The 115343-nt window shown below is 62.1% G+C and carries 94 protein-coding genes and 1 pseudogene (1 of these 95 only partly in view); 21 read left to right on the top strand and 74 right to left on the bottom strand.

The genetic code is table 11. The features are described from left to right. The 7 genes from VQ071_RS05245 to VQ071_RS05215 form a co-directional block, all read right to left on the bottom strand. On the bottom strand, nucleotides 1-90 hold the beginning of the coding sequence (locus tag VQ071_RS05245; protein ID WP_340512806.1) for a hypothetical protein. Its footprint begins 1950 nt before the window's first position; the window shows 90 of its 2040 coding nt (coding positions 1-90); it begins with the start codon at nucleotides 88-90; its stop codon lies off the left edge, out of view. Nucleotides 91-125: 35 nt separating this feature from the next. Beyond that, nucleotides 126-1784 (bottom strand): response regulator, encoded by a 1659-nt coding sequence (locus tag VQ071_RS05240; protein WP_340512805.1) that lies wholly within the window; start codon nucleotides 1782-1784, stop codon nucleotides 126-128. An 81-nt stretch (nucleotides 1785-1865) separates the two neighbouring features. After that, nucleotides 1866-2972 carry a glycoside hydrolase family 172 protein gene (locus tag VQ071_RS05235; protein ID WP_340512804.1) on the bottom strand — a complete coding sequence of 369 codons (1107 nt, stop codon included), beginning with the start codon at nucleotides 2970-2972 and terminating at the stop codon, nucleotides 1866-1868. 40 nt (nucleotides 2973-3012) lie between these two features. After that, entirely contained in the window at nucleotides 3013-3897 is an 885-nt protein-coding gene (locus VQ071_RS05230) for a carbohydrate ABC transporter permease (RefSeq protein ID WP_340512803.1), read from the bottom strand. A gap of 56 nt (nucleotides 3898-3953) precedes the next feature. Continuing rightward, nucleotides 3954-4853, bottom strand: a complete 900-nt coding sequence (locus tag VQ071_RS05225) for an ABC transporter permease (protein ID WP_340512802.1) — start codon at nucleotides 4851-4853, stop codon at nucleotides 3954-3956. Nucleotides 4854-4915: 62 nt separating this feature from the next. Then, on the bottom strand, nucleotides 4916-6475 hold the full coding sequence (locus VQ071_RS05220) for an extracellular solute-binding protein (RefSeq protein WP_340512801.1): 1560 nt from the start codon (nucleotides 6473-6475) through the stop codon (nucleotides 4916-4918). Nucleotides 6476-6748: 273 nt separating this feature from the next. Continuing rightward, the gene (locus VQ071_RS05215; RefSeq protein ID WP_340512800.1) at nucleotides 6749-8512 is read right to left on the bottom strand and encodes a sensor histidine kinase; all 1764 of its coding nucleotides are present in this window, start codon (nucleotides 8510-8512) and stop codon (nucleotides 6749-6751) included. A gap of 188 nt (nucleotides 8513-8700) precedes the next feature. Here VQ071_RS05215 and VQ071_RS05210 point away from each other — a divergent pair, with 188 nt between their 5' ends. Beyond that, on the top strand, nucleotides 8701-11127 hold the full coding sequence (locus tag VQ071_RS05210; RefSeq protein WP_340512799.1) for an alpha-L-rhamnosidase-related protein: 2427 nt from the start codon (nucleotides 8701-8703) through the stop codon (nucleotides 11125-11127). A gap of 73 nt (nucleotides 11128-11200) precedes the next feature. On the opposite strand, the gene rhaI is transcribed toward VQ071_RS05210, so the two are convergent. The 11 genes and pseudogenes from rhaI to VQ071_RS05155 all read right to left on the bottom strand — a co-directional run bounded on the left by rhaI (nucleotide 11201) and on the right by VQ071_RS05155 (nucleotide 22586). Beyond that, nucleotides 11201-12403 (bottom strand): L-rhamnose isomerase, encoded by a 1203-nt coding sequence (gene rhaI, locus VQ071_RS05205; protein WP_340512798.1) that lies wholly within the window; start codon nucleotides 12401-12403, stop codon nucleotides 11201-11203. A gap of 45 nt (nucleotides 12404-12448) precedes the next feature. Then, a complete protein-coding gene (gene rpe, locus VQ071_RS05200) occupies nucleotides 12449-13114 on the bottom strand; it encodes a ribulose-phosphate 3-epimerase (protein ID WP_340512797.1) in 666 nt (221 codons plus the stop codon). Between the two features lie 26 nt (nucleotides 13115-13140). Further along, a complete protein-coding gene (locus VQ071_RS05195) occupies nucleotides 13141-14175 on the bottom strand; it encodes an alcohol dehydrogenase catalytic domain-containing protein (protein WP_340512796.1) in 1035 nt (344 codons plus the stop codon). Then, nucleotides 14172-15230, bottom strand: a complete 1059-nt coding sequence (locus tag VQ071_RS05190) for a galactitol-1-phosphate 5-dehydrogenase (RefSeq protein ID WP_340512795.1) — start codon at nucleotides 15228-15230, stop codon at nucleotides 14172-14174. Before VQ071_RS05190 ends, VQ071_RS05195 begins: the two co-directional genes overlap by 4 nt. Nucleotides 15231-15247: 17 nt before the next feature. Beyond that, entirely contained in the window at nucleotides 15248-16156 is a 909-nt protein-coding gene (locus VQ071_RS05185) for a sugar phosphate isomerase/epimerase family protein (RefSeq protein ID WP_340512794.1), read from the bottom strand. 474 nt (nucleotides 16157-16630) lie between these two features. Next, on the bottom strand, nucleotides 16631-17752 hold the full coding sequence (locus tag VQ071_RS05180; protein ID WP_340512793.1) for a GntR family transcriptional regulator: 1122 nt from the start codon (nucleotides 17750-17752) through the stop codon (nucleotides 16631-16633). 146 nt (nucleotides 17753-17898) lie between these two features. After that, nucleotides 17899-18828, bottom strand: coding sequence for a creatininase family protein (locus VQ071_RS05175; RefSeq protein ID WP_340512792.1), 930 nt, complete (start codon nucleotides 18826-18828; stop codon nucleotides 17899-17901). Between the two features lie 16 nt (nucleotides 18829-18844). Next, a pseudogene (locus VQ071_RS05170) lies at nucleotides 18845-19825 on the bottom strand (aldo/keto reductase). Between the two features lie 7 nt (nucleotides 19826-19832). Continuing rightward, nucleotides 19833-21104: an NAD(P)/FAD-dependent oxidoreductase gene (locus VQ071_RS05165; RefSeq protein ID WP_340512791.1), complete on the bottom strand. Its 1272-nt coding sequence runs from the start codon at nucleotides 21102-21104 to the stop codon at nucleotides 19833-19835. A gap of 16 nt (nucleotides 21105-21120) precedes the next feature. Then, complete coding sequence (locus VQ071_RS05160; protein WP_340512790.1) at nucleotides 21121-21441, bottom strand: MocE family 2Fe-2S type ferredoxin; 321 nt, start codon at nucleotides 21439-21441, stop codon at nucleotides 21121-21123. Then, nucleotides 21423-22586, bottom strand: coding sequence for a fatty acid desaturase family protein (locus tag VQ071_RS05155; RefSeq protein ID WP_340512789.1), 1164 nt, complete (start codon nucleotides 22584-22586; stop codon nucleotides 21423-21425). Before VQ071_RS05155 ends, VQ071_RS05160 begins: the two co-directional genes overlap by 19 nt. Before the next feature lie 168 nt (nucleotides 22587-22754). Here VQ071_RS05155 and VQ071_RS05150 point away from each other — a divergent pair, with 168 nt between their 5' ends. Then, entirely contained in the window at nucleotides 22755-23654 is a 900-nt protein-coding gene (locus VQ071_RS05150; RefSeq protein ID WP_340512788.1) for an AraC family transcriptional regulator, read from the top strand. 6 nt (nucleotides 23655-23660) lie between these two features. Here VQ071_RS05150 and VQ071_RS05145 read toward each other — a convergent pair whose 3' ends face one another. Next, on the bottom strand, nucleotides 23661-26861 hold the full coding sequence (locus tag VQ071_RS05145) for a glycosyl hydrolase (RefSeq protein WP_340512786.1): 3201 nt from the start codon (nucleotides 26859-26861) through the stop codon (nucleotides 23661-23663). Between the two features lie 194 nt (nucleotides 26862-27055). Here VQ071_RS05145 and VQ071_RS05140 point away from each other — a divergent pair, with 194 nt between their 5' ends. Continuing rightward, nucleotides 27056-28069, top strand: a complete 1014-nt coding sequence (locus VQ071_RS05140) for a glycoside hydrolase family 172 protein (protein ID WP_340512784.1) — start codon at nucleotides 27056-27058, stop codon at nucleotides 28067-28069. A gap of 396 nt (nucleotides 28070-28465) precedes the next feature. Here the strand turns inward: VQ071_RS05140 and VQ071_RS05135 are convergent, their stop codons facing one another. Next, entirely contained in the window at nucleotides 28466-29497 is a 1032-nt protein-coding gene (locus tag VQ071_RS05135) for an AraC family transcriptional regulator (protein ID WP_340512783.1), read from the bottom strand. Nucleotides 29498-29690: 193 nt separating this feature from the next. Here VQ071_RS05135 and VQ071_RS05130 point away from each other — a divergent pair, with 193 nt between their 5' ends. Beyond that, nucleotides 29691-30401: a PIG-L deacetylase family protein gene (locus VQ071_RS05130; RefSeq protein ID WP_340512782.1), complete on the top strand. Its 711-nt coding sequence runs from the start codon at nucleotides 29691-29693 to the stop codon at nucleotides 30399-30401. A gap of 61 nt (nucleotides 30402-30462) precedes the next feature. Next, a complete protein-coding gene (locus VQ071_RS05125; protein ID WP_340512781.1) occupies nucleotides 30463-31413 on the top strand; it encodes a glucosamine-6-phosphate isomerase in 951 nt (316 codons plus the stop codon). A gap of 562 nt (nucleotides 31414-31975) precedes the next feature. Here the strand turns inward: VQ071_RS05125 and VQ071_RS05120 are convergent. Further along, a complete protein-coding gene (locus VQ071_RS05120) occupies nucleotides 31976-32251 on the bottom strand; it encodes a Gfo/Idh/MocA family oxidoreductase (RefSeq protein ID WP_340512925.1) in 276 nt (91 codons plus the stop codon). A gap of 438 nt (nucleotides 32252-32689) precedes the next feature. Here VQ071_RS05120 and VQ071_RS05115 point away from each other — a divergent pair, with 438 nt between their 5' ends. The 4 genes from VQ071_RS05115 (at nucleotide 32690) to VQ071_RS05100 (ending at nucleotide 35434) form a co-directional block, all read left to right on the top strand. After that, entirely contained in the window at nucleotides 32690-32896 is a 207-nt protein-coding gene (locus tag VQ071_RS05115) for a hypothetical protein (RefSeq protein WP_340512780.1), read from the top strand. After that, complete coding sequence (locus tag VQ071_RS05110; protein ID WP_340512779.1) at nucleotides 32886-34145, top strand: DNA polymerase IV; 1260 nt, start codon at nucleotides 32886-32888, stop codon at nucleotides 34143-34145. Before VQ071_RS05115 ends, VQ071_RS05110 begins: the two co-directional genes overlap by 11 nt. Further along, nucleotides 34142-34669 (top strand): hypothetical protein, encoded by a 528-nt coding sequence (locus tag VQ071_RS05105; RefSeq protein ID WP_340512778.1) that lies wholly within the window; start codon nucleotides 34142-34144, stop codon nucleotides 34667-34669. The genes VQ071_RS05110 and VQ071_RS05105 overlap by 4 nt, the downstream gene beginning before the upstream one ends. A 75-nt stretch (nucleotides 34670-34744) precedes the next feature. Continuing rightward, entirely contained in the window at nucleotides 34745-35434 is a 690-nt protein-coding gene (locus VQ071_RS05100; protein WP_340512777.1) for an SOS response-associated peptidase, read from the top strand. A 60-nt stretch (nucleotides 35435-35494) separates the two neighbouring features. Here the strand turns inward: VQ071_RS05100 and VQ071_RS05095 are convergent, their stop codons facing one another. The 6 genes from VQ071_RS05095 to VQ071_RS05070 form a co-directional block, all read right to left on the bottom strand. Continuing rightward, nucleotides 35495-36391 carry an Rpn family recombination-promoting nuclease/putative transposase gene (locus tag VQ071_RS05095; RefSeq protein WP_340512776.1) on the bottom strand — a complete coding sequence of 299 codons (897 nt, stop codon included), beginning with the start codon at nucleotides 36389-36391 and terminating at the stop codon, nucleotides 35495-35497. A 469-nt stretch (nucleotides 36392-36860) separates the two neighbouring features. Then, a complete protein-coding gene (locus VQ071_RS05090) occupies nucleotides 36861-37148 on the bottom strand; it encodes a stage VI sporulation protein F (protein WP_340512775.1) in 288 nt (95 codons plus the stop codon). Nucleotides 37149-37288: 140 nt separating this feature from the next. Continuing rightward, nucleotides 37289-39358: an ATP-dependent DNA helicase RecG gene (gene recG / locus VQ071_RS05085; protein ID WP_340512774.1), complete on the bottom strand. Its 2070-nt coding sequence runs from the start codon at nucleotides 39356-39358 to the stop codon at nucleotides 37289-37291. Nucleotides 39359-39401: 43 nt separating this feature from the next. Continuing rightward, nucleotides 39402-40274, bottom strand: coding sequence for a DegV family protein (locus VQ071_RS05080; protein WP_340512773.1), 873 nt, complete (start codon nucleotides 40272-40274; stop codon nucleotides 39402-39404). A 17-nt stretch (nucleotides 40275-40291) separates the two neighbouring features. Further along, a complete protein-coding gene (locus VQ071_RS05075) occupies nucleotides 40292-42127 on the bottom strand; it encodes a DAK2 domain-containing protein (protein WP_340512772.1) in 1836 nt (611 codons plus the stop codon). A 105-nt stretch (nucleotides 42128-42232) separates the two neighbouring features. Beyond that, nucleotides 42233-42592, bottom strand: a complete 360-nt coding sequence (locus VQ071_RS05070; RefSeq protein ID WP_340512771.1) for an Asp23/Gls24 family envelope stress response protein — start codon at nucleotides 42590-42592, stop codon at nucleotides 42233-42235. A 183-nt stretch (nucleotides 42593-42775) separates the two neighbouring features. Here VQ071_RS05070 and rpmB point away from each other — a divergent pair, with 183 nt between their 5' ends. Next, nucleotides 42776-42964, top strand: a complete 189-nt coding sequence (rpmB, locus tag VQ071_RS05065; protein WP_271749469.1) for a 50S ribosomal protein L28 — start codon at nucleotides 42776-42778, stop codon at nucleotides 42962-42964. A 283-nt stretch (nucleotides 42965-43247) separates the two neighbouring features. Here rpmB and spoVM read toward each other — a convergent pair whose 3' ends face one another. From spoVM to VQ071_RS04975, 18 genes are all read right to left on the bottom strand, one after another. Continuing rightward, nucleotides 43248-43328, bottom strand: coding sequence for a stage V sporulation protein SpoVM (spoVM, locus tag VQ071_RS05060; RefSeq protein ID WP_040711006.1), 81 nt, complete (start codon nucleotides 43326-43328; stop codon nucleotides 43248-43250). A 156-nt stretch (nucleotides 43329-43484) separates the two neighbouring features. Beyond that, complete coding sequence (gene rpe / locus VQ071_RS05055) at nucleotides 43485-44132, bottom strand: ribulose-phosphate 3-epimerase (protein WP_340512770.1); 648 nt, start codon at nucleotides 44130-44132, stop codon at nucleotides 43485-43487. A gap of 3 nt (nucleotides 44133-44135) precedes the next feature. Further along, a complete protein-coding gene (gene rsgA / locus VQ071_RS05050; RefSeq protein ID WP_340512769.1) occupies nucleotides 44136-45083 on the bottom strand; it encodes a ribosome small subunit-dependent GTPase A in 948 nt (315 codons plus the stop codon). After that, complete coding sequence (pknB, locus tag VQ071_RS05045; protein WP_340512768.1) at nucleotides 45080-47302, bottom strand: Stk1 family PASTA domain-containing Ser/Thr kinase; 2223 nt, start codon at nucleotides 47300-47302, stop codon at nucleotides 45080-45082. Before pknB ends, rsgA begins: the two co-directional genes overlap by 4 nt. Beyond that, the gene (locus tag VQ071_RS05040) at nucleotides 47299-48066 is read right to left on the bottom strand and encodes a Stp1/IreP family PP2C-type Ser/Thr phosphatase (RefSeq protein ID WP_340512767.1); all 768 of its coding nucleotides are present in this window, start codon (nucleotides 48064-48066) and stop codon (nucleotides 47299-47301) included. Before VQ071_RS05040 ends, pknB begins: the two co-directional genes overlap by 4 nt. 5 nt (nucleotides 48067-48071) lie before the next feature. Next, nucleotides 48072-49157, bottom strand: coding sequence for a 23S rRNA (adenine(2503)-C(2))-methyltransferase RlmN (gene rlmN, locus VQ071_RS05035; RefSeq protein ID WP_340512766.1), 1086 nt, complete (start codon nucleotides 49155-49157; stop codon nucleotides 48072-48074). 134 nt (nucleotides 49158-49291) lie between these two features. Next, nucleotides 49292-50935 carry a 16S rRNA (cytosine(967)-C(5))-methyltransferase RsmB gene (gene rsmB / locus VQ071_RS05030; protein WP_340512765.1) on the bottom strand — a complete coding sequence of 548 codons (1644 nt, stop codon included), beginning with the start codon at nucleotides 50933-50935 and terminating at the stop codon, nucleotides 49292-49294. A gap of 467 nt (nucleotides 50936-51402) precedes the next feature. After that, nucleotides 51403-52359 (bottom strand): methionyl-tRNA formyltransferase, encoded by a 957-nt coding sequence (fmt, locus tag VQ071_RS05025; RefSeq protein WP_340512924.1) that lies wholly within the window; start codon nucleotides 52357-52359, stop codon nucleotides 51403-51405. A gap of 6 nt (nucleotides 52360-52365) precedes the next feature. Beyond that, nucleotides 52366-52863, bottom strand: coding sequence for a peptide deformylase (gene def / locus VQ071_RS05020; protein WP_340512764.1), 498 nt, complete (start codon nucleotides 52861-52863; stop codon nucleotides 52366-52368). Between the two features lie 56 nt (nucleotides 52864-52919). Further along, complete coding sequence (gene priA, locus VQ071_RS05015) at nucleotides 52920-55436, bottom strand: primosomal protein N' (protein ID WP_340512763.1); 2517 nt, start codon at nucleotides 55434-55436, stop codon at nucleotides 52920-52922. Beyond that, the gene (coaBC, locus tag VQ071_RS05010) at nucleotides 55433-56701 is read right to left on the bottom strand and encodes a bifunctional phosphopantothenoylcysteine decarboxylase/phosphopantothenate--cysteine ligase CoaBC (RefSeq protein ID WP_340512762.1); all 1269 of its coding nucleotides are present in this window, start codon (nucleotides 56699-56701) and stop codon (nucleotides 55433-55435) included. The genes priA and coaBC overlap by 4 nt, the downstream gene beginning before the upstream one ends. Before the next feature lie 72 nt (nucleotides 56702-56773). Further along, complete coding sequence (gene rpoZ, locus VQ071_RS05005; protein WP_340512761.1) at nucleotides 56774-57004, bottom strand: DNA-directed RNA polymerase subunit omega; 231 nt, start codon at nucleotides 57002-57004, stop codon at nucleotides 56774-56776. A 4-nt stretch (nucleotides 57005-57008) separates the two neighbouring features. Further along, on the bottom strand, nucleotides 57009-57644 hold the full coding sequence (gene gmk, locus VQ071_RS05000) for a guanylate kinase (RefSeq protein ID WP_340512760.1): 636 nt from the start codon (nucleotides 57642-57644) through the stop codon (nucleotides 57009-57011). Between the two features lie 13 nt (nucleotides 57645-57657). Beyond that, entirely contained in the window at nucleotides 57658-57918 is a 261-nt protein-coding gene (gene remA / locus VQ071_RS04995) for an extracellular matrix/biofilm regulator RemA (protein ID WP_027084220.1), read from the bottom strand. A gap of 166 nt (nucleotides 57919-58084) precedes the next feature. Further along, on the bottom strand, nucleotides 58085-59998 hold the full coding sequence (locus VQ071_RS04990; protein WP_340512758.1) for a bifunctional homocysteine S-methyltransferase/methylenetetrahydrofolate reductase: 1914 nt from the start codon (nucleotides 59996-59998) through the stop codon (nucleotides 58085-58087). Nucleotides 59999-60234: 236 nt separating this feature from the next. After that, nucleotides 60235-61065 carry a diaminopimelate epimerase gene (dapF, locus tag VQ071_RS04985; RefSeq protein ID WP_340512757.1) on the bottom strand — a complete coding sequence of 277 codons (831 nt, stop codon included), beginning with the start codon at nucleotides 61063-61065 and terminating at the stop codon, nucleotides 60235-60237. A 153-nt stretch (nucleotides 61066-61218) separates the two neighbouring features. Next, nucleotides 61219-62808 carry an AraC family transcriptional regulator gene (locus tag VQ071_RS04980; RefSeq protein WP_340512756.1) on the bottom strand — a complete coding sequence of 530 codons (1590 nt, stop codon included), beginning with the start codon at nucleotides 62806-62808 and terminating at the stop codon, nucleotides 61219-61221. A gap of 96 nt (nucleotides 62809-62904) precedes the next feature. Next, nucleotides 62905-63714, bottom strand: coding sequence for an ABC transporter substrate-binding protein (locus VQ071_RS04975; RefSeq protein WP_340512755.1), 810 nt, complete (start codon nucleotides 63712-63714; stop codon nucleotides 62905-62907). A gap of 44 nt (nucleotides 63715-63758) precedes the next feature. Here VQ071_RS04975 and VQ071_RS04970 point away from each other — a divergent pair, with 44 nt between their 5' ends. Beyond that, nucleotides 63759-64031, top strand: a complete 273-nt coding sequence (locus VQ071_RS04970) for a hypothetical protein (RefSeq protein WP_340512754.1) — start codon at nucleotides 63759-63761, stop codon at nucleotides 64029-64031. A 504-nt stretch (nucleotides 64032-64535) separates the two neighbouring features. Here the strand turns inward: VQ071_RS04970 and VQ071_RS04965 are convergent. Both VQ071_RS04965 and VQ071_RS04960 read right to left on the bottom strand, forming a co-directional pair. Then, complete coding sequence (locus VQ071_RS04965) at nucleotides 64536-64967, bottom strand: hypothetical protein (RefSeq protein ID WP_340512753.1); 432 nt, start codon at nucleotides 64965-64967, stop codon at nucleotides 64536-64538. Between the two features lie 119 nt (nucleotides 64968-65086). Beyond that, nucleotides 65087-67912, bottom strand: a complete 2826-nt coding sequence (locus VQ071_RS04960) for a calcium-translocating P-type ATPase, SERCA-type (RefSeq protein ID WP_340512752.1) — start codon at nucleotides 67910-67912, stop codon at nucleotides 65087-65089. A 179-nt stretch (nucleotides 67913-68091) separates the two neighbouring features. On the opposite strand from VQ071_RS04960, the gene VQ071_RS04955 reads away from it, so the two are divergent. Beyond that, nucleotides 68092-69828, top strand: a complete 1737-nt coding sequence (locus VQ071_RS04955; RefSeq protein ID WP_340512751.1) for an Rqc2 family fibronectin-binding protein — start codon at nucleotides 68092-68094, stop codon at nucleotides 69826-69828. A 103-nt stretch (nucleotides 69829-69931) separates the two neighbouring features. On the opposite strand, the gene VQ071_RS04950 is transcribed toward VQ071_RS04955, so the two are convergent. The 8 genes from VQ071_RS04950 to VQ071_RS04915 all read right to left on the bottom strand — a co-directional run bounded on the left by VQ071_RS04950 (nucleotide 69932) and on the right by VQ071_RS04915 (nucleotide 78851). Further along, a complete protein-coding gene (locus VQ071_RS04950) occupies nucleotides 69932-70813 on the bottom strand; it encodes a PHP domain-containing protein (RefSeq protein WP_340512750.1) in 882 nt (293 codons plus the stop codon). After that, complete coding sequence (locus VQ071_RS04945; protein ID WP_340512749.1) at nucleotides 70810-71709, bottom strand: LysR family transcriptional regulator; 900 nt, start codon at nucleotides 71707-71709, stop codon at nucleotides 70810-70812. The genes VQ071_RS04950 and VQ071_RS04945 overlap by 4 nt, the downstream gene beginning before the upstream one ends. A gap of 110 nt (nucleotides 71710-71819) precedes the next feature. Further along, on the bottom strand, nucleotides 71820-72257 hold the full coding sequence (locus VQ071_RS04940; protein WP_340512748.1) for a hypothetical protein: 438 nt from the start codon (nucleotides 72255-72257) through the stop codon (nucleotides 71820-71822). 221 nt (nucleotides 72258-72478) lie between these two features. Beyond that, nucleotides 72479-72742, bottom strand: coding sequence for a YlbG family protein (locus tag VQ071_RS04935; RefSeq protein WP_340512747.1), 264 nt, complete (start codon nucleotides 72740-72742; stop codon nucleotides 72479-72481). Between the two features lie 40 nt (nucleotides 72743-72782). Beyond that, nucleotides 72783-73271, bottom strand: coding sequence for a YlbF family regulator (locus tag VQ071_RS04930; RefSeq protein WP_340512746.1), 489 nt, complete (start codon nucleotides 73269-73271; stop codon nucleotides 72783-72785). A gap of 72 nt (nucleotides 73272-73343) precedes the next feature. Beyond that, nucleotides 73344-75203: a hypothetical protein gene (locus VQ071_RS04925; protein ID WP_340512745.1), complete on the bottom strand. Its 1860-nt coding sequence runs from the start codon at nucleotides 75201-75203 to the stop codon at nucleotides 73344-73346. Then, the gene (locus tag VQ071_RS04920; RefSeq protein WP_340512744.1) at nucleotides 75200-77005 is read right to left on the bottom strand and encodes a DNA repair helicase XPB; all 1806 of its coding nucleotides are present in this window, start codon (nucleotides 77003-77005) and stop codon (nucleotides 75200-75202) included. Before VQ071_RS04920 ends, VQ071_RS04925 begins: the two co-directional genes overlap by 4 nt. A gap of 664 nt (nucleotides 77006-77669) precedes the next feature. After that, nucleotides 77670-78851 (bottom strand): M20 metallopeptidase family protein, encoded by a 1182-nt coding sequence (locus VQ071_RS04915; protein ID WP_340512742.1) that lies wholly within the window; start codon nucleotides 78849-78851, stop codon nucleotides 77670-77672. A gap of 202 nt (nucleotides 78852-79053) precedes the next feature. On the opposite strand from VQ071_RS04915, the gene VQ071_RS04910 reads away from it, so the two are divergent. Together VQ071_RS04910 and ftsW are read left to right on the top strand one after the other, a co-directional pair. After that, a complete protein-coding gene (locus VQ071_RS04910) occupies nucleotides 79054-79398 on the top strand; it encodes a YugN family protein (RefSeq protein ID WP_340512741.1) in 345 nt (114 codons plus the stop codon). A gap of 20 nt (nucleotides 79399-79418) precedes the next feature. Further along, the gene (gene ftsW / locus VQ071_RS04905; RefSeq protein WP_340512740.1) at nucleotides 79419-80603 is read left to right on the top strand and encodes a putative lipid II flippase FtsW; all 1185 of its coding nucleotides are present in this window, start codon (nucleotides 79419-79421) and stop codon (nucleotides 80601-80603) included. A 47-nt stretch (nucleotides 80604-80650) separates the two neighbouring features. Here ftsW and VQ071_RS04900 read toward each other — a convergent pair whose 3' ends face one another. Then, nucleotides 80651-81043 (bottom strand): Asp23/Gls24 family envelope stress response protein, encoded by a 393-nt coding sequence (locus tag VQ071_RS04900; protein WP_340512739.1) that lies wholly within the window; start codon nucleotides 81041-81043, stop codon nucleotides 80651-80653. Between the two features lie 152 nt (nucleotides 81044-81195). On the opposite strand from VQ071_RS04900, the gene cax reads away from it, so the two are divergent. Continuing rightward, a complete protein-coding gene (gene cax, locus VQ071_RS04895; RefSeq protein ID WP_340512737.1) occupies nucleotides 81196-82254 on the top strand; it encodes a calcium/proton exchanger in 1059 nt (352 codons plus the stop codon). Between the two features lie 95 nt (nucleotides 82255-82349). Here cax and VQ071_RS04890 read toward each other — a convergent pair whose 3' ends face one another. The 5 genes from VQ071_RS04890 to VQ071_RS04870 all read right to left on the bottom strand — a co-directional run bounded on the left by VQ071_RS04890 (nucleotide 82350) and on the right by VQ071_RS04870 (nucleotide 87141). Next, nucleotides 82350-82649 (bottom strand): YlaN family protein, encoded by a 300-nt coding sequence (locus tag VQ071_RS04890; protein ID WP_340512736.1) that lies wholly within the window; start codon nucleotides 82647-82649, stop codon nucleotides 82350-82352. Nucleotides 82650-82812: 163 nt separating this feature from the next. Further along, the gene (locus VQ071_RS04885; RefSeq protein ID WP_340512735.1) at nucleotides 82813-83415 is read right to left on the bottom strand and encodes a DedA family protein; all 603 of its coding nucleotides are present in this window, start codon (nucleotides 83413-83415) and stop codon (nucleotides 82813-82815) included. A gap of 144 nt (nucleotides 83416-83559) precedes the next feature. Next, a complete protein-coding gene (locus VQ071_RS04880; protein WP_340512734.1) occupies nucleotides 83560-83799 on the bottom strand; it encodes an HPr family phosphocarrier protein in 240 nt (79 codons plus the stop codon). Between the two features lie 83 nt (nucleotides 83800-83882). Next, nucleotides 83883-84998, bottom strand: a complete 1116-nt coding sequence (locus VQ071_RS04875; protein WP_340512733.1) for an aminopeptidase — start codon at nucleotides 84996-84998, stop codon at nucleotides 83883-83885. Nucleotides 84999-85161: 163 nt separating this feature from the next. After that, the gene (locus tag VQ071_RS04870) at nucleotides 85162-87141 is read right to left on the bottom strand and encodes a GGDEF domain-containing protein (RefSeq protein WP_340512732.1); all 1980 of its coding nucleotides are present in this window, start codon (nucleotides 87139-87141) and stop codon (nucleotides 85162-85164) included. Between the two features lie 383 nt (nucleotides 87142-87524). Here VQ071_RS04870 and rpsD point away from each other — a divergent pair, with 383 nt between their 5' ends. Next, complete coding sequence (rpsD, locus tag VQ071_RS04865) at nucleotides 87525-88124, top strand: 30S ribosomal protein S4 (RefSeq protein ID WP_340512731.1); 600 nt, start codon at nucleotides 87525-87527, stop codon at nucleotides 88122-88124. 855 nt (nucleotides 88125-88979) lie between these two features. On the opposite strand, the gene VQ071_RS04860 is transcribed toward rpsD, so the two are convergent. After that, the gene (locus VQ071_RS04860; RefSeq protein WP_340512730.1) at nucleotides 88980-90521 is read right to left on the bottom strand and encodes a flotillin family protein; all 1542 of its coding nucleotides are present in this window, start codon (nucleotides 90519-90521) and stop codon (nucleotides 88980-88982) included. Nucleotides 90522-90550: 29 nt separating this feature from the next. Next, a complete protein-coding gene (locus VQ071_RS04855) occupies nucleotides 90551-91042 on the bottom strand; it encodes a protease (RefSeq protein ID WP_340512729.1) in 492 nt (163 codons plus the stop codon). Between the two features lie 196 nt (nucleotides 91043-91238). On the opposite strand from VQ071_RS04855, the gene VQ071_RS04850 reads away from it, so the two are divergent. Continuing rightward, nucleotides 91239-94373 (top strand): transglycosylase domain-containing protein, encoded by a 3135-nt coding sequence (locus VQ071_RS04850; RefSeq protein WP_340512728.1) that lies wholly within the window; start codon nucleotides 91239-91241, stop codon nucleotides 94371-94373. Nucleotides 94374-94481: 108 nt separating this feature from the next. On the opposite strand, the gene acsA is transcribed toward VQ071_RS04850, so the two are convergent. Continuing rightward, entirely contained in the window at nucleotides 94482-96206 is a 1725-nt protein-coding gene (gene acsA / locus VQ071_RS04845; RefSeq protein WP_340512727.1) for an acetate--CoA ligase, read from the bottom strand. Nucleotides 96207-96537: 331 nt separating this feature from the next. Here acsA and VQ071_RS04840 point away from each other — a divergent pair, with 331 nt between their 5' ends. Continuing rightward, complete coding sequence (locus VQ071_RS04840; protein ID WP_340512726.1) at nucleotides 96538-97170, top strand: GNAT family N-acetyltransferase; 633 nt, start codon at nucleotides 96538-96540, stop codon at nucleotides 97168-97170. A gap of 19 nt (nucleotides 97171-97189) precedes the next feature. Further along, a complete protein-coding gene (locus tag VQ071_RS04835) occupies nucleotides 97190-98386 on the top strand; it encodes an acetoin utilization protein AcuC (RefSeq protein WP_340512725.1) in 1197 nt (398 codons plus the stop codon). A gap of 142 nt (nucleotides 98387-98528) precedes the next feature. Here VQ071_RS04835 and VQ071_RS04830 read toward each other — a convergent pair whose 3' ends face one another. The 4 genes from VQ071_RS04830 to VQ071_RS04815 form a co-directional block, all read right to left on the bottom strand. Further along, the gene (locus tag VQ071_RS04830) at nucleotides 98529-99218 is read right to left on the bottom strand and encodes a 5'-methylthioadenosine/adenosylhomocysteine nucleosidase (RefSeq protein ID WP_340512724.1); all 690 of its coding nucleotides are present in this window, start codon (nucleotides 99216-99218) and stop codon (nucleotides 98529-98531) included. A gap of 109 nt (nucleotides 99219-99327) precedes the next feature. Further along, nucleotides 99328-100335 carry a catabolite control protein A gene (ccpA, locus tag VQ071_RS04825; RefSeq protein ID WP_340512723.1) on the bottom strand — a complete coding sequence of 336 codons (1008 nt, stop codon included), beginning with the start codon at nucleotides 100333-100335 and terminating at the stop codon, nucleotides 99328-99330. Between the two features lie 125 nt (nucleotides 100336-100460). Continuing rightward, the gene (gene ytxJ, locus VQ071_RS04820) at nucleotides 100461-100811 is read right to left on the bottom strand and encodes a bacillithiol system redox-active protein YtxJ (RefSeq protein ID WP_340512722.1); all 351 of its coding nucleotides are present in this window, start codon (nucleotides 100809-100811) and stop codon (nucleotides 100461-100463) included. A 195-nt stretch (nucleotides 100812-101006) separates the two neighbouring features. Continuing rightward, on the bottom strand, nucleotides 101007-101417 hold the full coding sequence (locus tag VQ071_RS04815; protein ID WP_340512721.1) for a hypothetical protein: 411 nt from the start codon (nucleotides 101415-101417) through the stop codon (nucleotides 101007-101009). A 284-nt stretch (nucleotides 101418-101701) separates the two neighbouring features. Here VQ071_RS04815 and VQ071_RS04810 point away from each other — a divergent pair, with 284 nt between their 5' ends. After that, entirely contained in the window at nucleotides 101702-102226 is a 525-nt protein-coding gene (locus VQ071_RS04810; protein WP_340512720.1) for a type 1 glutamine amidotransferase domain-containing protein, read from the top strand. Between the two features lie 129 nt (nucleotides 102227-102355). On the opposite strand, the gene VQ071_RS04805 is transcribed toward VQ071_RS04810, so the two are convergent. The 5 genes from VQ071_RS04805 to aroA all read right to left on the bottom strand — a co-directional run bounded on the left by VQ071_RS04805 (nucleotide 102356) and on the right by aroA (nucleotide 112158). Then, nucleotides 102356-106237 carry a discoidin domain-containing protein gene (locus VQ071_RS04805; protein ID WP_340512719.1) on the bottom strand — a complete coding sequence of 1294 codons (3882 nt, stop codon included), beginning with the start codon at nucleotides 106235-106237 and terminating at the stop codon, nucleotides 102356-102358. 365 nt (nucleotides 106238-106602) lie between these two features. Then, the gene (ptsP, locus tag VQ071_RS04800; RefSeq protein ID WP_340512922.1) at nucleotides 106603-108360 is read right to left on the bottom strand and encodes a phosphoenolpyruvate--protein phosphotransferase; all 1758 of its coding nucleotides are present in this window, start codon (nucleotides 108358-108360) and stop codon (nucleotides 106603-106605) included. Continuing rightward, a complete protein-coding gene (locus VQ071_RS04795) occupies nucleotides 108360-110246 on the bottom strand; it encodes a glucose PTS transporter subunit IIA (RefSeq protein WP_340512718.1) in 1887 nt (628 codons plus the stop codon). The genes ptsP and VQ071_RS04795 overlap by 1 nt, the downstream gene beginning before the upstream one ends. Nucleotides 110247-110362: 116 nt before the next feature. Then, nucleotides 110363-110791: a CoA-binding protein gene (locus VQ071_RS04790; RefSeq protein ID WP_340512717.1), complete on the bottom strand. Its 429-nt coding sequence runs from the start codon at nucleotides 110789-110791 to the stop codon at nucleotides 110363-110365. Between the two features lie 71 nt (nucleotides 110792-110862). Next, a complete protein-coding gene (gene aroA / locus VQ071_RS04785) occupies nucleotides 110863-112158 on the bottom strand; it encodes a 3-phosphoshikimate 1-carboxyvinyltransferase (RefSeq protein WP_340512716.1) in 1296 nt (431 codons plus the stop codon). 136 nt (nucleotides 112159-112294) lie between these two features. Here aroA and VQ071_RS04780 point away from each other — a divergent pair, with 136 nt between their 5' ends. Next, nucleotides 112295-112597: a rhodanese-like domain-containing protein gene (locus VQ071_RS04780; protein ID WP_340512715.1), complete on the top strand. Its 303-nt coding sequence runs from the start codon at nucleotides 112295-112297 to the stop codon at nucleotides 112595-112597. Nucleotides 112598-113773: 1176 nt separating this feature from the next. Here the strand turns inward: VQ071_RS04780 and gndA are convergent. After that, complete coding sequence (gndA, locus tag VQ071_RS04775) at nucleotides 113774-115189, bottom strand: NADP-dependent phosphogluconate dehydrogenase (protein ID WP_340512714.1); 1416 nt, start codon at nucleotides 115187-115189, stop codon at nucleotides 113774-113776. Nucleotides 115190-115343: the final 154 nt, after the last annotated feature.

Here is a 115343-nt window from a genome sequence, read left to right as displayed (position 1 = left end):
GGCGGCGCCCAGCGTATCGCATGAGAGCCGACCGATATAGCGGCTAAGCGTCAGGTCCTTTTCCAGCGCGTCCAGCGTGATCGATTTCATTTGGTTTCCCCTTCCGTCCATGCAGCCTCGCGGCTTCAGCTTCTGCGCACGCCGTCCCTGAATTCCTGCGGCGTCTGCCCGGTCATCTTCTTGAAGCAGCGCGCAAAATACGCTGCGGATTCGAATCCGACCGCCCTGCCGATCTTATGGATTTTCTGCTCGCTGCCGATCAGCAGCTCCTTGGCTTTCTGAACGCGGTGATCGACGATATAGTCGGTCAGACTGAGCCCCGTCTCTTGCTTGTACAGCTTGGACAAGTACGAGGGCGACAGGTAGACGGATTCGGCCAGCCGCGTAAGCGAGAGGTCGCGGTCCAGATTTCTTTTAATGTAATCCTGTACGTTCCGGATGACCTCGTTGGTCTGCTGCTCGCTCTCGTCCGACTTCATGTCGAACAGCATGTCTGCGAGCTGCCGGAAGCTGGCGGTCGCCTCCCGCCAGGTCGCATGCTCTTCAATGCTGAACAGCTTGCTGATATTGAAGCGATCCGACACCTCCTTCATCAGCGCCCACCGGTTGATGTACGTGATGAACATGGAGACCATGGCGTAGAAGATCTCGACGGCCGTCCCGGTCCCGGAGAAGGAGGCGCCGTCCACCGTGCCCATGAATTGATCGAACAGCGCCATGAATTCCGTCCGCTGACCCTTCTCCAGAAAATCGGACAACAGCTGCGCCGTCCGTATCTTGGCTCTGCCGTCGTGCCCCTCCTGGATCGCTTCGAACAGCTGCTGGTCCGACAGCAGCACCTCCTGCCTCGTACCGAGACCCCGCGCGAACAAGAAGGACAGCGTATCGAAGCGCTGCGCGATCTGATCCCAGTCGAACGGCTCGCTGACCGTCATGAAGGAGCACGGGGTATTCAGATAGCTGCTGCACGAGGCTTGGATGAGCTCCATGTATCCGTTTATTTGGTGGATCGGCCAGGCGCTCCTCTCGTCGCCAGTCGTCACCTCGGAAGGCTGTTTGAACTGAAGCAGCCATACAAAGCGGTCCTGCCTGTATTTGATATGAACGATGCGGAACGCATCCTGGAGATACTCCTCTGCGATGTTGTGCACCGCATACAGGAACAGCATCTTGTCGGATTGTCCCATCTCTTCCTTCCAGGCGTCGACGCGGCCCAATATCATCAGCAGCGGTTCGTCCGCCTTCAGCGGAATCTGGAGCTCCTGCAGCTGGGCCTGGACCTCCTCCTTGTCCTTCAGCACCTCGGTCCCGTTCAGCAGATCCATCCAGAATTCCCGCTGCATCAGCGGCAGCGCCTGGGTCAAGCGGGTCTCGGCATTGCGGATCAGACGCTCTAGCGCCAGCTGCGAATCCAGCGCCTCGATCGCTTTGCGAACCGCCTTGAGAATCTGCGCATCGCCTTCGGTCTTGAGCACGTAATCCGTCGCGCCGTTCCGGCTGGAGCTGTGGATATAGTCGAAGTCGTTGTAGCCCGTCAGAAATATAACCTTGCACCGCGGCCAGCGTTGATTGATCTCCTTCTGCAGGGCGAGACCGTTCATCTCCGGCATCTCGATGTCGGACAATACGATATCGATGCGCGTCGAACGCAAACAAGCGAGCGCTTCGTGGCTGGAATAAGCCCAGTACAGCTCCAGCTCGGGGAACCCTTGGAGATCGGAGAAAAAATCGATCAGGCCGTCCACGATAATCGGCTCGTCGTCGACAATCAGCAATCTGTACATGGATACAAGCCTCCTCCGCTCCCGACATGCGCGGGAAGGCATCTGGCGGGATGGCGTCTGCCGGATGCCTTCTGCGTTTTTTTATTGGTCGGCCCGCTCCGGCCCCTTTTCCTTGTCGATCAGCAGGTCTGCCGAGCGCTCCTCGCGGCCTGGCAGCTGCGGGAACGGCACCGAAGGCAGCGTCTGGTACCAGTAGGCGACCGAGCAGTAGTCGTCGCTGCGCTCGAACAGACAGTTCTCCGCCGACGCGCCCGCCGCCGGATAGCAGACCGCGTCCTCGCCGTAGCCGAGCTTGGCGGATTCGCGCGGGCCGTATCCGATCTGCTGCACGGTTACCTTCAGCGAATCGCGAAAGTAGATCGGGTCCTTGCCGTGAAAACGGTAAATGGAAAACAGCGCGTTCGGATAGTCGACCATCGGCGCCCCCTGCTGAGACGTGTTCACTTCGCGCAAGCCCCAGGCGCTGCCCATATAATCCTCGAGCCCGGTCCCGCAAATGGTCGGGTATCGGTCGTCGTCGTCGATAAAAAACTTGACCTCGCCCTCCCCGAACCACGTCTTCTCCTGTAAAATGCTGCGGACGCCGATCACGGTGCCGAGATACACGCCCGTCCCGCGGATGCCGTCGACAATCGTGTAGTCCTCGAACAGCGGACACAGATTCGAGCGCCTGAATTGAGCGTGGAAATAGCCGGCGTCCTCGTCCAGCTTGTCGCCCAATGTAAAGTCGACCTGGTAAAACAGCAGATCGATATCAAAACCTGAGTCATTCTCGATCGTAATGCGCGCATGGGTCCTAAACGGCATCGGAATCCAGCAGTTGAAGCCCCGTTCGTCCTGCATCGAGACGTAATCCGACATCATGTTCCGCTGGCGGCCGTGCGCGACGCCGAAAAAGTCTCCCAGCGGCACCTCGACGCTCGGATGGCTCTGCCCGTCCCAATACATGCGGACGATCAGATTGCGCATGGCCCGCACGTTGCCTGGCGGGATGGTGCACCAGATATGGCGGACGATGCCCGTTCCGCTCACATCGAGCAGCGTCTGAACCGCATTGGCCTTGAACGGCCCGATGGCCGCCGAGCCTTTGCGGCCGTTATTCGCCTGTCCGCCCGCGCCGCGTTCGGCGGCCTTGTTTTCCGCAGTTGCGGCATAGGATCTGATATCGGATGCGCATGTATATAGCATGTATCGTATTCCTCCTTATGGGCTTGCCGGCGTGCGGCAACTATTCCTTGACGCTGCCCATGACGATTCCTGTCATGAAGAAGCGCTGCAGCAGCGGATAGATCAGCAGAATCGGCAGCGAGCCGAGAAAAATTTGCGCAGCCTTGATGTTGCGGTCCGACACGTTCTTCAGCTTCTCGATGTCGTCGAGCGACAGGTTGCTCATGTCCCGGGCTACGATAATCGTCTGCATATAGCTTTGCAGCGGATACTTGCTCGGCTGATTCATGTAGATGATGCCATCGAACCAGGCGTTCCAATGACCGACCGTCGCGAACAACGTAATTGTCGCGAGCGCGGGCAGCGACACGGGCACAACGATTCGCCACAGTGTGCTCCATTGGCTTGCGCCGTCGATGAACGAAGCTTCGAGCAGCTCCTTGGGGATGTTGCGGAAGAAGTTCAGCAGCAGAATGACGTTAAAGATCGGCAAGGCGCCCGGCAGCACCAACGCCCAGATGGTGTTCAGCATATGCATGTTTTTGATGACGACGTATGTCGGTATCAGACCTCCGTTGAACAGCATCGTGAACACGAACAGCCAGACGAAGGCCGTGCGGAACCGAAGCTGCGAGGCGTCCTTGGACAGCGGGTAGGCGACCAGGATCGTGATCAGCATGTTGATCGTGACGCCGAGCGCGACCCGCTCGAGCGTGATGCCGAACGAGCGGATGAACTCCGGCTTCGTCGCCACGTATTTGTACGCGTCGAGCGTAAAGTCGACCGGGAAAAACTTGACGAGACCGCTCGCCGCCGCGGAGCTCGAGCTGAAGGAGATTGCCAGCACCTGGATCAGGGGAAATATGCAGAGCAGGGAAAGCAGGGCCAGCAGCGTATAGTTGCCGTATATGAAAGCCGTGCGTCCCAGGCTGTTTCGTCGTACCATTGCGGCCCCTCCTTTAATTTAATCGCGATAGACGAACAATCGGCGCTTGGCGGCCGTCAAAATATCCGATAGTTGGCGAACCGGTACGCAAGCAGGTAAGACACCGAGATGAGTACGAACGAGACGACCGATTTGAACAGGCCGACGGCGGTCGCGACGCCGAACTGAAAGTTAATCATGCCGAGACGGTAAACGTACGTATCGATAATGTCGCCGGTAGAATAAACGACCGGACTGTACATATTGAATACTTGGTCAAAGCCCGCATTCAGCACGTTGCCGAGGCTGAGCGTGGCGAGCAGGATGATGATCGGGAGAATGCCGGGCAGCGTAATATACCATGTCTGCTTCCATCTGCCGGCGCCGTCCATCTGGGCCGCTTCGTACAAGTTCGGGTTGATGCCCGTCAGGGCCGCCAGGTAGACGATCGTGTTGAAGCCGAATTCCTTCCAGACATCGGATATGACCAGCACCGGCTGGAACCAGGACGGGGTGCCGAGAAAAAAGATCGGCTTGAAGCCCAGGAAACCGAGAAATTGGTTCACGATTCCCGTAGAGGGAGACAGGACGTCCATCAGAATGCCCGCGAGTATGACCCAGGACAAAAAGTGCGGCAAATAGATCAACGTCTGTACGCCTTTGCGGAAAAAAGCTTTGCCGACTTCGTTCAGCAACAACGCGACTGCGATCGGCACGACCAGTCCCGCCGCCATCTTCATGACCGCGATGGAGACCGTGTTGCGCAGCACGTTGATCGTATCGTCAAGCGAATAGACATATTTGAAATTGTCGAAGCCGATATACTTGGAGCCGAATAACCCCTTGGTCGGATTGAACTGCTGGAAGCCGATGGCCAGACCCGCCATCGGGACGTAGCTGAAGATAACGATTAGTGCAAGTCCGGGCAACAGCATGAGATACAGGCTGTAATCGCCAAGCTTGAATTTTTTGTTCATGGCCGCTGCCTTCCTTTCTTGCGAAGAGAGGGAAGCTCTAGCTCCCCTCTCCCCCGCGATAGTTATTTATGATTTTCGGCGTACCATTCGTTCACTTCTTGGGTGATCTGATCGCCGCCGGATTGCTTCCATGTCTGGACATACTGATCGAACGAATCGACCGGGTCGCCCAGAATAATTTTCGTAATCATCTTCGCTTCCAGGTCCATCAGGATCGAGCCCTTGGTCGCCATCGTGTTCGTCGGCGCGCCCAGGAACTCGTTGACCTTGATCAGGTTGTTGTCCTTATACTGGCCGAGCACGGAGAACGAACCCTCGGTGCCCCAGGTGCGGTCCGCACCCCACTGACTCAGATCGCCGTCCTGATAGTCTTTCAGCGCGGTATAATATTTTTTCTGCTCCGGGTTCAGGCCGGACGTATCGCCCGACTTCATCGCTTCGTTGACGGCGCGGAACGCGATCTGGTTTTTCTCCGGATGCTCTCCCTGGACCGCCGCATAGTCGAAGTAGCCGTAGCTCTTGCCGTCGACCGTGCCCGAATGGTACTTGTCCGGCTCGGCATTGTCGCTGAAAATATGCTCGAAGAACAAGTTCATCATCTTCACGATCGCTTCCGGATGCTTCACGCCCTTCTTGACGGCAAAGTTCCAGTAAGCGGTCGGATCCGGAACCTGGACCATCGCCGGCGTGCCGTCGACGGACGGGACCGGATAAGGCTTCCACTCGATGCTCGGATCGTTCTTCTTGGCGAGGCCGTCGATCGGCCAGCCGATGTTCCAGAAGTAGCCGAAGTGAACGCCCGCTTTGCCCTGGTTCTCGGCTTCGGCGGCTTTGGAGCCGTCGTAGACGACGAACTGCGGATCGATCGCGCCGGCCTTGTACAGATTCTGAAGCGCTTGCAGCGCCGGCTTCATCTCCGGCTGAATGCCGCCGTAGACCAGTTTGCCGTCGTTGTCTTTGATCCACATCGAGGTCGATGCGCTCGTGTACGGATACGCATGGAAGGCGTTGAAGAAGCCGGCCAGACCGGCATAGCCGTCATAGAAGTTTTTGCCCATCGTCAGGCCGATCGTGTCCTTCTTGCCGTTGCCGTCCGGATCCTGCGATACGAACGCCTTGATGATGTTGAGCAGGTCGTCCATCGTCTTCGGCTCCGGCAGATTCAGCTTCTTCCGCCAGTCCTCGCGAATCCAGACCATGTCTACGCCGTTCAGACCCCGCGTCGTGCCCGGGATCGCCATCAGCTTGCCTTCGAACGTGGCCGCCGTCATCGCCACGCCGTTGTTGGCCGTGTACGCTTCCTTCACGAGCGGCGACGCGTACTTGTCGAACACTTCGGTCATGTCCTGGACCATGCCCGCATCGACGAGGTTTTTCAGCTGCTTCGTATCGACCGGGAAAAAGTCGGGCAGATCTCCGGAGACGATGGAGAGGTTCGTCTTCTCCTCGCACTGCGTCCCCGACGTGCTGACCGTCCACTTGTTCGTCACGTTGATGCCCAGCTCATCTTGATACGCGCGATACCAGACGTTCTTGTCGATGGAATCGCCCGGCGGATACGTCTCGGCATCGTTCATGCAGCGAAACGTCGTCAGGTCGATCGGAGGATCGTATTTGCCCATTCCGTCGGGGGCTGCATTATCGTCTCCCGACGCCGTTGCGTCAGCCGATGTTGTAGCGCTTACATTGCTCGGGTCCTTACTGCTGCCTGTGTTGTTCGATTGGCTGCAAGCCGAAACGAGAAACATAAAAGCGAGACAAACGATTAGTACAAGCTTGGTTCCGCTCTTGCTCATCTGTGACCCCTCCGTTAGCTTTTTTTTGTTTGCACTTTGATTATAGGGGGGGTTGGGCGCCATAAAATATACTAAAAATTCGTCATTCGTTGAAGTTTCTCATTCTATTTCCGGGGACAGCCGTCTGTCGATGACGAGTTCGACCTTCAATCCCCCGTCCTTCCCCTTGCTGACGAAAATGCCGCTCGTTTTGCCGAATTGGAGCTGAAGACGCCGTTTGACGTTAAGAATTCCCGTCATTTCCTTTTCCGGATGAGACGAACGCAGGCTGGCTTGCAGCTGCAGCAGGCTCTCGTCGTCCATGCCGGGGCCATTGTCCTCCACCACGATCCTTAAAATATCGCCGCCTGTAATCTTGACCGTAATCAGTCCGTCCTCTCTCTTGCGCTCCATCCCGTATTTATAAGCATTCTCAATAATCGGCTGCACGATCAGCTTGGGCACCGGCACCTCCCGCAGGCTGTCCGGCAGCGGGTCGAATTCGATGTCGATGCGGTTGGAGAACCGGATCTGCTGAATCTCGACGTAAAGGCGGGCGTGCTTGATCTCCTGCTCGAGGGGAATCTCGGATGCGCCGCTGCGGGTGATGAACTGGAAGTATTCGCCCAGATATTGGCTGAACAGAATGACGTTGTCGATGTCGTCCATCTTGGCGAGCCGGTGCAGGATGAAGTAGGTATTGTACAAAAAATGCGGATTGATCTGCGACTGCAGCTGCTTGAGCTCGGAGTTCTTCACCCGGATCTCCTGCTCGTACAGCTTGTGGATCAGCTCCTTAAGCTTGACGACCATCGAGTTAAAGCCTTCGAACAGGTAGCGGAATTCGTCCTGCCCCTTCGGCAGCACAGTCGGCTCCAGGTAGCCGTCCTCCACCTTGCGGAACGAGAATACGAGCTTGTTGAGCGGCTTGTGAATAAGCCGATAGATCCATGTCGAGAAGACGGCGATGATGAGCATCGACAACAGCGCCAGCACCCAGAACCAGATCCGGTACGAATCCAGATCGCCCAATACTTCCCTCTCCGGGATGTAGACGAGCAGCTTCGTATCGATGACGGACGAATACTGATAAGACATCAGATAGGTCGTCGAGCCGACCTTCAAGGTCCGGGTCTCTCCCGGCGGGCCGGCGTCGCCCCGTTCGTCCGCGAACCGGTTCATCGCCGCCAGCACTTCCTTGTCGGTGTCGGTGGCGATCGTCCACTTCCGTTCTGCGTCGATGAGCACGGCTCCCGAATGGGGATAGTTCGCGAACTGCGCCATCGCTTTGCGCAACTCGGGCACCGAGAGCTGGATGAAAATGATATATTCCGGCTTTTTCTGCGCCAGGATCGCGACCGGATTGACGTAGCCGAGCAGCAATCTGCCCTTCACGTTGATGATGGAAGTGCCTTTTTCCCTATATTGATTCATGAACGCATCGACCGCCTCCCGGTCGAGCGAATAGTATGGATCCTTGTTCGAGATCGCCTTCCCGATCGTGAGCATCTGGACGCTGACGCTCTCGATGTACTTGCTCGACGTCTTGATGATCTCCATTTTCTCCTGCAGCCGCTTGATCGTCTCGCCCCATTCGAACCGGCCGAGCGTCGAGTCGACATAGACGAGCCGCTGCAGGTCTTTGTCAAGGTTGAAGCCCTGCTGGTGCTCGTACATCCGGTTCGCCTCCGTCTCCAGCGAATCGACGAAATAAGTCGTCTTGGAGCCGATCGAATTGTCGATTTCCTGCTTGACCGCCGCTTCGCCCTTCGCGTTGATGATGAGACTGAGCACGCACAGCGGCGTGATGACCAATAGAAATACGATCAAAATTTTGGGGTATATGGATCGCGAGCGGAATCCTTCGAATGTTTTACGCTGCATGACAGCCTGCGGCCTCCTGTCGGCGGTGAGTCGTGTGTGCTATCCTGCGAGCCTCCTTGCGGACATTATAAACCTCATCGTCTTCTTGACTTTTCATATCCTCTTTGCCGCAGCCGGGCGGCAGCCGGCCGCTTTTCATGTAGAATAAGGTGGCTTGTCCAGATCGTCAAGAAGGAGTGCCTTTCCAAATGGAAGAAAACAGAGCCTGGCAGGCCAAATGGATATGGCTTGGGGACTGTCCCGAAGCGGACAAGCACGACATCGTTTATTTCCGAAAAACGTTCTGCGTGCCGGCGCATACGACTTGCCGGTTGATCGTCGACGTATCGGCGGACAGCAGATACCGCTTGTACTTGAACGGAGCGTCGGTAGCTGCGGGGCCGTGCAAAGGCGACTCCTCCACCTACTATTATGAGACGATCGATCTATCGGCGCTCCTGAGACCGGGCGAGAATGTGCTCGCCTGCAAAGCCGTTCACTTTCCCTATGTCATGCACGGCAAGTCCGCCGCCGGCAGCCCCGCCTCGGTATGGCGCTCGGAGCGCGGCGCCTTCCTCCTGAACGGCGAGCTGGCCGATGCGGACGGAGGCGTCATCGAGCGGCTGCACAGCGGGCCGTCCTGGCGTGCGCTTCGCGACCGAGCGGCGAGCTACCAGCGGGAGACGTTCACGCTGTTCGTCGGCGGCGCGGAGACGGTTGAAGGCGCGCTCGTGCCGCACGGCTGGGAGCGGCCGGATTACGACGACCGCGATTGGCCCCTTGCATGCGAAGTCAGCGATACCCACGACCGCACCTGGGGCGCGCTGATGCCGTGGCAGTTGACCGCGCGGACGATTCCGGCGCTGTACGAGACGGAGCGCGAGTATGTCCGGGTCATGCGGTCGGGCCGAATCAAGGACGGCGCGGAGACGGTGCGATACGAGGCGCGTGAGGATGCGGCCGCTCGCGCCGCGGCCGCATCGCGGCTGAGCGGGCATCTCGTGCCGGCGGGCGAGACGCATTGGTTCGAGCTCGATGCCGGCGCCCTCACGACCGGCTATCTGCAGCTCCGGCTTGCCGGAGGCAACAGTGCGCGCATTCGTATGCTGTGCTCGGAGTGTTACGAGTATCCGCCCGAGCCAGGCGGCAGGCGCGTCAAAGGTATCCGCGACGAATGGCGGGCAGGCAAGGCGCTGTACGGGCCTGCCGACGAATATACCGCCGCCGGCATCGGGAGCGCCGCGCGCCCCGAGCGCTACGAGCCGTTCTGGTTCCGCGGCCTGCGATTCGTCCGGCTGGAGATGACCGCGCTGAATGAGCCGCTCGCCCTGCTGGGATTCAATTACCGGGAGACCGGCTACCCGCTTGAGGTCAAGGGACGATTCGCTTGTTCCGACGCGACATTGACCCCGCTGTGGGACATCAGCCTGAACACGCTGGCCCGCTGCATGCACGAGACCTATGAAGATACGCCGTATTATGAGCAGATGCAGTACACGATGGATACGCGGCTGCAAACTCTGTATACCTATATGACAAGCGGAGACGACCGACTTGCCGCCAAGGCGATCTATGAATTTCACAGCTCGCTGCTTCCTTCCGGTCTGCTGCAGGCGCGTTATCCGTCAGTCGTGCCGCAGGTCATCACGGGCTTCTCGTTTTTCTGGATTCTGATGGTGTACGATCATTATATGTTCTTCGGGGATGCGGCCCTCGTCAAGCGCTACCGCCCGACGATCGACGCCGTGCTGGCATGGTTCGACCGCCGGCTCGGCGCCGACGGGCTCGTCGGCCTGCTCCCGGAAGGCTACTGGCAGATGATCGACTGGGTCGAGGAGTGGAAGGAGCTGTACGGCGCTCCCCCGGCCAGCCGTACAGGCCCGCTCACCGTCATCAATCTGATGTACGCCGACGCCCTGCACAAAGCGGCCGCGCTGAACGCCTGGACCGGACGCGACGATGTGGCGGCCGAATACCGGGAACGTGCGGCGCGCGTCAATGCCGCCGTGCGCGCCGCCTGCTTCTCCGCCGAGCGCGGCCTGTTCAGGGACGGCCCGCAGGCGGAGCAGTACAGCCAGCACCCGCAGATCTGGGCCGTGCTGTCCGGCGCCGTCGGCGGCGAAGAAGCGGTCCGCCTGATGGCGCGGATGCTCGCCGAGCCCGAGCTGCCGCGCGCCTCCATCGCGTACGTGCATTTCCTGTTCCGCGCCTTGGCGAAGACCGGTCTGTACGATCGGGCCGCGCCCCTGTGGGACATCTGGCGCGAGCAGGTCGGGCTGGGCCTCACCTCGTGGGTGGAGGACCCCGTCTGGCAGCGCAGCGACTGCCACGGCTGGGGCGCCTCGCCGCTGTACGAATTTCCGGCCGAGCTGCTCGGCATCGCACCTGCCGAACCGGGCTATGCCCGGATCGCGGTCGCGCCGCGTCCCGGCCCGCTCCGCTGGGCGTCCGGCGCCGTCCCTACCCGCGCCGGACCGATCGAGGTCGACTGGCGGATCGACGATGACGGCACGTTCCGCCTGCGGATCGACGCGCCGCCCGGCATCCCCGTGAGCGTGACGCTGCCCGACGGCACGACCGCCGAGCTGCCGCAGGCGGACGGCGCCGAGCTGACCTGCGGCGCGAGTCCGAATTAACAGCCTATCCGAAAAGCCGGCCCCGGGTCAATCGCCCGAAGCCGGCCTTTGTCGTGTGCGCTGCTCCCGCCGCTCATCCTCTGGCGCGCAGCTTATCCAAATATCCGCTGTCGTAGAAAGCCTGCATCGGGTCGGCCGGCAGGCCGTTCGCTTCGCGGAACGCCGCCAGCAGCGGGCCCACGTCCTGCTCGAACGCGCTGCGAACCGCATGCTCGGCGCCGAGCACGTCCTGGCGCTCCTGCGCCAGCCTGACCTCCTCGGGGTTGACCAGCAGCGCCTTCGCGAACTGAGTCTGCACGTTCAGCACGGAACGGATCATCGCCGGCACCTTTTCTTCGATATTGTGGCTCTGATCAATCATGTAGGCGATGTCGGCCGCCTGCTTCCTGACGCCGGCATCCCGATCCCGCAGCGCATCGACGATCTGATAGAAAATAAGAAACAGCTCATAGGGATTCATGGAGCCGACGATCAGATCGTCGTCCCCGTACTTGCGGCTGTTGAAATGAAAGCCGCCCAGCTTCTTCTCCCCCAGCAGGTAGGCGACGATGTGCTCGATGTTGGCGCCCTGCGCATGATGGCCGGTGTCCACGAGCACCTCGGCCTGCGGTCCGAGCTTGCCGGCCATATTGTACGCCATGCCCCAATCCGCGAGATCGGTATGATAGAAGGCCGGCTCGTAAAATTTGTACTCGATCAGCATCCGCATGCCTGGATCGAGCTTGGCGTACACCTCCTGCAGGCACTCCCGCATCCAGATCACACGCTGCCGGATCGGCGCCTGGCCGGGATAATTGGTGCCGTCCGCGAACCACAGGCTCAGCGCGCCGGACCCGACCGTCTTCGCGATGTCGACGCATTCGAGCAGATGGTCGGTTGCCTTGCGGCGCACGGCGGCATTGCCGTTCGTGACGCTGCCGTGCATATATTCCGGCTCCTGGAACAGATTGGGGTTCACCGCTCCGATCCGCAAGCCTTTGGATTCGGCGTACGCCCTCAGCTCGGCATAGTTGTCCGTCCGATCCCACGGAATATGGATGGCCACGGCAGGGCATGCCCCTGTACAGGCGTGTACGACGGCCGCATCGTCGATCTTCTCGAACGGCGTCCGCGCCGCGCCGCGGTAGTGGAACGTCTTGAACCTCGTCCCCTGGTCCGCATACCCCCAAGAAGGCGTCTCGATCGCGAGCGCTTTGAGCGCCGCCTTCACTTCGTCCAGGTTTATGCCTCGCTCGCGCTGTTTTTGTTCAAACCAGGCATATGCCCGATCGGTCATCTTCACCCGCCCCTTTCCGCTTGTAGCTGCCATAACGTCATGCCGCTAGGCGATCGCTTCCTTCAGCTCTCTGGTCAACGCCAGCAGATCCGCCCCCGGCTTGAATACGCTCGATGTCCCCGCTACAAAAATATCCGCCCCGGCTTGCCGCATTTTCCTGGCATTTTCCATGCTCACGTTGCCGTCCACTTCGATCTCGATATGACCGTAGTTGCGTTCGCCCAAAAACCGCTTAAGCCGCGCGATCTTGTGCAGGGTAGCCGGCACCAGCTTCTGGCCCGCGAAGCCGGGGTTCACCGTCATGATCAGAATCATGTCCACGTCGTCGAGCACATCCTCGATCGACAGCACGGAGGTGGACGGATTGAGCGCCACGGAAGCCTTCGCGCCGAGCGACTTGATCTGCTGCAGCGTCCGCTGCAGATGAGGGGTCGATTCCTGATGCACGGATACGATATCCCCCTCCCGGACCGGGAACAGATGCAGATGCCGCTCGGGATGATCCACCATCAGATGATAGTCGAGCGGTACGCGTGTCGCATGGCGGACGGCATGCACGAAGTCCGGACCGAGCGTGAAGTTCGGAACGAACGCGCCGTCCATGATGTCGACGTGAAGATAATCGACGCCCGCCCGGTCCAGCGTGGACAGCGTATCCTCGAGATGCAGGAAATCGGCGCACATGAGGGACGGCGCAATTTTACCACCCATCGGCTTGCTTCCTCCGTTCGCGCCCGTCAAGGGTTGATGATGACGCGCATGCCCGCATGGCTTTCCGCCGTGGCGATGGCGTCCGTTATCGATTCAAGGGGGTACCGGTGCGAGATATACTTTTTCATATCGATAATGCCGGTGTTGATCAGCTCGACCGCCTTCTGATGATGGCGCGGCAGCGAGCCGTGGGCGCCGTGAACGAACAGCTCCTTGTAATGAATGATGTTCGTATCCAGTGTGACGAGGGATTGATCTTTGGGAAGTCCGCCGAAAAAATTGACTCTGGCGCGGTTTTTGGCCATATGGACGGCATCGACCTGGGCCTCCGGCGACGGATTGCACGTAATGACGATATCGGCGCCAAGCCCCCCTGTCTCTTCAAGGACGCGTTCGATCGCATTCTCCTCCGCCGAGCATATATAAGCGTGCGCGCCGAGTCCCTTCGCCATCTCCAGCCGGGGCCGGGAGCGGTTGACGAGCAGCACGCGCGCGCCCATCTTCAGCGCGACCTCGACCAGCATGCACCCGATCGGACCGGCGCCGATCACGACGACCGTGTCCCCGATGTTGACGTTCGACAGCTCCAGTCCGTTGAGCACGCATGCGAGCGGCTCCGCCAGCGCCGCTTCGTCGTAGGAGATATGATCCGCGATCTTGTGGATCGGGCCGTAATGGACGACCGTCTTGTTCAGCAGGACATATTCGGCGAAGCTGCCCGCGAATTGATAGCCGAGCGCATAGTTGATCTGGCAGTTGTTGCCCATGCCCGCTTCGCAGAAGATACAATTGCCGCAAGGGACGTCCGCCCCGAGAGATACGCGGTCGCCCACGGCGAATTTGTCGACGTTGCGGCCGACCTTCACGATGCGGCCCGATGCCTCGTGGCCCAGCGTCTGGGGCAGCTCGACCCGGCTGTTGCCGTGGTGGAAAATCCGAATGTCCGAGCCGCAGATGCCGACGGCTTCCACCTTCATCAGCATGCTGTCGTCGTCCGGCTCCGGCAGAGGCAGTTCCTTGATTGTCATTCGTTCGAGCGCTTCCAATACGGCGGCTTTCATGGCGACGCCTCCTCTTTGCTGTTGAGTAACATGACCTTGTTATAAAAAGCGCTGCGGTCCCGCATCATCTCCATCGCCTCAAGCAGCCCGTCCAGCGGCATCCGGTGCGTCACGAGCGGCAGCAGATCGATGCGGCCTGAAGCCATCGCGTCCACGACAAGCTTCCATTCGTTTTTCGGCAAACTTGCGTATCCTGAATTCCAGGTCCCCTTCAGCGTCAGCTGCTTGCGCATGATCTCCCAGTACCCGTGCTGCGACAGCTTCATCTCGCCTCCCGGATTGCCCATCAGGACGACGCGGCCGAAGCTGCGGACAGCCTTCACGCACACCTCGAGCGATGAGGAGCCTCCTGCGCCTTCGACGGCGACGTCGACGCCGCGGCCGGTCAACCGGCGGGCCCATTCGGCCGCGTCTTCTGCCAGCGCGTTCACCGTATCCGCGAAGCCCAGGGAACGGGCGAACGCCAGCTTGGCCGGATCGATATCGGACAGCAGCACCTTGGAGGCGCCCCAGGCGTACGCCCATTTGGCCAGCATGATGCCGATCGGCCCGGCGCCGCTGATCAGCACCTGGTCGCCGATGTCGATCCCCGCCTGCCGGAGCGCGTGCAGGGCGACTGCCGCCGGCTCCGTCATCGCGAGCTCCTCGTAGGTCAGGCTGTCCGGCGCCGGAACGACGTTCCAGAGCGGCACGGCGATGTATTCGGCGAATGCCCCGTCGCGTCTTGAGCCCATGTAGTCGTAGCGCTCGCACTGCGCGAACTCTCCGATCTCGCACGGCGCGCAGCTGCGGCACGGCATGAGCGGGAACACGGCGGCCTTGCGGCCGATCAGTCCCGGATCGACGCCTTCGCCTGCGCTCACGATTTTGCCCGCAAATTCATGTCCCGGTATCGTCGGGAAGCTGTAGGTGCCTTTCGTAAAGACGCGCGGAATGTCGGAGCCGCATACGCCGCAAGCTTTGACCTGGATGAGCACCTCGCCCCGATCCGGCGCCGGCCGCTCGACCTCCTCGATCCGAAGGTCGCCGACGGCGTGAAGCACGGCTGCTTGCATCTGCCTATCCCCTCCGTTCACTGTTCGACGAACTGACGCCAGTACGCGACGGACTCCCGATGGTCCTCGATGATCCGGAACTCCGTCGACCAGGCTTCGCGATGCGAGATCTCGAAGACGATCTCGGCTTCGGCCGCGCCCGACTGCTCGATCGCGGCCAGCAGCGGCTCGCCGTGGATAATGCCCAGCTTGTTGTACGCTTCCGTGAACGGCCAGTGCCGGCTGTGATCCTTTTCCGTCTGCTGAATATGAATGATCGGCGACACGCTGCCCAGCTCCCGGACCCAGCGGTAAGGATCGCGGTCGTCGGGATGCGGCGCATGGCCGACGTCCAGGCACAGCTTGAACGGAAGGCCCGATCCGTCGTTCAGCCGCGCCAGCAGCTCCCGCGTATCCTCTACGGTGTTCGCCATCTCGCGCGGAATCGACATCGGCTCGAACAGCAGATGCGTCATACCGAGGTCCTTGCAGTACCAGCTCAGCTCCTGCCAGCTTTTGATGGCTTCGCTGATGATGTATTCCCGGCGCGCCGGATCGTCGTAATCGGCGAATGTCAGGATGCCGAAGTGGCTGCCGGTCGACTTCGCGCCCATCTCTGCGGAGACGCGCGCGAACTTTTTGAACCAATCCAGCCATACCTTGCGGGTCGCGGCATCCGGGTGCATGAAGTGATTGACGCGGGTGAAGGCGCTCGTGAACGTACTGGTCACATTCAGTCCGTACTGCTGCGTGCTGCGGTTGATTCGTTCGACCTGCTCGCGTACGATCGATTCCGGCAAAAAAACGTTCAAGAGGTCGGCGACGAACTGGACGTTTTTGATGCCCAGCTCCTCGGCGACGATCCGCGTCCATACCTCGGGCTCCACATACTTGTTGACGGCAAAGCCCAGATTGATGCCCAGCTTCAAATCGGGATTTCGTTTCACTGAATCACCTCTGATACTTTTAATTAATATTAATACTATTATGTATCACTGATACATACAATCGTTTCTTTGTATAAAATGTTGCCTGCCTCCTGTTTACCGGGGCCGCGGCGCAGCGATGCATACTCCAGCGAGGCTTCCCAGGCGCGCAGACCGCGTCTGCGAGAGAGGAAACCTGCAAATTAACATCTTTTTTTCGTGTGCGGCGTGCATTGAGCGTTAAAAGCTGCAAATCCGCAGGCTTTTGCCCTCTCCTCTGTACCGATGGCGGACTTCGCAGCCCAATAGATGCTGATTTGCAGGCTTTTCGCCTCGACCCGACCGGCTCGCCAAAAAGCCTGTACGGATGCAGGTTTTATGAGCCGTTTCCGCCTTCCCTCTGTACGGCGGGCACAAAAAGGCCGCTCCGTCAACGCATCGGAGCGGCCTGATATTTATAGGAGTAAGCAAGCATGGCGGCCCACAGAGCCGGATTCAGGGCTTGTCGGCGCGGCGGGATACGCTCTCCCGTACGACTAACGTCGTCGGCTGTTTGACCGAGGGAGGCATGCGTTCAGGGTGCTGCATCCGCTGCAGCAGCAGCTCGACCGCCGCTTCGCCCAGCGGCTCGGGCGGCTTCCGTACGGTCGTGATCGGGACGACCGACCGCTGCGCGGCCGCGGAATCGGTAAATCCGGCCACGGACAAACGTCCGGGAACGTCGATGCCATGGCGGACGCAAGTATTGATCGTCAGATTGGCGAGCAGATCGTTGGCACAGAAGACGGCGCTCATCTCCGGATGCGCCAGCACAAAAGCGAGCAAATCCTTCTGCCTGCGCGCTTCGTCCGCTTCGGGGGCATCCGCGCAGATGTAGCTTAACGATCTGGAGAACGGAATGCCGCAGTCGAGCAGCGCCTGAAGATATCCGTGATACCGCTCCTCCCGGCTCATGATGCCCTCGATATCCTCGGTGATGAATCCGATCTGGCTGTGGCCCTGCCCGATCAGCCAGGAGGTCAGATCGTAGGCGCCTTGATAATGATCATGGGATACGCTCGGGATGTCGATCTCCCGGAACGCCCTATCGACGATCACGATCGGGAAGCTGGACAGATGAAGCCGGAGCACTTCGTGGCTGCAGGCTTTGCGGTTGCCGGGAAACCAGATCACGCCGCCGATCTCCTGCGCGGAGGCCGCTTCCTTGATCATCTCCTCCTCGGTCTCCGGCACGCCGCCGGATATGTGCAGAGCGATCTCCACGCCGTGCCGTTTGCCCGCCAAAATGGCGGCCTCCACGATCTTGCCGGCGTAGTCGTCGATGGCCGGCAGCACGACGGCCAGCTTCGCTCCCCCGCCCGCGCCGCCGACGCCCGGCTGCTCCGCCAGGAAGGTGCCGCGCCTGGGCAGACGGTAGACGACGCCTTCCTTGGCGAGCGCGGTCAACGCTTCTTTGCTCGTTCTCGTGCTGACGCCGAACAAGGCGGCCAGCTCGACCTCCGAAGGCAGCGGATCGTGGGGCTGCAGCCGGCGCTCCGCGATCATTTCTATAATTTTCAGCCGCATCTGTTCATACAGGACGAGCGGTCCCTTCACGAGCTTCTTCCCGGCGTCCATATGCCCGCTCCTTTATCGCCAATTCATTCTCTGATACGTACCACCGTGCTCTAACACACTTTAATCCATACTAATACATACAAAAGACCCCGTCAAAGCACGGGGCCCTCGCCATGATGAATCGTTGCGGCTTTAAGCAGCCTGCATCAAGTATGTCCCTGGCGGGACGACAGCCGTTCCAGCGCCTTCCAGCGCGACCCGGCGCCGACCGGAGGCTGTCCGGCCGCCGGACTCGCCGTCCGCCACGCATCGCGCGAAGCCGCGAGCTCCGCCCACAGCGCCTCCATCTCCGCGTAGCCGAGCGGCGGCGCTGGCTCGGGCCCGGCCGCATTCGCCTTGGCCCGGATCGTCTCCAGCATCTGCCCTGCGGCCGCGCGCAGCCCGTCCAGGCAGGCCTCCATGATCCGCTTGCCGAGCTCGGGCGAAGCTTCGCGATAGTCGTCGCCCAGCGCCAGCCGTCCGCCCGAACCGGGTGCCGTCGTCAACGCCGCGGCGTCCATGTCGACCAGGTCGGGGCGCACATACAGCAGCTGGGAGATCTCGTAGCGCCCCGCATGGTCGCCCTCATACCGGCCGCCCGTCAGCTCCGGATCGCTCGCCACGAATACCTGGACGCCGGTCCGGCGCGCGAATCGCTCCGCCACCAGCCGGTAATCGAACTGGTTGCCTCCGCTGTGTCCCGTGACCGCGACGATGCCCTTGAAGCCGGCGTTGGCGAACGCCCGCAGCTGATACAGGAAAAACCGCAGCATCACGTCGGGCGGCATCGCGGTCATATGCGGGTTCTCCTCGCCGACGACCTCCTCCAGCCAACGCGCATGATAGCCGGTCTCGTGAATCTGATAGCCGACCGCGGGCGCGACGATGCCGCCGGTCATTCGGGCCGCTTGCTCGCACAGCCATACCGCCTTGATCGTATCGAGCCCGAATGCGGCGATCTGGCCGTGCGGCTCGCATATGCCGAGCGGCAAGTACACGATCGGGCACGCCGCCAGCCTGCGCCGGAAGGCGGCCGGCAGCAGCTCCTCCCAGCGCACGCTCCCGCGAAGGGCGCTCCCGACAGCCGATTGTTCCATGGCCCCGCCCCCTCCTTTACCAGAACTTCGTATCGTAAAAGTTCCTCACCCAGCGGTGATGCTTGTACAGCTCCTCGAATACGTCGTCCGGAAGCGGGTCCTTGGCCGCAGCCGCGATGTTCTGATCCGCGTAGGCGGGCACATGCATCGATACGAGCGCGGTCGTAACGCCGGGATGCTGAAGCACGAACCTGATCGCGAGCTCCGCCAGATTGTCCGCATACTGCGGGACGAACGTGCGCAGCCGGTCGACGCGCGCCATATACATCTCGCGCGGCACGTAGTCGAAGTAGCTTTTCCGGTAATCGTCATCGCCGAATTGAATATCCTTCGTCAGAAATCCGGTCAGTCCGCCCTCGTCCATGACGCAGCGAGCCAGAAAGGCGACGCCGTGCTCCTCGCAGAACGGAATCAGGCAGTCGAGCGGCAGCGGATCGAACACATTGAACACGGTCTGCACGGCGTCGATCCGGCCGCTGCGCACGAGCGACAGCGCGATATCGTGCCGCTGATCCGGAATCGATACGCCGATGCTGCGGATCTTGCCTTCCTCCTTGAGCCGGTTCAGCTCTTCCAGCCAGTACGTCTCGCGGTCCCATTGCGGCCAATATTGATGGAGCTGCATAAGGTCGACGGAATCGACGCCCAGCTCGCGAAGGGAGATCTCGGTCGATTCGCGGATCCAGCCGGGCGGGAACGCCTCTTCGACCGGAACCGGCCTGCCCCAACCGACGCCGCCGGGATACTTGGACTGGATCTTGGTCGCCAAGAACGGCCGCTCGCCCTACCATTCCTTTAACGCCTTGCCTACGAGCCGTTCGGAGTCGCCGTAAGCACGGGCGGTGTCGATGAAGGTGACGCCCTGGTCCAGACTGTGCAGCACGGAGCGGATCAGATCGTTCTCGTCGAAGCTGCCGAACGCGCCGCCGAGTCCCATCGCGCCGAAGCCGATTCGCGACACGCGGTCGCCCGTTCCTGGAAATATCGAAAAATTCATGCTTCTCCTATGCCCCTTTCCCTTCGCTCGCAGGCTGCAGCAGCGACTTCAGCTTGACATCGGGCCGGGCGAGAAGCGCGGGGTCCGGGGTCAGGCCTCGTTCGATCATCAGCTCCGCCGCCTTGATGTCCTTGGCGATATTGGCGGCGCCGATGCCGCTGGCGGACACGAGCCTGCCGCCTTCGTCCAGGCGGAAGAACAGCCGGTTGCCGCCCGCCTCGGCGATCCGGGCGACGGTTGACGCGCCGGCGTCGGGCAGGCCGCTGACCTGGAGCGTCCGGTCGTACTGGTCCGACCAGAACCAGGGCACGGCGGCATACGGCGCCGCGCTGCCGAGCATGGCTGCGGCCGCATGCGCGCCCTGGTCCTCCGCATTGCGCCACGATTCCAGCCGGATGCGGCGACCGCCGTACAGCGGATGCGGGAACGAGCAGCAGTCGCCGGCGGCGAAAATATCCGGGTCCGCTGTCGCAAGCGTATGATCCGTGCGGATGCCGTTGTCGACGGCAAGGCCCGCAGCTTCGGCCAAGCGCGTATCGGGAACGGCGCCGATGCCCGCTATCACGGCGTCGCATGCGATGACGCGGCCGTCGGCCAGCACGACTCGATGCCCGATTCCGCCCTGCGGCGCCGCGGCCGGCTGAATCGCTCGGATGCCGACGCCAAGCTCGAACGCGACGCCCTGCGCGCGATGAAGCGCCTCTACGTCCGCCGCGATCTCGACAGGCACGCCGCGCATCAGAATGCGCGGGCCCGCTTCCAGCACAGTGACCTCGCATCCCCGCAGGCGCGCGCTCGCGGCCAGCTCCAGCCCGATGAATCCCGCCCCGACGATGACGATCCGGCAGCCGGGGACGAGCCTGTCCCGAATGCGCAGCGCATCCGGATAGGTGCGCAAATAAAGCAGACCTGCCGGCTCCTCGCCGCTGAGAAGCAGCCTGCGGGACGACGCCCCCGTCGCGAGCAGCAGCCGCTCGTAGCCGATCTGCCGGCCGTCCTGCAGCAGGACGGCATGGCCGCTCCGGTCGATCCCGACGGCCTCGGCGTCCGTCAACAGCTCGATGCCGCACTCCGCCGCGGACGCCGGACTCAAGATAGCAGCCGGCGAAGCGGCCGCCTCCCGAACCATCGCCTCCTTCGACAGCGGCGGCCGTTCATAGGGCGGGAGCGCCTCGCGGCCGATCAGCGCGATGCGGCCTGCCCAGCCTTGCGCGCGCAGCTCCGCAGCCGCGCGGGCGCCGGCCTGGCCCGCGCCGACGATGACTATGCTCCGTTCCATACCGGTCCCCCCGCGCTTATGCATCCGCGCTCACATAAACTTTGCCGTTTTCCACCTTGACCGGATACGTCTTCAGATCCACGCATACGGGCGCTTTCTTCGCTTTGCCGGTCGTATAGTCGAATCTTCCGTTATGCTTCGGGCATTCGATCGTGCTCCCCATGACGAAGCCGTCCGCCAGATGGAACCGCTCATGCGTGCAATACCCGTCGGTCGCATAGTACGCGTCGTCTTCGGACCGGTACACCGCGAACGTGCGGTCCTTGTAATCGAAGCGAATGACATCCTCCTGCTCGATATCGTCCGCCTGACACACTTCTATCCATGCTGCTTCCATGATGCCGTGTCCCCCTCCGTATCCATTTTTCCGCTGGTATGGCCCGTTGCCTGTCTGATTCTGTCCGTGATATAAGGAATCTCCTGGAGGCCGTACATATACGGACGCGCCGTCTCCGGCAATGGCTTGATCACCGCGTAGCTGGGGTCCTTGCCCTGCCGGATCATCGCGCCGATCGCTTCCCGCAGCGCCGCCCACAGACTCGGGCGAGGTTCGGGCGTGTCGTCCTTCATCGCTTCGTGCAGCGCGGGCAGCGCGTGGTAGGGCACCATCGGGAACATATGATGCTCCACGTGGTAGTTCATGTTCCAGTACAAGTACCTGAGGACCGGATTCAGCTTCATCGTACGGGAGTTCAGCCGGTGATCGAGCACGTCGTCGTACAGGCCGAGATGCTGGGTGATGCCGAAGAGCAGCACCAGGATGACGCCGTAGAACGAAGGCAGACCGACCAGCATCGCCGGCAGCAGGCTGCCCTGCCAGATGCAGGCGGCGACAATGGCCAGCAGAATCAACAGATAGATTCGGGCCTCCAGAAACGTTTTTTTGAACTCGGACTGCGGGATATACTCTTTTTCATGTGTGTCCACCTTGCCGAAGCAATGCAGAAAAAAACGCTTGATCTCGAGAGGACCGCCGTACAGATGCAGGATCTGCATAAACAGAATGCGCCAGATTGGCGGACGCTCCGTCAAAATCTCCGGGTCCCTGCCGACGATGTACGTATCCGTATGATGCCGGGTGTGGCTCCACCGCCAGGGCGTCGCCGACCGCAGCACCATAAAGGATGCAATCTGATACACCGCTTCGTTCATCCACGGCGTCTTGAAGGCAGTGCCGTGTCCGCATTCATGCCAGCGGGAGTCGCCGGGCGTGGCGTACAGAATGCCGTATATCGCGAATACCGGCACCGCCCACCAAGTTCCCCAAGTCACCGCGCCCAGCCAGCCGGCTGCGGCGAGCAGCGCGAACCATAGAATCGTATCCCGGACGGCGGGTCCGTCTTTGCGTCTCATCAGCTCTTTCATCCGCGCCCGCGGAATCGGCGACTGGTACCACTGCGCAGCGACCATGCCGCGCTCCTCCGCCAGCCTGCCTTCGGGACCCGTCAAGCTGTAATCCCGCTTTCGTATCTCGGCAGCCAACCTGCTCATCTCCTTCATCTGTGATGGATCTCGCTTCGGAACCGCTTGCAACTTCAATTTTATTCACACAATCGCACCCTGTATTTAGTCCGGATCGGCAATATGGTTGCCAAAATCGGTATTTTGACAGTAAGCTAAACAAAATCCGCAGGAGAGGAGGTACGATCCGTGCACGAAGAACGTCCTTTGTTTTTCAAAGGTCCCAGCGAAACGATCGATGACCTGGCCGACGTCTACTTCCCTCCGTATATCACGCTTGCGCATGTGTTCCATGCGCCCGATGGCTGGGGCATTCGTCCGCGCGTGCTGAAGCAGTTCCAATTGCAGTACAATCTGGGCGGACGCGCCGATTATCGCATCGGAGACCGCGTGTACGAGACGAAGCGCGGCGATCTTATTTTCCACCGGCCGGGCGAGAGTCACGAGATTACGACATTGCCGGGCGCACAGTATGTCTGCATTTCCGTCGTCTTTCATTTCGGCAGCGTCGCGTTCCCGATCGACAGCCTGCTTGCCGCCTCGCACGACATGGGCAACTTTACCGGTCGGGAGCTGGAGGAGAAGCTCACCGGCCTGGTCATCGCCTATCAGCAGCCCGGACTTGCTTCGCAGTTCAAAGCGCAGGCCCTGCTGATGGACGTGCTGTCCGAGCTTAACCGGATGCTGCACGAGCGCGTCCGGGACGAGTCGACCGCGGCACAGCGCCACAACTTCGCGAAGATGGTACTGGTCAAAAATCATATTTTGCAGCATTACCGGGAAAATGTGGCGATTCGCCAGATGGAGGAGCTGACGGGACTCAGCCGCGACTACCTCATCGCGCAGTTTCGGACGACGTTCGGCATGACGCCCATCCAGTACTTGATCCATGTCCGCGTCGAGAAGGCGAAGGAGCTGGCCCTGCACACCGGACTCAGCATCGGCGAGATCGCGGCGCGCGTCGGGTACAGCGATGTCCATACGTTCGGAAAAATGTTCAAGAAAAAAACCGGCTACAGCTTGAGCCGGTTCTGTTCCTCGCTGTTCACGCAGTCTGCCTACAAGGAAGACGACCATAAGCTGCCTTGAACTTTTTTATTCGTAGCTTGCGGGCGTCCATTCTATCTTAGGCGGCTCCAGCAGTCCGAGCTCCAGCAAATCGTAGGCTTCCGCGGCAGGCGGACCGTGCAGGGGCGCTTTTTTCCAATAGGTCGGCCATGCCTTCTTGCGCGGACGGTCCTCGTCGTGATGAGGACCGAGCAGATTTTTCAGGCTGCCGCATACGCGCAGGACGACTTCGTTGCGCCCCGGCCGCGTCAAGCGGCCGATCGGCAGACGGTCTCCCGTGCCCACGCCGAACATGCCGGCCGCCCGGCCGTTCACGGTGACGGAGACGACCGAGCCCTGCCACTGTCCGATCGCGAGCACCGCCTCGCCCGGCAGGCTGTCTCTATGGAATTCCATATGATAATCGACCGCATGCCCGTAGAACGGGTACCCTTGCGCTGTCCATGAACCGAGCGCCAGCGGCTGCGGCTTGCCGATGGTCCAGCGGCCTTCGTCGCGATATACGCCGAACGGGCCGAGCAGGTAGACAGGCTCCAGCTCCAGCCGGATATCGAACGGGCTCGCGGCAAGTTCGATGACATTATCCCCTTCCTTCAGCCAAGCCCCGATGTCGGCAACCCCGATATGATGATCCAGCCAGTTCTCTCCCTCGGACCAGCTCACGGCATGGCCATTGACGGACAGGCTGTAGAAGGGCGCCCGCTCCACGGCCAACCGGAGACGCCCCGGCAGTTGCCCGCGCCGGATATGACAGCGGAATATCGCGGTGAACCCGCTGCCTGCGCCGAACCGGTTGCGGTCGAGCAGACGCCTTTTATATTGGATGGCATTGTCCCACGGATTCGCCTCGAAGCCGTGATGCTCGTAGACGAGCCAGCCCGCATGGATGACATGAAGGCCGCGGTATTGCTGGCCGCCGACAGACAGATCGCAATAATCGAGCACCAGCACATTGTCCGCTTCCGGGACGATGCGCGCGACCTGCAGCGATGCCGCTTGGACGGCTGCTGGCGCATCGGCGGCTGCTGGCGCATCGTCCGCCTGCGCGACCGCGGAGCCGGAGCTTCGTCCCGCCTGTCCGGCGGACGCGGGATACACGCGGATCAAGTCCGAGCCGATCGGCTCGAGCGCCAGCCGGATGCGGAGCAGCCCCCCTTGTGCCGAACAGGAGACTTCTTCGATCTCGCCCGTCCAAGGGTTCCAGCGCTCGGCACGGCCCCCTTCTATCCCGATCGTCTCCCCGAACGCTTCCCGGGCGCTGTTGATGATGAAATAAAAAGCAGACCCGTCGTCCATTTCCCGGCGCAAGTGCTGGATGCCTTCGGCGGTATCCGGCACGCCCGCGAGGCGCGGAGCCGCCCCTGCGGCGCGAAGCGCCGCCTCCGCCGTCTCCGGCGATGCCGCCCTCCGCCAGTTCGGATGCTGCGCCAGCCCCACGGCCGCATCGCTTCGCGCACCGTCGACGCGGACGCACGGCTCGCCCAGCGCGACGACCGTGCCGCCGGCCTGCATATATCGCTCCAGCAGCGCCAGCGTGCCCGACCGGATCGTCTGCATCCCCGGCGGGAATACGACGGTCTCGTACGCGCATTGGCCGACGACGAGGCCGGCCCCCTCGATACGGGCATGGCGCTCCATGATGAACTCGTCCCCCAAGTCATAATCCCATTGACGGTTCGTGAGATGCTGCAGCAGCTTGAGATAGGGCCGCATATCGGGATTGCTCGGCGGGCGCTCCGGTTCCTCCAGCGAACCGCTCTCGTCAGCCGGCGATACGAGAAAACCGGTCAGCGTCGGATGGATGATCAGGATGCGGTTGACCGTCTTCCCTGGCGAGAGCAGATACGACAGCCGGCTGAAGTAATCGTTCATCGCCTTGTATTCCGGCCACCAGGGCTGCCGCCAGTCGAACGACTGGGGATGATCCCGCTTGCGGGCGCCTGCGATCGTCGTCGCAGTGAAGTGCTGATTCAGGAAGTTGATCCCGCCTGCGTACAGGAAGTCGCCGATCCGCTTGTAGTCGGCGAGATTGGAGTCCCAGCCGCCCGCGCCGTACGATTCGCACAGCACCCGCTGCCTGCCGAACTGGTTGGCGGCGCTGTGCACCTCCCGCAGTGTCAGCATCATCTGACTGTAAGGCTTGTCCGTGAGCGCGAAGGTCATCAGGAAGTCGATCGCCGGCCACTGCATATATTCATACAGCGACATGACCGCCGGCGAAGCCATGCCCGAGGGGAACGGCCAGTGGTGCTCCATAAAATGGCCGGTCCATGCGATGCCGTTTTTTGTGCACCAGTCGGATATCGGCCGGATATAATTGTTCACCCAGAGTTCGTGCACCGTGCAGTAGTAATCGTACCGCACCTTGGCCGAATCGACGACGATGCCCGCGCCGGAGGCTTCCATGAACAGACACGGCAGATGATCCTTCAGGCTGTAGCCGTTCCGCTGGTCGAACTCGGCGGCGAACCAGTAGCTGTACGGCAGACAATCGCGTCCGGACGCGTACACCGCACTGCCCGAGATCGCCGGTTCATCGGTAAAAAGGGCAGGCACCGCTTCGCCGAACCGGTCGCCGAAGCGCTGCCGGTACGCTTCGTAGGTGGTGGAGAGAAACGTTGGCGCCACCTCCGGACGAAGGAGATCCATGTAATGAAAGCCGCCCAGCCATGCGGTCGATTGCGGCGTTCCAAGCTCCAGGATGACGAATTGCGTGCCGTGTTCGGCCCACTCGGCAGCCGGTGCATGGGTGAGATCGCGCGTCATGATGAAGCTGTCCGCGGATGTCCCGGCAGGCTCGCAAGCGTAGACCTTGATCGGATGTCCCGGACGATTCATCGCCGGCGACGGACGTTGGGACTGCGCCGGTATTCCATCGATGCCCACCTTGCGGATGTACACCGAGTTCGCCGCGCAGTCCGGCAGCTCGGCAGCCACGTGGCCGCCGCCGAACCCCGACGGATAGGAATTCTCGTCGTAGATGTACAGCTTAAGGCCCAGGCGCTCCGCCTCCGCCAGCGCATCCGCCCAGCGCGCGAACCATTCCTCGGACAAATATTCGGTGACCAGTCCCGGCCTGGGATGAACGAATGCGCCGCCGAACCCGGCTGCCTTCAGCTCGCGCAGCTGCTCCTTGATCCGTTCGGCGTTCATATCGTCGTTCCAAACCCAGAGCGGAGCCGGCCGGTATGCCGAAGGCGGATCGGTGAATGCATGCTGTTGAATCATGAACGTTCCTCCAGACGGTATCGCGATATTTTGCGACCGATTATACACGGGGCTGTCCGCCTCGTAAACTTGAAAGTCGCCAAATCGTCTCTTTCGCCGCTTAAATGATATGAAAAGATAAGATTAACAAAATTGTGTTATATTCCTGACGAGCATTACAGGCCATAATTAAAGACGGCATAGGAGGAGATTGCATGATTCCCGAATTGTACGCAATGCGTTCGGCCCGGTCCGGACAGTTCACGACGTTCGATCCGGCCAAAAAAAGCAAAACGAAGCAGATGCAGCCGGGCGAAACGGTCACGGTCGCCGAGAGCGACCGTCCGGGCATCATCAACCGCCTGTGGCTGACGTTTCCCGGCTGGTTCTGGCGGCACTGGGACACGGGCGCGAGCAACGATGCGTCCGTCTTGAAAAAACTGATCCTTCGCATTTATTGGGACGGGCAGACGTATCCGTCCGTCGAATGTCCGATCGGGGACTTTTTCGGCATCGGACATTGCGAGTACCGGCATTACACCTCCAAGTACTTGGGGATGTCGAGCGGCGGGTTCTACTGCTACTTGCCGATGCCGTACAACCAGGTGCGCATCGAGATCGAAAATTTGCATGCGAGCATTCCGGTCGAAGTATTTTTCAACGCGAATTACGACGCGTACGATACGCTGCCCGACGGCGCGGGCCGGCTGCATGCGCTTTTCCGGACGGGACGGCTCGAAGCGGATGACCCGCTTCCGCTTCTTGAAGCCAAGGGAAAGGGACATTTCGTGGGCTGCAGCCTGTCCATGCAAGGGGAAGCCTCTAATTATTTGGGTTTTCTGGAAGCGCCGGAATACGTCTTCGTCGATACGGAAGAGAAAGAAACGCCGACGATCGTCGGGACCGGACTTGAGGACTACTTCAACGGGGGCTGGTATTTCCGCGAGGGCGAATATTATGCCGACCTTCACGGCGTTCCGCTCAAGGACGCGCTGCGGTCGATGATCAGCATGTACCGCTTCCACGAGCGGGATGCGATCGCATTCGAGAAAAGCCTGCGGTTTAACTTCCTGAATCCGTGGCATCCGCAGCATTTGAAGCCGTACTGGTATGCCTCCACCGCTTATTGGTACCAGGACCGCGCGGTCGAGCTGCCCGGCAAGCTGCAGGCGGACCAGCTGATGAGCATGTACAGGCGCCGCGATACGGATCATCAATCATACCCGTGATTCGGCAAAGCCGGCGCGCGGTCCGTCCGTATCCAGGCGGCCCTCTCGTCCTCTCGTCCTCTTCGCGTGTTACGCAAAATAAGGTCAGCCGATTCCGGCTGACCCGTTTTTATATTTACGGTTTATAGCTCCATATGTTCAATGACATAAATGCTGGTGTCTCCTATTTACAAGAGCGACGCGCCAGTATTCTTTTCCGATCCGACGCTCTTTGATACGGGATACCCTCGCATCTCGTCGGCATCGTATGGCACGAGCAGCTCCTGAAGCTTATCTTTCTCATCTTCCCGCGAATCTAGCCCTGCAATGAAATTGAGCAATTAGTCGCTCGCCACCCTCGTGGATAATTAATAAACGGGGCGGAGACTTGCAGATCATGCAGGCCTTGCAGCCGTTTCAGCGACGAGCCTGCACCGTACGCGCGTATTCCGACGGAGACATCCCTGTCTCATGACGAAAGTGGCGAGAGAAATTGTGCACGGTCTGGTAGTGCAGCATGGCGGCGATCTCCGTAAATGTATGCATCTGCTCGCGAATGAGCGCCTTGGCGCGTTCGATCTTGAGCTGCCGGTAGTACCTCATGATGCTGAGCCCCTTGCACTTCTTGAACAATGCGAGCGCATGCGTCTTGCTCATATGAAATTGACGGCAGATCAGCTCGAGCCACACCTGGCCTTCGACATTCGCTTCCAGATAGGCGACCATCCGCGACGCGAGATCCGCCTCGCCGCGGATCGTGACGGCGCTGGACAATCGCTGCTCGCGCGCCGGCTCGCAGCCGGCTTGGTACAGGTCGATCAGCAGCAGCTCCAGATAGAGCTTGATCGACTGCTCAGCTCCGAAGGGCGCGTCAGGTCTGCGCAGCAGCGTATGATCGAGCGGATCGTCGTACGGCGGAAGAAATGCTGCGAACCCGCTGCGGATCAGCTGCGCGAGCAGCTCCTTCTGCCGATCGTTCAGCGATAAGATCCGGTTGTTAAAATGAGCGATAGAGGGCGATGGACACTCGAACGATACGATGATCACGTTGGGGGACCGAATGCCGTTCGCCCACACGCCGTGAAACTCGCCCGGCTTGTGGAAGATGACATCGCCCTGTCTCAGCAAAAAGCCTTCCGTATCCGCGAATACTTCAAGCTCCCCTTTGTCCACGTAAACGAATTCCCAGAAATCATGCTTCTCGCCCTCGAACTTGAAGTCCGGCGCGAATTCGAAGTAATGGAAGGACACGAGTCTGCGGACGGAAAATCCGATCTGCAGCTTGGTCCGCGGATAGGCGATGCTGAGCGCATGCTTATCTGTCGCGTCGCTATCGTTAGACCCGCCGGTTCCGTGCAGGCTGTCCCGGGCATCGGCCGCGGGCGCGATCCGTCCGGCTGCCGGCTCGGCTCCGCTCTTCCGCTTTGCTGCAAATTGTGCGCCTTCCATTTTTTCACCCCATGCTCTGAAATCCCTTTCATCTGTCCCCCATTATAGCATCCCACGAAAAAGATGACGTGCAGATCCGGCACAATTGCTACAAGCCGCGCTCTTTTTGATAAATCGTACGACGCGCTTCGCCTCTACAATGATAGCGAATGGGATCGCGCTCGCCCCATAAGCCATGAGGAGCTGATCAGATATGAACGTGCTTGCCGTGGGCTGCCACCCCGACGATCTGGAGATCGGATGCGGCGGGACGCTTGCCAAGCTTGCGAAGCAGGGGCACTGCGTAACGATGGCGCATGTCGCCAATGGGAACAAAGGGCATCGTACGATACCGACCGAAACGCTTCGGGACATCCGCAAGGAGGAAGCGCGCCAAGCGGGCTCGTTGATCGGCGCGGAGGTCGTGAGCCTGGACATCCCCGATTTGTCGGTGAAGGCCGACCAGGACGAATTGATAGAGGCGCTCGTGAGCCTCATCCGCCGCGTGCGCCCGGATTATATCATTACGCATCCGCCCGAGGATTATATGAAGGATCATATGGAAGTTTCGCGCGCCGTCTTCGATGCCAGCTTCGCCGCTTCCATCTCGCATTATGCGCCGGATTCCGCGTTTCCTTTTCACGACAAAGTGCCGCCGATCTACTACATGGACACGCTCGCAGGCGTTGGCTTCCTGCCTACGGAGTACGTGGACATCACGGACGAGATCGAGGCCAAGATCGCCATGAACGGCAGCCACCAGAGCCAGATCAAATGGCTGTACGAGCACGACGGGATCGATTTTCTCGACTTCGTGAGGACCGTCTCCAAGTTCCGCGGCTTGCAATGCGGCGCCCGTTATGCCGAGGGATTCAAAGCCTGCCAGGCGTGGCCGCGCATCCCGACGCAGCGGCTGCTGCCGTGAAGATGACAAAAACGATTTTTTAAAACCTATCACATTTGACCACTTAAAAGGAGCTGTTCGAATGGATCTCATGACGACAATAAAAGGCTCTCTTCTGGAAAATTTCTATCCAGAAGGCTGGGACCTGGCCCGGATCGACGCCTGCTGCGACCAAGCCCCGGAGACGATCGGCGAGCGCCAGCCGTTCTGGCATCCGGCATTCGCACCGGTCGGCTGCGCCGATGTCGGGGAGCTCGACGTCAAGCTGGGGCATGCCATCGCGCTGGAAATTCGTACGGCTAAGGAGCAAGGCCGGCAGCTGGCGATGATTCTGCCTGCCGGTCCGATGGGCATGTACAAGTGGACCGCCCACTTCCTGCGGCAATGGGGCACGGATTGCAGGCACCTCCACACGTTTAACATGGACGAATGGAGCGACGCGGAGGGCCGGACGCTGCCGTCCGACAATCCCGGCTCGTTCCAGTATGCGATGGAGCAGGCGTTCTTCCTCCCGCTCGGCGAGCTCGCCGTGCCGGAGGGCCAGCGCAACTTCGCCACGGCCGACAACCTGCCGACCTACGCCGGCAAGATCGCGGCGCTTAAGGCGGGCGGCGCCGAGCTCATCACCGTGTTCGGCATCGGCCGCGCGATGCACATCGCCTTCTGGGAGCCGCATTTCGGCGGCGAATTCGCGGACGACGCGGCCTGGTCCGCGGCGACGCACCGTATCGCCGCCAAGCTTCACCCGCTGACGATCGAGCAGAATGCCATCACCAGCTTCAAAAGCCGCACGACACTCGTCCCGTGCCGCGCCAACACGATCGGTCCCGGTCTGTTCCTGCAGTCCGACCGCATCCTCGGCGGCTGCGACGGCGCTCTCGGCCGCGGCATGCAGTGGCAGGGCCTCTCTCTGTGGACCACGCTTCGCCACGGTCCCGACCGCTGGCTGCCGTCCACCTTTATGCCGACGCTGCCCGGCACGCTGTTCTATCTCGAGGAGCTGGCGGGACCGCTTGGCGCGGAGATTAACTGAATAGGCCAACTTTTAACGAGAGGAGATCGATCACAGGGACAAGAAAACGAAAAAATGCAACTAGAATAAAAAGTGGACACCTACTCAAGGGTATTACGATAATAGATGTATCGAGGAGGTGCTCACTTTGATGAGCAGCGGCAACGGTTTAACGAAGAATTTAAACAGCGTACGGTAGAGTACACGCAAAAACAGACGAAGTCGATAGGGATATCGCCCAGGAGCTGAACATTCCGGCAAGTACGCTTCACGGCTGGCCGGCGAAGTATCGGACGTTTGAGAATAACCTTTTAGCCAGCGCCCAAAGGGTTCGTGAGCTCGAGCAGTAGTTGATGGACAAGGAGCGCGAACTCAAGGCCAAGGAACGCCGGATTGCGGATGTCGAAGAGTAGCTCGCCATCGAAAAAAAAGCAGTGTTCATCTTCAGCAAACCAACTGACAAAAGAACGGGCCGGAATCCACCAATTCCAGCCCGTTCTATGCTTTTCATCATTTCTTTGAGAAATAACTATTGGATAAATTGAATGAACAAAGGGCTCTCCGGACAAGTATGATATTCAGCTCAATCCTTGCAATAAAGCCCCTCAGGTTTGTCTCCTTTGAAAATTTGCTTCGATTTCACCGCGCAGACAGATACGGGCTTTAAGCCAATAAGATGATTAATGCAATCAAAATCATGGGTAGCCTTCTGAAGAAACACCCCCCCGGTTTCTCTTTCGTCCCGATACCAATTATGAAAATAGACACTGCCATACGGCACATTGTCGACCGCTTGTACATGTTCAATCTCTCCATTTCCGGATCGGGTAAACGCGATTCGGAAACAGGCAGGACTCATTCTGTCCTCACGCACGGAGCGCGAATGCTACTTATCCCGGTTTCGGGAGCTCGCTGAAGGGGGCTGCATTGAACCTCAAAACGAGAGAGGGACACGTTGCCGTTGAACAAGACCTGCAGAACGTCGGATTCCGGGCCATTGGAATTCCTCCAAGTTTATTTGAGAAGGGCAATCTGCATGCGCAGCATAGCTTCCCTTATACGATCCGATTTTGTATGAATTGCCTGCTGAGGGCGCCTAGCTGGGCTTACGACGCTCGATGACATTCGCCGTCGATACTCTAGGCCCCTCTGAGCTGCAGCATCCAGAAATTTTTAAGTCCCGATTGGACAATCGGTATATTTTAGCCCTTGTAAGGGAACGTTAGTTCGTATTAAGATAAGAACAAATGTTCTTCAGTTAGAACTAGGGGTTCCCCATTGCCAAGGAGGAGTTGCCGTGCCAATCAATATCGAAAAATACGTCGGGCAAAACGTGGAAATCATTTACGAGGACAGCAAGGGCCGCTTCACGCAGCGGACGGTTGCCGTATTCTCGGTGCGCGCAGGCAAGGTGCGCGTGCTGGATTGGGGGAAGCGAGCTTTCCGCACGCTGTCGGCGAACCGCATTCTGGGCGCCAGGCCGGTGAAGCATCATGCCTCCTGAGCGTACGATCTTTCTGATCGACGGACAGTCCTTCTACGCCTCCATCGAAAAGGCGCGGCGGCGCGATCTGGACCAGCGGCCCGTCGCGGTGGGCGACCCGACCCGACGCTCGGGCATTATACTGGCGGCCTGCCCGATCGCCAAGGCGCGGGGCGTCACGACGGCCGAGCGGGTCGGCGAGGCGCTGGCCAAGTGCCCTGACCTGGTCGTCATCCGTCCGCGAATGCAGACGTATATCGGCATCTCGCTGTTCATGACGGCGATCTACGAAATGTACACCGACCAGGTGGAGCCGTACAGCATCGACGAGCAGTTCCTCGACGTGACGGGCTCGATCCCCGCCTACGGCCCGCCGGAGCGGATCGCCCGTCTGATCCAGCGTTATGTCAAGCTCGCCACGAATATCAATGTCCGCATCGGCGTCGGTCCGACCAAGGTGCTGGCCAAGATGGCGCTGGACAACTATGCGAAAAAGGAGAGCGGCGGCGTATACGATCTGTCTTTCGCTACGCTCGCATCTACGCTGTGGGAGCTGCCCGTTCACCATATGTTCATGGTCGGCTCCCGCATGGCGCGGCATTTCTCCCGGATGGGTCTTGTGAAGATCGGGGATATCGCGCGTCTGGAGCTCGGCGACTTCAAGCGGCGGATGCGCCGCGAGATGCAGAAGCAGAGCGACATTCAGGCCGAATATTACTGGCAGACCGCGCGCGGCATCGATCCGAGCCCGGTCGTGGCCGGCATCCGGCACAAGCTCAAGTCCATCAGCCACGGCAAGGCGCTGCGCAGCGGCCTGTACCGCAAGCTGGAGGATATCGAGGTCGTCCTGCTGGAGCTGGTTGTGGAGGTATGCCGCCGCACCCGGCGACATAAGTGCAAGGGCAGCGTCGTCTCGGTCGGCGCGGCGGAGACGGACGGGACGCGCACGTCCGGGTTCGGGCGCCAGACGCAGCTGCCCCAGCCGACCGCGCTCACCCACGAGGTGGCCGCCGCTGCGCTGAAGCTGCTGCGAGAGCATTGGAGCGGCTTGCCGGTCAGCCGCCTGACCGTGGCGCTCGGCGGGCTGTCGGACGATGGCGTCGACCAGCTCACCCTGTTCGAAGACCGGCAGTCCATCTTGGAGATGGAACGGGCCACGGATTACATCAAGAACCGCTACGGCAGCGATGCCATCATGCGGGCCTCCTCCCTGCTGGAGGCCGGCGTGGCTAGAGAACGGGCGGAGCAGATCGGAGGACACTACAAATGAGCAAGCTCGAGGGCAACGATCGCTGGAATTCGAAGCTGCTGCTCACCGAGCATCATGAGCAGTACGAGGAGGAGCACGCCGTCTCGCCGCCGCCTTCGGGCCATCCGACGGCAGCGGAGCTGCGGATGATCCGGGATGTCATCCTGCTGCCGCATATGCTCACCATGGTCCAGAAAAGCATGGAGGAGATCGAACGGACGGGCAATCTGCTGGGACGGCTTCATCTGGCGGGCGCCCATGTGCTGATGGATCTGATCACGCAGGATCTGTTCGAGCTTCGCCGCGAGCTGTCCCGCAGGCGTATCCGGCTGACGAGCGACGAACAGGTCGACCTCGTCATCTACCATCACTACATATGCCGGGGCTACGAAGAACGCTTCGGCATCGTCCGCGAGGTGCTGCGCTCGGAGATCAGCGTGCAGCTGGCGCGTTATATCGGGGATATCTCCCGCCATCTGAAGGCGCTGGACCGCAAGAAGGCGCGGGAAGCCCGCCGGGAGAGCCTGGCACCGGCCAAAACGTAAGCATTTCCACGGCAGCTGCGGTATACTGTGGACAAAAGCCTGTCCCGGCGCAAAAAGAAAGAGGGCTGCCCGACAATGTGCGGACGCTACACGATTACGATCTCGTTCGAGCAATTGCTCGCCTACTATATGGCCGACGACGCGATCGGCTCGCCCTACGGCCCCCGCTACAACATCGCGCCGGGCCAGCTGGTGCCGGCCGTTGTGAACGACGGCAGACGCAATCGTCTCGGCCTGCTCAAGTGGGGGCTGGTGCCCCCTTGGGCCGAGGACCCCAAGATCGGCAGCAAGATGCTGAACGCGCGGGTCGAGACCGTCGCGCAGCGTCCGGCCTTCCGCGAAGCGCTGCGCCGCAAGCGCTGTCTGATCCCCTCCGACGGCTATTACGAATGGCAGCAGACGGCGGACGACAAGCGCCCGCTGCGCATCCGGCGCAAGGACGGCGCTCCCTTCAGCATGGCCGGGATTTATGAGACCTGGACGGCCCCCGACGGCAGCAGACTGAATTCGTTCGCCATATTGACGACCGCCGCCCAAGGGCATCTCGCCGGGATTCATGACCGCATGCCCATCATTTTGCACCCGCGTGATGAGGCCGCATGGCTGGATCGCAGCATCCAGCATCCCGATCAGGTGCTGCAGCTGGCCATCCCGCTGGATCCGGCGGAGCTGATCTTCTCACCCGCCAGCCGGCGGGTGGGACGTGTGGCGAACGACGATCCGTCCTGCCTTGATCCCGACGACGGACAGGGCGAGCTGTTCTAAATCCGGCTCCGTCCCTCCAGCTCGTGCATCGGCCTTCGATACATGGCCGATGCACGCACCTTAGGCCCTCGCATCGCGCTTCAGCTCCAGCACGATCTCAAGCGGCAATCCGGTCACCCTGCTCACCGTCGGCGGCTCCGTCCCTTCGCGCAGCAGATTTCTCGCCACCGTCTCAATGCCTTCGCGTATCCCTTCCTGTATTCCTTCTTTTCTCCCCGCTTCTCTGCCTGCCTCGCTTCCCTGCTCCCAAGCGTCCTTCAGGAAGCTGATCCGGTCGCGCTCCGCTTTTTCTCTGGCTTCGTACAGCATTCTCGTCGTATCGTCTTCGCTCAAGTAGGCGAGCCGTTCCTCCGCCATTCTGATCGTCTCGTCCATTGCAGTCAGCTCCTTAATTTGTTGGTCGGATGCTTGGCGATCCAAAAAACGCAGCCAGCGGTGCAAAGGGTTCTCGGCGGCGAAAGCAGCGGCGCGAAACTTGGGCAGCTCCAGAAAATGCAGTTCCAGCAAGTCCGTCAGCCGGTACCGCTCTTCCCCGTCTGTATATAAATGAAAAATATGATGATAGCCAGTGATCGGAAACAAGGCATAGTCCAGCAAATTAACGCCGATCGTTCGCTTAAGCCTCGCGTAGTCTTCCCCGGCCCGGATCGAGCTTGTCAGCATTCGGCCCGTATAAAACAAACTGCGTTTCTCCATATGGCGGTAGGGGCCGACCTGCATTTCCACGTTGATCTGCTCTCCGGCCGTCTCGCAGCGAATATCCAGTACGCTGTCCTTGTCCTGGAGCAGGCGCTTGGTCAGCAGCTTCCCGTTCCGGATGGTCACATCGGTGATCGCCGACGCTCCGGTGCGGGACAATATGGCATTCAGCAGGCCAATCAGCAGCGGCTTGCTCTCTTCCTCCCCGAACAGCCGACAGAACAAATAATCGTTGCCGGGGTTTAACCTTTTTGTCATCACGACATTGCTCCTTCCATTATAGCATGGCCGCCATGCAAGCAGATGTTCATCGCAGCAGCAAACGTCAAAAACGCGCCGCTCTGAACGCTCGTCACGGGACAAGACATTCAAAGGGCGCGTGCTTCGCGACCGTTATGCTTTTGTATGTTTAAATATCGTCCAAATGACGGGTTTTGTCAATGCGTGGCTTGAGATCGCTATCAGGGAGGGAACAGTACCCAAGCATCATCAAAAGACACATTCGCCGAGCCGCATTTCGGTTCACCTCTTGCGAAGGCGCTAACATCCCTTCCGAGAATCAACCCTTTTCGAAGATCAGGCCCCCTCCGTTCAACTTTTCGCCAACAAAATGAATTATAGTCCGCTGCAAAACAAAGGAGAGTGGCAGGACCACTCTCCAGGGACACCTATTCACTGTTCGATCATCCATGGCCATGCCGCATTTCTCTCGTCCGGCCGACGCTCGTTATCGGAACATCGCCCACAGCTTGATTAGATGGAGCGTGCTCTTCGGATCGATCTTCTGCGCGATGACGAAGTTCACAAGCTGCTCCTCCTGCACATCCGTCAGCGGCTCGCCGAGCACCTTGGCCGACGATTTGACGAGTCGCTTAACTTTAATTCGATCCTGCAGATCGCTTTTGGTTACCCCGTCGAGCAGCGCTTTGATTCTATCCTTCGTGGCCGGATTTTTCATCTTGAACTTGACGCGCTCCACCAGATCCGGCCGGATGCCGAACTTTTGCCAGCTCACAGCTGCCCACTTCCCTTCGCGAGGCTCCTATATTGTATGCGGCAAAAGAAGGGAAATGTCTCCGGCGAAGCGCGAAAGATGCGCCTGCGACAGGAAGCCGGTTGTCCGGTAAGCCCGCCTGTGCAGAAGCATCCGCCTGTCTAATCCAGCGGCTCGCTGTAGTCCGGCGCTTCGCGGCGCAAGTAGTCGCGCAGGCCCGCATATGCGGGCGACGTCCAGAACGACGGCTCCGCCGTGAGCGCGGCGGCATCGTCGCGTGCCTGCTCGAGCACCTCGAAGTCGTTCATCAGGTTCGCCAGCCGGAACTCCGGCACCCCGCTCTGCTTCGTCCCGAAAAACTCGCCCGGTCCCCGCAGCTCCAGGTCGCGCCGCGCGATCTCGAATCCGTCGTCCGTGTCGGTCATCGCCTGCATCCGCTCAAGCCCGTTCTCCGACTTCGGATCGGCGATCAGGACGCAGTACGACTGGTGGTCGCTCCGCCCGACCCGACCCCGCAGCTGATGCAGCTGCGAGAGTCCGAAGCGGTCCGCATCCATGACGATCATGAGCGTCGCGTTCGGCACGTCGACGCCGACCTCGACGACTGTCGTCGAGACGAGCACCGTCGATTCGCCCGCCGCGAACCGCGCCATCTCCGCATCCTTCTCCGCGGAGGACATGCGGCCGTGCAGCAGACCGATCGCCAGCTCCGGCAGCGCCTGCCGCAGCTGCATGTGCAGATCGATCGCATTTTGCACGTCGAGCTTCTCCGACTCCTCGATGAGCGGACAGATGAAAAACGTCTGCCGCCCGATCTCCGCCTCGCAGCGGATGAAGCCGAGCACACGGTCCATCTTGTCGTGCTTGACCCAGTACGTCAGAATCGGCTTGCGCCCCTTGGGCCGCTCCCCGATCGTGGACACATCCATATCGCCGAACACGGTGATCGCGAGCGTGCGCGGGATCGGCGTCGCCGTCATCATCAGCACATCGGGATTGAGTCCCTTGCGCCGCAGGATGCTGCGCTGGTTGACGCCGAAGCGATGCTGCTCGTCCGTGACGACAAGCCCGAGACGCCGGAAAAAGACGTCCTCCTGAATGAGCGCATGCGTGCCGATCACGATGTCGATGAGCCCCATTTGCAGCGAAGCCAGAATGTCCCGCCGCTCCCGCGCGGTGGAGCTGCCGGTCAGCAGCGCCACCTGAATGCCGTAAGGCTCGAACAGCCGGCTCAGCGATCTTGCATGCTGCTCGGCCAATATCTCCGTCGGCACCATCAGCGCGCCCTGGCAGCCGTCCTTGACCGTCGCGTACAGCGCGATCGCGGCCACGACCGTTTTGCCCGAGCCGACGTCGCCCTGCAGCAGCCGGTTCATCGCGAACGGCCGCTTCATATCGCGCGTAATCTCGTTGACGACATTTTTTTGCGCCTCGGTCAGCTCGAACGGCAGATTTGCCGCGAACGCGCGGATGTCGTCGCTGCTGATCTTGTGCGCGATGCCGTCGGGCGCCTTGCGGTTCATCGCGCGGTACGCCTGCAGCTTCAGCTCGAACAGGAACAGCTCCTCGTACACCATGCGCCGCCTGGCTTCCTGCCCCTCGCGTGTATTCTCCGGGCGGTGGATGCGGTGGATCGCCTCCCGCCGCGGCATCAGCCCATGCCGATCCAGCAGCTCGGGCGGCAGCAGCTCCGGGATCATCGCGCCGTATTGCGCGAGCGCAAGCTCAATGCGCTGGCGCATCCACACCTGCGTGAGACTGCCCCCGATCGAGTACACCGGCTGCAGGGTGCCGGTACGGCCAGCGCCCTTGTCGGGGAACTCCGACTCCGCTACGGTGAGCTGGCGCCGCCGCTGGTCCCATTTGCCCGTCAGCACGATGTCCCGGCCGATCTCCATCTGATCCTTCAGAAATGCGCGGTTGAACCAAACGGCCGTCAGCAGCAGTCCCTCCACCGTCACCCGGCAGAGCAGCCGCGACTTGCCGCCGAACCGCTGCAGCGACGGCAGCGTCTCGATCCGGCCCTGCACGGTAATTTTCTCCCCGTCCTTCACCTCGTGAAGCGGCCGCAGCCGGTAATCCTCATAGCGGAACGGATAATACTCGATCAGCTCGCCGACCGTAGAAACACCCAAGGCGTGAAGCTCCCCCGCCTTGGGGGCGCTCACGCCTTTGATCTTCGTGACCGGTATGGCGAACAGATCCGTCTCTTGCGCCGATCGATCGGCCATTCTCCATCAACTCCGAATCGCGCCGCCGACCGGCAAGCATCCGCTAGACGATCTTGCCGGTGCCGGCGGGAAATACAAACAAACCTGCCGTCCCGGGACCGGCATGCGCGCCGATCACCGAGCCGATCTCCGAACGGTGGAAGCCCTTGACGTCGAATCGCGCGCGAAGCGCCGCCACCAGATCGTCCGCCGCCTCGACATCCCCGGGCGTATCGACGACCGCCAGATCGATGGCGGCGCCGGACCCGAAGTCGGATTCGAGCAGCTCGACGATCCGCGCGATGGCGCGCTTCTGTCCCCGAACCTTGTCGATCGGGAAGATGACGCCGTCGTCGCCGATCGTCAGGATCGGCTTGATATTCAGCAGCGTGCCGAAGATCGCGGCCGCCTTGCCGATCCGGCCGCCCTTCTGCAAATATTCAAGCGTATTTACGAGGAAATACAGTCGCATCTCCCGGCGCAGCCGCAGCACCTCCGCCGCGACCTCCTCCTGGGAGGCGCCCCGTGCCGCCAGCTCGGCGGCGGATACGACGAGCGAGCCGTACCCGTACGAAGCCGACCGGGAATCGATTACCGTGACCAGACTCTCGTCGTCCAGCATGGACCTTGCGATCGTCGCCGACTGGTAGGTGCCGCTCATCGCCGAGGAGAGATGGACCGACACGACCGAGTTGCCCTCCGCGATCAGCCGCTCGTACACTTCGAGGAACTGCGCGGGAGACGGCTGCGAGGTCGACGGGAGGCTGCTTGCGCCCCGCAGCTTTTCGTAAAACTGGGCGGGCATAAGCGTCACGTTGTCCAAGTAGCTCTCTTCGCCGAATATAACCTGGAGCGGCACCATCTCGATGCCGAGCCGCTCCCTCGTCGCCGCCGGAATGTCCGCCGTGCTGTCCGTCACCAACGCTACCTTGCGCATAGACCTCTCTCCCGCCTCTAATCCGACTTTTCGACCATGATCAAGTAGGGATACAGATTCTGTCCGCCTTCATGCTGCTCCACCTCGGCGTCCGGATAAGCCTCCTGCAGCCAGGCGAGCAGCCCTGCCGTATCGTCGTCCGCCGCACCCTCTCCGGACAGCAGCATCACGGTCTCGTCGCCGCTCGCGAGCATCCGCTCCAGCAGCCGCTGCGAGGCGGCCGATACGGTCGTCTCCGATGCGACGATCTGTTTGTCCATAATGCCGATATATTCGCCGCCGCGAATATCGACCCCGTCCATGACCGTGTCGCGGACCGCCCGGGTGACGGAGCCCGTCAGCACGCGGTCGATCGCCCGCAGCATGCGATCCTCGTTCACGTCCGCCGTCTGATCCTCCTGAAAAGCGAGCATCGCGGCCAGTCCCTGCGGAATGCTGCGCGTCGGAATGACCGTCACCGGCCGCTCGGCCAGCTCCTGCGCCTGCTTCGCGGCCAACAAGATGTTGGCATTGTTCGGCAGGACGAAGATATGGTCCGCCGCAAGCGAGGAGATCGCCTGGACGAGATCCTCCGTGCTCGGATTCATGCTCTGTCCGCCCGAGATGATGGCATCGGCGCCGAGGCTGCGGAACAGCTCGTCGTTGCCCGCCCCTACGCTGACGGCGACGACGCCGAAGTCGGCCATCTCGAACGCGAGCGGATGCGCCGGTTCGGAGGCTTGGACGGCTGCCTCGGCCGCCCGGAGCTCCGGCATATCCGGTATGCCGGACGCGGCTTCAAGTCCCATCGGGTCCGCCGACTCATGCGCGGCGGCTCCCCCCGGCACCCCGCCGTCTCCATGCAGCAGGTCGCGGTGCTGGTCGCGCATGTTCAAGATGTGAAAGTTCGTCAGCTCCCCGTAGACGAGCGCGGCATTCAGCACGTCGCCCGGACGGCGGGAATGCACGTGAACCTTCACGATGTCTTCGTCGACGATCAGGATGATCGAGTCGCCGTCCCGCTCGAGCGCCTTGCGGAAGGTTGCTTCGGCAAAGGACGTGCGTCCCCGCAGGCGGATGAAAAACTCCATGTCATAGGGAAACTGAATCGACTCGGTGGCGATTCTGGATTGGGCCGAGGAAGCTTGAACGGTCGGCACGGGGCCTGGGACGGCCGCGGACGACGGGAGCGGCGCATAAGGCGCCCAGCCGCTTGCGTACGCCGATTCTGCCGCCTCTGCGCCGGTCGAACCCGCCTGCTGCCGCAAATAGTGGACGAAGCCTTCATAAATGAAAACCAGCCCTTGACCGCCCGAATCCACGACGCCGACCTGCTTCAGCACCGGCAGCATATCCGGCGTACGGGCGAGCGTCTCGGCGGCCTTGTCGTGCACCTCGGTCATCCACTCGACGATATCCTCCGTCCGCCTCGCGATCGACTCGCCATGCCTCGCGGCCTCTCTCGCCACGGTCAGAATCGTACCCTCCACCGGCTTGACGACCGCCTTGTAAGCGGTGTCAACTCCTTGTCTCAGGGCAGATGCAAAAGTGGGCACATTGATCTCCTGCTGCCCGGCGACCGCACGGGAGAAGCCGCGAAACAGCTGCGACAAGATGACGCCCGAATTGCCCCGCGCGCCCATGAGAAGTCCCTTCGACAGCACCTCGGCGGCACGGCCGACCTCGGACGAAGGTTTATTTTTTAATTCGGCCACGCCGGCCGTCATCGTTAAGTTCATATTGGTGCCCGTATCTCCGTCGGGGACGGGAAATACGTTCAGCGCGTTGATCAGCTCCGCCTGCTGCGAGAGCCGCTCTGCGCCGGCCAGCACCATGGCCGCCCAATCCGTTCCGTTCAAAAGCCTCGTAGTCAATGAAATTCCCCTTTTCGAAGACCCGGCGCCGGCCTCTCCGCCAGGAGAGCCCGGCCAGTCAGGTGAGATCGGATGCCGCGCATGTGGTTACGATCCGGTCTGCGCCTAGCGAATGACGCGCACGCCCTGAACGAAAATGTTCAGACGGTCCACGGCAAGCCCGACGACTTCCTCCAGCACGTACTTTACTTTGGATTGGATATTGTGGGCGACCTCCGAGATCTTCGTGCCGTAGCTGACGATCACGTACAGATCCAGATGGAGCTCCTCCCCTTCGCGACGCACTTCGACGCCCCGCGCGAGATTCTCGCGGCCGAGCAGCTCGGCGATCCCGTCTTTCAATTGCTTCCTGGAAGCCATACCGACGAGACCGTAGCAGTCGAGCGCCGCCGAGCCCGCGATGACGGCGATGACTTGATCGGCAACGTCGATTTTGCCGTTTTCCGTCGATAGCTGCATAGGCATGGCCACACGCTCCTTTAACGGTTCTGGAACGCCGCCTCTGTAGACGGCTTCATGGGTGAACCTTTTCCCATTGTACTATAAAAAAGATTCCGTTTGAAGTCAGGGTATTACATTGCAAGCCGAGGGGGCCTGTGTTATGATAGGAAAAGTGTGTGCAAGGTCTTGTCAGGGAGGTGGATTTACATGGCTCGCAAATGTTATATCACGGGTAAGAAGCCGGGTTCCGGCAACAACGTGTCCCACGCCAACAATCATAACAAACGCTCTTGGGGAGTCAACGTGCAGAAGGTTCGCATTCTGGTGAACGGCAAGCCGAAGCGCGTATACGTCAGCACTCGCGCCCTGAAGTCCGGCAAAGTCACTCGCGTATAATTAACTGCCCGTTCGCTCCGGCGGACACGCAGCCCATGGCAAAAGCACCTGGACTCTCCAGGTGCTTTTTGTTGTGCTCTGCTTTTGGAATCGGCGTTATTTGAGGAGCAGCGGCGAATGAATCCCCCGAGTACACCTTGAAGAAGCATGCCGCCGACTCATAATTCGCTTGTGCCCTCCCTGCCGGGCCGCGTTCTTCCCGTGCCGCGGCGCCCCGGATCGATCTGTTCCGGGGGCGGCATGCGGGCCCTGCCAGGCCGCGGGAGCCTCCTTGCGGAAGGCATCAGCTTTTCTGAAACGTATTCAGGATCGCTTTGACGAATCCACCCAAAAACTTCGGCAGCTTGATGGTGTAAAACTTCATCGTTCCCACCCCTCCTCCGGTCCGATGCGTTGCCCGCGGCCCTACGGGCCTTGCATGGGGCGGCGCAACACCCGAAGGCGCGCGCTGTTGATAGATGTGTATGCGCGCGCGGAGTTGTCCTATTCCAGCAGGCAGCAGAAAGGGACCGACCGAAGGTCAGTCCCTGAGCGTAGAGATTGCCGCGCGGCGATCCGCGTGGCCGAACACATAGTTGCCTGCGACGAGCACGTCCGCGCCCGCTTCCCGCACGAGCTTGGAGGTGTCGGCGTTGATGCCCCCGTCCACCTGAATATGGACGTGGCCGCGTCCGCGGGCGACGAGCGTCTCCCGGAGCCGCTTGATCTTGGGCAGCATCGCGGAGATGAACGATTGCCCGCCGAAGCCGGGATTGACGGTCATGATCAGGATCAGATCGACGTCGTCCAGCACATAGTCGAGCACGGACAATGGCGTATGCGGATTAAGCGCGACCCCCGCTCCCTTGCCGAGCTCGCGGATGGCGTGCACGGTGCGGTGCAGGTGCGTGCACGCTTCGGCATGAACCGTGATCCGGTCCGCACCGGCCGCGGCCACGTCGGAGAGCAGCCGGTCGGGCGTGTTCACCATCAGATGGGCGTCGAATGTCAGCTCCGTATAGGAGCGGATCGCAGCCACAACCGGCGGCCCGAAGGTCAGGTTGGGGACGTACTGGCCGTCCATGATGTCGATGTGTATCCAGTCCGCGCCGGCGGCTTCTATGCCGCGGACTTCTTCCCCGAGCCGAGCGAAGTCGGCCGACAATATAGATGGTGCGATGATCGCCATGCTTTAGTACCTCCGCGCTTTTTCTTTCCACTCGATCATAAATTGTTTGTAGTGCGCGTACCGGCTCTCTGCGATGCCGCCCTCCGCCAGCGCGGCGAGCACGGCGCAGCCGGGCTCGTGAATGTGCGTGCAGCCCCGGAACTTGCAGCCGGGCGACAGCTCCCGGAATTCGCGGAAGCACGCGCCGACCTCCTCGACCCCGAGCTCCTGAAAATCGAGCTGGCTGAAGCCCGGCGTATCCGCGACAAAGCCGCTTCCCGGCAGCTCCACGAGCTCGACATGGCGCGTCGTGTGCTTGCCTCGGCCCAGCTTTTCGCTGATCTCGTTCGTCTCCATCCGAAGACCCGGCACGAGCGCGTTGAGCAGCGAGGACTTGCCGACGCCCGATTGGCCGGAGAACACGTTGACATGCCCCGCGAGCTGCGCCCGGAGTGCGTCCAGTCCATCGCCCCGGCGGGCGCTGACGGCAAGCACCGGATACCCGATGGCTTCGTATATTCTGCGTGCGTTCTCGACATCGCGTCCGATGCGCTCGGCGTTGTCTGAGCGTTCTGCCGCGTCGAGCTTCGTCAGCACGATGAGCGCATCCATGCCGGCATGCTCGATATGCACGAGAAACTTGTCGAGCAGCTGCAGATTCAGTTCGGGACGGATGACGGAAAAAACGAGTACCGCCTGGTCCGCGTTGGCGACGGGAGGCCGGATCAACTCGGAGGTCCGCGGCAAAATTCCGTTGACCGCGCCCTCTCCGTTTTCCGTCTCCTCGTACATCACCCTGTCTCCGACGAGCGGGGATTCGCCCCGCTTCTTGAAGATGCCCCGCGCGCGGCATTGCAGCGTCAGATCCCGCTCGTCGTCGCGTACGTAATAGTAGCCGCTGAGCGCCTTGACGATGATGCCATGGCGCTGCTGCGCATGCGTGTTCGCTTCGCTTTTGCCGTTTTTTTTCATCGGCTAGTCGCGCCCTTTTCCTTTGCTTTACCGTTCCCATTGCCGTTCCCGTTGCCATTGCCATTGCCGTTGCCGTTGTTAAATCCCACAGATGTGTTCTCGTTGCCTGCGCCGGCCGGGTCGCCCGAATAGCCGGCACCATCGTCGTCGATCGTCCCGCCTGCCGCCGTATCGGTCGGTGTAGGCGTCGGCGTCGGGGTCGCCTCCTCGGACGGTGTAGGCGTCGGCGTCGGTTCCACGTCCGCGTACGGTACCGGGATGTTAACCAGGAATTGTTCGTCCCTGTACACCGTGATTTGGCCTTCCTTGTCCGGCGACAGCACGAGCGTGACCGGGAACGTCTGCGTCGTCTTGATTTTCTTCGTGCCCCAATCGCTCTCGCCCCGCGCGTCGGACAGCTTGATCAGGATCGTACTGGTCTGGCCTTCCTTTGCAGGAGATACCGTGACGTTGTAAGGTTTCTGCTTGGCGTCGGCCGGATAGCCGCTGCTGATCCAGATCGTCACCTCGGTGCCCGGCGTCACGAGTTCGTTCTGCTCGGCCGGGAACTGCTTGAACACCTTGCCCTTGGTCGTGAAGCTCGGCTCCTGCAGCACTTTGTCGTTCGGCAGCGCCAGATTGCTCTTGGTCAGCTCGGCGCGCGCCTCGGACAGCGACATGCCGATCAGGTTCGGCATCGGGAACGATTCGGGACCTTTGCTGACGTTCAGCGTGATCGTATCGTTCTCGGGATCGTACGTGCCGCCGGCAGCCGGCGTCTGGCTGATGACCGTGCCGGCGGGCACCTGCGCATCGAATTGCTCGTTTTTCTCGACTTTTTGCGCGCCCTGCGCTTTGAGCGCCTCGACGGCATCTTCATACAGCTTGCCGGTGTAGTCGTCGAGCGTCGGCAGCTCCTTGCCCAGACTGACCGTCAGCGTGATCAGCGAGCCGCTCTTGACCGGCATATCCTGCTTGTTCTGGCGGATGACGTAGTCCTTTTCGACTTCCTGGCTCGGCTCGTACATGACCGGATCGGCGACCTTGAGCCCCGCCTTCTCCAGCATATCGGTCGCTTCGGCGAGCGTATGCCCGACGACGGTCGGCACCTGCACGTCCGGCGAGGCGATCGAGCCGCGCAGCGCGATGATGGCCCAGATCAGAACGCCGATCAGGATGGCGGCGATCACGCCGAACACGGTCGGCAGCACCCATTTCTTGCGCTTGCGCGGCTTGTCGGCGGCGCCTTCCCAGCGCTCGCCGTCTCGGGCCTGCGGTTGGCCCCTGGCGCCGCCCTTGCCGGCGAGCGTCTCCTCGGCCGAAGAACGCATCTCGGGCCGGATCGCGGGGATGACCCGGGTCTGCTCCTCCTCGTCGGCATCGCTCGGGAAGCGCACTCTCGGCTCGTTCAGCCGCTGCGGCTGCAGGCAGGTCGCCAGATCGTCGAGCATATCCTGCGCGGAGGCGTACCGCTCGTTCGCATTTTTGCGCATCGCCCGCAGGATCACGTTCTCCACGCTCTGCGGGATCGAGGGATTGACGAGCTTCGGATCCTCGAACGGCTCCTGCAGATGCTTGAGCGCGACGCTGATCGGGCTCTCCCCGAGGAACGGCAGCCGGCCGGTGAGCATCTGGTAGAGCACGATGCCGAGCGAATAGATGTCCGACTTCTCGCCGGTGGCCACGCCCTTGGCATGCTCCGGGGAGAAGTAGTGCACCGAGCCGACGACCGAGCCCGTCTGCGTGATCGTCGAAGACGTGGCGGCGCGGGCGATGCCGAAGTCCGTCACCTTCACCCGCCCGTTCGTGCCGATCAGAATGTTGTGCGGCTTGATGTCGCGGTGAATGATCTGGCTGTGATGCGCATGATCGAGCGCGTCGCAGATCTGCGACGCGATGCGGACGGATTCGTTCACCGGCAGCGGCGCGCGATCGCGGATGATCTCGTTCAGGTTCGCCCCGTCGACGTATTCCATGACGATATAATGCGTATCGTCCTCTTGCCCGACGTCATAGATGCTGACGATGTTCGGATGAGACAGCGCCGCGGCCGACTGGGCCTCCCGGCGGAAGCGGCGCACGAACTCGTCGTCGTGCATGAACTGCTGGCGCAGCACCTTGACCGCGACGAAGCGATTCAGCAATATATCGCGGGCTTTGTAGACGAGCGCCATGCCCCCGCCGCCTACGCGGCTGAGCAGCTCATATCTGCCGCCCAGCAAATGTCCGATCGAGCTCATGCTGTCCCTCCATCCCGCGTCCCGGCTTCCGCTTCGCATTCGATCAGCGCCACCGTCACATTGTCGTCGCCGCCGGCGGTGAGCGCCAGGGCGATCAGCCGTTCGGCCCGCTGCTCCAGCGTGACGCCTTCGGTATCCATCGTATCGAGTATAAGTTCCTTTTCAACCAATGCGCTGAGGCCGTCGCTGCAGATCAGGAGACGATCGCCCGCCAGCATGTCGATGCGCTGCAGATCGACGGACACGTCCGCATCCGTGCCGAGCGCCCGCGTAAGTACGTTGCGCCGGGGGTGGTGGGCGGCCTCCTCCCGGCTGAGCTGGCCCGAGCGGGTCAGCTCGTTGACGAGCGTATGATCCTCGGTCAGCTGCTCGATGGCGCCGCCCCGGACCCGATAGGCGCGGCTGTCGCCGATATGGCCGATCAGCCCCTCCCGCTCGTCCAGCAGGGCGACGACGACTGTCGTGCCCATGTTATGATATTGCGCATGATTCGCGGCGGCCTCGAAGACGGCAGCGTTCGCCGCCAGCACGATCGCCTTCAGCCTGTCCTCGGCCTCCGGTCCCGAGAGGGCTTCCTCCCAGGCGGAGAGCGACCTTGCGAGACTGTCGATCGCCAATGTGCTCGCGACGTCCCCCGCATTGTGTCCGCCCATGCCGTCCGCGACCGCGGCGGCCGTGAGGCCGCCTGGCGTGACGCCGATCCAGGCCCGGTCTTCGTTCAACTGTCTGACTCGTCCGATATGACTACGCAATGCCGTCTTCAAACCCGTCACCTCGCCTGCTTCTCCATATGCTTCGCCCGCAGCTGGCCGCATGCCGCCGCGATGTCGTGCCCCTGCTCCCTGCGGATGGTCGCATTGATGTTCCTGCGCTCTAGGATGCGATGGAACTCGAAGATGTCGTCCCGCGGCGTGCGCACGTAATCGCGCTCGGGCACATAGTTGACGGGAATCAGGTTCACGTGGCACAGCATGCCCTGCAGCACCTCGGCCAGCTGCTCCGCATGCTCCGGACGGTCGTTGACGCTGCCGATCAGCGCATATTCGAACGTGATGCGGCGCCCCGTCTTTTCGATATAATACTTGCAGGCGTTCATCACTTCCTCGAAAGGATAGCGTCTGTTGACCGGCATCAGCTTCGAGCGCAGCTCGTCATTGGGCGCGTGGATCGAGATGGCGAGGTTGATCTGCGTGTTCTCGTCCGCAAACCGCAAGATGTTCGGCACGATCCCGCTCGTCGACACCGTGATGTGCCGCTGGCCGATGTTGAGCCCCTTCGGATGCGTCATCGTCCGCAGGAACGTCATCGTCGGCTCATAGTTCTCGAACGGCTCGCCCGAGCCCATGATGACGATGCTCGACACGCGTTCGCTCTCCGGATCGAGCAGCTGCTGCGCCTTGACGACCTGCGCGATGATCTCGCCGGCCGTCAGGTTGCGCTTGAGCCCCCCCAGCGTCGACGCGCAGAACGTGCAGCCGATCCGGCAGCCGACCTGCGTCGTCACGCACACGCTGTTGCCGTAGTTGTGCCGCATGATGACCGTCTCGATCGCGTGGTTGTCCGCGAGGCCGAACAGGAACTTGACCGTCCCGTCCTTGGACTGGAGCTTCGTGATCTCGGTCAGCGTGACGAAGTTGAAGGCATCCGCCAGCTTGTCGCGCAGCGCCTTCGGCAGATTCGTCATCTCCTCGAACGTGCTCACCCGCTTGACGTACAGCCAGTCGTAAATCTGACCGGCGCGGAACGCCGGCTCGCCCGCAGCCTTCACCCAATCTTGCAGCTGCTCCAGCGTATAATCATAAATAAAAGGTTTCCCGTCTGCGGGAACGTAATCTTTATTTTTTAATCCGATCAAGGATCGTCACCACCATTCGCTCTATTTTACCATAAACGCCGCCGTCGCAGTAGAAGGCTGCAGATGAAGCCTGCGCGAATTGCAGGCGGCTAAGCTGCCGTGAATTGCGGCGGGATCGGCATGCCGCGGGCGCGTCACTTCGTCCGCGCGAGCCGCGCGATGAAGAAGCCGTCGCTGCCGAAGTGCTGCGGCAGCAGCTGGACCATGCCTGCGAAGTGTTCGCCCGCGATGCCCGCTTCCCGCAGCGGGGCGAGCGTCTCTTCCGGCCAAGCCGGGTCGAGGCTGAACTCCGGGTGCTTGCTCAGAAAGTCCCGAACGGCTCCCTCGTTCTCTTCCGGCGCAATCGTGCAGGTGCTGTAGACGAGCCTGCCGCCGAGTTTGACCATGCGGGCAGCCGAGTCGAGCAGCCCGCGCTGCAGCTTCGCCAGACTCGCGATGTCGTCCTCCGACTTGTTCCATTTGATCTCCGGCTTGCGCTTGATGACGCCCAGCCCGGAGCATGGCGCATCGAGGAGCACGACGTCCATCGAAGCCGGAGCCAGCCGCTCCGGCAGCGCGAGCGCGTCCGACACGGTCGTGACGATGTTGGTCAGGCCGAGCCGCTCCGCCTGCTCCCGAATGAGCGCTTCCTTGTGCGGGTGCACGTCGTTCGCCGTCACCCGGCCTTCGCCCGCCATCCGCTCCGCCAGATGGGCGGCCTTGCCGCCGGGCGCCGCGCAGCAGTCCAGCACGTTCATGCCGGGCTGCGGATCGCAGACGGCGGCCACGAGCATCGAGCTCTCGTCCTGCACCGACAGGCGGCCGGACGCATGCCATGGCGTCTGCGCGAGACTGCCGGCGCGCGCGGCCACGATGCCGTCGGGCGACAGCTTCGACGGCTCGGCGTAGACGCCCGCGTCGGCGAGCTCCGCGAGCAGCGCGTCGCGCGAGCCGCGCAGCCGGTTCGCGCGCACGGACATGTGCGGCGGCTCGTTGCCCGCCGCCATGAGCGCCTCGGCGCCGGCTTCGCCGTAGGCGGCGACCCATCGCTCGGCCAGCCACAGCGGATAGCTGTGGGCGAGCGAGAGCCGCTCGGCCGCCGGCAGGCCCGGCGGCAGCGGCGGCTCCACGCCGTCGCGCAGCAGGGCGCGCAGCGTGCCGTTGACGAGGCCGGCGATGCCGCCGTGGCCGCGCTTCTTGGCGATGCGCACGGCCTCGTCCGTGACGGCGTGCGCCGGGACGCGATCGAGCCAGCGCAGCTGGTAATAGCTCATGCGCAGCAGGCCGCGCACCCAGGGCTCGAGCTTGTTCGGCCAGCCCTTGACGCGGGGCGCCAGCACATGATCGATCGTCAGCCGGCGCTGAATCGTGCCGTAGACGAGTTCGGTCGCGAGCCCCGCATCCTGCCGGGACAGCCCGGCTTCGGTCAGCACGCGATTCAGCTCCAGTCCGCTGAACGCGCCCTGCTCCTCGACGCGGACGAGCACGCGAAGCGCGACCTCGCGCGCAGTCTGCGGCTTGCGGGCGGCGGGAGGCTTGGGCGCCACGGCGGCCTGACGGCCTGGCGCCTGCCCCGGACGCCGATTCGATTTATGTCCGGGAGGCTGACCTTCTCGCCGACCCGAACGTGCGGCTGCGGGCGCCGCCCCTTGCTTGCCGCCGGCACCGGCTTGCTGCCTCGGGCCCGATGCCCTTGCGCGATCGCCCGGCCGCCGAGCGCCCGAGCCGTCCGCCTTGCCGCGCCCCGATTCGGACTCCGGAATCTTTTTCGATCGATCCGGATTTATAGGTTGACTCATTTTTGCACCTCATTATTATTCGCTCCAGACCGGAGCTCCCCTGAGCCGGCTTTGAACATAGCTATTTCTAGCATGCCCGCTTGCGCTGCTCTCATTTCACGCATTCAAATATAGCACAAAGTTGATGAAGGTTCATATAAATATCCATATTATTGCATTCAAGCAAATAAACATCCAACTTATTTTGGACGAGCGCATGTCGTCAGCGATCAGCGTGTGGATCTACATCTATAGAATGGAAAATACGAGGCGCTAGAACGGACAAAATGTGCATCTATGTCCATACTTGGCGGATGCGAGGCGCTTGAGCAGGCAAAGTGCGCACCTATGTCTACAGTTGGCGGGTGCGAGACGCTTGAGCGGACAAAGTGTGCATCTGCATCTACACTAGGCGGATGCGAGGCGCTTAGGCGGAGCGATCGGGGTTGATAGACAATGGCCTCTCTACGCAAAAAAAACGACGCCGGTTAACCGAGCGTCGTTCCCGGAGCCAGTCTGGCTCCTCTGGCGTAATCCGCCGCAGACAGCCGCTTCTTGCCCGCCGGCTGCACCTCTGTCAGCACGACGCTGCCGTCGCCGGAGCGCACGCGGATGCCGAAGGCGCCGCTGTCGAGCACCGTGCCCGGCGCCGCTGCCTGCCAATCCGGTTTCAGCTTCGCGTCGGCCTCGGTCGGAACGGCGATGCCCCACACCTTGAACACCTCGCCGCCGAGCAGCGTGAACGCGCCCGCCATCGGAGACAGGCCCCGCACGCGATCGAACAGCTGGCGCGAGCCGGCGGCGAAGTCGAGCCGCTCGTCGTCGCGCGTCAGGTTCGGCGCATAGGTCACCAGCGCATCGTCCTGGGGCTCTCGCGGCGCATCGCCCGCGATCAGGCGCGGCAGCCACTGAACCAGCAGCTCGGCACCTGCGGCGCTTAGCTTGTCGAACATCGAGCCCGACGTGTCCGCATCCGTAATCGGCAGCTCGACGCGGGCGATCATGTCGCCCGTGTCGAGGCCCTCCGCCATGAACATCAGCGTCACGCCCGTCTTCTTTTCCCCGTCGATGACAGAGCGCTGGATCGGCGCGCCGCCCCGGTAGCGCGGCAGCAGCGAGCCGTGCACGTTCACGCAGCCCAGACGCGGGATGTCCAGCAGCGCCTTGGGCAGAATCTGCCCGTACGCCGCCGTCACGATCAGCTCCGGCGCCAGCTCGCGCACCGCCTCGACCGCCTCCGGCGCCCGCATGCGCTCCGGCTGCAGCACCGGCAGACCGCGCTCCAGCGCGAACGCCTTGACCGGCGGCGGCGTCAGCTCGCGCTTCCTGCCCTTCGGCCGGTCCGGCTGGGAGACGACGCCGACGACCTGCACGTCATCCCGCGCGAGCAGCGCTGCGAGCGACGGCACCGCGAAGTCGGGCGTGCCCATGAATACGATCCGCACCATCGCTTAAGCCTCGCCTTCCGCTTCGCCCTCTGCTTCGGGCGCACGGCGCTCGTAGATCGATTCGGCCAGATCGATGAACAGGACCCCGTTCAGATGATCGATCTCATGCAGGAACGCTCTGGCGAGCAGCTCCGTGCCTTCGTATTCGACCGGCTTGCCGTCGCGGTCCTGGCCCTTCACCTTGACCTTGAGCGGACGGCGAACATCGCCTTGAAGCCCCGGGATGCTGAGGCAGCCCTCCGGTCCGAACTGCTCGCCCTCCGTCGATACGACCTCCGGATTGACGAGCTCGATCAGGCCATGCTCCTCGTCGGCATCCACCACGATCACTCGCTTGGAGATGCCCACCTGCGGCGCGGCCAGGCCGACCCCGTCGGCGTCGTACATCGTATCCGCCATATCGTCGAGCAGCTTGTGCAGATTGGCGTTGAACTTCGTCACTTCCTGCGCTCTCTCGCGCAGCACGTCATCAGGATGCTTCACGATCATTCGAATCGCCATCGCCATCCCCCACCTTTCAATCTATATCTTATAAAAAATACCGTTCATCATGCGTGCTAGAGCATCATCTGCGGATCGACGTCCACCGCGAGCTGCACGCCGTGGCGCTTGGCGCCCTCCTGCAGTTCCCCCAATACCTCGGCCGTCCAGCCGGGCACGTCGGGATTCCCCAAATATTTTATCATACATTGGAAACGGTAGCGATCCTTCAGCCGCGAGATCGGAGAAGGCACGGGACCGAGTACCTCGACAGCCAAGCCGCCGGCTCCCGGACGGCCGTCCGTCGGTATGCCCGCCGCCGTCGCCCGCTGCCGCATCTTCGCAGCGAACGTCTGCCCTATGGACAGCAGCAGCGGCACCTGCTCGTGCGTCAGCGTGAGCGTCAGGAGGCGGCCGTACGGCGGATAACCGAGCGCGCGCCGATGGCGGAGCTCCTGATGCGAGAATCCGCGGTGATCGTGCCGCTCCACGGAAGCGATCGATTCATGCTCGGGCTCGTAAGTTTGGATGATAACCTCACCGGGCAGCTCATGCCGTCCGGCGCGGCCCGCGACCTGCGTGAGCAGTTGGAACGTCCGCTCCGCCGCCCGGAAGTCCGGCAGCCGCAGCGCCGCGTCCGCCGCCAGCACGCCGACCAGCGTCACATACGGAAAGTCCAGCCCCTTCGCGACCATCTGCGTGCCGAGCAGCACATCCGCCCGGCGCTCGCGGAATTCGGTCAGCCAGCGCTCGTGCGAACCTTTTTCCGTCGTCGTATCGACGTCCATCCGAATGACGCGGATGCCGGGGAAGGTCGACGCCAGCGCCTCCTCCACCTTCTGCGTGCCGGTGCCGAAAAAACGGATATGCGGGCTCGCGCAGGAAGGACAAGCCTCCGGCTCCCGCTCCGAATAGCCGCAGTAGTGGCAGCGCAAATTGCGCGAGCCGCGGTGATAGGTCAGCGCGATGTCGCAGTGCGGGCAGGCGGCCGTGAAGCCGCAGGACCGGCACATGACGAACGTGGCATAGCCGCGGCGGTTGAGCAGCAGCACGGTCTGCTCGCCTCGTTCGAGCCGCAGGCGCAGCGCCTCCGCGAGCGAACGGCTGAACATCGCCCGGTTGCCGAGCCGCAGCTCCTCGCGCATGTCGACGATGCTGACGCGCGGCAGCGGACGGTCCGCCACCCGCTCGTGCAGCGGCACATAGACGGGCGTCACCTCCTCGTCGCGTCCCCCGATGCCGGGCGCGATGTCGAGCGCGGCGCCGTACGTCTCGAGCGACGGCGTCGCCGAGCCGAGCACGACGGCCGCCCCGTGATACTGCCCGCGCCGGACGGCGACGTCCCGCGCGTGATACTTCGGGCTTTCCTCCTGCTTGTAGGTCGTCTCGTGCTCCTCGTCGATAATAATGAGGCCCAGCCGGCCAAAAGGAGCAAAAATCGCGGAGCGCGCGCCGACCGCAACCGTCGCGCGGCCCTCGCGGATCTTGCGCCACTCGTCGTAGCGCTCGCCGTTCGACAAGCGGCTGTGCAGCACCGCCACCTGCGCGCCGAACCGGCTCTTGAACCGCTCGACCATCTGCGGCGTGAGCGCGATCTCGGGCACGAGCACGATCGCCTCGCGTCCCTGGCGCAGCGCCTTGTCGATCGCCTGCAGGTACAGCTCCGTCTTGCCGCTGCCCGTCACCCCGTGCAGCAGGAATACCCGGTGCGCCTCGCGGTCGACGGCGTCCGCGATCGGCGCGAACGCCTGCTGCTGCGCAGGCGTGAGCGTGAGCGGCTCGGAAGGCGCGAAGCTGCGTCCGGCATATGGATCGCGCTGCACGGCGACCGCCTCGATACTCAGCAGACCTTTGTCGGCCAGGCTGCGGATGACCGCAGTCGTCGTGCCGGCCGCGTCCGCCAGCGCCTGCTGGGCGATCGGCTCGCGGTTCGCCAGCAGATACGCCAGCACGTCGCGCTGCTTGGCCGCCCGGTTCGGCAGCGCGAGCAGCGCGCTCCGGAGCTCGGCCTCGGAGGGCGGGACGACCGTCAGCACCGTCTTGACCGACAGGCGGTCCTCAACCTGCTGGCGCTCCTCCAGCTTGCCTTCCGCCAGCCACCGCTTCACGGCCGCGACGCGCTCCGGATGCTGCTGCAGCAGCTGAGACAGCTTGAGCGCGCCATGCCGCTCCAGCGCCTCCAGCAGCTCCGGCTGCTCGAAGCGGTCGACCGGCGACCATTCGGCCTCCGGCGCCATTGATATATACTTTTCTGTCTTGCCCTTGAGCGCGGCGGGCAGCATCGCCTGCAGCGCAACCGTGAGCGGGCACAGCCAGCGCTTGCTCATCCAGGCTCCCAGCTCCACGAGCTCCGGGGACAAGGGCGGCATGGCGTCGAGCACGTCCGCGATCGGCTTCAGCCGCCGGCGGTCCACCTCGGAATCCTCGGGCAGCGCGAGTACGATGCCCTGCAGCGTGCGGCCGCCGAAGGGCACGGCAACGCGGCTGCCGACCTCGACCCAGCCTTCGAGATGCGCCGGCACGGCGTAGTCGAACGGCCGGTCCGTATCGCGGCTCGGCACGTCGACGCTGACTCTGGCGACGCTGACGCTCATCCGCCGTCGCCTCCTCCGCCCCGCTCGCCGCCGCGCAGCCCCGGCGCCCGCGCGAGTGCGATCCGCCAGATGCGGCCCGCGACCTCGCGCTTGGATTGCAGCGGCAGCGATTCGACGAGTCCTTCGGCGCCGTACAGGCTCACGACGTTCGTGTCGGTGCCGAAGCCCGCGCCCGGCGCGGACACGTCGTTGGCCGCGATCAGATCGCAGCGCTTGCGCCGCAGCTTGTCCAGCGCGTAGCGCTCCACGTCTCCGGTCTCCGCCGCGAAGCCGATGACATAAGGCTTATTCGTAGCGGCACCGCCGCCTTCGTGCTTCCAATCGCCGATCGCCTGCAAAATGTCCGGATTGCGCACCAGCTCCAGGGTCAGCTTGTCCGGCCCTTTTTTCATCTTGACCTTCTCCCGCTGTACGGGGCGGTAATCCGCGACGGCCGCCGTCTTGATGACGACATCCATGCCGGGCAGCTGCGCCATGACGGCATCGTACATCTCCTGCGCAGACTCGACGCGGATGACCTCCGCGCCCGGCGGAGGCGCCAGCTCCGTGCGGGCCCAGACGACCGTCACCTCGGCGCCCAGCGCGCGAGCCTCCTCGGCGAGCGCGAACCCCATCTTGCCTGACGAGTCGTTGGTAATGTAGCGCACGGGATCGAGCCGCTCCATCGTGCCGCCGGCCGTGATGAGCACGCGCTTGCCGGCGAGCGGCTTCGGCCCGACCAGCAGCTCGGTCACGACCTCGACGATCTCGTCCGGCTCCGCCAGGCGGCCCTTGCCGACATAGCCGCAGGCGAGCTGACCGGTGCCGGACTCGACGAACCGGACGCCGCGGCGCGCCAGCGTATCGAGATTGTCCTGCACGGCCGGATGCGCCAGCATATGCACATTCATCGCGGGCGCGATCAGCACCGGCGCCGTCGTCGCGAGCAGCGTCGTGCTCAGCATGTCGTCGGCGATGCCGTGCGCCAGCTTGGCGATGCTGTTCGCCGTCGCCGGCGCGACGACGACGAGATCGGCGGCGTCCGCCCAGTCGATATGCTGCACGATGGCCGCGTCCCGCTCGTCGAATACGTCGGTCGCGACCGGATGGCGCGACAGCGTCTGCAGCGTCAGCGGGGCGATGAACTTCGTCGCGCCCTCCGTCATGATGACGCGGACGCTCGCGCCGAGCCCGACGAGACGGCTGCACAGCGTCGCCGCCTTGTATGCCGCAATCCCGCCCGTGATGCCGAGCACGATCGTTTTTCCCGACAGCGAATGATTCATGATGACACGCTCCTTTTCCGATATTTCTGAAAAAAAAACAACCTCGAAGGGTTGTTTGCAGCCGGTTTATGCTTATTCTTCGCCTTGGCCTTCGGCCGCTTCCTCTTCGGAGATCGCCTCGACTGTAATGTAGTCCTTAAAAATCTCCTCTAGCGCGACGCCTACTACCTTGTGGGACTTCGGCGCGTGCAGCTTGGTCGTCTGGCCTTCGCGCAGCGAACGCGCGCGCTTGGACGCCGCGACGACCAATGTGTATTTGCTGTCCACCTTGCGGACAAGCTCGTCAATCGATGGGTATAGCATGTAATCACCTCTCCGGTATGTTCTGCGTCTCGCGCAGGCTCGCAAGCTCCACGAACAGCTCGTGCAGGAACCGCTCGCGCTTGCAATGCTCGGCAATCATGATGCTCTCGATGCGGCGGCACGCCGTATCGATCTCGTCGTTGACGACCGCGTAGTCGTAATGCTCCAGCAAGTTCATCTCCTGAACGGCAACGGACAGTCGGTGATCGATCGTCGCCTGCGACTCGGTCCCCCGGCCGATGAGCCGGTCCTTCAGCTCACGCAGCGACGGCGGCAGCAGGAAGACGAGGATGCCCTCGGGGAACTTCTCCCGCACCTTGACGGCGCCCTGCACCTCGATCTCCAAAATGATGTCCTTGCCCTCGGAGAGCGTCTTCTCCACGAAGTCGCGCGGCGTGCCGTAGTAGTTGCCGACATACTCGGCATACTCGAGCAGCGCGTCGCGCTCGATCATGTCGTTGAACTGTTCGCGCGTCCTGAAAAAATAGTTGACCCCGTCGATCTCTCCAGCCCGCGGAGCGCGGGTCGTAGCCGACACCGAATACGTCAGCTCCGGCAGCTTGCGGCGCAGCGCGGCGCATACCGTGCCCTTGCCGACGCCGGAGGGGCCGGACAATACGATCAGCAATCCTCTGTTCATGGACTTCCCCGATTCATTCGTCATGTTCGTCGTCTTTGGTGGACAGGCGATGTGCCACCGTCTCCGGCTGGACCGCGGACAGGATGACGTGATCGCTGTCCGTAATGATAACGGCGCGCGTGCGGCGGCCGTACGTCGCGTCGATCAGCATATGCCGGTCGCGCGCTTCTTGGATGATCCGCTTGATCGGCGCGGACTCCGGACTCACGATGGAAATGATCCGGTTCGCCGATACGATGTTGCCGAATCCGATATTGATCAGCTTGATCGCCATGCCACTATTCCCTCCGATCCATGTCTCGCTGGCAGCGGCGTCATGCGTCGGTCTGGCACCATTGTTGCCCAACCGGCGCTCCCGCATACCGCGATCGATGGAATACGCTTGGCCTTGTCCGCACCCGGTATGATGCTCAGATCGGTCTGCGGCAGGCCATATTGAATCATTTTACTTGATAATCGGTAGTCGGACAAGAGGCGCAGCCACAATTGTTGGCATGAATTCCGCTGCGCTCTTTGACATATCGCGTCAATTCGACCGTCATCTCGTAGTGAAGGAACGGCGTCATCAGGTAAATGCCGTTGAAATGCTTCATCGCCGTGTCGAGCAGTTCCTTGGCGATGGCGATGCCTTCGGCGCGCCCCTCCGCCCCCTCGAGACCGTGCATCCGCTCGCGGACCGCGTCGGACAGCTGAATGCCCGGCACCTCGTTGTGCAGGTATTCGGCGTTGCGCCCGTTCGCAAGCGGGAAGATGCCGAGGAAGATCGGTACGCCCAGATGCTTGGTCGACTCCGCGATGCGCTCGATCAGCTCCGCGTCGTACACCGGCTGGGTCATGATGTAGTCCGCGCCGGCCGCCACCTTTTTCTCCAGCCGCTGCACGGCTTTGTCCAGATGCTTGACGTTCGGGTTGAACGCCGCACCGATGACGAACTTCGCCTTCTGCTTGAGCGCGCGGCCGGAGAAGGCGACGCCCTCGTTGAGCTGCTTGATCATCTTGATGATCTCGAACGAGGTCAGGTCGTACACCGAGCTCGAGCTGGGCAGATCGCCGTACTTGGCCGGATCGCCCGTCACGGCGAGGACATGGTCGATGCCGAGCGCGTCGAATCCCATCATATGCGACTGCGTGCCGATGAGATTGCGGTCGCGGCAGGCGATATGCACGAGCGGACGGATGCCGACCCGCTCCTGCACGAGCGCGCCGAGCGCCATGTTGCTCATGCGCGTGACCGCCAGCGAGTTGTCCGCCATCGTCAGGGCGTCGGCCTGCGCTTCCTTCAGCGCCTCCGCACCTGCCATGAAGCGGCCGATGTCCAGATCCTTGGGCGGATCGAGCTCAACGATAACCGTGTGGCGCTGGCGGACGAGATCGACGATATTCGCCTCTGCGTCGCCGCGACCGCCAGTCCCCGGAACACGCGGGCGGGGCATCGCGTCGGACGCGTCGGCCGACGTCGCCGGACGATCCGAGGCGGCCGGCGCAGGCGTGTAGCCCCGCAGCGCCTCCGCGATCGCCCGAACATGCTCCGGCGTCGTCCCGCAGCAGCCGCCGAAGAGGCGGACGCCGTTGTCCGCGAACTTCCTGGCATTCTCGCCGAAGTACGCCGGCGACGCGGAGTACACGACTTTGCCGTCCTCGTAATCGGGCAGGCCCGCATTCGGGAACGCACTGAGAGGCAGGCCCAGATCGAGCGGGATGTTCAGGACCGCGCGCAGGATGCCGTTCGGTCCGCTGCGGCAGTTGAAGCCGACGACATCCGCACCCTCGTCCTTCAGCCGCTTGAACGCCTCGCCCATCGGCACGCCGTCGCGGGTGACCGCGGGATCGTCCACCGCAAACTGACAGATGACAGGCAGATCGCCGAGTCGGCGTGCGATGCGCAGGGCGATCGACAGCTCCTCCAGCTCAAAAAACGTCTCGAGCAGAATGCCGTCCGCGCCGGCGCCGATGAGCGCGCCGATCTGCTCTTCGTAGTCGCGGGTGATCTCGGCCGTGCGCGCGTTTTTGCGCTGGCCGGCCCGGATCGCCCCGACCGTGCCGAGCACGTAGGCGGATTCGCCCGCGGCCCGCCTCGCCAGCGCGACGCCTGCGGCGTTGATGTCCGCAGTCTGCCGCTCCAGCCCGAATCGCGCCAGGTTGCCGTGCTGCGCCGCGAACGTATTCGTCTCCAGGACGTCCGCGCCGGCCGCAATATAGCGCCGGTGGACCTCCTCGATCGTATCGGGCTTGATCAGATTGTATTCTTCGAACGCGACGCCGATCGGGAATCCGAGCTGGTACAAATAGGTACCCATCGCTCCGTCCCCTACGAGCGTACGCTGGGTCAGCGCTGTGCGCAAATCCGGTTTCAAGAGGCCTCTCATCCTATCTATGGCATGGAATGGAATGAATGACGCAAGTTCGTTCTATATAATGTAGCACACTTCGCCCCTCGCGGAAATGCCCGGCGTCTCCTAAATGCCCCGAGACCGATACAAAGAAGAAGAACCCGGACGCGTCCGGGTTCTGGCAATTGCGTTCAGCGTGCGGCTGCGGCGTACGCTGCGGCCGCACGCTGCGGCCGATCGCCGGGTCGCCGGGGGCGGCGTCAGACCGTGCCGGTATAGACCGCTTCGGCCGGTCCGGTCATGTAGACGCGGTTGTTGTCCTCGCTCCACTCGATGAACAGGTCGCCGCCGGCTAGCGAGATCGTCGCCGCGCGGCCGGTCAGCCCGTTCAGCACGGAGGAGACGAGCGTCGCGCAGGCACCGGTGCCGCAGGCTAGCGTCGGGCCCGCGCCCCGCTCCCATACGCGCATGTCCACTTGCTCGCCCGAATTCACTGTCGCAAATTCGACGTTAATTTTCCGCGGGAACAGCGCATGCGTCTCGAGCTTCGGCCCCCAGACCGCCAGGTCGAAGCCGACCGCGTCGTCCACGTAGATGACCGCGTGCGGATTGCCCATCGAGACGGCGGTAAACTTGAACTCGCGTCCGTCCACCGTGACCGATTGCGCCATGACGGGATTGGCGTCGATCGTCGTCGGCACGTCGAGACCGTTCAGGATCGGCTCGCCCATATCGACGCGCACGCGGCGAACGCGCCCGTCCTCGACCTCCAGCTGGACGGGCTGCACGCCCGCGCCCAGCGTCTCGATCGTAATCTCCGACCGTTCGATCAGACCGTTGTCGTATACGTACTTCGCGACGCAGCGGATCGCGTTGCCGCATTGCTCGGCTTCCGAGCCGTCCGAGTTGATGATGCGCATCTTGAAGTCCGCGCGCTCCGACGGCAGGATGTAGACGAGGCCGTCGGCGCCGATGCCGAAGTAGCGGTTGCAGAGCTTGACTGCGCGGTCCGCCGCGTCCGCGGGCAGCGCCTGCTCGCCGTGCACCACGATGAAGTCGTTGCCGAGGCCGTGCATTTTCGTAAATTGCATAGGGATGAACCCTCCTGTATGAATATCCTGGCGGACCGTTCGTCCGTTTCCATAATCATACCGCAACGGTTCTTCCCTGCGCATACAGGAATCGCAAACTAGTTTGTACTATTCCGCATGTCGGACCGATCGCGGGCATACGGGCGGAGACATTCAGGTCGCCTCCCGCACCAGCAGCCGCTCCATCTCGGCCAGATGTCCCTCCAGCGTGATCGGGTTGTAGTTGCCCCACGTATCGTTCACTACATACGCCCGGCCTTCCCTGAACGCCTTCAGCCCGGTCCAATGGGCCGTCCGGACGATGTACCGGCCCGATGCCTCCTCCGGCATGCCGGGGGCATCCGGCAGCGCGAGGCAGACGAGGTCTCCCGCGTAGCGGGGCATGTCCTCCAGCGCGATGCGCACCCAATTCGCGGGCTTGGCCCGTTCGATCAAAGCGCGGACCGGCTCGGGCGCGTCGTAGCCGAGCGCCCGGTATAGCGTATGGCCGAAGTGCCGGTCCAGGTACACATAGAGGCCGCCATGATGATAGACGAATGCGGTCGCCGTACGCCCGCCTCCAGCCGCAGCCCCTAGCCTGAGCCGCGTCTCCCTGGCCTTGGCCTCGTAGCCGGCGATCCAGCGTTCGGCGGCTTCCCGCCTGCCGAGCAGGTCTCCCATGCACCGCAGGCGGGTGTACATGTCGTCGTCCCAGGCGAATTCGAATGCCGGAGCGACGCTGCCGAGCCCCGCGGTCTGCGACGAACTCAAATAGCTTGGGAACATGATCAGATCGGGGCGAAGACGCGACAGATGCTGCGGTTCGAGCGGGATGGGCATCGCTTCAACCCCGTGCGCCGCTTCTCCGAACAACGGCAGCACCTCGGGACTGGAGGCGACCGGCTTGACGCCGAGCGCCAGCAGTTCGCCCGTATACTGAATGACGCATATGCGGGGGTAAGCCCCCGTCCGCCTCCGGTACTCGCTCGGTGCGGCGCCGGTCGCGCGCTTGAACGCGCGGCTGAAGTAGTATTCGTCCCTGTAGCCGGACCGCTGCGCGATATCTCTGACGCGCAGCCGCGTCTCCAGCATGAGCCGCTTGGCGTGGCTGATGCGCAGATCAGCTAGATACGCCGAAGGACTGCGGCCGGTCAGCGCCTTGAATCTGGCGCCGAACTGCCAGCGGCTGAGCCCGGTGTCTGCGGCCAGCGCATCCAGGTCGACCGGCTCCCGGAAGGATCGATCCAGCGCGGCCAATGCGAACCGCAAGGCGTCACTGCTGCGGCTGTCCGTCCCGCGCATGCAGGCCCGCAGCGCATCCAGCAGCAACTGCTGGCACGCGACGCCGGCCTGCATGCGGTCGAGCGGGTCCGGAGATCGCCAGCCGGTCAATGCGCGGCCCAGTTCCGTGCAGGCGCCCGCTCCGACTCCAGCCTTGGCGACCGCCCGCGGTCCCGGCCAACACTCGCCGCCAGCCCCCGCCGCAATCTCAAAATGCAGCTCGTAGCCGCGCAGCCCGCTCTCTTCCGCAGCGCTAAGCTCGACTTCCGACCCGGGAGGCACGAGCAGGCCGTCTCCCGCCGACAACATCCCGGCCTCCCCGGCGGCGGTATAGCGGCCGCTGCCGCTGACGATCGCCAGCAGCCTGACGACAGGCGAAGCAGCGAGCGCGGACTGCCCGGCGACGCCCGTCTCGCCGATGTGCAAGAGTATGGCGGCCGGCGCAGGACGGGCGCTGCTGCCCGTATGAATGACGAATGACATAGTCCGCACTCCATTTTAATTGATAATTATTATCAATCATTATAACAGGCGCGGCGCCGTCTGTCCGCCGTCTGTCTGCCGTATTCGACGCTTCGCTCAAGGCGTGAACAGCTTGACCGCTTCGTCCAGCTGCCAGTCCAGCGTGAGCGGGTCGTTCAGCCCCCAGCGCCCAGGCACGACATATGCGTGCTCGGCCTTGACTGCCGGCAGCGTCGCCCAGACCGGGCTGTCCTTGAGCGCCTTAAGCGTATCTTCGCTGCCTGCGGACTCGACGAGCAGGATTCGGTCGCCCGCATAGTCGGGCAGCTTTTCGATCGAGATTTCCTTCCACAGCTCGGAGCCGCCTGCGAACGAAGCCTCGACGCTTTTCGGCATCGAGAAGCCGAGCGAGTCGTACAACGTCACGCCGACCCTGGCCGGGCCGTATACGTACAGCTTTTTGTCGCCGTACAATATAAATGCCGTCGCGGTCTCTCCTTCGTTTACTTTGCCCTTCAGCTTTTCCCGGGTTTGCGCGGCCTTGTCCTCGTATGCGGCGATCCAGGCGTCTGCCGCGTCCGCGCGGCCGACCAGCTCGCCGAGCGTCCGCAGGCGGGTGAACTCGTCGCTGCCGTAGGCGACGGCGACGGTCGGCGCAATCTTGGACAGCTGCTCCAGGTCGCCGGGCTCGACAAAGTCAGGGACGATAATCAGATCGGGCGCCAGCGCGATGAGCTTCTCGGCATTCGGCACGAGGTCCGCTCCGCCCACGTCCGCGATGCCCGCCAGCTGTTCCTCCGACAGAGACAGCTTCGCATTAATATAATTGGTGCCGATCATCGGCTGGCCGAGCGCGATCATCTCGGGGGCAAAGTAATGCGCGACCAGCTTCTGCGGGTGGACGGGAATCTCGACCTGGCGGTTCACCGCATCCGTATAAACCCGCGTCCCCGCATTCGAAGACGCATCCGATGCCAAAGCGGAAGGAGATGATGCGGATGGAGAAGGCGAAGCTTGCGGCGAGCTGGCATGCGGCGAGCTGGCATGCGGCGAGCTGGCATGCGGCGAGCTGGCATGCGGCGAGCTGGCATGCGGCGAGCTGGCATGCGGCGAGCTGGCATGCGGCGAGCTGGCATGCGGCGAGCTGGCATGCGACGAGCTGGCATGCGACGAACCAGCCCCGCTCGCGCCGTCATTGCCGCCGCTGCCGCATGCTGATAAGGCAGAGCCGAGCAGCAGGCTGATTCCTAATAGAATGACTGGCATTTTCTTCGGCATAACGAGATCGATCCCTTTTGTTATGAATGATAATCATTCTCATATAAGTCGAACTCAGTCTACCCTATGCCGCAGTCGCGGACAATGGACAATTTGATAGACGCAGATGGACAAAATGAGAAATTATCTTGGGATGGATCGATCGGATGTTCGATAACGGCAGTCGCGAGAGCGTCACGTTCGGCGAAATAACGATGTGCCCCATTCTTATCCCGCTGCGATGGCACCGTTTCGGCGAAATAACGATGTGCCGTATTCTTATCCGGCTACGATGGCACCATTTCGGCGAATTAACGATGTGCCGTATTCTTATCCGGCTGCGATGGCAACGTTCCGGCGAAATAACGATGTGCCGCATTCTTATCCGGCTACGATGGTACTATTCCGGCGAAATAACGATGTGCCGTATTCTTATCCGGCTGCGGTGGCAACGTTCCGGCGAAATAACGATGTGCCGCATTCTTATCAGGCTACGATGGTACTATTCCGGCGAAATAACGATGCGTCGTATTCTTATCCGGTGGTGGTGGCGCCATTTCGGCGAAATAACGATGTGCCGCATTCTTATCCGACGGCGATGGCACCGTTCCGGCGAAATAACGATGTGCCGTATTCTTATCCGGCCGCGATGGCACCATTTCGGCGAAATAACGACGTGTCGCATTCTTATCCGACTGCGGTGGTGCCATTTCGGCGAAATAACGATGTGCCGCATTCTTATCCCGCTGCGATGGCACCATTCCGGCGAAATAGCGATGTGCCGCATTCTTATCCGGCTGCGATGGCACCATTTCGGCGAAATAACGATGTGCCGCATTCTTATCCGGCTGCGATGGCACCATTTCGGCGAAATAACGATGTGCCGTATTCTTATCCGGCGGCGGTGGTGCCACAACGGTCAAGTAACGATGCGCCCACCCGCGCTTGCACGGCAGAAAAGCCCGCCCCGACGCGCCGGGAGGGCACGCGGGAGCGGGCTTTTCTAACTGCCAACCGGCAGCTGCGAGAGATCGGTGCGACCTCAGCGGACCACGGTCTTGACCGGGCCTGCGCCGCGGCCGCCGCCGTACGAGATGCGTCCGCCGGACCGGCGGCGGCGCGAGGAGCCCCACACGCTGCCGATGCCCATCGCGAACGTCGGGATGCCCGCGGCCACGAAGACGAGCGCCCAGTCGCGCAGGTCGAGCGGCACCGTCTTGAAGATCGGCTGCAGCGGCGCTAAGTACAGCACTGCGAGCAGGAGCAGCAGCGAGGACAATACGGCCAGCACGAGGAACTTGTTCTCCAGAAAGCGGCGGTGAAAAATGGAGCGCGAGCTCCGGCAATCGAACACGTGGATGAGCTGCGCCATGACGAGCGTGGCGAAGGCGACGCTCTGCGCGTGGACGAGCGTGGTTGCGTCCGCATCCCGGCCGCCGAGCGTGATGACGAAGGCGGCCAGCGTGCAGAGACCGATCAGCACGCCGCGGCTGATGATCTTCCATCCCAGCCGCCGCGCGAAGATGTTCTCCTTGGCCGAGCGGGGCTTGTGCCGCATCAGGTCGCTCTCGGCCTGGTCCACGCCGAGCGCCATCGCGGGCAGGCCGTCGGTGACCAGGTTGACCCACAGAATCTGGATCGGGATGAGCGGCAGCGGCAGCGCGGCCATCATCGCGAAAAACATGACGAGAATCTCGCCGACGTTCGAGGCCAGCAGATAGCGGATGAACTTGCGGATGTTCTCGTAGATGCCCCTGCCTTCTTCGACGGCCGCGACGATCGACGAGAAATTGTCGTCGGCGAGCACGAGCGCGGAGGCTTCCTTGGTCACGTCCGTGCCGGTGATGCCCATCGCGATGCCGATGTCGGCGGCCTTGACCGCCGGCGCGTCGTTCACGCCGTCGCCCGTCATGGCGACGACATGGCCGCGGCGCTGCAACGACTGCACGATGCGCAGCTTGTGCTCCGGCGACACGCGGGCGTAGACGTAGACATCGTCCGAGATCTTGTCGAGCTGCTCGTCGGTCAGACCCGCCAGCTCCGCGCCACTGACGGCTTTGCCGTCGCGGGGCAAAATGCCGAGCGTACGCGCGATCGCTTCGGCCGTCATCTGATGGTCGCCGGTGATCATCACCGTCTTGATGCCGGCCGCCTTGCATCTCTGAATGGCGTCGTGCACCTCGCGGCGCGGCGGGTCCATCATGCCGCCCAGGCCGACGAAGACGAGTCCCTCCTCCGCCTCGTCCTCGGACTCGCATGTCTCGCCGCCCTTGGCCTCGCGGTAGGCGAACCCGAGCACGCGCAGCGCCTCGTTGGCCATCGCTTCGTTCGCGCGCAGCACCTTCTGCCGCAGCGTCCCCGTGAACGGCACCACCTTGCCGTCCCACAGCGCATACGCGCAGCGGTCGATCAGCATGTCCGGCGCGCCCTTCGTGCATACGAGCCGGCCGCCCTGATGCGATACGAGCACCGACATCCGCTTGCGCTCGGCGTCGAACGGGAATTCCTTCATGCGCGGATAGAGCGCTTCGAGCGAAGCGCGGGGCAGACCGGACTTGGCGGCGAGCGCGAGCAGCGCACCTTCGGTCGGGTCGCCCTTAACCTGCCAATCGGCCGCATCGGCGCTATCGTCTTCCGCCCGCTCGGACTTGCGCCCGCGCGCTTCGGCGCCGCGTTCGCTCTTCGCCAGCTCGGCGTTGTTGCACAGCGCGGCGACCTGGATGAGCCTGCGGAGCGAGGCATCTCCCTTGACGTCTACCGCCGCCCCGCGCTCCAGCAGTTGGCCTGACGGCCCATAGCCTTCGCCCGTCACCTCGATCTCCCGGCCGCCCGTCCACACACGGGTGACGGTCATCTTGTTCTGCGTGAGCGTACCCGTCTTGTCGGAGCAGATGACCGAGGCGCAGCCGAGAGTCTCGACGCTCGGCAGCTTGCGCACGATCGCCTTGCGGCGGATCATCCGCTGTACGCCGAGCGCCAGCGCGATCGTGACGATCGCAGGCAGCCCCTCCGGTATGGCGGCGACGGCGAGGCTGACGCCCGCCAGGAACATGCCGTAGAGCGGCTGTCCGTGCAGCACGCCTGCGACGACGACGAGCACGGTGAGCGCCAGCGCGACGACGATCAGTATCTTGCCGAGCTGCTCCAGCCGGTGCTGCAGCGGCGTCTCGGCCTCATCCGTCTGCTGGATGAGGTCGGCGATCTTGCCCATCTCGGTGTTCATGCCCGTGCGCACGACGACGCCACGGGCCGTCCCGCGCGTCACCATCGTGCCGAGATAGGCGCAGTTCTTGCGGTCGCCGAGCGGCAGCTCCGCGGCATAGAGCGGCATGGACTGCTTGGCCGCAGGGACGGACTCCCCGGTGAGGGCGGCCTCCTCGATCGTACACTGGCTGCTCTGCACGAGCCGCAGATCCGCAGGCACCCGGTCCCCGCTCTCGAGCACAACGAGATCGCCGGGCACGAGTTCGCTCGCGGGCACGACCTCAAGGCTGCCGCCGCGGATCACCTTGGCATGGGGCGCCGACAGCTCCTTGAGCGCGCGCAGCGAACGCTCCGCCCTGAATTCCTGATAGAAGCCGAGCAGACCGTTCAGGACGATGATGGCGATGATCGTGAGCGCATCCAGCATCTCGCCGAGCAGCCCCGATACGACCGTCGCACCGGCCAGCACGAGCACCATAAAATCTTTGAATTGATTCAGCAGCAGCTTGATCGGAGATTCCCTGCGCTTCTCCGCCAGCTCGTTGGGTCCATGCCCCGCCAGCTTTTCCTTTGCGGCGCTCGGCGCCAGGCCTTCCTTCGTGTTCGTCTGGAGCAATACGGCTAGCTCGTCTTCGCTTAGCTGATGCCAGGCCTTCCCTTCCACGACGGGTTCCTCCTCCCGGATATCGCCCTCCGGACGAAGCCGGACAGCCTACTAGCCTATGTCTATTCGGCCAAGCCCGGAAATATCCCCTTGTCCGCCGCCTTTCCCTTTGGAGCCGGATGTGGCATCATAGAGGAACGGATTTCCGAAAAAAAGCAACAGTCAGGAGTCATGCCTCTATGTCACTCGACGGCATCGTCGCGCGCGCGCTCGTCCACGAGCTGCAGGAGATCGCCGGCGCCCGCATCGCCAAAATTTATCAGCCTACCGAGCACGAGATCGTGCTGCACATCCGCGGCCAGGGCTTCGGACGCAAGCTGCTGCTGTCCGCGCATCCCTCGATGCCGAGGCTTCACTATACGGAGCAGCCCTGGGCCAACCCTCAGGAGCCGCCGATGTTCTGCATGCTGCTGCGCAAGCACTGCGAAGGCGGCATCGTCGAAGCCGTGCGCCAGCTCGGCGCGGAGCGCATCGTCGAGATCGACGTCCGCCACCGCGACGAACTGGGGGATCTGTCCCTCAAGCGGCTCGTCCTCGAGATTATGGGACGCCACAGCAACCTCGTGCTGCTCGATCCGCAGACCGGTATCGTCCACGACAGCATCCGTCATGTGACGCCCGCGATCAGCAGCTACCGGGTCGTCCTGCCGGGCACGCGGTACGTGCCGCCTCCGGCACAGGACAAGCTGGACCCGCTCGAGGCGACGGCGGCCGACGCCAAGCTCGCCCTCGAGACGGCAGCTGCAGGCGGCTCCGCGCTGCCCGGCGCGCTCGTCGAAGCGTTTACGGGCTTAAGCCCGCTGCTCGCCAAGGAGATCGTCTATCGCGCCGGCGGCAGCGAGGAGGCCGTCCCCGCCGTCTTTGCCGCGCTCATGGCCGAAGCCGCCGCGCATCGCTACGCGCCGTCGATCGTCCTCGATCCCTCCGGCCGCACGCAGTTCCATGCGCTGACGCTGACGCATGTGCCGGGCGAGCGCCGCGAATTCGTTTCCATGAACGAATGTCTGGAAGCCTACTATACCGACAAGGCCGAGCGCGACCTCGTCCGCCAGCGGACCGTCGACCTGACCCGGCTGCTGCAGAACGAGACGGTCAAAAACGTCAAAAAGCTGGAAAAGCTGCGTCAGACGCTGAACGAAGCCGAAGGCGCGGACAAGTACCGCAGGCTCGGCGAGCTGCTGACCGCACATCTGTACGCGATGAGCAAAGGGGATAAGCAGGTCGAGGTTACCGATTATTACGAGGAGGATCAGCCGACGATCCGCGTGCAGTTGGACCCGCTGCTCACGCCGAACGAGAACGCACAGCGATACTTCCGCAAATATACGAAAATGAAAAACAGCCGCGAGGTCGTCACCGAGCAGATCGACGAGACGGAGCGCGAGATCGCCTATCTCGAATCGGTGCTGCAGGGACTCGACACAGCGACGCCGGCGGACATCGAGGAGATTCGCGCGGAGCTGATGGAGCAGGGCTACATTCGCGCGCGGGGCGGCCGCAAGGGCGACCGCGGCAAGAAAAAAAACGACCGGCCCGCCATCCTCTGCTACACGTCGAGCGAGGGCGTGCCGATCTATGTGGGCAAAAACAATACGCAAAACGATTATGTGACCAACCGCCTCGGCCAGCCGAGCGACACCTGGCTTCATACGAAGGACATGCCCGGCTCCCATGTGCTCATCCGCGCCGCCGAATTCGGCGAGCAGACGCTGAGGGAAGCGGCGAATCTGGCCGCCTACTACAGCAAGGGCAAGGAATCGAGCCTCGTGCCGGTCGACTATACGAAGATCCGGCTCGTGCGCAAGCCGAGCGGCGCCAAGCCGGGCTACGTCATCTACGACGGCCAGAAGACGCTGTTCATCACGCCGGACGAAGCGCTCGTCCGCACGCTGCCGAGCGTCGTCAAGAAGGCTTGATCGGCGTGTGTGCGTGCCTAATGCTCGCACAGCCGATGCGTCGGCGCTGCCCGCCGCCTCATCGGCTGTGCGGGCTTTTTTTGCGCCCGCAGCCCGCTCAATATCACTCGTCAAGCGCCTTCCGGTCCGCACCCGTCCGCCGGTCCGATGTGCGCTTCCTGAGCGCAGCCACGACGGCCGCATCCGCCGTTCGCCAGCCGATCGGGCCGTGATAGATGCGTCCCTTGCGCGCGCCGTGAAAGTCCGAGCCGCCCGTCGCCAGCACGCCGTGCCGCTCGGCCATGGCCGCGTAGCGGCGTTCGTCCTCGGCCGAGTGATCCGAGTGGTATACCTCGACGCCGTCCGCACCGCCGGCCGCCAGCAGCGCTTCGACGGCAGCGTCCGCGCCGTACAAGCCCGGATGCGCGACGACCGCGGCCCCGCCCGCCTCGTGAATCCAGGCGATCGCCTCGGCAGGCACGATGCGCGGCGGCAGGACATACGCAGGCTTGCCCTCCGCCAGGTAGCGGTCGAACGCCTCCTGCAGCGTTCCCACCGTGCCCATCCGGAGCAGCGCCTCCGCAATATGCGGCCGTCCTACCGTCTCGTCCGGCCCCCGGTCCCTCCCGGCTGCGTCCAGCACGTCCTCCCACGTGAGCGGCACGCCGAGCTCGTTCAGCCTGGCTACGATCAGCTCGTTGCGCGAATCCCGCACACGCCGCTGCGAAGCCAGGCGCGCGAGAAACACCGGGTCCCGATCGTTCGCATAATACCCGAGAATGTGAATATCCTGCCCGTCCATCGCCGTGCTGATCTCGACGCCGGGCACGATCTCGATGCCGTATGCCCGGCCGGCCACTCTGGCCTCATCCAGCCCCGCGACCGTATCGTGATCCGTGATGCCGATGGCCGCGAGTCCCGCCTCGGCCGCCATGCGGACGTTGTCCGCCGGCTTGTGCAGACCGTCCGAGGCGGTTGTATGCGTATGCAGGTCCGCTCTGTTCAAACTTGAATCCCCCTTAAATATTCCAGCAGTGAAGCCCCCGCGAGGGGCAGATCCGACGATAGCTGGCGAACCGCGTAAAATTGCCTTCGAAAAGCGATGCCGCGAATTTTGACGGGTGCCAGCAGCCCAAGGGCCACCTCGTGCCGAATCGTCCATACGGAGAGGAACGACAGGCCGAGCCCCGCCTCGACGGCGGACTTCACCGCGCCCGTACTGCCGAAGTCGCTCACGACCCGCAAATCCGAAGGACTCGCGCCTTGCCGGACGAGCTCTTCCTCCATGACCTGGCGCGTGCCCGAGCCCGTCTCTCTGAGAACCATCGGCTCTTTGAGCACTTCTTCCAGCTCGACATCGCGCCTTTCCGCGAACGGATGTCCGGCCGGGACGACGAGCACCAGCTCGTCGTTCATGACCGGCTCGGCGAGCAATCCGGGGCCTTCCGCGCGTCCTTCGACCAAGCCGAAGGCCAGGCCGTGATTCTCGATCTCCTCGATGATCTCCGTCGTATTGATGATGCGCATGCTAAGCGACAGATTGGGATATGTTTTGAGAAAGGGACCGAGCAGCCGCGGCAGCACGAACTCGCCGATCGTGAGGCTGGCCGCGAACTTCAGCTGTCCCTTCAACTGTACCGCGTGGGCGGTCATCAGCGCATCCGTTTCCCGCATGAGCTCGATGGCTTTGCGAGCTTGCGGCAGCAGGACGCGCCCGGCCTCCGTCAGCTCGAGCTTTTTGGCGGACCGATGCAGCAGCTTCGCGCCGAACCGCTCCTCGAGCGCCTGGATCTGCATCGTCACGGCTGGCTGGGTCATATGAAGAGTCTGCGCGGCGGCCGAGAAGCTCCCTCTTTCGGCGACCGTGTAGAAAGTGTGAAGTTGATGAATGTTCAGCGCCATGTTTCTCTTGCCTGCCTTCTCGAGAGTTGAATGCATTATAACACAATCGGCGGACCGCATTCGCAGAGCAACAAAAAAGCATGCCGCAGGGCATGCTTCGTATCTAACGTCTAGCGGCGTTTGCGGTTGTTCTTGATGAGCGTCATGCGGCGCGAGTGCCTTAACCAGGAATAATACGTTTTCAGATCGCGGAGCTCCATCGTCTCCGACATTCTGCCGAGGAACGTCACCACGATCATCTTGTGAAGCGGATTGCCGATCAGGTCGACTTCCTTGTCGGATACTGCGAATTCCGCTACGAATACGAGGTCGTCGTCGATCGTGTATACGTCTTCTTCGTTGCGATAGTAGGATACGATCCGTTCTTCCTTCAGACATTTCCACAAATACTCGGCGATATCGGAGAAGCCCGTCTTCTCGGATTCGACGCGGTCGGTCCACCGAATTCGAGCGTGATTGGTAATGATAATATCCGCGACTCTTTTGTCTCCAAGCGCTACGTAAAAAGGCTCATACGTGCTCCAACGTTCCGTCTGCTTGTCTTTCACAGGGCTTCCCTCCCTTCGCTCGCATGAGCCAAAAGACCTATAAGAAGTAAAAAATCGTTAGGCATTTATATACATTCTAACGCAATTATTCACGTACATTCAACAATAAAAAAAATAGATTCCATACTTTACATTTTTTTAATGTAACTTGTCCTTCGAAATATAAAAAAGAAGTGCCCTCGCTCTGCGAGCGCGGCACTTCTCGTGCATCGATCTGTGGCTCAAAGTCCGTAAAACCGGGTTTTGTCCGGCACGTTGCTCTCGTATTCGGTCTTGATCTCGCCCCGATAGGATCGCTCGATCTTGCGGACATAGGGCAGCCGCTGCAGGTTGCGGACTGTATCCTCCGCCGCCTCCGCATCCAGATAGAGCACGGCGTAATTCATCTTGCGCGACATATAGTGCAGGCTGCCGTACTTGTCCAGCGCACGCGCCGCCTTCCAGTCGCTGAACCATATGATATATCCAGTCCGCTCTGCGAACATGACTTCCCTCCGTTCTGTCGGGCTCGCCTTCAATCGGCTGTCAGCCGCAGCCCCCGCTGCCGCAGGAGCAGCTGCCCCCGTTGCCGCAGCCCGAAGCCTTCGGATTCGGGTCGTTGTCGGGCACCTTGATCGTGTCGGACACCGAATGCGCGATCAGCAGCGATACTTCGTGCAGGAGCCGGTCTACAGCGGTCTCGGCTTCCTTGAAGCGGCGGACTTCTTCGATCTCCTCGAGCCGCGCTTCGGCCGCGTATACGCGGTCCAGCGCCTCATGGTAATCGGGGTGGAAATGGCCGAATCGCTCGCACTCGCCGAACTTTTCCTTGGCCTTGAGAAATTCGCGGATGCGCGTCTGCGCTTCCCCGCTGCGCTCTACCGAACGCTTCCAGTGAACATAATCCTCCGTCAGCGCGGAGTGCTTTATAAGATCTCCCAGCTCGAAGGCGCGTGCCGCGATCGCCGCCATATCGGCCGCGGATTCGGACATCGTCGCGCCGTGCGCCTCCGGTGCGGGAAGGGATCTAACCATGGTCAAGACCTCATCACCTGCCTTGTGCGCTTGTCATGCTCTACTATCATATCACATATTCGCCGCACAGGGTCAAGAGATCGGCCGTTCGGATGACGCCGGCGCCGCGCCCGGGAGCAGAATCATCGTCTCCCCGATCTCCTCGGCGCCCAGCGCGATCGTGCCGGCGGCACAGATTGGCCGGCCGCTCGCCGCCTCCCGCACGAACGATCTCCCTTCGACGCGCCACTGCTCGCCGCCGGTCAGCAGCCGCTCCGGGATCAGATCGATCCATTCCCCGCTCCTGTTCAGGCGCAGCGCGGCGCGCCAGCCGATCGCCCGCTCCACCAGCTCCCTCCGGGTGGAGGCGTGATAGAGGGCCGGCTGTCGCAGCCAGCCCGGCGGGATGCCGTCCGCGCCCGGATACAGGCCGAGGGAGAGCAGGGGCGGGTGCGAATCCCACACGTACCGCTCGGAAGCTGAGGCGGCCGGGACGCGCCGGGCATCCGGACTTCGGCCGCGAGCCAAACGGGCCGGACTGCCGTCCCCGCCGCCGGCCGGGCGGTCCGCAGCCGCCGATGCGGGGGGCGGATCGCCCGCCCCCGCCGCAGTCCACGCCCCGCGCTCCGCGGGCGGCCGGTCCATGCCCCACCAATCGCGCAGCGCGACGCCGGCAGCGGCAGGGACGGACGCGCCCGTCCCGCGCTCCAGGATGGCCTCCGCCTGCCCCAGCGCAAGACCAAGCGTCCGCGACCGGCGGCAGTAATCCGGGTCCAGCCGATAGACGGCGACGACATCCTCGCTCAAGCGGCGCGCGACCAGCTCCAGCTCCCAGCGCACGCCCGGCGGCACCTCCGGCGGCACGATCGCTTCCAGATCCGGCATCAGCTCGTAGCGTCCGCCGTCCGCGATCGTACCCGTTTCCCCCGGCTCGGAAGCAGCGGGCGCCATCGTCCATCGCAGCGCCGCGCCATCCGCATCGCTGCCCGTCTCCGCCCAGCCGGCCGCACGCAAAAAGCGGATCCAGCCGCCGGTCGCCTCGGCCGCCTCGCGGGTCGGCATTTGCGCGATAATATCTTGCTCCCTGTACCATCGCATAGGCGCCAGATCGCGCAGCGATTCGGCGGCAAGGCGGACGCCCGGCCGGTCCTCCGGCAGCAGGCAGCGGATAGCCAGCTCCAGCAAATATCGCTCGGCCGCAGCGGCGGGCATCTGAAGCCACCGCTTCGCCGCGTCGTTCGGCTCGGCGACGATCGCGTCCGCAGCCTGCCTCAGCATCCCGGCGGACAAGCCGAGCCGGACCGCCAAGGCGGCCGTGGGCGGTACGCCCTCCCACGCCGGAAGCGCCGCGGTGTACGGGATCTCCTCCGGCTGGAGTCGCATGGCGCCGGCAACGCCGGCCGCCTCGCGCTTGCGCGGATCGCCGCTGGCTTTGAGCGGCAATCCGGTCCTGCGGATCGCCGCCCAGGCGCAGATCAGCTCGTGCGAGAGCGGCGCCGCTGCGGCATCGCAGCCCTCCATCCAGACATGCGCCGGCAGCGGATCGACGCGCAGCGGGAGCAGCAGACTGCGCCAGACGGGATACATGTCCTCGGGCAAGAGCAGCAGCCGATCGCCCCACGGCCGGCTCATCGCGAATAGAATGCCGTCCCTGCGCAGCAGCTGGACGGCCAGGCGCAGCTCCGCGCCCGTCCAGCCGATCCCGGGGCGCCCGCCCTCGGGCGCAAGCTTGTCCTCCGCGAACGCCGAGCAGCCGAAGCGCTTGACAATCAGCGCGAGCGCATCCCGGGCGAGCGGCGGCGCACCGACCGCCCACCGGGCGGCCCGGTCCGGATCCGCCAGCACATCGGACAGATGCCGCTCCTCCGTGAGCCAATCGCGCGTCCACGGGCTCTCCGCGAGCCATGCCTGCGCGCTCTTGGGCAGCTCGCGCACAATGTCCCGCGCATTCATGGGCCATCGCCTCCGTGCGCGGAGACGACGGAGGCGCGGGCTTCGGCCGCCGCACGCGAATGACGGTCCGCGCCCGCTTCGGCCCAGCGGCTCACCTCGTACCTGTAGCCCTGCTGCACGAGGAACTGCTGCCTGCGGCGCGCATATTCCACCTCATCCGTCTGATCGCTGACGAGCGAATAGAACGAAGCCTCCGTCCCGCCGCGCTTGGGACGCAGGATGCGGCCCAGTCGCTGCGCCTCCTCCTGGCGGGAGCCGAAGCTGCCGGAGATCTGGACAGCCACGGCGGCGTCCGGCAGGTCGACCGCGAAGTTCGCGACCTTCGACAGCGCGAGCGCCCGGATCTCGCCCCGGTTGAACCGGTCGAACAGCGTCTGCCGCTCGCCGTGCGGCATATCGCCCGTGACGAGCGGGAGGCCGAGCTCTCCGGCTACGCGGCGCAACTGGTCCAGATATTGTCCGATCACGAGCGCCTGCTCCCCCTCGTGCCTGTCCAGCAGCGCCCTCACGACTTCGGCCTTGCGCGGGTTCTCTCCCGCGATCCGGCTCCGCGCCCGCGCGGGCGCCTCCGCATAACGCGCGGCGCTGTCCGCGTCCAGAGGCACTCTCACCTCGCAGCAGGACGCCTCGGCGATCCAGCCTTCGCGCTCGAGGCTTTTCCACGGCGCTTCGTATACTTTGGGGCCAACGAGGGCGAAGACGTCGCCCTCCCTGCCATCCTCCCGTACGAGCGTCGCCGTCAGGCCGAGCCTGCGCGTCGCCTGCAGATCGGCCGTCAGACGGAAGACCGGCGCGGGCAGGAGATGGACTTCGTCATAAATGATCAATCCCCAGTTGCGGTCCTGAAACAGCGGCCAGTGCGAGTAGCCCCCGTGCTCGCCGCCGCGGCTGGTCAGCACCTGGTAAGTCGCGACAGTGACGGGCCTGACCTGCTTGGAGGTGCCCGTATAGGCGCCGATCTGTTCGTCGCCCAGCGTGGTGGCTCTCCGCAGCTCCCGCATCCACTGCGTCACCGAGACCGTATTCGGCGTCAAGATCAGCGTCTCGCAGGCGAGACGGGACAGCGCGCCGATGCCTACCCAGGTTTTGCCCGCACCGCAGGGCAGCACGACAACGCCGCTGCCCCCGGCGGCGCTGCCGATGCCCCCGGCGCTTGCGCCGCCGTCCGGTGCGCCTGTATCCCCGGCACCGCCGAGCAGCGCGTCGACCGCGGCCTGCTGATAGCCGCGCAGCATGGGCCCGGCATCGTCTCCTCCCGCGCCGCGCAGCTGCAGCGGCAACGGCTGTCCGCTCCGGTAGCCGGCTTCGTCGACGACGGGATAGCCTGCCAGCGCCAGCTCCCGCTTGAGCCAGCCGCGAACCTCGGGACGGACGACGGCATGGCTGCCGTCCCTCCCGACGGACAGCCAGCCGGACACGCTCTTCAGCGCCGCGATGTCGGCCAGCAGCCGGGGATCTGCCGCCGTCAGCCTCAGCTCGCCGCCCGCCATGCCGAGCCGCAGCTGTCCGTATCTGGCGAATTGCAGCGCCAGCTCCCGCTCCAGCGCGCCAGGCACGCCATATCTGGACAATGCGCGCAGTTCGCCTAGCGCGCGGCCTGCGGTCCAGCCCGAAGCGGCTGCGTTCCATATGGTAACCGGCGTGATCCGGTAGGTGTGAAGATGGCCCGGACGCTTGCGGAGCTCCGCGATCGCGCGCAGCAGCTCCTGCGCCTCTTCGAAGCTCGGCAGCCGCTCGTCCAGCAGCAGTGTGCCGTCCGATTGTGCGATGATCGGAGCGGCATTCGTGCGGGATAGCGTCATGGTCGATCGCCTCCTTTTTATACCAAGGATGCCCCGAACCCGGCGATTATAAGCGCCCGGCATGACGAGCGTGACGCGAGACAATAGCCCGTTCGTCGAATGACAGCGATGCGGCCCGAAGGAAGAGAGATAATATCCCAGAGACGGCGTGCACCTGCGGAACCCTCTTTGTCGCGAGACATGCAGGCGCAAAGTTTGCGTATAGAGCGGGGCGACGGCAGCGGTTTGGGTGTGCAGACGCATTTCTTGCGCGTAGAGCGAGGCGACGGCGGCGGATCGGATGTGCAGACGCATTTTTTTTGCGCGTAGAGCGGGGCGACGGCGGCGGATTGGATGTGCAGACGCATTTTTTGCGCGTAGAGCGGGGCGACGGCGGCGGTTTGGGTGTGCAGACGCATTTTTTGCGCGTAGGCGCAGGTTGAAGCGAGCCGGCTGCGTTTGTAGCCGTACCTCCGCCCGCAGCAGATTCCGACGCCCTCGCCGCCTGTGAAGCACAAAAAGATCCGCCCGGCACGAATGCCTTGCGAATCCTCCGCACCATCCTTCACTACCACTCATCTATACCACTCTTCTATGTCGCTCCGCTCATCTGTACCACTGCGGTATCACTCGCGCCAACCGCTCACGTGAACCATGCTGCCAACCTAAACTTCTGGCTTCGCTATCAAGCCCGCCCCGAATCCCCCGCCGCGTCGTCGGCGACCGCGATGAGCAGTCTCGCCGCATGCAGCATGGCGCGCTCGTCGATGTCGAACCCCGGATGATGATGCGGAGCCGAGGTGCCGTCCGCGCGCCCGGCGCCGACGAAGAAGAAGCAGCCCGGACGCTCCTTCAAGTAGTAGGCGAAATCCTCGCCGGCCATGATGCGCTCGCACTGTCTGACCTCGCCGGCCGCATGCAGCTCGGAGGCCACCCGCAGCACGCGGTCAGCCTCTGCGGCATCGTTGACGACCGGCGGATAGCCCTCATAGAATTCGAAGCTGTAGTCGACGCCGTGCAGCTCGCAAGTGTGGCGGATAATATCGTCCATGCGGCCGCGCACGAGCTCCCGCACGCGCGGATCGAAGCTGCGGATCGTCCCGCTCAGCCTGCAGCTGTCCGCGATGACATTCCTCGCCGTGCCTGCGCGAATCTGGCCGATCGACAGCACCGCCGCCTCCAGCGGATCGACGCTGCGCGAGACGACGGTCTGCAGCGCGACGACCAGATGCGCGCCCGCAACCAGCGCATCCTTCGCCTCGTGGGGCAGGCCGGCGTGGCCTCCTTGCCCGGCGATCTCGATCTCGAATTCGTCTGGCTCGGCCATGAACGGCCCCGGTCGCGTCGCGACCGTCCCGCAGGGGAACGGCGACCACAAATGAATCCCGTAGACGGCGTCCACGCCGTCCAGCGCCCCGGCCGCGATCATGCCGAGCGCCCCGCCGGGCAGCACTTCTTCGCCGGGCTGGAACAGGAATACGCGCGTGCCCGCCGTTTCTTCCCGATGCATGCTGTAATATCTCGCCGCGGCGAGCAGCTGGGCCGTATGGCCGTCATGGCCGCAGGCGTGCATGACGCCAGGCACCGTCGAGGCGTATTCGGTCTCCTTTTCGTCCTGAATCGGCAGCGCGTCGATATCGGCGCGCAGCGCGATCGTCCTGCCGGGCAATCCGCCCTCGAGCGTGGCGATCACGCCCGTGCCCGCTACCCCGCGCCTGACCGCGAGCCCCCAGGCTTCCAGCAGATCGGCGATCATCGCTGCCGTCCGCGTCTCCTGGAACGACAGCTCCGGATGCATATGCAGATGCCTGCGCCATGCCACGGCCTGCTCGTGCAGCGCCGCCAGATCCTGTTCATGAATGCCCATTGCGTCCGTCCCCTTTCCCGTGCTGCGCGATATTGTTTCCTATTGTAACAGATACTCCCCCCTCCCGGCACGCCGCTCGCCGCGGAAGGCGCTGCCATCCCCCGGAATCGGGCGTCCAAGACGCTTGCAGAAGGTGTACAAACCGTCTATGATGGAGTGTGATACAGGCGCTTTGCCGCATTTTCCAAAGGAGGAACCTGGGATGATACTTGAAAATACGGGATTAAACGGCCTGCAGAGCGAATTGGCCACATTGGACGAATCGGCCGAGAAGGTAGGCTTCATCCGCTGGCAATGGGAATATACGCGGGCTACATACGATCTGAAGCTTACGGACGCGGGCACGAACAGCGACTACTTCCTTCGCTTCAGCACGCGCGCCGTCGAAGGCCGCCTGGAGCAGCCCGACGCGATCCTCGCGATCGAGGCGATCTATATCGGCCGCGCGACGTTCCCGCACGGAATGGAGTACGAATCGCCGGTTCCGCAGCCGATTCTTAATACAGCCACCCAGCGCTTGAACGAGCTCAGAACGCTGCTCGCCTGATCGGACGGAGCGATTACGCCATGAAGAATTCCGAAGGCACGCGCGGGGCGCCCGACTTTCTGCTGATGATCCTGACGCTGATGCTGGTCGGCTTCGGACTCGTAATGGTGTTCAGCGCGAGCTCCAGCATGGCCGGGGCCTCCGAGAAGTTCGGCAACGACGCGCTGTTCTTCACCAAGCGCCAGTTCGCTTGGGCGGGGCTCGGCACGTTTGCGATGCTCGTCATTATGAACGTGCCGTACGCCAAGTTCAAGAAACTTTTCCTGCCCCTCATGCTGTTCACGATCGTGCTGCTCATCATGGTGCCGTTTTTCTCGGCGATCAACGGCGCGAGCAGCTGGATTCGCTTCGCGGGCCTCGGCATTCAGCCTACGGAGCTCGCCAAGCTCGCCGTGATCTTGTACCTGGCGGCGATCATCACGAAGAAGCAGGACAAGTTCCGCGAATTCAAGCGCGGCCTGCTGCCGGTCATGATCGTGGTGGGCTTTATCGTCGGACTGATTATATTGCAGCCGGACTTCGGTTCCAGCGTCATCCTGCTGCTCACGGCAACGATCATCATCATCGCAGGCGGGTCCAATCTGAAGCATGTACTGCTGTCCGGCGTCGTGCTCGGCGGCCTGGCCGCTCTCGCACTCGGCATCTATTTCCTTGCCTCGGGCGACGATGGCGGTTACCGTATGGGGCGCATCACCGCTTATCGCGATCCGTTCTCGGACCCGCAGGGCACCGGCTTGCAGCTGCTTCGCTCGCTCGAGGCGTTCGGCCACGGCGGGTTCTGGGGCGCAGGTCTCGGCAATAGCGTACAAAAGCTTTTTTATTTGCCCGAAGCTTACAACGACTTCATTTTTTCCGTCATTGCAGAGGAACTCGGCTTCATCGGAGTGACGCTTTTTCTTATCGTATACGTTCTCTTCCTCTGGCGGGCGCTGATCGTCTCGCTGCGTTGTCCGGATATCTACGGCACGCTGGTCGGCGTCGGGCTCGTATCGCTCATCGCGATCCAAGCGCTCATCAATATGGGCGGTGTCAGCAATGCCATCCCGATGACCGGCGTGACGCTGCCCTTCATCAGCTACGGCGGTTCGTCGCTGCTGTCGCTCATGATCGGGATGGGCATCCTGCTCAGCATATCGCGGGAGTACAACAGGGTCGGCAGTACGCGGCCCGTGTCGAACAAAAAAAGCGCGTCGCTGCATGTATAAGCAGCGAACGCGCTTTTTCTATGTCCTGCTATGTAACCGTCGCCGTGCTACTTGACACGAACGGTCAACGCTTCCTCTTGCTCGGCGCCGGCCTCGTCCTTGAATGCGACGCCCTCCACCTTGACGTTCACTTCGACGACACGCAGGCCCGTCATGTTCTCCACCGCTTCGCGCACGTTGTCCTGAAGGCGGCGGCCGACCTCCTGAATCGGACTGCCGTACAGCACGACGATTCGCAGATCGATCGCGGCTTCAAGCTGGCCGACCTCGACGGATACGCCCTTCTGCGCGTTTTTGCCGCTCAGTCGCTTGGCCAGGCCTTCGGATATGCCCCCGGACATGGCGGCGACGCCAGGCGTCTCCAGCGCGGCCAGGCCGGCGATCGTCGCGACGACGTCGTCGGAGATTCGTATGAGGCCTTCCTGCATTTGTTCCGTCATCCGCGGACCACGCTCCCGTTCTAATAATGACTTCATTGTAAAGGAAGATGTGAGCGCGCGCAACCGATTGGGTATTGTACAAGTAGACTTGCATTGGATATATTAAGGAATGCCGGTTCGATACATATTTTTCCGACTCGAGGTGTTCAAGGTTGAAAAAGCTGTTTTTCCCGCTCTTGGCCGTCTTTTTCGTGCTGAGCGCCATCGCGCACTATGCGCACATGAACGCGGTGTTCCAATTCGTCGTCTCGGCGATCGCGGTCGTCTTCGTGGCCGGATTCCTCGGCAAGGCGACGGAAGCCGTGTCCCACTACGCGGGGCAGCGGCTCGGCGGATTTCTGAACGCAACCTTCGGCAACGCCGCGGAGCTCATCATTGCGATCTTCCTCGTCAAGGAGGGGCTGTTCGAGATGGTGAAGGCCAGCATCACCGGCTCCATCATCGGCAATCTGCTGCTCGTCCTCGGCGCCAGCGCATTCGCCGGAGGGCTCAAGTTCAAAGAGCAGAAGTTCAACATCCACCTGGCCGGACAGAACGCAACGCTCATGCTGCTCGGCGTCATCGCGTTGTTCGTGCCGGCGATCTTCGTGAAGACCGAGCATATCGGCAGTACCGACGCCTTCCGGATGAGCGAGATCGTCGCGGGTCTCCTGATCGTCGCCTATATCGGATGGCTGATCTACTCGATGATTACGCACAAGAGCTTCCTGGAGGATCATGCGGATACGCAGGCTTCCCACGGCGAAGTGCCGACCTGGTCCAAGGGACGCGCCATCCTGTTCCTCGTCGTCGCCACCGTGATGGTCGCCTTCGTCAGCGAATGGCTGGTCGGCACACTGCATACGTTCACAGACAAGTACGGCATGTCCGAGCTGTTCGTCGGCGCATTCATCGTCGCGATCATCGGCAATGCGGCCGAACACAGCGCCGCGATCATGCTCGCGATGAAAAACAAAATGGGCGCAGCGATGGAGATTGCGGTCGGCAGCAGCCTGCAGATCGCGCTGTTCGTCGCTCCGGTCCTCGTCTTCGTCAGCCTGCTGTTCACCAAGCAGATGGATCTGCTGTTCACGACCGTAGAGATCGCCGCCATCGCCGTCGCCGCCTTGATCGCCACCTCGGTGTCGCGAGACGGCTCCACGACATGGTACGAGGGCAAGCTGCTGCTGCTCGTCTACATCATGCTTGGTGTCGCCTTCTACTTCGTCTGAGACTCATCCCGCCCGTCAAAAAAAACCTTCGCCTGCGGCGCAATGCCGCGAGCGAAGGTTTTTTGACGGGCATTCGTCAGCCCCAGGCCGACGGCTCAGGCTTCGAGTTCAGCCTTCTGCGCCAGCGCTTCGTATAGCAGAGCCAGATTGCGCTCCAATTGACTGACCAACTGCTTGCCTTCCGCTTCTTCTACGAGACCCGCCCTTACCGCAAAATCGACCGCCCGAGAAAAGCCGTACATCTGCGTGTCCAGCACCTCTTCGTAAAGCGGGCATTTGCGGGTCGCCAGGTTCTCCATCTGGATGGCGATTAGTTTCTCGATCTTGCCGGCGTCTTCCTGCAGGAGGCGAAACGCCTTCTCGTTCAGACTCACCATGACATCCGATGAAGCCATTCCCACTCCCCCTGTGCCCAATCATACCGAATAGAATCGCATGCGGCATAGCCGTCCTATATTCGTTAACTTATGCTTCACTATTCATATTAGACGAAAAACCGCTTCAGCACAAGGACAGGTGGGAGAAAGAACGCGGGAGGCGCGCGCCGCTTCGGAGGCGTCAGCCCGTTTTTTTCTTAAACGAATATCGACGCAGCACCAACACCAGCACGCCGAGGCCCGCGAACAACAAAAATGCGAGCACCGCCTCGTGCTGAACGAACATCGCCGTCTCCCGCCAATGCTCGCCGAGCAAGACGCCGATGAGCTCGAAGGTGCTCGTCCAGGCGAGCGCGCCCAGCGAGGCATAGAACAAGAACGGCCTGTACGGGTGTCTGCCGAGTCCGATCGACAAGGCGGTCAGATGCCTTAGTCCCGGTACGAAGTAACCGACGAGCACGAGAATATGTCCCCACTTGGCAAAGCGGTCCTCATGCCTCGCGAGCTTGTCCGGCGTCAGACGGAGCAGCGCGCCGTACTTCGTCAGCAGCGGACGACCGAGCCATCTTCCCAGCAGGTAGCTCAGCGACATGCCGGCCACGCTCCCCGTGATCGATGCGAACATCGTGAAGCCGAGCTTCAGGTGGCCCTGTGCCATCAGATAGCCCGCAGCGGTCAGCAGCGCTTCGTCCGGCACGGGAATGCCGACCAGGCCGAGCGCCATCGCGAGGAACAAGCCGACATAGCCGTAATGGAAGACGAGCCCAAGCAGTTGATCGGTCATCGGATCTGTGCATCTCCTGGTGCGGGCAGCTGTCTGCCCGGGTTATGTAAGCAAGCGGGCTGCGGCATCCCTTGAAGACAAACACCCCGTCCGCTGGGACGGGGGAGAGCCGCTATGAACCGTGCGCGTATGCGCCCGCAGGCGTCAGTCTACGACCGTGACGTTCAGGTTGTGCTTGGCGAATACTTCGCCGAGCTCCTTCTTCGCTTCGTCGGCATCCGGTCCGTGCACGTGCAGCTCATAGGCATGTCCGCCTACCAGCGTCGTGAAGAGGCCGAGGATGCTTTTCACGTCGATATACTTGTTGTCGGCTTGAAGAACGATCGAAGAGCGGAACTTGTTCGCAGTTTGTGACAATTCTACGATTGCAGCGTTGTTGGTCATGGCAATCCCTCCAAGAATTAGGGTTCACGATTTCACTTCTCATCATACTCTTTATCGATCAAGCGTGGCAAGGGGTAAACGTTTTATTTGAGATGCTCCGGGTTCAAGCCTTCAAGTTCCGGGAGGACGAACCTTCCGTCCTTGCGGATGAGCACATCGTCGAAATAAATCTCGCCGCCGCCGTATTCGGGGCGCTGGATGAGGACGAGGTCCCAGTGGACGGCCGAGCGGTTGCCGTTGTCGCAATCCTCGTACGCCTGTCCCGGCGTGAAGTGCAGGCTGCCGGCGATTTTCTCGTCGAACAGCGTATCCTTCATCGGGTGAAGAATAAACGGATTGAAGCCCAGGCTGAACTCGCCGATATATCTGGCTCCCTCGTCCGTATCGAGCACCGCGTTGATCCTGTCGGTATCGTTCGCGGTCGCTTTTACGATTTTTCCGTTTTCGAATGTAAATGTGATGTTTTCATAAGTAAACCCGTTGTGCACGCTCGGCGTATTGTATGCGATCGTACCGTTCACGGAATTGCGGATCGGACACGAGTATACTTCGCCGTCCGGAATATTGCGCGCGCCGGAGCATTTTTTGGCCCCGATGCCCTTGATGGAAAAAGAAAGATCCGTGCCGGGCCCTGTAATGCGCACCTTGTCGGTCTTCTTCATCAGTGCGTGCAGCGGGTCCATCGCCCGGTCCATCTTGGCGTAGTCCAGATTGCACACGTCGAAGTAAAAGTCCTCGAACGCTTCTGTGGACCGTCCCGACAGCTGCGCCATCGAGGCATTCGGGTAGCGAAGCACGACCCACTTCGTATGCTTGACGCGCTGCTCCAGATGGATCGGATGACGGTGCAGGCTGTCGAACAGCGCCATCTTGTCTTCGGGAACGTCGGACAGCTCGCTCACATTGTCTCCCGATCGGATGCCGATATAGCCCTGCATGCGCTTCATGCGGTCCAGCTCGTACGCGGCCCATGTCTTAATCATCTCCGGCTCGGCATGCCGCAGCAGCGCGCGCGTGACGGAGCGGTCTTCGATCTCCACATGCGGATAGCCGCCGCGCCCCGCCACCTCCTCGATCAACGCCTTGAGCAGCTCGCGCTCGGGTCCGATCATCTCGATCAGCACATGATCGCCGGGCTGCACGTCGATGGAATAGCCGGCCAGATTGGCCGCCAGCTGTTGAATTCGCGCGTCTCTCATTGGTATGGCCTCCAGTCGTCTGTCGTAGCAAACGTTCATTCTTCGCTGCCTATTGTACCATTCCCGGCTACGCAAACGAAAATTACGGCGGCGAATGCAAAAAGGACAAGCGGGAGCATAGGCTCACACTTGTCCCCGGTTCGCAGCAAAGGCGGGTGAGATGTCACCCGACGGTCACGCAGTTGCGGCCCTGGTGCTTGGCTTCGTAGAGCGCCATGTCCGCCCGGTAAAAGAGCGACTCGACGCTGATCCGGTCGTCGGCCGACGACCACTCGGAGACGCCGCAAGAGACGGTTACCTTCGGCGCCGTCTCCTCCTCCACGCGGCTGCGAATCCGCTCCGCAACCTTGAGCGTCTGTTCGAGGCTCAGCTGGGGCAGATAGATGGCGAGCTCCTCGCCCCCCCATCTGGCCGCGATATCGCTCTCCCGGATGGCGCTGCGAATGATCGAGCTGACCTGGATGAGGATGGCGTCGCCGACCTGATGGCCGTACGTATCGTTGATTTTCTTGAAGTGGTCGATGTCGACGACGATCAGCGAGCCCGACGCGTCCTTCTCCTGCTTGCGCTGGATTCGCTCGTTCAGATAGTGGCGCGCATACAATCCCGTCAGATTGTCGGTGATGACCATCCGGCGCACCTCGGCATGCAGCGAGGAATTGGAGACGGCCAGTCCGATATGGGCAGACAAGACCTGGAGCAGCTTGTAGTTCTCGTACGAAAAGTGGTTCGGCTGACGATGCGTGACCATGATGGCTCCGATCACCTCGCCGTTGAGCAGCAGCGGAGAGGCGATCAACGAGCGCGAGCGCGTCGCTTCGAGCAGCTCGGATCTGACCGGCGTCGCCGAATGGTAATCCGACAAAATGATCGGCTCTCTGGTCGCCAGCATGACGCCGCAAAAGCCGTAATCGATCGCAAAAACTTCGTGGCTCAGTTCCGGCACGTTGGAGGAGATGACGCTAAAACGGTTCAGCTGGGAATCCAGCTGCAAAATAAAGCAAAAGTCGGCGTTAAAGATCGACATCAGCTCCGTCGTGGCGAACTGAATCGTATCGGACAGACGCAGGCTGCTGTTGAGCCGCTGCGTCAGCTCGTTGATGAGGCGCAGCTCGCCGATCAGCACGTTCGCCTGCTCGTGCATGCGCGCCTTCTCGAAGGCGGTGCCGGCGCCACTCGTCAGCGTCGTGACGAAGCGTATGTCAAGATCGTCGAACGGCTCCGCGGACAGATCGAGCCGCAGTACGCCGTACACGCCCTGCTTGCCGGCCAGCGGAAAAGCGATTCGCCGGTGTGCTCCTTCGCCGTCCTCGCGCCGCTCGCCGTCCATGAACGCCCGCCAGCACAGGTCCATATCCTGCTGATGAAAAGCGAGCGGCTGGACGCGTTCGTTGGTGCTGCTGTAATCCTGCGACAAAAACAGATTCGTCCGGCAGGTCGGATACAGCTGCTCGAGACTGCTGAACACCTCGGCCAGCACGTTCTCGACGTCGATATGGTCGTTCAGACGACGCATGATCTCCAGCAACCGGTCTCTGCGCTTGTCCTCCCGGCTCGCCATATTCGCCGCATACAGCTGATCTTCTATAAATAAGTGCTCGAATCGGCGGTACATGCAGCTCTTAAAATGCAGCGCCGCCGCCTGCAGCAGCTTCAGCTCACCGGCTCCGGCCGCTCCCGCGGGCGCCAGGCAGACGATGGCGGCGCATACAAATCCCGACGAGCGGCTGAAAATCGGTACCGCCAGCGTGTCCAGACCGACCAGCGCAGGATGGCGATGCTCATCCGCGCGCACCAGCGCAGGGCGGCACGAATCGAGCGCCATGCCGGCAGCAGTCGGTCCGGCAGCATTCAAGCGCCAGATGTCGGGCAGCGCCGCATCCGTGGCGGCTCCGGTCGCAGCGACGGCAGTATAGTCGGGATGCAGCAGTACGATCGGCCACCCGCTCAGCCACGGGAAGCCCTCGCTCTGCTCGATCCAATCCGCGAAGCTTTTTTCCAGCAACGCATGTATATAAGGAAGGTCCGCTTCCGTTAGTTCCTGTCCCGCTATCCATGACGGCAAGTCATCCGTAGCGCGGCAAAGCTCGATTCCTGCGCGATGATGTCGAACCGAGTCTAATTTTTCGCTTGGCCAACTCATCCCGGACCCTCCTCGCCACACTTCTATTCTAACTATACAATGGACTCGTGATTTTTGCACTAGAAAGCATTCAAATATCGGGACTTGCGTCTTGCGTCTCGACACTTATTGGCGCGCCGCGCGCCCCCAGGCAAATCCCGACGCAAGCCCCGTGCGATTGTGAGTTCGTCCTTGACATTCGCCTTGTATTTCTTATAATATCTATAGTTGAACATTGGGCTCATTGTTTGTGTCACCCTCACGAACGGTTCCCTCGGCAGGCAGCGGCTGAACTTCTTGCCGGGAAGAATGAACGGTTGAACCTTCCTTCTGTATGGAATACGTTCGGCGCAACGACAACCCATTTTCAAAAAATTCCCTTTTGAAAAAGGAGTCACACATTCATGTCCAGATATACCGGTCCTAAGTTTAAACTGAGCCGTCGCCTCGGCATTTCTCTGAGCGGCACAGGCAAAGATCTCAAGCGCGCGTTCCCTCCGGGACAGCACGGCGCGAACCAACGCCGCAAGATCAGCGGCTACGGCCAGCAATTGCTCGAAAAGCAAAAGCTTCGCCATATGTACGGCCTGAACGAAAAGCAATTCCGCAATCTGTTCGACCGCGCTTCCAAGCTGAAGGGCAAAGCGGGCGAGAACTTCATGTTCCTGCTTGAAAGCCGCCTGGACAACCTGGTATACCGTCTCGGCTGGTCCAACTCCCGTGCAGGCGCGCGCCAGCTCGTCTCCCACGGCCACGTGACCGTGAACGGCAAAAAGGTCGACATCGCTTCCTACACGGTTCAAGTCGGCGACATCATCGGTCTGCGCGAGCGCAGCCGCGGCCTGAAGGCGATCAAGGAAGCTTCGGACTCCCGTCACCACATCGCCGGTTACCTGGACTTCAACCAAGCCGCTATGGAAGGCAAGTACACGCGTCTGCCTAGCCGCGAAGAACTGTCCCAGGACATCGAAGAACAACAAATCGTCGAATTCTACAGCCGCTAATCGCTTCGTACTGGACGCCCCGGTGTTTACCGGGGCGTTCTTTTTTGTATGGAGCCTGGGCTGTGCACGACTCGCGGGACGGGATGGAATGGCTGGCAGCAGCGCGCAGGCAAGACGCCTAGCCTCGCAAGGCCGGAGCAGCCTGTCGCCTGTGCGCCAGGAGAGGCGTTGGGTCGGACTCGCGGCCAGAAGGTCCCATCGCCTCTCCTGGCACAGGCGTTGGGTCGGACTCGCGGCCAGAAGGACCCATCGCCTCTCCTGGTGCAGGCGTTGGGCCGGGCTCACGGCCAGAAGGTCCCATCGCCTCTCCTGGTACAGGCGATGGGCCGGACTTGCGGCCAGAAGGTCCCAACGCCTCTTCTGGTGCAGGCGATGGGCCGGACTCGCGGCCAGAAGGTCCCATCGCCTCTCCTGGTACAGGCGATGGGCCGGACTCGCGGCCAAAAGAGCCGATCGCCTCTTCTGGTGCAGGCGATGGGCCGGACTCGCGGCCAAAAGAGCCGATCGCCTCTTCTGGTGCAGGCGATGGGCCGGACTCGCGGCCAGAAGGTCCCATCGCCTCTTCTGGTGCAGGCGATGGGCCGGACTCGCGGCCAGAAGGTTCCATCGCCTCTTCTGGTGCAGGCGATGGGCCGGACTTGCGGCCAGAAGGTCCGATCGCCTCTCCTGGTGCAGGCGATGGGCCGGACTCGCGGCCAGAAGGTCCGATCGCCTCTTCTGGTGCAGGCGATGGACTAACCGATGGGCGAACGCCAGCGCCCCTCCCCATACACATCTCCCCCTGCCGCCGCACAAAAAAGGAACATCCCGGCCACTGCCCACGCAGTGACGGGATGTTCCTCATTTCAGGCGGCTTTAAAGCTTCGGCTCTGTCGCCCCCGTAGCTCCGGCAGGGGGCTGCGTCAGCGCGGCGGGAGCCGCGACAGGGGCTGTGTCAGGCGCCTTCGCGCCCGGCTTGGTCAGCCGCTGGATCAGCTGTCCGATGTCGATGCCGGATACGCTCTCCAGCATTTCCGGCGCGGTCGCCATCAGCTGCGTCACGTAATTGCTGACGCGCGCGGCGCCTTCGCCATGTCCCGTATCGACGACGGTGAGCTTGTCGATCGCGGAGATCGGCTCCGCTACCTTGCCGGCCAGCTCCGGCAGCATCTTCACGATGATGTCGAGCACCGCCGCCTCGCCGAACTTCTCGAACGCCTCCGCCAGCTTCTCCTTGGCTTCGGCTTCGGCCAGACCGCGCAGCCGGACGACCTCGGCCTCCGCCGTACCTTTCGCCCTGGCCGCTTCGGCCTCGGCCAGACCGTTCAGGCGCTTTTGCTCGGCATTGGCTTTGGCTTCCGCCTCGATGCGGTACTTGTGCGCATCCGCCTCGTTGATCTGCCGGGCCTTGTCGGCCTCGGCCGCCTGTACGACCGCATAGCGATCCGCATCCGCCTTCTTCTTCACTTCGGCGTCGTATTGCTTCTCGCGCCGCAGTATCTCCTTGCCTTCGAGATCGATCTCCCGCTCCTTGCGGACGATCTCGACTTGCATTTGCTCCTCGACGACGCTCTGCTTGGAGCGCGCTTCCTGAATCGAATACGCCTGGTCCGCTTCGGCCTTCGCCACGTCGGATTCCTTTTTGAACGAAGCGACCTTGAGTTCCTTTTCCTTGGTTGCCTCGGCTACGTTCGTATCGCGCAGCAGCTCCGCCTTCTGGCCCTGCTCCTCGGCGGCCGCCTTCTGAATCCGCGAATCCCGGATGGCCTGGGCCTCCGCGATATCCGCGTCGCGCTTGACGGCGGCGATACGCGGCTTGCCCAGCGCCTCGAGATAGCCGTGCTTGTCGCGCACGTCCTTGATCGTGAACGAGACGATCTGGAGACCCATTTTTTTCAAGTCACGCGCCGCCTGGCCTTGTACCTCCTGCGCGAACCGCTCGCGGTTCCGGTACACTTCCTCTACGGTCATCGTCCCGAGTATCGCGCGCAGATGACCTTCGAGCACCTCCTGCGCCTCGCTGCGCAGCGCTTCGGTCGGCTTGCCCATGAACTGCTCGGCCGCCGTCGCCACGTCCTCGACCGCGCCGCCAATCTTGATGATCGCGACTGCATCTGTCAGCACCGGCACGCCTTGCTCGGTATATACCTCGGGCGTGCTCACGTCGAGCTTGTGCGACAGCAGCGAGAGGAATTGAGATTGCTGGAAGATCGGCAGGATGAAGGCGCCCCCGCCCCGCACGATCTTGATGCGCCGCCCAGATTCGTCGACGGATACGTTCTTGCTGCCCAGGAAGGAACCGGTGACGATCATCGCCTCGTCGGGCGCCACCGTCTTGTAGCGCGCCCAGAACGCAATGCCGAGCACGAGCAATACGGCTACGACGATAATCGGAATGAATAGAGCCTCAGGTACCATGTGCATTCTCCTCTGTCCGTTGATATGAATTAGTCCAGCCTTGATACGCCCAGCACGTCGTCCTTCACCCGCACGACGACGACCTTCGTCCCTTCGGCGATCGCCTCTCGATCGAAGCTCTCGGCGATATGGTTGGTATTGCCGGCCCCTACTCTCACCAGCACCTCGCCGTAGCCCGATGCGGGTATCGAGGTGATGACCTCGGCGCGCTTGCCCGCCAGCTCGTGAATCGAATAGGCGACAGAGTTCTCGCTATTCTTCATCGGTCTCACGTAGGCAAAATGCATCGCCAGTCCGCCGATGGCCGCAGCGGAGACCGCGCAGGCGTATATCCCGCCCGGATGAAGCGATGAATATCGCGCGAGCAGCAGCCCCGCCCCTCCGAAGATCGTGATGCCTCCGGCGAAGACGACAGGCTCGAGCAGATCGTGCGACAGCCAGTCGAGCACATCGCCGAATACGAGCGTGACCAGAGCCATGAGCACGCCGAAGGCCAGACAGCTCCAGAACAAAATCTCCATCCTACCCTCTCCCTCTGCCCCAGAATCTGCGTACGCTGTCATGAAGATATACGACAGATATTCCCAAAAGTTTCTCAGACTCCCTTCCATTATACAAGCCAAGCCTGCCAGGCTGCACGCCTGTTGTCTGGGAAGGAAGTCACACGATAGCTAAATGTGGTATAATAATTCTGTTTTGTCGAAGGAGGATACATACATGAGCGATACCTTACAGCCTTCCAAGAAGCCGCAGCGCAAAAAACGCTCGCCTTGGATCATGGCGGTCAAATTGTTTACTTATACGATATTGTGGCTCATTTTATTCGGCGTATTGGCCGGATTGGCCGCAGGCGGCGCGGTGGGCGGCTATATCGCGGCGCTGGTCAAGGACGATCCGATTCGCTCCCGGGCCTTGATCGAGGAAAAAATCAACGAAAACAATGCAACCGGTTTCGTCTATTTTCGGGACGGCACCCTGATCGGACAGCTGCGCACGGAAGAAGACCGCCAGCCGATCCCGTACGACAAGATTCCGCAGGTCATCATAGACTCGACACTTTCCATTGAAGATAAAAACTTTTACAACCACATCGGCGTCGACACAAACGGACTATTCCGCGCGGTCAAGCAGCAGCTGATGAACGAGGACGTGCAGACCGGCGGCAGCACGATCACACAGCAGCTCGCCAGGCGCGTGTTCCTGAGCCTCGACCAGACGCAGAGCCGCAAGGCCAAAGAAATCTTCCTCTCGCTCCGTCTCGAGCGCTTTCTCGGCAAGGAGGAGATTCTGACGGCATACCTCAACAAGATTCCGTACGGCAACGGCGCGTCCGGGTATCAGGTATACGGCATCAAGGCCGCCACCAAGGGCATCTTCGGCATCGAGGATCTGAGCAAGATCAATCTGGCTCAGGCCGCCTATCTCGCCGGATTGCCGCAGCGTCCTTCCGCCTATTCCGCGTTCAACGGCAAGGGCGATTTTAACGAAGCCAACTTCAAGCGCGCGCTGAACAGACAGAAGCTGGTGCTGTCGAAGATGCTCGAGTACGGCAAGATCGACCGGCAGCAATATGACGAAGCGATCGCCTTCGATATTTACAAGTCGCTCGCCAAGCCGACCGAAAAAGCGTACAACACTTACCCTTACCTGATGCTCGAGGTCGAGCGTCAGGCGGCGATGCAGCTCGTGCTGCAGCAGAATCCGACGCTCAAGATCGACGATCTGGAGAAAAAGGAAAACGCCTCTCTCATCGAGGACGCCCGCGAGCAGCTGCTGCGGGGCGGCTACAAGATCATCACGACGATCGACAAGCAGGTCTACGATCTGATGCATAGCGTAGCCGAGGATCCCAAAAACTTCTCGCCCGACAGCAAGACCAAGGGCGTCGAGCAGACGGCGGCGGTCATGCTCGATCACAAGACCGGCGCCATTCTCGGCATGATCGAAGGCCGGGACTTCCATATCGAGCAGCTCAACTTCGCCACTCAGATGCAACGCCAGCCAGGTTCGGCCATGAAGCCGATCGGCGCCTACCTGCCGGCAATCGACAAGGGCCTGATCTCCCCTGCGAGCATACTGGACGACGCGCCGATTATTCTGAAAAACGGCGGCTCGGCCATGCATATTCCGAAAAACTCGAACAACCGCTACTCCGGCCTCGTCACGGCACGGTACGCGCTCAACAACTCGTTGAACATTCCCGCACTCAAGGTGTTCCTCGACAAGGTGACGATCAAGGGCGCATGGGACTTCGCCCGCGAGCTCGGCATCACGACGCTCGTGCCGGAGGACGACTACGCGCAGACCGGCGTCATCGGCGGACTCAAGTACGGCGTGACGGTCGAGGAGCTGACCAATGCGTACGGCGCGATCGCCAACAAAGGCGTGTTCAACGACGCCTATATGATCGAGAAAATGAAGGATACGTACGGCAATATCGTCTATGAACACAAGGCGACGCCCAAGCGCGTCGTCTCCGAGCAGTCCGCCTACCTGATGACCGACATGCTGCGCACGGTCGTCACGGACGGCACGGCCAAGTCGGTCAAGAACGGATTTAAAAATTACGGCAAAATCCCGATCGTGGGCAAGACGGGCACGACGCAGAACTACGCGGACGTCTGGTTCGAGGGCTTCACGCCGGATATCACGCTCGGCGTATGGGCCGGCTACGAGAAATCGGTGCACACGCTCTCGACAGACGGGCATGCCCGTGCACGGGAGATCTGGACGAAGGTCATGAACGTCGTCACGGAAGCGAAGCCCGAGCTGTTCCCGACCAAGGAATTCACGAAGCCGGACGGCATCGTATCGATGACGGTATCGAGCGTGAGCGGCAAGCTGCCGACAGATCTGACCCGCTCCGCCGGCAAGCTGGTCACCGACATCTTCAACAAAAAGTTCATCCCGACGGAGGACGACGACGCGCTCGTCGCCGTCAAGTATATCTCGTACAACGGCGTGAATTATCAGCCCTCGCCCGAAACGCCGGAAGACATGCTGCGCGAATCGGTCATGATCAAGCGGGAAAAGCCGCTTGACGAGCTGATCGAGGAATTGAAGGCAGCGCTCGACAAGGTGCCTGCGGCGAGCCGCAAGCCGCTGTCCTATTATCTGCCGAAGGATGCATCCGGAGGCGCGCCGTCCAAGCCCGATCCGCGCGTGGACGACGGGTCCGCGCCGAGCGCGCCCGGCAACATCCAGGTCGAACAGCTCGGCGGCGGCAAAGTGCGCATCTCGTTCTCCAAGAGTCCGCAGGCGGATGTCGTCGGCTACCGGCTCTATCGGTCCGTTGGCGGCGGCAGCTACGTCAAGGTCGGCGGTTCCGTATTGACCGGCGAGGAGACCCGCTTCATCGACTACACGTCCTCGAGCAACATCAGTTACGCAGTAACGGCCGTCGACGTCGCGGGCAATGAATCGGGCCGCAGTGCTGCCGTCTCTATTGGCGGGGGCGGTGGCAGCACCGACGATCCGGATCAGAACCTCCCGCCGGCCGGAGGAGCAGATAACGGGCTTCCGGTCGACCCGCTCCCAGGCGAGGACGTGCCGTCCGGAGATCCCGGCCAGACGCCTCCTGCCGCACCTTCGGCACCGGGCGGCTTGGCCGCCCAGGCCACATCCGGCGGTGCCAAGCTAACCTGGGCCGCCAATCCCGATACGGACAAGGTGACGCGGTACGAGATCTGGTACAGCGCCAGCGAGCAGGGCAATTATCGGCGCCTCGATTCGACGCAGTCGACCGAATACGAAGCCAAAGGCAAGAACACCGCAGGCTGGTATCGGGTACGAGCCGTCAACGATACGGGCGCCTCGGATTCCTCGGCTTCCGTCGAGGTCAAGAGCAGCTGATCCGCAAGCACTGAGCTGTTTTCCACATCAAGCGACACAGAAAAGGTACAGTCCCTTCGGAATCCGAAGGGACTGTACCTTTTCTCATAGAGGAGAAGATGATTGCTATTAGTCTTCGATCGTGGACAGATCGCCGGTCGGCAGATTGAGCTCCCACGCCTTCAGGACGCGGCGCATGATCTTGCCGCTGCGGGTCTTGGGCAGCTTATCCTTGAACTCGATCTCGCGCGGCGCGGCATGCGCGGACAGCCCGATCTTGACGAACTTGGAGATGTCCGCCTTCAGCTCCTCGGACGGCTCGAAGCCCTCGCGCAGCGAGATGAACGCCTTGATGATCTCTCCGCGGAGCGGATCGGGCTTGCCGATGACGCCTGCCTCCGCGACGGCCGGATGCTCGACCAGCTTGCTCTCGACCTCGAACGGGCCGACGCGCTCGCCGGACGTATTGATGACGTCGTCGATCCGGCCCTGGAACCAGAAGTAGCCTTCTTCGTCCATGTAGGCCGAATCGCCCGATACGTACCAGCCGGGAATGCGGAAGTACTCTTCGTACTTGGCCGGATTGTTCCAGATCTTGCGCATCATCGATGGCCACGGCGTGCGGATCGCCAGGTTGCCCATGCGCATCGGCGGCAGCTCGTTGCCTTGATCGTCGATGATGGCGGCCTGTACGCCCGGAATCGGGCGGCCCATCGAGCCCGGCTTGATCTCCATACTCGGATAGTTGCAGATGAGCTGGCCGCCCGTCTCGGTCATCCACCAGGTGTCGTGGATGCGCTGGTTGTAAACCTTGTGCCCCCAGCGCACGACCTCGGGATTGAGCGGCTCGCCGACGCTGAGCACATGGCGCAGATTCGAGAGATCGTACGACTTGACCGCGTCGTCTCCTGCGCCCATCAGCATGCGGAATGCCGTCGGCGCGCTGTACCAGACGTTCACCTTGTACTTCTCGAGCGTCGCGTACCAATCCTGCGGACTGAAGCGGCCGCCGCGGACGACATTCGTGACGCCGCTCAGCCAAGGCGCGAACACGCCGTACGAGGTTCCGGTCACCCAGCCCGGGTCGGCGGTGCACCAGTAGACGTCGCCTTCCTTGAGGTCAAGCACGATACGGCCGGTGTAATAATGCTGGATCATCGCATTTTGCACATGATAGACGCCCTTGGGCTTGCCGGTGGAGCCGGACGTATAGTGCAGGATCAGCCCGTCCTCGCGTCCGAGCCACTCGATCTCGGCGGATTCGGATGCCCGCGCCATCTCGGCCTTGAAGTCTACGATACCGTCGCCGGCTGCGACGTCGTCGCCGTATACGATCAGATGCTTCAGCTCCGGCAGCTCCGCGCGCGAGATGCGCGGCAGCAGCGTCGGCGTCGTGACGATCGCCACCGCGCCGCTGTCCTGCAGACGATCGCGAACCGCGGTCTCCATGAACGCTTCGAACAGCGGGCCTACGATCGCGCCGACCTTGAGCGCGCCGAGCAAGGCAAAATAAAGCTCGGGCGTCCGCGGCATAAAGATAAAGACGCGATCTCCCTTCGCGATGCCGAGCTCCCTCAGCACATTGGCAAACCGCGCGGACTGCTTCGACAGATCGGCGTACGTGTAGCTCTCGTCGCGCTGCGCATCGCTATAGTGCAAGGCGATCGTGTCGCCTCTGCCCTCTTCGACGTGACGATCGATCGCCTCGTACGCCATATTCACCTTCCCGGTCTGCGACCAGGCGAATCGGCTCTCGATGTCCTCCCAATTGAAGCTGCGCACCGCATCCTCATAAGACCCGAGATTCGCGGAGCTCGCCGTTACGGCCAATCTCTCATCCTGACTTAACGTCATTACCAAATCACCTTCCCGTTGAATTCGCTGCAATGCCGCTGCTTCAATCGACGTATGCGCTTACATGAAGAACAAAGCTCTCGAAGCTTGCTTTTGCCATTATACCATGCGTTCGGCGGTCGTACATAATTGCGGCGGGGAAAAAATCGACCATAAATGGGGCAACATCTGCAAAAGCGACGCAAACATCCGCCGCCCCTTGGCCGTCATGCTGTATAATGAGAGCGTCATATTGACCGCAACCCGGGAAAAGTCGTACGGCCGCGCACATTCAGATATAATAGATTCAGCAGGAAATTACGAAGCTGATCGGCAAGGAGGAACGAGCGATATGGAACATTACAAGCGCTATCAACGCTTCACAAAGCCCGGACGGGCGGGTCCCATCATCGTGGAAGGCCCGGTTCCGCCGGAGCGGCTGCGGGAATGGCGCCTTCACGATACGCTCGATGCCTTCCGCAGGCCCCGCGAGCAGCACGAGGCGCTGGTCGAGATCGCGGAGCTGCCCGAAGGCCGCATTATCGTCGCGCGCGAGGAGGATACCGTCGTCGGCTACGTCACCTTTCATTATCCCGACGAGCTCGAGCGCTGGTCCGAGGGCGGCATGGACGATCTGATCGAGCTTGGCGCCATCGAGGTGGCCGACGATTACCGCTCGCTCGGACTCGGCAAGGCGATGATCACGGCCGCATTCGCCGAGGAGCAGCTCGACAATGCGATCGTGTATACGACCGAATATTATTGGCACTGGGATCTGGAGAAAAGCGGCTTGAACGTCTGGCAGTACCGCGAGATGATGGAGAAGCTCATGAAGTCGGTCGGCATGGTCTGGTTCGCCACGGACGACCCCGAGATCTGCGCGCATCCCGCCAATTGTCTCATGGTCCGGATCGGCAAGGACGTGCCGCTGTCCTCCGCCGAGCAATTCGACCGCGTGAGATTCCGCCAGCGGTTCATGTATTGAAGAAAGGCAGGCGACTTCTTTGTCATCGAAAAACGTCCATGCGCGCTGGATCGATTGCAGCGCCGTCCAGCGGTATTCGTTTCGCGAAGATCATCCGTTCCATCCGATCCGCCTGTCGCTGACAGAGGATCTGCTGGACGCCTGCGGCGCGCTCCAGCCGTCGTACAAGCTCGCGCCGTCGGCCGAGGGCGCCCGGGATGCCGTGGACATGATACATAATCCCGATTATATCGGGACGGCCGTCGCACTGAGCGAGGCCGCTCCGCCGACGGCCGCACAGGATCTGGCCGAGCAGTACGGTCTGGAGGAGGACGGCGATACGCCCTACTTCCCGGGCATGCACGACGCCGCCCTCGCGATCGTGCAAGGCTCGCTGACGGCCGCCGAAGCCGTCATGTCCGGCCGGACGCAGCATGCGCTGCATCTGGGCGGCGGCCTGCATCACGCCTTCCGCGAGCGGGGGGCGGGATTTTGCGTCTACAACGACGCGGCCTGCGCGATCTCCTGGATCCACCGCAAATACGGGGCCAAGGTGCTGTACATCGATACGGACGTACATCACGGAGACGGCGTTCAGTGGAGCTTTTACACCGAACCCGATATATTCACGTACTCGATCCACGAGACCGGCAAATTCCTGTTCCCCGGTAGCGGCTTCGCGCATGAACGGGGCGAAGGCACCGGGTACGGCGCCTGTCTCAACATCCCGGTGGAACCGTATACAGAAGACGATTCCTGGCTCGAGAGCTTCGAGAGCGGTCTGGATCGTGTCGTGCGGGCATTCAAGCCGGATGTCATCGTCAGCCAGCACGGCTGCGACGCACATGCGCTCGACCCGCTCGCGCATATGCATTGCAGCATGCGGATCTACCGCGAGATGCCCCGTCTCATCCATCGGCTCGCGCACGATTATGCCGACGGACGCTGGATCGCGCTCGGCGGAGGCGGCTACGAGCACTGGCATGTCGTACCGCGGGCGTGGAGCCTGCTCTGGCTCGAGATGAGCGATCATCCGCTCCTCCGCACGATCGACGCCCTGCCGAACGGCGGCCCACTGCCGCCCGCCTGGCCCCGTCTCGCCGGTGCCGGGCGTCCCGCCGACCTGCCGCGCACATGGCTCGACGACACCGCCAGCTGGGCGCCGATGCCCAGACGGGCCGAGATTACGGCGCGCAACCGCGAGATCGTCGCCATCGCGCTCCAGCACTTGGGCTGACACGCCAAGCCATCATACCGGCTAATTGCAAATACAAGGGCAGTACCGGTACGGTCGTATGCAACGGACCGTCCGATACTGCCCTTGTTATGTTATGGATGTCCCGGCTGCTGCACCGGGACACCGCGAGCCGGCCGACACGTCAAATATGCTGAAGCATCTCGTCGACGATCGCGAACGATCGATTCGAAGCCGTCACCGTGAACTCGGCGAAGTTCACGTCCGCCGAGCCGTCCGCCTTGTCCGATATCGACCGGATCACGACGTAGGGCACCTTGTTCATGGCGCATACCTGCGCGACGGACGCGCCCTCCATCTCGACGCACGCGCCGCCGAGCTCCTCGCGCAGCCGCAGCACCAGCTGGCGATCGGCAATGAACTGATCGCCGGACAGCACCTTGCCCGCCTTGACATGGCCCGGGTACAGCTTGTCGCCGGCAGCCTGCGCAGCCGCGGACAAGGCCGGGTCCGCCGCCCAGTCCGAGACGTCCTGGTACGGGATGACGCTGCGCGCGTACCCGAGCGCCGTCACGTCGATATCGTGCTGTGCGCTGCTCGTCGAGACGACGATGTCCCCGATGTCCAGCTCCGGATCGAGCGCGCCCGCTACGCCCGTGAAGATTACTTTATCCGCATTGAAGCGGTCGATTAGCACCTGCGTGCACACCGCCGCATTGACTTTGCCTACGCCCGACTTGCACACGACCACATTGCGGCCATGCAGGGAGCCTGCTACGTACCGGATGCCCGAGCGCTGCAGCTCCACCGCGTCCTCGATGGCTGCCAGCAGCAGGTCGATCTCTTCCTGCATCGCGCCGATGATGCCTATCATAACTGTTCGCTCCTTCATATCGAAATAAGAAGCCCTGCGGCAGGCCGTATTGCTCCCGCGCAGGGCGATTCAACGTCTAGGCCGACGAACGAATGGCCGGCAGCCGCTCTTACTGGATCGACGATACCGAATTGCGCACGATAAGCTCGTGCTGCAGCGTCACTCTCGCTTGCTCTACGTTCTCTTTTTTCATCAGCTTCGTGAGCAATCGCATCGAGACTGCGCCGATGTCGTACATCGGCTGCGCGACGGTCGTCAGGAGCGGCCGGACCATCGACGCCATGCGAATATTGTCTACGCCGATGACGGAGATATCGCCCGGCACGGCGAGCCCCGCATCCTGAATGCCGTGGATCGCGCCGATCGCCATCTCGTCGGTCGCCGCGAAGATCGCCGTTGGCCGTTCGGACAGGCCGACGAAGTATTGGGCGGCCTCGATGCCCGACTCGTACCGGTAGTTGCCGATGCGGACGAGCGTCTCGTCCAGCGCGATCCCGCTCTCCTCGAGCGCGCGCTTGTAGCCTTGGTATCGGGCGTAGCCGTTGGCCGGGTCCTGCAGCGTGCCGCTGATCATCGCGATGCGCACATGTCCCTCGGCAAGCAGCTTGCGAACCGCATCGTACGCGGCCGTCTCATGGTCGATATCGACCGAAGGCATCGTGCCCTTCTCGTCGGTCGTCGCGCAGAGCACGATCGGCACGTTGGACGTATTGAACGCCTGGATATGCTCGTCCGTCACGATGCCGCCCATGAACAGAAGCCCGTCCACCTGCTTTTCGAGCAGCGTGTTGATGACGCGAATCTCCTTGTCCTTGCGCTTGTCCGCATTGCACAAAATAATGTTGTAATGATACATGTTGGCGATATCCTCGATGCCCCGGGCGACCTCGGCGAAGTTCGCATTCGCGATATCGGGAATGACGACGCCGACCGTCGTCGTCTTCTTGCTGGCGAGGCCGCGGGCCACGGCGTTCGGACGGTAGCCGAGACGTTCGATCGCCTCGTATACCTTTTTCCTCGTCTGCGGCTTCACGTTCGGATTATTATTGACAACGCGGGATACCGTTGCCATCGATACGCCGGCCTCTCTGGCCACGTCATATATAGTTACCGTCACATTCACCGCTCCATTTATTCATGTCAGGTCTCTGTCAAGTCATAGGACCATCCATGGTATATTAAGGTAATGATACGACAAAAGCCGTTTTTCCGCAATGGCTCTGAAGCGTACGAAGCCCGTTCCTATGCGTCCGCTCCGACGCGCTCCGTCAAAAACTCGGACGTAATGCGCCAATGCGACTCGTCCCACACCGGCTTGCCGTCGCGAACCAGAATGGCCTGCGGCGACTTGTGCTGAATCTGCAGCGTCTCGGCGATCGCATTGCTGACAGGACGTTCCTCGATGACGTGAACGATGGCGACGTCGACAGGCAGATCGCTGCGGGCGGCCAAGTAGCGGTCGAGTTCATCGTGCGCCCCGGCGCTGATCGGACAGGAGGTGCTGTGCTTGAACACAAGCAGCGGCTTGCTCCCGGAATTTTCGAGCGCCCGCTCCCATTGTTCGACTGTCATCAGTCTCTTCGGCTCCGGCATATCGTTCATCCTCCTTGAAAATCATTTCGCTGATTTTCATGGTAGCAGAAATGAAAAAGTTTCGCAAAAAAAATGCCCGCTTGCGGCATAAAACAGCCGAATCGGACATTCATTCAAGCTGTGCGTACCGTCGCGGCCCCAACCGGCTGCAGACGCATTCGATCTCGGATCGCTTCGGCACGCAGAGCGCGGAGATCAACTGATAAATTGCCCGCTGAGCTGGGTAAGCCGGCTCTCCAGCTCCCGCTTCCAGCTCTCGTCCCCTAACGCCGCCGCGACAAGCAGCAGGTCGAGCAAGTCGTTCGTTCTCTCCTGGGCCATGCGCGACACGGTCGACGTCAGCAGCGGCTCGCGGCTCGCCGCAGCCTCGCTCAGCACGCCTGCCCATTCGTGAACTTCGTCGAACGAGATGCTGCTCGGCTGCGGCTCGGGGCCCAGGCTGGCCAGCAGTTGACTGAGATCGCTCTTGACACCGGGAAATACGACATTGCGCGAGCAGGCTTCGCAGGCATAGACGGGCACATTGCGGATATTCACCGTCTTGGCGTAATAAACCGTACGCAGACCAAGCGACATTTCTTCGCCGCAATCACAACGATTAAACAAAGGGCTCTCTCCTAACACGCTCTCCGAGGTGCGTCCCGAACCGTGCCGTCACGGGACTCCACGGGACTCTTGGCTGCGTCTTCACATATGAGTGAGTATATTCGGCGGCTGGCCGAGAAAATCCTGCTCTGACGGGAACTGCAATTTATGGAAGTCGCTCAACCCGGCAGCCTGCTGTGCGAAGCCGCCCGGACCGATGTGATGAAGCGCCGCCGCGAATGTGCTAGGATAAAAAAAGCGAGCCGGCTCGCCGGTCCGCATCATGCGATGCAGGAGGTTAAACTTTGTCACAAGCCAAAAATGTCATCTGCCTCATAGACGACGAATTCGAAGATCTCGAGCTGTGGTATCCCGTCTACCGTGCCCGAGAGGAAGGCGCGACCGTCCTGTATGCCGGGCCGGAGAAGGGCCGCAAGCATATCGGCAAATACGGCGTGCCTGCGGTCGCCGATCTGTCCTACGAGGAGCTGGACGCCAATAAATGCGACGGACTGCTGGTGCCGGGCGGCTGGGCGCCGGACAAAATCCGCAGGAGCGAGGCCGTGCAAGCGTTCGTGCGCGAGATCGATCGCGCCGGCAAGCCGATCGGCCAGATCTGCCATGCGGGATGGGTGCTCATCTCGGCCAAGATGCTGCAGGGCCGCCAAGTCACCTCGACGCCGGGCATCCGCGACGATATGGAAAATGCGGGCGCGATCTGGCATGACGAAGTCGTCGTCGTGGACGGCAACCTGATCTCGGCGCGGCGCCCGCCCGATCTGCCCGAATACGCCAAGGCGTTCTGCGACGTGCTGTACGGCAGACGCTAATCCGCCCCCTGCAAGCGAAGTCTGTAGCGCAGCTGCAGCGGTCGGGCAGGCAGAGCAAAGAGGCAAGCCGCGGCTTGCCTCTTTTGCTTCGGCATCATTGCAAAAAACTCCGATATTCCTGCCAGACGCCTACCAGTTGTTCCCCGATACCCGCGTTACCTGGAAGTTCGGGCTTTGGCTTTCTCCGTAGATCGCCTGTACGCCCGGGTTGTTCACCTTCACATTTTTAAAGCTCGCTCCGCCGACCGCGGGACCCTGCCCCTGCTCCGCCTTCACGACCAGCTTGATGCCGTAGCGCGCCGGGCGGTTGATGTTGATGTTTTCCAGCCTGACGTTCTGCATGGCGAGCGCGTTCGGATACATCGTCTGGAACATGAGCCCGAAGTATACCGAATCGTTGATATCGACGTTTTTGACGACGATGTTCTTGAACGTCCGGTCGCCCGAATAGAACCAGATCGCGCCGAAGTTCTGATAGTCGTTGATCTTGTCGTCGGCGCCCACACTCGTCCAGAAGTCGCCGCCCGTACGGTCGAGCGTGATGCCGTCGAACACCGTGTCCGCGTCCCCGAAGCCGAGCGTGTTGTAGCCGAAGCTGTAGCTGCTGATCGTCACGCCCGGATAGGTCAGCGTGTCCGCAGCGTACAGATTGCTGAACGTGTTGCCCGAGCCGCCGTACACCGCAAACGCCGCCGCGCGCCTGACGTTAACCGCAGTCAGGTTCGTATATTGGTTGCCGGTGTTGTAGGAGCCGCCCGCGTCGGAGGCGCTGAACAGGGCGAACGAGTCGTCGCCGGTGCCGCGCGCATAGTTGTTGTCGATGATGTTGTTGGACGAGCCGTTGGTCATATTGATGCCGTCCGCGAACGTATTTTTGATCCGGTTGTTCTTAAAGGTGTTGCCCGACGAGTTGACGCCCCAGTACAGGCAGACGAAGTGCTCCACCCACAGGTTTTGCACGGTTACGTTCTGCATGCCGTTGCCGTCGATGAACTTGCCCGGTCCGTCGACGCGGTTAATATAGTTGCCCCACGCCGACAAATCCCTGATCGTCGAGCCGTTGGCGGTGGAGCTGATGTTGAAGCCGACATCGGTGTTGGATTGGTTTTGCGGCGCTACCAGCTTCGTATGCCACGGGCCTGCGCCGACGATCTCGGTCGCCCTGCCGTACAGGAAAATCTTGCTGTTGATCGTCCAGGTGCCGGCCGGGATGTAGATGCCCTTTTTGCTCGGATCGGCTCTGAATTCGGACAGCGCCTGATCGATCGACTTGGAGGCGGACACCTCGACATACTTGGACGAGTCCGGGTTGGCGGCCGGCGGAGCGACGTTTTCCGTCTCCAGCAGGTCGGCATAAATCCACGGCACATCGCCCGAGTCGAGCTGAATCTTGATCTTCGTCCCGACCGGGTATACCTGGTCAAGCATGAGCTGCGCGTCCTCGTACAGCCAGTAGGCCGTCAGGCCCGAGCCCGGCGCATTGTCGTAGCCCAGCCGTCCGAGCGTGCTCGGCGTCGCGTACAGGTACGAGAATTTGGACGATACGTTAAACTTGCCCTTGGCGGTGCCGTTTGCGTAAATGCTGACCGTGCCGTTGGTGTTCTCGGCGACGGCATTGCGCAAGACGAAGGCGTTGGCCGGAGCGGTCAGCGTAAATTCGACATACTTGCCGGGCGCATCCAGACGTACGGCGGAGCGGCCAGACGCTTCGCCGGCATAGTCGCCGGGATTGAAGTTGGGCGCCAGCCGTGTGCCGTTCGTGGCGTTGCCTGCCGCCTCGGCCTCGAGCACGGTGAACGGCATGTTGGCGCCGCGTCCGACATACAGGCCGGTAGTGACGGCGTTGTTGCCTTGCTTGACCGCCGCTTCGTTGGTATCGGCGGCGGCCGTGGCCGTCACCGTGTAGCTGCCGTTCGCAGCCGTCCACGTACCCGAGACGCTGACGTTCACCGCAGCGCCGGCCGCGATGACGCCCGTATAGGAGGCGTTCCAGGTTTGAAGCGTTGTGCCCTGCGCGTTTTTGAGCGTGACGACGATGCCGTGCGCGCCGCCCGCGGTCGCGATATTGCCCTGGTTTTTCAGATTGACGGTAAACGATACCGTATTGCCCGCACTCGGATTGCCGGGGTTCCACGATACGGTCGGCACGAGGTCCGAACTTTGGATCTGGCCTACGTTCAGCTGCGAAGCATGCGTGTAGCTGTTGTTGCTTTCGTTTTGCTCGATGACGGCGTTGCTCTCGTCGACCTTGGCGCCGATTGTGTAGGCGCCGGCAGCGCGCGCGCCGATGTTCAGCGTCGATGTGGCCGATGCGCCGGCTGCCAGCGCGCCGACCGATGCGGTGCCCGCCAGCGTGCCGTTGACGTAGAAGCCGACCGTCGTCGCGCCGGAGGCGAGGCTGCCCACATTTTTGACGACTGCGCTCAGCGTCACCGCGTCGCTCTCGATCGGCGAGGACGGCGTCCACGACATGCCGGTAATCGTCAAGTCGGGGTTCGGAGCGGGCGTGCCGTAAACCTCGAATTCGGCCACCTGTCCGGCGGGCGCGCCCGAGTTGGCGGAGATGTTCAGCTGCAGCCGCTTCACCTTGGCAGAGACCGATATCGTCACCGTATTGCCCGTGGATGGGTTAAACGTATAGGATTGCGCCGATACGACATTGCTGAACGTGGTCGCACCTTGCGCCTGGCCGAGCACCTGGATCGTCTGGGTGCGCGTGGACCAGGCGGCGTTCGGATTGAGCTTCAGCACGACCGAGGTGACATTGTAGTCGGCGCCGAGGTCAACCGTCAGCGTGCTCGGATTGCCCCCGCCCTCCCAATAGGTGGCCGTGTCGCCGTCGTTGGCGTTGGTCGCCGTGTAAGTAAACGTGCTGGAGGAAGCCTCGATCGCCTTGCCGAGCGCGATATTGCCGCCGGTCGGAGGCGGCGTCGATGTCGGTGTCGACGTCGGCGTGCTCGTAGGCGTCGCGGTCGGGGTTGCTGTTGGCGTCGTCGTTGGTGTCGCTGTCGGGGTCGCCGTTGGTGTGCTTGTCGGCGTCGCCGTTGGCGTGGCCGTCGGTGTGGCCGTCGGCGAAGCGCTTTTTGCGACTACGATCTGGTCGAGATTGACGTTGCCGCCGTCTCCCGCATCGTATTTGTAAGCGATCGTATTGCTGCCCGCGGCGAGCGCCAGCGTCTCGGTCTTGGTCGCCCACGTGTTCCAGTCGGCCTGGTTCGCGAGCGTCGTTTGCTTGATTTTGGCGCCGTTCACGTAGATGCTGATCGTCTTGGCGCCGCCCGACGCATTGGCGTATTTGAGCGTTACGTCATAATTGCCGGCGGTCGCGCCGCTCAGGCTGAACGTAGTCGCCGCTCCCTGCGTCCAGTAGCCGTCGACGAAGCCCGTTCCGGCATAGCCGGTATGGTCATTGTTCACCTTGGCGCCGCCGGACAGCGCAGCCGCCTCGGCCTGGAATGTGCCTTCGGTCGCCGGCGCTGTCCCTTGTCCGTATATTTCCAGCTCGGACAGCTGCCCGGCCTGCCAGCCCGTATTGGCGGTGAAGCTCAGGCGCACGTAGCGCGTGCTCGTATCGCTGAACGTAATCGTCACCGTGTTGTTGTTCGCCGTCGGGTCGAACGTATAGCTCGCCTGGCTGACGATGCCGGAGAACGATGTGCCGTTCGTGCTGCCCTGCACCGCGATCGTCTGCGTGCGCGCGCCCCATCCGGCAGGCAGCTTCAGCACGAGCCGGTTCACTGACGTACTGCTGCCCAGATCGACCTGAATCCATTGCGGAAACGCATTGTTGACGCTCTCCCAGTAGGTCGCCTGATTGCCGTCGTTAACGTTGCTCGGCTGATAAACATCGCTGTAGCCGCTGGCCGTCGCCGTTTTGCCGAGCGCCAGGTTGGTCTCTCCGGCAGCCGAAGCCCGCGACGGCGGATAAGAGAGCTGCGCCGCGCACACAGCCAGCACGAGCAGCCAGATCAAATAGGACGAGCGTCGGGTCGAGAACATAAATGTACGCATAATAACCTCCTTCAGAATAGGGGCTGCGGAATAATGATGGACTTGCTCCGATCGTGCATGCAGGCTGCATTCAATCGTTTGATAGCGGTTACAAAAACGCCCCCTCTCGACTTGATGGCATACCGGTCCGCCCACATCCATAGATGGGCCCGGCAAACCTAGCATAAGCGACATACGGGGCACTGTTGAAGATGCGATCCTACGCAGATGATGTGTAATCGTAATATGTAGCAGCTTGAAGCACCATTGCGGTCATCCGCTGTTGGCGCCGCCCGCATTCCGACCATATAAAAAAACCTCCGCCGATACGGCTCATGGCTGTATCGGCGAAGGCAAACAAATACGAAGCTGGTGACCGCCGGGAATCAGCGCATGCCCGGATGAACGCTCCCGTCCTGGATGGCGGCCTCGGCATGGAACCGCTCCAGCCGCTCCTTGATCTCGGCGGCCGAGCGCAGCGCGAACAGTTCTTCGACCAGCTGCCTGCAGGCAATGGCGTTCGTCCGCAGCATCGCCGCCTTGACGGGCAATATCGCCTGCACGGACATGCTGAGCGTCTGGATGCCGAGTCCGATCCAGATCGGGATCGCCCGCACGTCGCCCGCCATCTCCCCGCATACGCTGACAGGAATGCCCTTGCGCCCGGCCGCTTCGGCGACGCTACGCAGCATGCGCAGCACGGCCGGATGATAGGGCTCGTACAGATGATTGATCTGATCGTTCATCCGGTCTACGGCCAGCGTGAATTGGACCAGATCATTGGTGCCGATGCTGAGGAACGATACTTCGTCCGCCAGCAGGTCGGATATTACCACTGCCGCCGGCACCTCGATCATCGCGCCGGTCGGCAGCCCTCCCTTGCAAGGTATTCCCTCCGCTTCGAGCTCGCGCTGCGCCTCGGCGAGCAGCGCGCCCGCGGCGCGAACCTCCTCGATCGATGTGATGAGCGGATACATCACGCGAATATCCCCGAATACGGCAGCCCGCAGTATCGCACGCAGCTGCGTCTTGAACAGGTCGCGCCGGTCGAGGCTGAAGCGGATGGCGCGATAGCCGAGGAACGGATTGTTCTCCTCGGGCATGTCGTAGTAGTCGAGCTGCTTGTCGCCGCCGATATCGAGCGTGCGGATCGTCAGCGCCGCGCCGCCCAGCCGCTCCGCCGCCGCTCTGTACACCTCGAATTGCTCCTCCTCGGTGGGGAACCGCGACCGGTCCATATACAAAAATTCGGTGCGGAACAGCCCTACGCCCGCCGCGCCTCTCGACAGCGCCGCGTCCAGCTCCTTGGTCGAGCTGATGTTGGCCGCCAGCGCCAGCCGCGAGCCGTCGGGCGTCACCGCAGGCACCTTCACCAGATCCTGCAGGCGCTCCTTGGCCTCGAGATGCTGCCTGCGCAGCTCCGTATAGCGGCCGACCGTCTCCGCGTTGGGCATGACGGCCAGCGTGCCTGCGCCTCCGTCGAGGATGAGCAGATCCCCCGTCACAATCGGCCGTTCAAGCTTGCCCTCGACGCCCATGACGAGCGGTATGCCGAACGCCCGGGCCATAATCGCAGAGTGCGAGGATGCGCTGCCGATCATCGTGACGATGCCGAGCACGACGTCGGGCTTCAGATGGATAAGCTGCGACGGGGTCAGCTCCCGCGCCACAAGCACGAACGGCTGGTTGTCCGACGGCAGCGAGATCTCGGGCGCGCCCAGCAGATGCTTGAGCAGCCGGTTGCCGACATCCTTGATGTCCAGCGCCCGCTCCTTCATATATTCATCGTCGAGCAGGTCGAACATCGTCACAAAGTGATCGATCGCCTCCTTCACGGCGACGGCCGCGGCCTTGTATTGGCGCTGTATGATGCCCTGAATCTCGTTCATGAACACCGGATCGTCGAGGATGGCCAGATGCGCGTCGAATATGCTGACCTCCTCTCGACCGACGGTTTCATCCAGTTCGTGCTTCATCTGATGAATCTCGGACTTGGACTGCTTGACGCCCTCGTACAGCCGTTCGAACTCATGCGCGAGATCGAGGGCCTCGATCTTCTGTTCGGGCAGCTCCCATTCCCAGTTAGGCAGTACGAATGCCTTGCCGATGGCGATGCCCTCCGAGCCTCCGATCGCGTGGATCATCATAGCTGTGCCCCCTTGTTCTCTCTCTCTTTGACGACGACCGACATGACCGCCGCCTGGCCTTTTTTGACCGCCTTAAACGGCGCGAAGCGCCAGGATCGTACGATATCCGAATTCGTGATGACCATCGGCGTCGCCAGCGACTTGGCATGCGCCTTGAGCGTGGGCAGATGGAACCGGATGAGCGGCTGCCCGGGCATGACCTCGTCGCCTTCCTTGACCAGGGCCGTGAAGCCTTCGCCGTTCATCTGGGACGTATTGATCCCGATATGCAGCAGCACTTCGAGCCCTTCGGGCGTCTCGATCCCGATGGCGTGCTTGGTCGGATACAGATGGATGATCTTGCCCCTCACCGGCGCGACCAGCTCGCCCTTGTCTGGGATGAACGCCACACCTTTGCCTACGAGCTTCTGGGCAAAAATCGGATCGTCCACCTCTTCGAGCGGGATCATCCGGCCCTGGAGCGGCGCGTGGAACTGGACCTGATGCACGTCGAGCTGCATCAGCTTGACGATCTCGGCCCGGATCAGGTCGGAGTAGGTGCCGAACACGACCTGCACATGCCCCCCGCCGAGACTGATGACGCCCGCCGCGCCAAGATGCCGCAGGCTCTTGGCATCGACGCGCCGATCGTCGTTCAGTGTCAGCCGCAGCCGGGTGATGCACGCTTCGATGCGCGCGATGTTGTCCTTGCCCCCGAGCGCCTGCAGGACGAGCGGGGCTCTGTACGGGATATCCCCGCCCCAGTCGTCCAGTCGTGTCGAGTCCTCGCGCCCCGGCGTGGACAGCTGGAATTTGCGGATGCTCCATCTGAACAAGACGTAATAGAATGCGCCCACTGCCAGCCCGATCGGGATGATCAGCCAACCGCGCTCGGACAGCCTGAAGTTGATGATGTATTCAAGCGCGCCCGCCGAGAAGGTGAAGCCTTCGCGAATGCCGAGCGCGTAGGTGAGCCACATAATGCCGCCGGACAGCAGCGCATGGACGATGAACAAGTACGGCGCGACGAACAGGAATGCGAATTCGACCGGCTCGGTGACGCCCGTCATAAAAGCCGTCAGCGCTGCGACGCGGAACTGCTTGGCCGTCTTCGGCTTGAGATCCTCTCTCGCCTCGTGGATGATCGCATAGGCGATCGCCGGCAGCGCGAACATAATGATCGGATACAGCCCCGTCATATAGACGCCGGCCGTGGGGTCTCCCGCAAAAAATCTCGGCATGTCCCCGAAAAAGACGCTGCCGTCGGGTGCCCGGTATTCGCCGATCTGAAACCAGAACAGATGGTTGAGCACGTGGTGCAGGCCGAACGCCACCAGAATGCGGTGAAGAAAGCCGTATAAAAAAATGCCGAAGCCGCCGGCGGAATTCACGAGACCGCCCGTAGCGTCGATCCAGGCGAGCAATCCCTGTCCGATCCCGATCATCGCCCATGAGAAAAAAAAGGAAAAGGCACTCATGAAAATCGGCACGAAACGGGTGCCGCCGAAAAACTGCAGCGACTCCGGAAGCTGCAAAGACTTGAAGCGCTCGTTCGCCCAACCTGAAAGCATCCCGATGACCACGCCGGCAAACATGGACGGCTGCACGCCGCCCGGATCGTAGGTCTGCGTCACCGCGCCGAAGATCATCATGCCGACGAGCGCCGCCATCCCCGCCTGAACGGCCTGATTGGACAGCCCCAAGGCGATCCCGACTGCGAATATATATGGAATATAGGCGAAAATCGCCATCCCGGCCGCATTCAGCAGGGAAGGCGCGGATGCGAGACCGACCGATTCCCAGGGCAGCCGCGACAGCAGCAGGAAGATGGCGGCCGCGGGCAGAACCGTCATGGGCAGCATCATCGCCCGGCCCAGTCGTTGCAAATATCCGATGCCGAACATGCGTCATTCGATCCTCCTTTCCCTTGATGTTGGTTGATGCGGCTATCAAAACGGGCCGCGCGAAGCGGCTCGGCTCCGAAGCGGCCCGTCCGGACGCGGAAGCGCCCGCAGCCCGATCAGCGTCGGCCTTCGGGAAGCAGGATGGAATCCTCGACCTTGATGCACCGGTCCATAATGACGGTCAAGCCGCCGTCCGCAGCGATCCGGGCAGCCTCGTCATTGACGACTCCGAGCTGCAGCCACAGCACCTTGGCACCGGCGTCGACAGCTTCCTTCGCGATCGGCGGCGTATGCTCGGGACGGCGGAACACGTTGACGATGTCGATCGGCTCCGGGATGTCGGCCAGCGACTTGTAGCACTTTTCCCCGAGAATCTCCTCTTCCTTCGGATTGACGGGGATGATGCGATAGCCCTTGGCCTGCATCGCTGCGGATACCATATGACTCGTCTTGTCCGGATCGCCCGACAGTCCGACGACGGCGATGATGTTCGCCTGCTGCAAAATGCGCTTGATCTCTTCGCGGCTTGGATTCTCGAACGGCATGGCTATCTACCTCCATCTGGTGGTATTGCAAATGGTTGATTTTTATCGGCAGGCGGATTCGCTGCGCGGGCTTAGTCGGCCCAGCGTACGTTCGCGCCCAGCGCTTGCAGATGGTCGAAATAATTGGGATACGACTTGGCGACGTGATGCGCATCCTTGATCGTGAGCGGCGCCTTGGCCCGCAGGCCGACGACCGTCAGCGCCATGATGACGCGGTGGTCGAAGTGCGCGTCGATCGTCACGCCGCCCTCCACGCCCTCGGGACGGCCGTGAACGATGATCTCGTCCTTTTTCTCCTCGACGTTCGCGCCCGCCTTGCGCAGCTCGGCCAAGTAGTCGGTGATGCGGTCGCATTCCTTGTAACGCAGGTTCTCGACATTGTAAAAGCGGGACGTGCCCTCCGCGAATACGGCGGCGGCGACCATAGCCAGCACGCCGTCCGTAAATTCGTCGCCGTCGAACTCGCCCGCGCGGAGCTTGCCGTTGCCTTGGACGTGCACGATGCCGTCCTTGTGCGTGAGCGGCGTTCCCATCGCCTTCAGCACGTCCACGACGGCGCGCTCGCCCTGCTTGCTGTCCTCGAGCAGCCGGTGTACGGTAACGTCGGATTCGGTGACGGCCGCCGCCGCCAGAATGGCGGCCGAGCCCGGGTAGTCGCCCTGGACGACGTATTCCTGCGCCAGGTAGCGCTGTCCGCCCGGTACTTTGAAGCGCATCAGATCGGGCGCGGCCTCGATGACGATGCCGGCTTGGGCGAGCACCTCCAGCGTCTGTCCGATGACGACCTTGGACTTGAGATCGTGGAGCACCTCGATCTCGCTGTCCTCGGCGAGCAGCGGCGTCAGGAAGAGCAAGGCGCTGAGGAACTGGGAGCTCACGCTGCCCGATACCTGGATCTTGCCGCCGCGGACAGCGTCGCCGCCGCGAATCGTGATCGGCAGCTTGCCCTCGCGATGCTCGATCTGCACACCCATGCTCTCGAGCGCGCGGATCAGATCGTCATGCGGACGCTTGCCGAGCGACTCGGGGTACTTGTTGACGAAGGTGACCTCGGGCAGCAGCGCAGTGACCGCCATGAGGAAGCGCAGCACGGCGCCCGCGTTGCCGACGTCGAGTTCCTTGACGGCCTTCGGGCGGCTGCCGAAGCCGGTGACGACGATCTTCTCGTCGTCCTCCTCGAGGATGGCGCCGAGATCTCTGACACAGCGCCGCAGCGCATCGCTGTCCTCGCTGTGCGCGGGGTAGCGGATCACGCTCGTGCCTTCCGCCAGCGCGGCGACGAGCAGGTAGCGGGTCGTATAGTTTTTGGAGGACAGGGCTTGAATCTCACCCGCGAGACGCGGGGTAGGCGTGACGATCATATCCATCTGGCAACGAGCTCCTTTTTGTTCGCGAGGCGTTAATTTATGTAGAAAGCCGCGCCTGACGGCGCGATTTGACTTGCAGCGCAACATGTCCTTATCATTGAGAATGAATCTATTCGAGCGATGGAGGAAGACCCTGATGAGCCATTACGATACGACGAGCGTGGAGCAGCTTAAGGCGCGGCTGGACGCCGGCGAGAAGCTGCACCTGATCGATGTCCGCGAGGACGACGAGGTCGCCGCCGGCATGATTCCCGGCGCCAGACATATCCGTCTCGGCACGCTGCCGGACAGGCTGGACGAGATTCCGCAGGACGAGGAAGTCATCTTCATCTGCCGCAGCGGCGGACGCAGCGGGCGTGCCTGCGAATACTTGAACGAGCTCGGCTACGGCCGCGTCGTGAACATGACGGGCGGCATGCTGGCCTGGAACGAACTGTAACCCCGTGCGCGCCGGTGGCGCCCGGTCCGCGAATCGGTACGATAGCGGCTCCGGGCGCCCTTTTTATTTTCGGCGACGGTTGACGCGCTGCTCTCCCCCGCGGTTCCCGCTTCGGCTCCCGCTTCCTTGCTCCCATCATAGCACAGGAAATCAGCGGTTCGCACTTAGGCCATTGTAGATCGCGTTTGCGGGCCGGAACAAACTTCTCGTATGGCCTCCGCGCCCGATAACGGTACTTTTTTCCGCTATCACACCTTTAGCGCCGCTCTTCGCGCCCAATAGCGGAACTTTTTTCCGCTATTGCACCTTTAGCGCCGCTCTCCGCGCCCGATAGCGGAACTTTTTTCCGCTATCGCACCTTTAGCACCGCTCTCCTCGCACGATAGCGGAACTTTTTTCCGCTATTGCATCCCTAGCGTCGCTCTTCGCGCCCGATAACGGAACTTTTTTCCGCTATTGCATCCCTAGCGCCGCTCTTCGCGCCCGATAACGGAACTTATTTCCGCTATTGCACCTTTAGCGCCGCTCTCCGCGCCCGATAGCGGAACTTTTTTCCGCTATCGCACCTTTAGCGCCGCTCTCCGCGCCCGATAGCGGAACTTATTTCCGCTGTTGCACCTTTAGCGCCGCTCTCCGCGCCCGATAGCGGAACTTTTTTCCGCTATCGCACCTTTAGCACCGCTCTCCTCGCACGATAGCGGAACTTTTTTCCGCTATTGCATCCCTAGCGCCGCTCTTCGCGCCCGATAGCGGAACTTTTTTTCCGCTATCGCATCTCTAGCGCCGCTCTTCGCGCACGATAGCGGAACTTATTTCCGCTATCGCACCTTTAGCGCCGCTCTCCGCGCACGATAGCGGAACTTATTTCCGCTATTGCACCTTTAGCGCCGCTCTCCGCGCCCGATAACGGAACTTTTTTCCGCTATCGCACCTCTAGCGCCGCTCTCCGCTATCGCACCTCTAGCGTCGCTCTCCTCGCCCGATAGCGGAACTTATTTCCGCTATCGCACCTTTAGCGCCGCTCTTCACGCCCGATAGCGGAACTTTTTTCCGCTATTGCACCTCAAGCGCCGTCTGCGGCGATTCGCGGGCGCCCGCGGCGCAACAACGGCCGAAGGAGTCCCGGACAAGATGGGGCTCGATCGGCCGTCCTTCAGCTAACTATGCAGGCCGACATTAGTTGTGCAGCCAGTTGTGGTGGAACGTGCCTTCCTTGTCGAGGCGCTTGAACGTGTGCGCGCCGAAGTAGTCGCGCTGCGCCTGCAGCAGGTTGGCCGGTAGACGCTCGGAGCGGTAGCTGTCGTAGTACGCCAGCGCGCTCGCGAACGCAGGCACCGGGATGCCGAACTTGACGGCAGCGGCGACGACTTCGCGCCAAGCGTCCTGGTAGGACTCGACGACGCCCTTGAAGTACTCGTCGAGCAGCAGGTTGCGCAGGCCCGGGTCGCGGTCGTACGCGTCCTTGATGTTCTGCAGGAAGCGGGCGCGGATGATGCAGCCGCCGCGGAAGATCATCGCGATGTTGCCGTACTGCAGGTTCCAGTTGTACTCCTCGGAGGCGGCACGCATCTGCGCGAAGCCCTGCGCGTAGGAGCAAATCTTGCTCGCGAACAGCGCCTTGCGCACGCTCTCGATGAAGGCGGCGCGGTCGCCCGCGAAGGCGGTCTTGGCAGGGCCTCTCAGCACCTTGCTGGCCGCGACGCGCTCGTCCTTCATCGCCGACAGGAAGCGCGAGAAAACGGACTCGGTGATGATGGACAGCGGTACGCCCAGGTCGAGCGAGCTCTGGCTCGTCCACTTGCCGGTGCCCTTCTGGCCGGCGGAGTCGAGGATGACGTCGACCATCGGCTTGCCGGTCTCGGGGTCCTTTTCCGCAAAAATGTCGGTCGTGATCTCGATCAGGTAGCTGTCGAGCTCGCCCTTGTTCCATTCGCTGAAAATCTCGTGAAGCTCGTCCGGCTGCACGCCGAGCACGTCCTTGAGCAGTTGGTACGCTTCGCAGATGAGCTGCATGTCGCCGTACTCGATGCCGTTGTGCACCATCTTGACGTAGTGGCCCGCGCCGTCCGGTCCGATATACGTGCAGCACGGATCGCCGTTAACCTTCGCGGAGATGCCCGTCAGGATCGGCTCGACCAGCTTGTACGCTTCCTCGGGACCGCCCGGCATGATGGACGGGCCCTTCAGCGCGCCCTCTTCGCCGCCGGATACGCCGGTGCCGATGAAGTGGAAGCCGCGCTCGGTCAGGTCCTTGCTGCGGCGCTGCGTGTCCGGGAAGTAGGCGTTGCCGCCGTCGATGATGATGTCGCCCTTGTCGAGATGCGGGACGAGCGACTCGATCGTCGCGTCCGTGCCGGAGCCGGCCTGCACCATGATCAGAATCTTGCGGGGCTTGTCCAGCGATGCCACGAATTCTTCGACGGAGTATGTAGGCACGAGGTTCTTGCCCTTGCCGTCCGTATTCATCAGATCGTCCGTCTTCTCGCGCGAGCGATTGTAGACGGCTACCGTAAACCCGCGGCTCTCGATGTTGAGTGCCAGATTGCGTCCCATGACGGCCATGCCGACGACGCCGATATTTGCATTAGACATGTTTCGATTCCTTCCTCCAAGCCGTTAAGCCGTTTTTTCTGCGCGTTTCAGTCGCTCTTATTGTACTCTTTTTGTCCGAAGATGAAAACAGCCCGCCGCGATGCGACGGAATTCGAGCTCACATGCGAATGGAGCGCGACATGAATGTGACACG

It is taken from the genome of Cohnella sp. 56 (genome assembly GCF_037963805.1).
Lineage (GTDB): Bacteria > Bacillota > Bacilli > Paenibacillales > Paenibacillaceae > Cohnella.
This window is presented reverse-complemented; position numbering and strand designations above follow the sequence as displayed.

What these genes read in the sequence shown, in the direction of transcription:
- VQ071_RS05240 (WP_340512805.1), bottom strand. Translation starts at nt 1,784, where the DNA reads ATGTACAGATTGCTGATTGTCGACGACGAGCCGATTATCGTGGACGGC.
- VQ071_RS05235 (WP_340512804.1), bottom strand. Translation starts at nt 2,972, where the DNA reads ATGCTATATACATGCGCATCCGATATCAGATCCTATGCCGCAACTGCG.
- VQ071_RS05230 (WP_340512803.1), bottom strand. Translation starts at nt 3,897, where the DNA reads ATGGTACGACGAAACAGCCTGGGACGCACGGCTTTCATATACGGCAAC.
- VQ071_RS05225 (WP_340512802.1), bottom strand. Translation starts at nt 4,853, where the DNA reads ATGAACAAAAAATTCAAGCTTGGCGATTACAGCCTGTATCTCATGCTG.
- VQ071_RS05220 (WP_340512801.1), bottom strand. Translation starts at nt 6,475, where the DNA reads ATGGGCAAATACGATCCTCCGATCGACCTGACGACGTTTCGCTGCATG.
- VQ071_RS05215 (WP_340512800.1), bottom strand. Translation starts at nt 8,512, where the DNA reads ATGCAGCGTAAAACATTCGAAGGATTCCGCTCGCGATCCATATACCCC.
- VQ071_RS05210 (WP_340512799.1), top strand. Translation starts at nt 8,701, where the DNA reads ATGGAAGAAAACAGAGCCTGGCAGGCCAAATGGATATGGCTTGGGGAC.
- rhaI (WP_340512798.1), bottom strand. Translation starts at nt 12,403, where the DNA reads ATGACCGATCGGGCATATGCCTGGTTTGAACAAAAACAGCGCGAGCGA.
- rpe (WP_340512797.1), bottom strand. Translation starts at nt 13,114, where the DNA reads ATGGGTGGTAAAATTGCGCCGTCCCTCATGTGCGCCGATTTCCTGCAT.
- VQ071_RS05195 (WP_340512796.1), bottom strand. Translation starts at nt 14,175, where the DNA reads ATGAAAGCCGCCGTATTGGAAGCGCTCGAACGAATGACAATCAAGGAA.
- VQ071_RS05190 (WP_340512795.1), bottom strand. Translation starts at nt 15,230, where the DNA reads ATGCAAGCAGCCGTGCTTCACGCCGTCGGCGACCTTCGGATCGAGGAG.
- VQ071_RS05180 (WP_340512793.1), bottom strand. Translation starts at nt 17,752, where the DNA reads ATGGACGCCGGGAAGAAGCTCGTGAAGGGACCGCTCGTCCTGTATGAA.
- VQ071_RS05175 (WP_340512792.1), bottom strand. Translation starts at nt 18,828, where the DNA reads ATGGAACAATCGGCTGTCGGGAGCGCCCTTCGCGGGAGCGTGCGCTGG.
- VQ071_RS05165 (WP_340512791.1), bottom strand. Translation starts at nt 21,104, where the DNA reads ATGGAACGGAGCATAGTCATCGTCGGCGCGGGCCAGGCCGGCGCCCGC.
- VQ071_RS05160 (WP_340512790.1), bottom strand. Translation starts at nt 21,441, where the DNA reads ATGGAAGCAGCATGGATAGAAGTGTGTCAGGCGGACGATATCGAGCAG.
- VQ071_RS05145 (WP_340512786.1), bottom strand. Translation starts at nt 26,861, where the DNA reads ATGATTCAACAGCATGCATTCACCGATCCGCCTTCGGCATACCGGCCG.
- VQ071_RS05140 (WP_340512784.1), top strand. Translation starts at nt 27,056, where the DNA reads ATGATTCCCGAATTGTACGCAATGCGTTCGGCCCGGTCCGGACAGTTC.
- VQ071_RS05135 (WP_340512783.1), bottom strand. Translation starts at nt 29,497, where the DNA reads ATGGAAGGCGCACAATTTGCAGCAAAGCGGAAGAGCGGAGCCGAGCCG.
- VQ071_RS05130 (WP_340512782.1), top strand. Translation starts at nt 29,691, where the DNA reads ATGAACGTGCTTGCCGTGGGCTGCCACCCCGACGATCTGGAGATCGGA.
- VQ071_RS05125 (WP_340512781.1), top strand. Translation starts at nt 30,463, where the DNA reads ATGGATCTCATGACGACAATAAAAGGCTCTCTTCTGGAAAATTTCTAT.
- VQ071_RS05120 (WP_340512925.1), bottom strand. Translation starts at nt 32,251, where the DNA reads ATGAGTCCTGCCTGTTTCCGAATCGCGTTTACCCGATCCGGAAATGGA.
- VQ071_RS05110 (WP_340512779.1), top strand. Translation starts at nt 32,886, where the DNA reads ATGCCTCCTGAGCGTACGATCTTTCTGATCGACGGACAGTCCTTCTAC.
- VQ071_RS05105 (WP_340512778.1), top strand. Translation starts at nt 34,142, where the DNA reads ATGAGCAAGCTCGAGGGCAACGATCGCTGGAATTCGAAGCTGCTGCTC.
- VQ071_RS05100 (WP_340512777.1), top strand. Translation starts at nt 34,745, where the DNA reads ATGTGCGGACGCTACACGATTACGATCTCGTTCGAGCAATTGCTCGCC.
- VQ071_RS05095 (WP_340512776.1), bottom strand. Translation starts at nt 36,391, where the DNA reads ATGACAAAAAGGTTAAACCCCGGCAACGATTATTTGTTCTGTCGGCTG.
- recG (WP_340512774.1), bottom strand. Translation starts at nt 39,358, where the DNA reads ATGGCCGATCGATCGGCGCAAGAGACGGATCTGTTCGCCATACCGGTC.
- VQ071_RS05080 (WP_340512773.1), bottom strand. Translation starts at nt 40,274, where the DNA reads ATGCGCAAGGTAGCGTTGGTGACGGACAGCACGGCGGACATTCCGGCG.
- VQ071_RS05070 (WP_340512771.1), bottom strand. Translation starts at nt 42,592, where the DNA reads ATGCCTATGCAGCTATCGACGGAAAACGGCAAAATCGACGTTGCCGAT.
- rpmB (WP_271749469.1), top strand. Translation starts at nt 42,776, where the DNA reads ATGGCTCGCAAATGTTATATCACGGGTAAGAAGCCGGGTTCCGGCAAC.
- spoVM (WP_040711006.1), bottom strand. Translation starts at nt 43,328, where the DNA reads ATGAAGTTTTACACCATCAAGCTGCCGAAGTTTTTGGGTGGATTCGTC.
- rpe (WP_340512770.1), bottom strand. Translation starts at nt 44,132, where the DNA reads ATGGCGATCATCGCACCATCTATATTGTCGGCCGACTTCGCTCGGCTC.
- rsgA (WP_340512769.1), bottom strand. Translation starts at nt 45,083, where the DNA reads ATGAAAAAAAACGGCAAAAGCGAAGCGAACACGCATGCGCAGCAGCGC.
- pknB (WP_340512768.1), bottom strand. Translation starts at nt 47,302, where the DNA reads ATGAGCTCGATCGGACATTTGCTGGGCGGCAGATATGAGCTGCTCAGC.
- rsmB (WP_340512765.1), bottom strand. Translation starts at nt 50,935, where the DNA reads ATGAGTCAACCTATAAATCCGGATCGATCGAAAAAGATTCCGGAGTCC.
- def (WP_340512764.1), bottom strand. Translation starts at nt 52,863, where the DNA reads ATGGCGATTCGAATGATCGTGAAGCATCCTGATGACGTGCTGCGCGAG.
- priA (WP_340512763.1), bottom strand. Translation starts at nt 55,436, where the DNA reads ATGAGCGTCAGCGTCGCCAGAGTCAGCGTCGACGTGCCGAGCCGCGAT.
- coaBC (WP_340512762.1), bottom strand. Translation starts at nt 56,701, where the DNA reads ATGAATCATTCGCTGTCGGGAAAAACGATCGTGCTCGGCATCACGGGC.
- rpoZ (WP_340512761.1), bottom strand. Translation starts at nt 57,004, where the DNA reads ATGCTATACCCATCGATTGACGAGCTTGTCCGCAAGGTGGACAGCAAA.
- gmk (WP_340512760.1), bottom strand. Translation starts at nt 57,644, where the DNA reads ATGAACAGAGGATTGCTGATCGTATTGTCCGGCCCCTCCGGCGTCGGC.
- remA (WP_027084220.1), bottom strand. Translation starts at nt 57,918, where the DNA reads ATGGCGATCAAGCTGATCAATATCGGATTCGGCAACATCGTATCGGCG.
- dapF (WP_340512757.1), bottom strand. Translation starts at nt 61,065, where the DNA reads ATGCAATTTACGAAAATGCACGGCCTCGGCAACGACTTCATCGTGGTG.
- VQ071_RS04980 (WP_340512756.1), bottom strand. Translation starts at nt 62,808, where the DNA reads ATGTCATTCGTCATTCATACGGGCAGCAGCGCCCGTCCTGCGCCGGCC.
- VQ071_RS04970 (WP_340512754.1), top strand. Translation starts at nt 63,759, where the DNA reads ATGCCAAAGCGGAAGGAGATGATGCGGATGGAGAAGGCGAAGCTTGCG.
- VQ071_RS04955 (WP_340512751.1), top strand. Translation starts at nt 68,092, where the DNA reads ATGTCACTCGACGGCATCGTCGCGCGCGCGCTCGTCCACGAGCTGCAG.
- VQ071_RS04945 (WP_340512749.1), bottom strand. Translation starts at nt 71,709, where the DNA reads ATGGCGCTGAACATTCATCAACTTCACACTTTCTACACGGTCGCCGAA.
- VQ071_RS04935 (WP_340512747.1), bottom strand. Translation starts at nt 72,742, where the DNA reads ATGTTCGCAGAGCGGACTGGATATATCATATGGTTCAGCGACTGGAAG.
- VQ071_RS04930 (WP_340512746.1), bottom strand. Translation starts at nt 73,271, where the DNA reads ATGGTTAGATCCCTTCCCGCACCGGAGGCGCACGGCGCGACGATGTCC.
- VQ071_RS04925 (WP_340512745.1), bottom strand. Translation starts at nt 75,203, where the DNA reads ATGAATGCGCGGGACATTGTGCGCGAGCTGCCCAAGAGCGCGCAGGCA.
- VQ071_RS04920 (WP_340512744.1), bottom strand. Translation starts at nt 77,005, where the DNA reads ATGACGCTATCCCGCACGAATGCCGCTCCGATCATCGCACAATCGGAC.
- VQ071_RS04915 (WP_340512742.1), bottom strand. Translation starts at nt 78,851, where the DNA reads ATGGGCATTCATGAACAGGATCTGGCGGCGCTGCACGAGCAGGCCGTG.
- VQ071_RS04910 (WP_340512741.1), top strand. Translation starts at nt 79,054, where the DNA reads ATGATACTTGAAAATACGGGATTAAACGGCCTGCAGAGCGAATTGGCC.
- ftsW (WP_340512740.1), top strand. Translation starts at nt 79,419, where the DNA reads ATGAAGAATTCCGAAGGCACGCGCGGGGCGCCCGACTTTCTGCTGATG.
- VQ071_RS04900 (WP_340512739.1), bottom strand. Translation starts at nt 81,043, where the DNA reads ATGACGGAACAAATGCAGGAAGGCCTCATACGAATCTCCGACGACGTC.
- VQ071_RS04890 (WP_340512736.1), bottom strand. Translation starts at nt 82,649, where the DNA reads ATGGCTTCATCGGATGTCATGGTGAGTCTGAACGAGAAGGCGTTTCGC.
- VQ071_RS04885 (WP_340512735.1), bottom strand. Translation starts at nt 83,415, where the DNA reads ATGACCGATCAACTGCTTGGGCTCGTCTTCCATTACGGCTATGTCGGC.
- VQ071_RS04880 (WP_340512734.1), bottom strand. Translation starts at nt 83,799, where the DNA reads ATGACCAACAACGCTGCAATCGTAGAATTGTCACAAACTGCGAACAAG.
- VQ071_RS04875 (WP_340512733.1), bottom strand. Translation starts at nt 84,998, where the DNA reads ATGAGAGACGCGCGAATTCAACAGCTGGCGGCCAATCTGGCCGGCTAT.
- VQ071_RS04870 (WP_340512732.1), bottom strand. Translation starts at nt 87,141, where the DNA reads ATGAGTTGGCCAAGCGAAAAATTAGACTCGGTTCGACATCATCGCGCA.
- rpsD (WP_340512731.1), top strand. Translation starts at nt 87,525, where the DNA reads ATGTCCAGATATACCGGTCCTAAGTTTAAACTGAGCCGTCGCCTCGGC.
- VQ071_RS04860 (WP_340512730.1), bottom strand. Translation starts at nt 90,521, where the DNA reads ATGGTACCTGAGGCTCTATTCATTCCGATTATCGTCGTAGCCGTATTG.
- VQ071_RS04855 (WP_340512729.1), bottom strand. Translation starts at nt 91,042, where the DNA reads ATGGAGATTTTGTTCTGGAGCTGTCTGGCCTTCGGCGTGCTCATGGCT.
- VQ071_RS04850 (WP_340512728.1), top strand. Translation starts at nt 91,239, where the DNA reads ATGAGCGATACCTTACAGCCTTCCAAGAAGCCGCAGCGCAAAAAACGC.
- acsA (WP_340512727.1), bottom strand. Translation starts at nt 96,206, where the DNA reads ATGACGTTAAGTCAGGATGAGAGATTGGCCGTAACGGCGAGCTCCGCG.
- VQ071_RS04840 (WP_340512726.1), top strand. Translation starts at nt 96,538, where the DNA reads ATGGAACATTACAAGCGCTATCAACGCTTCACAAAGCCCGGACGGGCG.
- VQ071_RS04830 (WP_340512724.1), bottom strand. Translation starts at nt 99,218, where the DNA reads ATGATAGGCATCATCGGCGCGATGCAGGAAGAGATCGACCTGCTGCTG.
- ytxJ (WP_340512722.1), bottom strand. Translation starts at nt 100,811, where the DNA reads ATGCCGGAGCCGAAGAGACTGATGACAGTCGAACAATGGGAGCGGGCG.
- VQ071_RS04805 (WP_340512719.1), bottom strand. Translation starts at nt 106,237, where the DNA reads ATGCGTACATTTATGTTCTCGACCCGACGCTCGTCCTATTTGATCTGG.
- ptsP (WP_340512922.1), bottom strand. Translation starts at nt 108,360, where the DNA reads ATGATCCACGCGATCGGAGGCTCGGAGGGCATCGCCATCGGCAAGGCA.
- VQ071_RS04795 (WP_340512718.1), bottom strand. Translation starts at nt 110,246, where the DNA reads ATGTTCGGCATCGGATATTTGCAACGACTGGGCCGGGCGATGATGCTG.
- VQ071_RS04790 (WP_340512717.1), bottom strand. Translation starts at nt 110,791, where the DNA reads ATGCCGTTCGAGAATCCAAGCCGCGAAGAGATCAAGCGCATTTTGCAG.
- aroA (WP_340512716.1), bottom strand. Translation starts at nt 112,158, where the DNA reads ATGGATATGATCGTCACGCCTACCCCGCGTCTCGCGGGTGAGATTCAA.
- VQ071_RS04780 (WP_340512715.1), top strand. Translation starts at nt 112,295, where the DNA reads ATGAGCCATTACGATACGACGAGCGTGGAGCAGCTTAAGGCGCGGCTG.
- gndA (WP_340512714.1), bottom strand. Translation starts at nt 115,189, where the DNA reads ATGTCTAATGCAAATATCGGCGTCGTCGGCATGGCCGTCATGGGACGC.